General features: G+C 31.2%; 107 protein-coding genes, 1 pseudogene and 2 other annotated features (1 of these 110 only partly in view). Of the genes and pseudogenes, 86 read left to right on the top strand and 22 right to left on the bottom strand.

The annotated features are described in order from the left end of the window. The first annotated feature begins 164 nt into the window (after nucleotides 1–164). A complete protein-coding gene (locus tag G9F70_RS03925; protein ID WP_164946464.1) occupies nucleotides 165–1,367 on the top strand; it encodes an NAD(P)/FAD-dependent oxidoreductase in 1,203 nt (400 codons plus the stop codon). A gap of 82 nt (nucleotides 1,368–1,449) precedes the next feature. Here the strand turns inward: G9F70_RS03925 and G9F70_RS03930 are convergent, their stop codons facing one another. Together G9F70_RS03930 and G9F70_RS03935 are read right to left on the bottom strand one after the other, a co-directional pair. Then, nucleotides 1,450–1,899 carry a GyrI-like domain-containing protein gene (locus G9F70_RS03930; RefSeq protein WP_164946463.1) on the bottom strand — a complete coding sequence of 150 codons (450 nt, stop codon included), beginning with the start codon at nucleotides 1,897–1,899 and terminating at the stop codon, nucleotides 1,450–1,452. Between the two features lie 73 nt (nucleotides 1,900–1,972). Continuing rightward, on the bottom strand, nucleotides 1,973–2,914 hold the full coding sequence (locus tag G9F70_RS03935) for a helix-turn-helix transcriptional regulator (RefSeq protein ID WP_224617407.1): 942 nt from the start codon (nucleotides 2,912–2,914) through the stop codon (nucleotides 1,973–1,975). A gap of 238 nt (nucleotides 2,915–3,152) precedes the next feature. Further along, nucleotides 3,153–3,380, top strand: a binding site (T-box leader). Between the two features lie 287 nt (nucleotides 3,381–3,667). Here G9F70_RS03935 and aspS point away from each other — a divergent pair. The 12 genes and pseudogenes from aspS to G9F70_RS03995 all read left to right on the top strand — a co-directional run bounded on the left by aspS (nucleotide 3,668) and on the right by G9F70_RS03995 (nucleotide 13,348). Continuing rightward, nucleotides 3,668–4,957, top strand: a complete 1,290-nt coding sequence (gene aspS / locus G9F70_RS03940; RefSeq protein WP_164946462.1) for an aspartate--tRNA(Asn) ligase — start codon at nucleotides 3,668–3,670, stop codon at nucleotides 4,955–4,957. Nucleotides 4,958–5,069: 112 nt separating this feature from the next. After that, a complete protein-coding gene (locus G9F70_RS03945; protein WP_164946461.1) occupies nucleotides 5,070–6,062 on the top strand; it encodes a hypothetical protein in 993 nt (330 codons plus the stop codon). A 77-nt stretch (nucleotides 6,063–6,139) separates the two neighbouring features. Beyond that, nucleotides 6,140–6,396: a binding site (T-box leader), on the top strand. A gap of 177 nt (nucleotides 6,397–6,573) precedes the next feature. Then, a pseudogene (locus G9F70_RS03950) lies at nucleotides 6,574–7,394 on the top strand (methionine--tRNA ligase); the annotation flags it as partial. 150 nt (nucleotides 7,395–7,544) lie between these two features. Further along, nucleotides 7,545–7,880: a hypothetical protein gene (locus tag G9F70_RS03955; protein WP_411956010.1), complete on the top strand. Its 336-nt coding sequence runs from the start codon at nucleotides 7,545–7,547 to the stop codon at nucleotides 7,878–7,880. Between the two features lie 279 nt (nucleotides 7,881–8,159). Next, nucleotides 8,160–8,540, top strand: a complete 381-nt coding sequence (locus tag G9F70_RS03960; RefSeq protein ID WP_164946460.1) for a class I SAM-dependent methyltransferase — start codon at nucleotides 8,160–8,162, stop codon at nucleotides 8,538–8,540. 21 nt (nucleotides 8,541–8,561) lie between these two features. Further along, the gene (locus tag G9F70_RS03965) at nucleotides 8,562–8,945 is read left to right on the top strand and encodes a hypothetical protein (protein WP_164946459.1); all 384 of its coding nucleotides are present in this window, start codon (nucleotides 8,562–8,564) and stop codon (nucleotides 8,943–8,945) included. A 58-nt stretch (nucleotides 8,946–9,003) separates the two neighbouring features. After that, a complete protein-coding gene (locus G9F70_RS03970; protein WP_411955988.1) occupies nucleotides 9,004–9,528 on the top strand; it encodes a GNAT family N-acetyltransferase in 525 nt (174 codons plus the stop codon). 31 nt (nucleotides 9,529–9,559) lie between these two features. Beyond that, entirely contained in the window at nucleotides 9,560–10,369 is an 810-nt protein-coding gene (locus G9F70_RS03975) for a GNAT family N-acetyltransferase (protein ID WP_164946458.1), read from the top strand. A gap of 78 nt (nucleotides 10,370–10,447) precedes the next feature. Beyond that, on the top strand, nucleotides 10,448–11,470 hold the full coding sequence (locus tag G9F70_RS03980; protein WP_164946457.1) for a S66 peptidase family protein: 1,023 nt from the start codon (nucleotides 10,448–10,450) through the stop codon (nucleotides 11,468–11,470). 193 nt (nucleotides 11,471–11,663) lie between these two features. Then, on the top strand, nucleotides 11,664–12,305 hold the full coding sequence (locus tag G9F70_RS03985) for a lactate utilization protein (RefSeq protein WP_164946456.1): 642 nt from the start codon (nucleotides 11,664–11,666) through the stop codon (nucleotides 12,303–12,305). A 431-nt stretch (nucleotides 12,306–12,736) separates the two neighbouring features. Further along, nucleotides 12,737–12,967: a hypothetical protein gene (locus G9F70_RS03990; RefSeq protein ID WP_164946455.1), complete on the top strand. Its 231-nt coding sequence runs from the start codon at nucleotides 12,737–12,739 to the stop codon at nucleotides 12,965–12,967. A 108-nt stretch (nucleotides 12,968–13,075) separates the two neighbouring features. Beyond that, nucleotides 13,076–13,348: a DUF4037 domain-containing protein gene (locus G9F70_RS03995; protein ID WP_164946454.1), complete on the top strand. Its 273-nt coding sequence runs from the start codon at nucleotides 13,076–13,078 to the stop codon at nucleotides 13,346–13,348. A gap of 25 nt (nucleotides 13,349–13,373) precedes the next feature. Here G9F70_RS03995 and G9F70_RS04000 read toward each other — a convergent pair whose 3' ends face one another. Then, nucleotides 13,374–13,541 carry a hypothetical protein gene (locus G9F70_RS04000; RefSeq protein ID WP_224617409.1) on the bottom strand — a complete coding sequence of 56 codons (168 nt, stop codon included), beginning with the start codon at nucleotides 13,539–13,541 and terminating at the stop codon, nucleotides 13,374–13,376. A gap of 453 nt (nucleotides 13,542–13,994) precedes the next feature. Here G9F70_RS04000 and G9F70_RS27220 point away from each other — a divergent pair, with 453 nt between their 5' ends. From G9F70_RS27220 to G9F70_RS04020, 3 genes are all read left to right on the top strand, one after another. Beyond that, nucleotides 13,995–14,702 (top strand): D-alanyl-D-alanine carboxypeptidase family protein, encoded by a 708-nt coding sequence (locus tag G9F70_RS27220; RefSeq protein ID WP_164946453.1) that lies wholly within the window; start codon nucleotides 13,995–13,997, stop codon nucleotides 14,700–14,702. A 131-nt stretch (nucleotides 14,703–14,833) separates the two neighbouring features. Then, nucleotides 14,834–15,544 (top strand): response regulator transcription factor, encoded by a 711-nt coding sequence (locus G9F70_RS04015; RefSeq protein ID WP_164946452.1) that lies wholly within the window; start codon nucleotides 14,834–14,836, stop codon nucleotides 15,542–15,544. Next, nucleotides 15,522–16,625, top strand: coding sequence for a sensor histidine kinase (locus G9F70_RS04020; RefSeq protein ID WP_164946451.1), 1,104 nt, complete (start codon nucleotides 15,522–15,524; stop codon nucleotides 16,623–16,625). The genes G9F70_RS04015 and G9F70_RS04020 overlap by 23 nt, the downstream gene beginning before the upstream one ends. Before the next feature lie 181 nt (nucleotides 16,626–16,806). Here G9F70_RS04020 and G9F70_RS04025 read toward each other — a convergent pair whose 3' ends face one another. Further along, nucleotides 16,807–17,670 carry an AraC family transcriptional regulator gene (locus G9F70_RS04025; protein WP_164946450.1) on the bottom strand — a complete coding sequence of 288 codons (864 nt, stop codon included), beginning with the start codon at nucleotides 17,668–17,670 and terminating at the stop codon, nucleotides 16,807–16,809. Nucleotides 17,671–17,779: 109 nt separating this feature from the next. Here G9F70_RS04025 and G9F70_RS04030 point away from each other — a divergent pair, with 109 nt between their 5' ends. The 8 genes from G9F70_RS04030 (at nucleotide 17,780) to G9F70_RS04065 (ending at nucleotide 25,925) form a co-directional block, all read left to right on the top strand. Further along, the gene (locus tag G9F70_RS04030; RefSeq protein ID WP_224617410.1) at nucleotides 17,780–19,285 is read left to right on the top strand and encodes a UDP-N-acetylmuramoyl-L-alanyl-D-glutamate--2,6-diaminopimelate ligase; all 1,506 of its coding nucleotides are present in this window, start codon (nucleotides 17,780–17,782) and stop codon (nucleotides 19,283–19,285) included. A 63-nt stretch (nucleotides 19,286–19,348) separates the two neighbouring features. Continuing rightward, a complete protein-coding gene (locus tag G9F70_RS04035) occupies nucleotides 19,349–20,599 on the top strand; it encodes a dicarboxylate/amino acid:cation symporter (RefSeq protein ID WP_164946448.1) in 1,251 nt (416 codons plus the stop codon). Between the two features lie 223 nt (nucleotides 20,600–20,822). Then, nucleotides 20,823–21,527, top strand: a complete 705-nt coding sequence (locus tag G9F70_RS04040; protein ID WP_164946447.1) for a response regulator transcription factor — start codon at nucleotides 20,823–20,825, stop codon at nucleotides 21,525–21,527. A gap of 136 nt (nucleotides 21,528–21,663) precedes the next feature. Continuing rightward, on the top strand, nucleotides 21,664–22,584 hold the full coding sequence (locus G9F70_RS04045; protein ID WP_164946446.1) for an ATP-binding cassette domain-containing protein: 921 nt from the start codon (nucleotides 21,664–21,666) through the stop codon (nucleotides 22,582–22,584). Then, nucleotides 22,577–23,323, top strand: coding sequence for an ABC transporter permease (locus G9F70_RS04050; RefSeq protein WP_164946445.1), 747 nt, complete (start codon nucleotides 22,577–22,579; stop codon nucleotides 23,321–23,323). The genes G9F70_RS04045 and G9F70_RS04050 overlap by 8 nt, the downstream gene beginning before the upstream one ends. Nucleotides 23,324–23,346: 23 nt before the next feature. Beyond that, nucleotides 23,347–24,270, top strand: a complete 924-nt coding sequence (locus tag G9F70_RS04055; RefSeq protein WP_224617411.1) for a sensor histidine kinase — start codon at nucleotides 23,347–23,349, stop codon at nucleotides 24,268–24,270. A 189-nt stretch (nucleotides 24,271–24,459) separates the two neighbouring features. After that, complete coding sequence (locus G9F70_RS04060) at nucleotides 24,460–25,308, top strand: undecaprenyl-diphosphate phosphatase (protein WP_164946499.1); 849 nt, start codon at nucleotides 24,460–24,462, stop codon at nucleotides 25,306–25,308. Nucleotides 25,309–25,352: 44 nt separating this feature from the next. Further along, the gene (locus tag G9F70_RS04065; RefSeq protein ID WP_164946443.1) at nucleotides 25,353–25,925 is read left to right on the top strand and encodes a phosphatase PAP2 family protein; all 573 of its coding nucleotides are present in this window, start codon (nucleotides 25,353–25,355) and stop codon (nucleotides 25,923–25,925) included. Nucleotides 25,926–25,999: 74 nt separating this feature from the next. On the opposite strand, the gene G9F70_RS04070 is transcribed toward G9F70_RS04065, so the two are convergent. Then, complete coding sequence (locus G9F70_RS04070; RefSeq protein WP_164946442.1) at nucleotides 26,000–26,497, bottom strand: cupin domain-containing protein; 498 nt, start codon at nucleotides 26,495–26,497, stop codon at nucleotides 26,000–26,002. Nucleotides 26,498–26,679: 182 nt separating this feature from the next. Here G9F70_RS04070 and G9F70_RS04075 point away from each other — a divergent pair, with 182 nt between their 5' ends. From G9F70_RS04075 to G9F70_RS04115, 9 genes are all read left to right on the top strand, one after another. Continuing rightward, complete coding sequence (locus G9F70_RS04075) at nucleotides 26,680–27,777, top strand: TlpA family protein disulfide reductase (protein WP_164946441.1); 1,098 nt, start codon at nucleotides 26,680–26,682, stop codon at nucleotides 27,775–27,777. 132 nt (nucleotides 27,778–27,909) lie between these two features. After that, a complete protein-coding gene (locus tag G9F70_RS04080) occupies nucleotides 27,910–28,068 on the top strand; it encodes a CD1871A family CXXC motif-containing protein (protein WP_164946440.1) in 159 nt (52 codons plus the stop codon). Next, entirely contained in the window at nucleotides 28,061–28,891 is an 831-nt protein-coding gene (locus tag G9F70_RS04085; protein ID WP_164946439.1) for a 4Fe-4S binding protein, read from the top strand. The genes G9F70_RS04080 and G9F70_RS04085 overlap by 8 nt, the downstream gene beginning before the upstream one ends. Before the next feature lie 343 nt (nucleotides 28,892–29,234). After that, nucleotides 29,235–30,254: a hypothetical protein gene (locus tag G9F70_RS04090; protein ID WP_164946438.1), complete on the top strand. Its 1,020-nt coding sequence runs from the start codon at nucleotides 29,235–29,237 to the stop codon at nucleotides 30,252–30,254. A 23-nt stretch (nucleotides 30,255–30,277) separates the two neighbouring features. Continuing rightward, nucleotides 30,278–31,165, top strand: a complete 888-nt coding sequence (locus tag G9F70_RS04095; protein ID WP_164946437.1) for an ABC transporter ATP-binding protein — start codon at nucleotides 30,278–30,280, stop codon at nucleotides 31,163–31,165. 3 nt (nucleotides 31,166–31,168) lie between these two features. After that, on the top strand, nucleotides 31,169–31,945 hold the full coding sequence (locus tag G9F70_RS04100; protein ID WP_164946436.1) for a hypothetical protein: 777 nt from the start codon (nucleotides 31,169–31,171) through the stop codon (nucleotides 31,943–31,945). Nucleotides 31,946–32,084: 139 nt separating this feature from the next. After that, complete coding sequence (locus G9F70_RS04105; RefSeq protein WP_164946435.1) at nucleotides 32,085–32,804, top strand: response regulator transcription factor; 720 nt, start codon at nucleotides 32,085–32,087, stop codon at nucleotides 32,802–32,804. 2 nt (nucleotides 32,805–32,806) lie between these two features. Next, complete coding sequence (locus G9F70_RS04110; RefSeq protein ID WP_164946434.1) at nucleotides 32,807–34,222, top strand: sensor histidine kinase; 1,416 nt, start codon at nucleotides 32,807–32,809, stop codon at nucleotides 34,220–34,222. 51 nt (nucleotides 34,223–34,273) lie between these two features. Further along, nucleotides 34,274–34,636 (top strand): YccF domain-containing protein, encoded by a 363-nt coding sequence (locus G9F70_RS04115; RefSeq protein WP_164946433.1) that lies wholly within the window; start codon nucleotides 34,274–34,276, stop codon nucleotides 34,634–34,636. A 188-nt stretch (nucleotides 34,637–34,824) separates the two neighbouring features. On the opposite strand, the gene G9F70_RS04120 is transcribed toward G9F70_RS04115, so the two are convergent. Continuing rightward, nucleotides 34,825–37,053, bottom strand: a complete 2,229-nt coding sequence (locus G9F70_RS04120; protein WP_164946432.1) for a HelD family protein — start codon at nucleotides 37,051–37,053, stop codon at nucleotides 34,825–34,827. A 396-nt stretch (nucleotides 37,054–37,449) separates the two neighbouring features. On the opposite strand from G9F70_RS04120, the gene G9F70_RS04125 reads away from it, so the two are divergent. The 18 genes from G9F70_RS04125 (at nucleotide 37,450) to pssA (ending at nucleotide 57,216) form a co-directional block, all read left to right on the top strand. Then, nucleotides 37,450–37,896, top strand: a complete 447-nt coding sequence (locus G9F70_RS04125) for a hypothetical protein (RefSeq protein ID WP_164946431.1) — start codon at nucleotides 37,450–37,452, stop codon at nucleotides 37,894–37,896. 561 nt (nucleotides 37,897–38,457) lie between these two features. Further along, the gene (locus tag G9F70_RS04130) at nucleotides 38,458–38,880 is read left to right on the top strand and encodes a hypothetical protein (RefSeq protein WP_164946430.1); all 423 of its coding nucleotides are present in this window, start codon (nucleotides 38,458–38,460) and stop codon (nucleotides 38,878–38,880) included. A gap of 434 nt (nucleotides 38,881–39,314) precedes the next feature. Next, entirely contained in the window at nucleotides 39,315–39,623 is a 309-nt protein-coding gene (locus tag G9F70_RS04135; protein WP_224617785.1) for an ATP-binding protein, read from the top strand. 259 nt (nucleotides 39,624–39,882) lie between these two features. Continuing rightward, nucleotides 39,883–41,205, top strand: a complete 1,323-nt coding sequence (locus G9F70_RS04140; RefSeq protein ID WP_224617782.1) for an IS1380 family transposase — start codon at nucleotides 39,883–39,885, stop codon at nucleotides 41,203–41,205. A gap of 97 nt (nucleotides 41,206–41,302) precedes the next feature. Beyond that, nucleotides 41,303–43,738: a glycoside hydrolase gene (locus G9F70_RS04145; RefSeq protein WP_224617412.1), complete on the top strand. Its 2,436-nt coding sequence runs from the start codon at nucleotides 41,303–41,305 to the stop codon at nucleotides 43,736–43,738. 293 nt (nucleotides 43,739–44,031) lie between these two features. Then, on the top strand, nucleotides 44,032–45,003 hold the full coding sequence (locus tag G9F70_RS04150; protein WP_164948001.1) for an aromatic acid exporter family protein: 972 nt from the start codon (nucleotides 44,032–44,034) through the stop codon (nucleotides 45,001–45,003). A 90-nt stretch (nucleotides 45,004–45,093) separates the two neighbouring features. Continuing rightward, nucleotides 45,094–46,092 (top strand): dihydroxyacetone kinase subunit DhaK, encoded by a 999-nt coding sequence (dhaK, locus tag G9F70_RS04155; RefSeq protein WP_164948000.1) that lies wholly within the window; start codon nucleotides 45,094–45,096, stop codon nucleotides 46,090–46,092. 62 nt (nucleotides 46,093–46,154) lie between these two features. Then, nucleotides 46,155–46,805, top strand: coding sequence for a dihydroxyacetone kinase subunit DhaL (gene dhaL / locus G9F70_RS04160; protein ID WP_164947999.1), 651 nt, complete (start codon nucleotides 46,155–46,157; stop codon nucleotides 46,803–46,805). A 3-nt stretch (nucleotides 46,806–46,808) separates the two neighbouring features. Further along, nucleotides 46,809–47,198 carry a dihydroxyacetone kinase phosphoryl donor subunit DhaM gene (gene dhaM / locus G9F70_RS04165; RefSeq protein ID WP_164947998.1) on the top strand — a complete coding sequence of 130 codons (390 nt, stop codon included), beginning with the start codon at nucleotides 46,809–46,811 and terminating at the stop codon, nucleotides 47,196–47,198. Nucleotides 47,199–47,340: 142 nt separating this feature from the next. Further along, on the top strand, nucleotides 47,341–48,564 hold the full coding sequence (locus tag G9F70_RS04170) for a transposase (RefSeq protein WP_224617359.1): 1,224 nt from the start codon (nucleotides 47,341–47,343) through the stop codon (nucleotides 48,562–48,564). Then, entirely contained in the window at nucleotides 48,533–48,787 is a 255-nt protein-coding gene (locus G9F70_RS04175; protein WP_224617360.1) for a hypothetical protein, read from the top strand. Before G9F70_RS04170 ends, G9F70_RS04175 begins: the two co-directional genes overlap by 32 nt. A 144-nt stretch (nucleotides 48,788–48,931) precedes the next feature. Beyond that, nucleotides 48,932–49,366, top strand: a complete 435-nt coding sequence (locus G9F70_RS04180) for a hydrogenase maturation protease (RefSeq protein ID WP_164944857.1) — start codon at nucleotides 48,932–48,934, stop codon at nucleotides 49,364–49,366. A gap of 129 nt (nucleotides 49,367–49,495) precedes the next feature. Further along, a complete protein-coding gene (locus G9F70_RS04185) occupies nucleotides 49,496–50,734 on the top strand; it encodes an ATP-binding protein (protein WP_164944856.1) in 1,239 nt (412 codons plus the stop codon). A gap of 2 nt (nucleotides 50,735–50,736) precedes the next feature. Beyond that, complete coding sequence (locus G9F70_RS04190; protein WP_164944855.1) at nucleotides 50,737–51,612, top strand: response regulator; 876 nt, start codon at nucleotides 50,737–50,739, stop codon at nucleotides 51,610–51,612. Nucleotides 51,613–51,766: 154 nt separating this feature from the next. Further along, nucleotides 51,767–52,975 (top strand): sodium/glutamate symporter, encoded by a 1,209-nt coding sequence (gene gltS / locus G9F70_RS04195; protein WP_164944854.1) that lies wholly within the window; start codon nucleotides 51,767–51,769, stop codon nucleotides 52,973–52,975. Nucleotides 52,976–53,166: 191 nt separating this feature from the next. After that, nucleotides 53,167–54,879 (top strand): sigma-54 interaction domain-containing protein, encoded by a 1,713-nt coding sequence (locus G9F70_RS04200; protein WP_164944853.1) that lies wholly within the window; start codon nucleotides 53,167–53,169, stop codon nucleotides 54,877–54,879. A 388-nt stretch (nucleotides 54,880–55,267) separates the two neighbouring features. Beyond that, a complete protein-coding gene (locus tag G9F70_RS04205) occupies nucleotides 55,268–56,446 on the top strand; it encodes an acetyl-CoA C-acetyltransferase (protein ID WP_164944852.1) in 1,179 nt (392 codons plus the stop codon). 251 nt (nucleotides 56,447–56,697) lie between these two features. Beyond that, on the top strand, nucleotides 56,698–57,216 hold the full coding sequence (gene pssA / locus G9F70_RS04210; protein WP_125000244.1) for a CDP-diacylglycerol--serine O-phosphatidyltransferase: 519 nt from the start codon (nucleotides 56,698–56,700) through the stop codon (nucleotides 57,214–57,216). Between the two features lie 105 nt (nucleotides 57,217–57,321). Here pssA and G9F70_RS04215 read toward each other — a convergent pair whose 3' ends face one another. Then, nucleotides 57,322–58,119 (bottom strand): polysaccharide deacetylase family protein, encoded by a 798-nt coding sequence (locus tag G9F70_RS04215; RefSeq protein WP_224617413.1) that lies wholly within the window; start codon nucleotides 58,117–58,119, stop codon nucleotides 57,322–57,324. Nucleotides 58,120–58,471: 352 nt separating this feature from the next. Between G9F70_RS04215 and G9F70_RS04220 the strand changes: the two genes are divergently transcribed. From G9F70_RS04220 to hydF, 3 genes are all read left to right on the top strand, one after another. Then, nucleotides 58,472–58,717: a TM1266 family iron-only hydrogenase system putative regulator gene (locus tag G9F70_RS04220; RefSeq protein ID WP_125000247.1), complete on the top strand. Its 246-nt coding sequence runs from the start codon at nucleotides 58,472–58,474 to the stop codon at nucleotides 58,715–58,717. A gap of 47 nt (nucleotides 58,718–58,764) precedes the next feature. After that, complete coding sequence (hydG, locus tag G9F70_RS04225) at nucleotides 58,765–60,180, top strand: [FeFe] hydrogenase H-cluster radical SAM maturase HydG (protein WP_164944851.1); 1,416 nt, start codon at nucleotides 58,765–58,767, stop codon at nucleotides 60,178–60,180. 588 nt (nucleotides 60,181–60,768) lie between these two features. Next, nucleotides 60,769–61,974, top strand: coding sequence for a [FeFe] hydrogenase H-cluster maturation GTPase HydF (gene hydF, locus G9F70_RS04230; RefSeq protein WP_164944850.1), 1,206 nt, complete (start codon nucleotides 60,769–60,771; stop codon nucleotides 61,972–61,974). A 255-nt stretch (nucleotides 61,975–62,229) separates the two neighbouring features. Here the strand turns inward: hydF and G9F70_RS04235 are convergent, their stop codons facing one another. From G9F70_RS04235 to G9F70_RS27435, 3 genes are all read right to left on the bottom strand, one after another. Beyond that, nucleotides 62,230–63,735 carry an MDR family MFS transporter gene (locus G9F70_RS04235; protein ID WP_164944849.1) on the bottom strand — a complete coding sequence of 502 codons (1,506 nt, stop codon included), beginning with the start codon at nucleotides 63,733–63,735 and terminating at the stop codon, nucleotides 62,230–62,232. A 19-nt stretch (nucleotides 63,736–63,754) separates the two neighbouring features. Then, on the bottom strand, nucleotides 63,755–64,315 hold the full coding sequence (locus tag G9F70_RS04240; RefSeq protein WP_164944848.1) for a PadR family transcriptional regulator: 561 nt from the start codon (nucleotides 64,313–64,315) through the stop codon (nucleotides 63,755–63,757). A 624-nt stretch (nucleotides 64,316–64,939) separates the two neighbouring features. Next, the gene (locus tag G9F70_RS27435; protein WP_411955989.1) at nucleotides 64,940–65,086 is read right to left on the bottom strand and encodes a hypothetical protein; all 147 of its coding nucleotides are present in this window, start codon (nucleotides 65,084–65,086) and stop codon (nucleotides 64,940–64,942) included. A gap of 274 nt (nucleotides 65,087–65,360) precedes the next feature. Here G9F70_RS27435 and G9F70_RS04250 point away from each other — a divergent pair, with 274 nt between their 5' ends. Genes G9F70_RS04250 through G9F70_RS04260 form a run of 3 tightly spaced genes read left to right on the top strand, consistent with a single transcriptional unit; the run spans nucleotide 65,361 to nucleotide 68,500 of the window. Next, nucleotides 65,361–65,615, top strand: coding sequence for a (2Fe-2S) ferredoxin domain-containing protein (locus G9F70_RS04250; RefSeq protein ID WP_164944847.1), 255 nt, complete (start codon nucleotides 65,361–65,363; stop codon nucleotides 65,613–65,615). After that, a complete protein-coding gene (locus G9F70_RS04255; protein ID WP_164944846.1) occupies nucleotides 65,608–67,326 on the top strand; it encodes a [Fe-Fe] hydrogenase large subunit C-terminal domain-containing protein in 1,719 nt (572 codons plus the stop codon). The genes G9F70_RS04250 and G9F70_RS04255 overlap by 8 nt, the downstream gene beginning before the upstream one ends. Further along, on the top strand, nucleotides 67,316–68,500 hold the full coding sequence (locus tag G9F70_RS04260) for a SpoIIE family protein phosphatase (protein WP_164944845.1): 1,185 nt from the start codon (nucleotides 67,316–67,318) through the stop codon (nucleotides 68,498–68,500). The genes G9F70_RS04255 and G9F70_RS04260 overlap by 11 nt, the downstream gene beginning before the upstream one ends. Nucleotides 68,501–68,540: 40 nt before the next feature. Here the strand turns inward: G9F70_RS04260 and G9F70_RS04265 are convergent, their stop codons facing one another. From G9F70_RS04265 to G9F70_RS04275, 3 genes are read right to left on the bottom strand one after another with little or no spacing between them, the layout of a single operon-like run. Further along, complete coding sequence (locus G9F70_RS04265; protein ID WP_164944844.1) at nucleotides 68,541–70,277, bottom strand: NADH-dependent [FeFe] hydrogenase, group A6; 1,737 nt, start codon at nucleotides 70,275–70,277, stop codon at nucleotides 68,541–68,543. 49 nt (nucleotides 70,278–70,326) lie between these two features. After that, nucleotides 70,327–72,222 (bottom strand): NADH-ubiquinone oxidoreductase-F iron-sulfur binding region domain-containing protein, encoded by a 1,896-nt coding sequence (locus G9F70_RS04270; protein ID WP_411955990.1) that lies wholly within the window; start codon nucleotides 72,220–72,222, stop codon nucleotides 70,327–70,329. Between the two features lie 14 nt (nucleotides 72,223–72,236). After that, nucleotides 72,237–72,746, bottom strand: a complete 510-nt coding sequence (locus G9F70_RS04275) for an NAD(P)H-dependent oxidoreductase subunit E (RefSeq protein ID WP_164944843.1) — start codon at nucleotides 72,744–72,746, stop codon at nucleotides 72,237–72,239. Nucleotides 72,747–73,256: 510 nt separating this feature from the next. Between G9F70_RS04275 and G9F70_RS04280 the strand changes: the two genes are divergently transcribed. The 5 genes from G9F70_RS04280 to G9F70_RS04300 all read left to right on the top strand — a co-directional run bounded on the left by G9F70_RS04280 (nucleotide 73,257) and on the right by G9F70_RS04300 (nucleotide 78,178). Next, nucleotides 73,257–73,883, top strand: coding sequence for a hypothetical protein (locus tag G9F70_RS04280; RefSeq protein WP_164944842.1), 627 nt, complete (start codon nucleotides 73,257–73,259; stop codon nucleotides 73,881–73,883). A 295-nt stretch (nucleotides 73,884–74,178) separates the two neighbouring features. After that, on the top strand, nucleotides 74,179–75,453 hold the full coding sequence (locus G9F70_RS04285) for an HD-GYP domain-containing protein (protein ID WP_164944841.1): 1,275 nt from the start codon (nucleotides 74,179–74,181) through the stop codon (nucleotides 75,451–75,453). 8 nt (nucleotides 75,454–75,461) lie between these two features. Next, the gene (locus G9F70_RS04290) at nucleotides 75,462–76,010 is read left to right on the top strand and encodes a DUF5317 domain-containing protein (RefSeq protein ID WP_164944840.1); all 549 of its coding nucleotides are present in this window, start codon (nucleotides 75,462–75,464) and stop codon (nucleotides 76,008–76,010) included. 38 nt (nucleotides 76,011–76,048) lie between these two features. Continuing rightward, nucleotides 76,049–77,794 (top strand): methyl-accepting chemotaxis protein, encoded by a 1,746-nt coding sequence (locus tag G9F70_RS04295; RefSeq protein WP_164944839.1) that lies wholly within the window; start codon nucleotides 76,049–76,051, stop codon nucleotides 77,792–77,794. A gap of 171 nt (nucleotides 77,795–77,965) precedes the next feature. Beyond that, the gene (locus tag G9F70_RS04300) at nucleotides 77,966–78,178 is read left to right on the top strand and encodes a heavy-metal-associated domain-containing protein (protein ID WP_125000299.1); all 213 of its coding nucleotides are present in this window, start codon (nucleotides 77,966–77,968) and stop codon (nucleotides 78,176–78,178) included. Between the two features lie 49 nt (nucleotides 78,179–78,227). Here G9F70_RS04300 and G9F70_RS04305 read toward each other — a convergent pair whose 3' ends face one another. After that, a complete protein-coding gene (locus tag G9F70_RS04305) occupies nucleotides 78,228–79,085 on the bottom strand; it encodes a phage holin family protein (protein WP_164944838.1) in 858 nt (285 codons plus the stop codon). A 170-nt stretch (nucleotides 79,086–79,255) separates the two neighbouring features. Continuing rightward, the gene (locus G9F70_RS04310; RefSeq protein ID WP_164944837.1) at nucleotides 79,256–79,747 is read right to left on the bottom strand and encodes a metallophosphoesterase family protein; all 492 of its coding nucleotides are present in this window, start codon (nucleotides 79,745–79,747) and stop codon (nucleotides 79,256–79,258) included. 166 nt (nucleotides 79,748–79,913) lie between these two features. Here G9F70_RS04310 and G9F70_RS04315 point away from each other — a divergent pair, with 166 nt between their 5' ends. The 4 genes from G9F70_RS04315 to G9F70_RS04330 all read left to right on the top strand — a co-directional run bounded on the left by G9F70_RS04315 (nucleotide 79,914) and on the right by G9F70_RS04330 (nucleotide 82,933). Continuing rightward, on the top strand, nucleotides 79,914–80,264 hold the full coding sequence (locus G9F70_RS04315) for a DUF2500 domain-containing protein (protein ID WP_164944866.1): 351 nt from the start codon (nucleotides 79,914–79,916) through the stop codon (nucleotides 80,262–80,264). Nucleotides 80,265–80,292: 28 nt separating this feature from the next. Continuing rightward, on the top strand, nucleotides 80,293–81,003 hold the full coding sequence (locus G9F70_RS04320) for a hypothetical protein (protein ID WP_164944836.1): 711 nt from the start codon (nucleotides 80,293–80,295) through the stop codon (nucleotides 81,001–81,003). A 165-nt stretch (nucleotides 81,004–81,168) separates the two neighbouring features. After that, nucleotides 81,169–81,816 carry a murein L,D-transpeptidase family protein gene (locus G9F70_RS04325; protein ID WP_164944835.1) on the top strand — a complete coding sequence of 216 codons (648 nt, stop codon included), beginning with the start codon at nucleotides 81,169–81,171 and terminating at the stop codon, nucleotides 81,814–81,816. 139 nt (nucleotides 81,817–81,955) lie between these two features. Next, the gene (locus tag G9F70_RS04330; protein WP_164944834.1) at nucleotides 81,956–82,933 is read left to right on the top strand and encodes a 2-hydroxyacid dehydrogenase; all 978 of its coding nucleotides are present in this window, start codon (nucleotides 81,956–81,958) and stop codon (nucleotides 82,931–82,933) included. 78 nt (nucleotides 82,934–83,011) lie between these two features. Here the strand turns inward: G9F70_RS04330 and G9F70_RS04335 are convergent, their stop codons facing one another. Beyond that, nucleotides 83,012–83,476 (bottom strand): nucleoside deaminase, encoded by a 465-nt coding sequence (locus G9F70_RS04335; protein WP_164944833.1) that lies wholly within the window; start codon nucleotides 83,474–83,476, stop codon nucleotides 83,012–83,014. 28 nt (nucleotides 83,477–83,504) lie between these two features. Then, nucleotides 83,505–84,146: a transcriptional regulator gene (locus tag G9F70_RS04340; protein ID WP_125000323.1), complete on the bottom strand. Its 642-nt coding sequence runs from the start codon at nucleotides 84,144–84,146 to the stop codon at nucleotides 83,505–83,507. Between the two features lie 243 nt (nucleotides 84,147–84,389). Between G9F70_RS04340 and ade the strand changes: the two genes are divergently transcribed. From ade to xdhC, 4 genes are all read left to right on the top strand, one after another. Then, nucleotides 84,390–86,114, top strand: a complete 1,725-nt coding sequence (ade, locus tag G9F70_RS04345) for an adenine deaminase (RefSeq protein ID WP_164944832.1) — start codon at nucleotides 84,390–84,392, stop codon at nucleotides 86,112–86,114. 338 nt (nucleotides 86,115–86,452) lie between these two features. Continuing rightward, a complete protein-coding gene (gene xdhA / locus G9F70_RS04350; protein ID WP_164944831.1) occupies nucleotides 86,453–88,732 on the top strand; it encodes a xanthine dehydrogenase subunit XdhA in 2,280 nt (759 codons plus the stop codon). Nucleotides 88,733–88,751: 19 nt separating this feature from the next. Next, nucleotides 88,752–89,639 carry a xanthine dehydrogenase subunit XdhB gene (xdhB, locus tag G9F70_RS04355; protein ID WP_164944830.1) on the top strand — a complete coding sequence of 296 codons (888 nt, stop codon included), beginning with the start codon at nucleotides 88,752–88,754 and terminating at the stop codon, nucleotides 89,637–89,639. Beyond that, nucleotides 89,632–90,120, top strand: coding sequence for a xanthine dehydrogenase subunit XdhC (xdhC, locus tag G9F70_RS04360; protein ID WP_164944829.1), 489 nt, complete (start codon nucleotides 89,632–89,634; stop codon nucleotides 90,118–90,120). Before xdhB ends, xdhC begins: the two co-directional genes overlap by 8 nt. Nucleotides 90,121–90,193: 73 nt before the next feature. Here xdhC and G9F70_RS04365 read toward each other — a convergent pair whose 3' ends face one another. The 5 genes from G9F70_RS04365 to dpaL all read right to left on the bottom strand — a co-directional run bounded on the left by G9F70_RS04365 (nucleotide 90,194) and on the right by dpaL (nucleotide 96,609). Next, nucleotides 90,194–91,546, bottom strand: coding sequence for a uracil-xanthine permease family protein (locus G9F70_RS04365; RefSeq protein WP_164944828.1), 1,353 nt, complete (start codon nucleotides 91,544–91,546; stop codon nucleotides 90,194–90,196). A gap of 29 nt (nucleotides 91,547–91,575) precedes the next feature. After that, nucleotides 91,576–92,505 (bottom strand): carbamate kinase, encoded by a 930-nt coding sequence (gene arcC, locus G9F70_RS04370; protein WP_164944827.1) that lies wholly within the window; start codon nucleotides 92,503–92,505, stop codon nucleotides 91,576–91,578. Between the two features lie 94 nt (nucleotides 92,506–92,599). After that, nucleotides 92,600–93,793 (bottom strand): knotted carbamoyltransferase YgeW, encoded by a 1,194-nt coding sequence (gene ygeW, locus G9F70_RS04375; protein ID WP_164944826.1) that lies wholly within the window; start codon nucleotides 93,791–93,793, stop codon nucleotides 92,600–92,602. 240 nt (nucleotides 93,794–94,033) lie between these two features. Further along, entirely contained in the window at nucleotides 94,034–95,344 is a 1,311-nt protein-coding gene (locus tag G9F70_RS04380; RefSeq protein WP_164944825.1) for a YgeY family selenium metabolism-linked hydrolase, read from the bottom strand. Nucleotides 95,345–95,394: 50 nt separating this feature from the next. After that, nucleotides 95,395–96,609 carry a diaminopropionate ammonia-lyase gene (gene dpaL, locus G9F70_RS04385; protein ID WP_411956011.1) on the bottom strand — a complete coding sequence of 405 codons (1,215 nt, stop codon included), beginning with the start codon at nucleotides 96,607–96,609 and terminating at the stop codon, nucleotides 95,395–95,397. Between the two features lie 394 nt (nucleotides 96,610–97,003). Here dpaL and ssnA point away from each other — a divergent pair, with 394 nt between their 5' ends. From ssnA to G9F70_RS04465, 16 genes are all read left to right on the top strand, one after another. Continuing rightward, nucleotides 97,004–98,338, top strand: a complete 1,335-nt coding sequence (gene ssnA, locus G9F70_RS04390) for a putative aminohydrolase SsnA (RefSeq protein ID WP_164944823.1) — start codon at nucleotides 97,004–97,006, stop codon at nucleotides 98,336–98,338. A 12-nt stretch (nucleotides 98,339–98,350) separates the two neighbouring features. Next, on the top strand, nucleotides 98,351–101,353 hold the full coding sequence (gene ygfK, locus G9F70_RS04395; RefSeq protein ID WP_164944822.1) for a putative selenate reductase subunit YgfK: 3,003 nt from the start codon (nucleotides 98,351–98,353) through the stop codon (nucleotides 101,351–101,353). A gap of 123 nt (nucleotides 101,354–101,476) precedes the next feature. Further along, nucleotides 101,477–104,035 (top strand): selenium-dependent xanthine dehydrogenase, encoded by a 2,559-nt coding sequence (xdh, locus tag G9F70_RS04400; RefSeq protein ID WP_164944821.1) that lies wholly within the window; start codon nucleotides 101,477–101,479, stop codon nucleotides 104,033–104,035. Between the two features lie 127 nt (nucleotides 104,036–104,162). Next, nucleotides 104,163–104,897 carry a selenium cofactor biosynthesis protein YqeC gene (gene yqeC / locus G9F70_RS04405; RefSeq protein ID WP_164944820.1) on the top strand — a complete coding sequence of 245 codons (735 nt, stop codon included), beginning with the start codon at nucleotides 104,163–104,165 and terminating at the stop codon, nucleotides 104,895–104,897. A 43-nt stretch (nucleotides 104,898–104,940) separates the two neighbouring features. After that, entirely contained in the window at nucleotides 104,941–105,534 is a 594-nt protein-coding gene (gene mocA, locus G9F70_RS04410) for a molybdenum cofactor cytidylyltransferase (RefSeq protein WP_164944819.1), read from the top strand. Then, the gene (gene yqeB, locus G9F70_RS04415) at nucleotides 105,527–106,336 is read left to right on the top strand and encodes a selenium-dependent molybdenum cofactor biosynthesis protein YqeB (protein WP_164944818.1); all 810 of its coding nucleotides are present in this window, start codon (nucleotides 105,527–105,529) and stop codon (nucleotides 106,334–106,336) included. Before mocA ends, yqeB begins: the two co-directional genes overlap by 8 nt. A 4-nt stretch (nucleotides 106,337–106,340) precedes the next feature. Next, nucleotides 106,341–107,150, top strand: coding sequence for an XdhC family protein (locus tag G9F70_RS04420; protein WP_164944817.1), 810 nt, complete (start codon nucleotides 106,341–106,343; stop codon nucleotides 107,148–107,150). Between the two features lie 52 nt (nucleotides 107,151–107,202). Next, nucleotides 107,203–107,535 carry a winged helix-turn-helix domain-containing protein gene (locus G9F70_RS04425; protein WP_164944816.1) on the top strand — a complete coding sequence of 111 codons (333 nt, stop codon included), beginning with the start codon at nucleotides 107,203–107,205 and terminating at the stop codon, nucleotides 107,533–107,535. Between the two features lie 237 nt (nucleotides 107,536–107,772). Then, nucleotides 107,773–108,789: an ABC transporter substrate-binding protein gene (locus tag G9F70_RS04430; protein WP_164944815.1), complete on the top strand. Its 1,017-nt coding sequence runs from the start codon at nucleotides 107,773–107,775 to the stop codon at nucleotides 108,787–108,789. Next, on the top strand, nucleotides 108,764–109,804 hold the full coding sequence (locus G9F70_RS04435) for a FecCD family ABC transporter permease (protein WP_202882621.1): 1,041 nt from the start codon (nucleotides 108,764–108,766) through the stop codon (nucleotides 109,802–109,804). The genes G9F70_RS04430 and G9F70_RS04435 overlap by 26 nt, the downstream gene beginning before the upstream one ends. Nucleotides 109,805–109,816: 12 nt before the next feature. Further along, a complete protein-coding gene (locus G9F70_RS04440) occupies nucleotides 109,817–110,581 on the top strand; it encodes an ABC transporter ATP-binding protein (RefSeq protein WP_164944814.1) in 765 nt (254 codons plus the stop codon). Nucleotides 110,582–110,669: 88 nt separating this feature from the next. Further along, nucleotides 110,670–111,692, top strand: a complete 1,023-nt coding sequence (locus G9F70_RS04445) for a molybdopterin-binding protein (RefSeq protein ID WP_164944813.1) — start codon at nucleotides 110,670–110,672, stop codon at nucleotides 111,690–111,692. 28 nt (nucleotides 111,693–111,720) lie between these two features. Next, the gene (locus tag G9F70_RS04450; protein WP_164944812.1) at nucleotides 111,721–112,515 is read left to right on the top strand and encodes an ABC transporter permease; all 795 of its coding nucleotides are present in this window, start codon (nucleotides 111,721–111,723) and stop codon (nucleotides 112,513–112,515) included. After that, nucleotides 112,508–113,338: a molybdate ABC transporter substrate-binding protein gene (gene modA, locus G9F70_RS04455; RefSeq protein ID WP_164944811.1), complete on the top strand. Its 831-nt coding sequence runs from the start codon at nucleotides 112,508–112,510 to the stop codon at nucleotides 113,336–113,338. The genes G9F70_RS04450 and modA overlap by 8 nt, the downstream gene beginning before the upstream one ends. A 41-nt stretch (nucleotides 113,339–113,379) precedes the next feature. Continuing rightward, nucleotides 113,380–114,690, top strand: coding sequence for an amidohydrolase family protein (locus tag G9F70_RS04460; RefSeq protein WP_164944810.1), 1,311 nt, complete (start codon nucleotides 113,380–113,382; stop codon nucleotides 114,688–114,690). A 169-nt stretch (nucleotides 114,691–114,859) separates the two neighbouring features. Continuing rightward, nucleotides 114,860–115,343 carry the 5' portion of an FAD binding domain-containing protein gene (locus G9F70_RS04465; protein ID WP_164944809.1) on the top strand. Its footprint extends 380 nt past the window's final position, so 484 of the gene's 864 nt are visible here — the first part of the coding sequence; the start codon lies at nucleotides 114,860–114,862; its stop codon lies off the right edge, out of view.

A 115,343-nucleotide genomic window follows, 5' to 3' on the forward strand; every position in this document is an offset into this window, starting at 1 on the left:
TATAAGGGTTTATATTTACATTGTTTTATTTGGTTCATTAAATGATTTAAGCATATACACTTTCATATTTTTCATATATAATTGGAACTTATAATGTTGGGTTTTAATGTGGTTAAATCTAATTTAAATTAAAATAGAAAAATGAAATTTAGTGAGGTGTATGTATGTCAAAAGTTATTATTGTTGGCGGAGGACCTGCTGGTATTATGGCGGCCATTAGTGCAGCAAAAAATAGTGAAGTTATATTAATAGAAAGAAATAAAGAAATTGGTGCAAAGCTAAGACTTACAGGTGGAGGCAGATGCAATATCACAAATAATAGAGACATAGAGGAATTTTTTGAAAAAATAGTTAGTAATAGAAAATTCCTATATAGCGCTCTTTATACATTTTCAAATCATCAACTTTTAGAATATTTTAAAGGAAATGGATTAGAATATAAGGAAGAGCTTGACCAAAAGGTATATACCAAAAGTAATAGGGCAGATGAAGTTATAGAATTATTAAAGGATGATTTAGAAAGAAATAAGGTTAAGATTATGTATAATAGTAAAGTTCAAGAGTTAATAGTTGAAGATGGAGAAATTAAAGGGGTAGTAACTGCTGATGGCAAGCGGATTTTAGGTGAAAAGGTAATTGTTACAACAGGAGGAAAGAGCTACCCAGATTCTGGTTCAGATGGTTCTATGTTTGAAGTATTAAGAAAGAATGGACACACTATAACCCCTTTATATGCAGCCTTAATTCCACTAGTTATAAAGGAAGAGTTTGTTAAGAGCCTGCAAGGTGTTGCAATGAAGGATGTTGTAATTTCATCTAAGATTAAAAAAAGTAGAGTAGAGAAGTTTGGTGATATGATATTTACTCATTTTGGAATATCGGGACCTGCAGTGTTAAAGCTTTCTTCTTATATAAACAAAGCTTTAGTAGAGGGAGAAGTAGAAGTTACTTTAGACTTCTTAAGAGATAAATCTAAGGAGGAAATATCAGAAGTTATGAGGAGTAATCCAAATAAGACTGTACTTAATAATTTAAAAGGTACTCTTCCACAAAATTTCTTAAAAGAAATTTTTGATCTGTTAGGGCTAACCGAGGTTAAGATTAGTGATTTAAAGAAGGCAGACGAGAATAAGATAATTGAGTATATGAAAGAAATGAAACTAACAGCTAGAGAAACACTATCAATTAAAGCAGCTCAAGTAACTTCAGGTGGTGTTAAAGTCAAAGAAATAAATGCTTCAACTATGGAATCAAAGCTTATAAAAAATCTTTATTTTGCAGGAGAAGTTATAGATATTGATGCTGAAACAGGTGGATATAATCTTCAAATGGCATTTTCTACAGGATACTTAGCGGGAAGTAATTAATGAATAAATTAAATAAATTATAATTTATTATAAAGCCATAAGGATTTAATTTTCTTATGGCTTTTTTAGAGAATGAAAAATATTATTTAATAGGTATATATATATCAAATTCTCCATTGTTCATAAATCTCTCATCATATAGTTCTAGTTGTGGTCTATATTCAATTTCATACCCTGAGGCTGGAATTAACTTGGTAAATATATTAGTGTAAAACTCACCTAAATCTTTTATAGCTCCTCTATAAGTATAAACTAAGTGTCTACCCTCTGGAACGACCTTTGTTATCATACCTTCTGGTACATCTAAAAAGCTGTCTACTTCGATGCAAGCAGTATAGTGAAATCTACCTTCTGAATCCATTCCACAATCACATATACCATAACAGAGCATGGACTTACTTTTTTGCTTTATGTTTTTGTAGTTTTTGTTAAATGCTTCCCAAAGGGTAGCAATTTCACCATTACTATTGTTTCCAAAGTAAGGTATACCTACAGCCTTAAACCCTTTTATGCTTACTATTTTTGCTTCCATAATTATGACCTCCATCTATTTATTTAATATGTTAATTATATCAAGTAATCATTGCCAACAGTATGTCAGGAATTTATTTAACTTTATATAAATTTAAAATTTTATTTATTTTTCTAATTACATACTCTCTAAGTCCTATAGGTTCTAAAACCTCAATCCGATCACTTAAAGGAAAGATTACATTGCAGGCAGTTTGAAAACTTATCATATCTATATCATAAACCCAATTATCTGCAACTTTCGTGGAAGAAAGTACATAAAAGCCTTCAAGAGTTCGTTTCTTTTCCTCATAGAATTTAATTTTAACAGGATATGAATCATGGTTTACCTTAAGGTATGCTTGTCTTATAAATTGATGCTTACTATTTTCCCAAAACTCTTCCAGATAAAAGTTAAGAGGCATACTGAAACTTTCAGCTAGCACTTCAATATTTTCAATTCTGCTACACTTAAAAATCCTAATCTCATTTTTAAATTCACAAAAGGCTATTACATACCAATCCGAATTTTTTACTACCGCACCATAAGGTCGTATAATCCTTTCAGATATTTCCCCATTATATTTTTTATAATGAAGTTTTAATTTTTTTAAATTAAGTACTGATTTTTTAATTATATCTACATTCTGATTTTGTATTCTTTTGCCCCACCAAGGGTCTGAATCAATAAAGAACTTTTCCTTAGCCTTTATAATTTCTTCTTTATGTTCTTTTGATACAGTATTTTCAAGCTTAATAATGGAATTTTTAAGTTGTTGTGCCATTTCAGTGTTTTTTTCTGAGTGGACGCCCATACTTGAAAGTAATAGATTAACCACATCTCCACTCTCTAAGTCATTTGAATTGACTTTATAGTCCTCCATAAAAGAAAAACCTCCACTGGGACCTGGAACTGAAAGAATAGGAATGCCTGTTTCGCACAATATGTCCATATCTCTGTATATAGTTCTTTCTGAGGTTTCAAGTATTTTAGCTAAGGTTCCAGCTTTCATTATTCCTCGGGAATTAAGTAGCATAATAATTCATAGTAGCCTGTGAAGTCTCATGAGGATCACACTCCTATTATGATTTTTTTTTATTGATTAAAATACCACATGTGAAAATATGATTTTAGTAAAGGTAATCACGTAACATTCCTTATAACCATTATAAGGAATTAAACAATTTAATTATATAGTGGCAAGGGCTTAATATACAAAAAACTTTATATTGACAATTAAAAAAATAAGAGGTAATATGTAGAAAATGAATATTCAGAATTCTTTGAAGGGAATAGTAAATATTATCTTAGTATCCAAAGCGAGTAGAAGACAGTGAGAGCTCTACGAGAAAAGTAATATTGAAGTGACATCCTGGAGATACTTATTTGAAATATATAGTAGGATAAGTCGGATTCCACCGTTAAAGGGATTAAAGATGACTTAGTTGATTATAGCTTTGTCAAATTAGGATGGCACCGTGAATAAAACTTTCGCTCCTATTATGGAATGAAGGCTTTTTTTTATTTAACGCAGTTTCAACGTAATGGTTGGGGGTGGGTGGTGACAATAGATGAGTCCGAATCTATGGAAAGAGAGCTCACTCTATTGATGGTGTTTAATATTTGATAAATTTAAATTAATGAAGTTAAACAAGGGTGGTACCGCGAGAATTTTGCCCCTTGAGCTTATTGCTCAAGGGGCTTTTATTCGTTAATTTAAAAAATTTAAATTATTTAGTAAAGAGCGCTGGTATTTTTAATAATATATTATTTTGAGGAGGAAAAAATTATGGGTAGAACTATGGTAAATGAACTAGAAAATCACATAAATAAGAAAGTTGAAATAAATGGTTGGGTATATCGTGTAAGGAAGTTAAAAACTATTACATTTATTATTCTAAGGGATAGAACTGGTCTGGTGCAATGTGTTGTAGAGAATAGTTGTATGGATATTAGTGAAGCAAAATTAGAGTCAGTTGTATCAATAATTGGTCAAGTTAAAGAAAGTAATAATGCGCTAAATTCTTTTGAAATATTAATTGAGAAAATTCAAGTGATTAACAGCTCGATAGGAGAGTTACCAATTGAAATAAATAAGGATGAATTAGAAATAAATTTAGATACTATGTTAAATAACAGAGTACTAAGTTTAAGACATGCAAAAGTAAATTCAATATTTAAAATTCAAAATATTATAGTTGGAGGGTTTAGACAATTATTAATTAATGAAGGATTTACTGAGATATTTACCCCTAAAATTGTTGCAGAGGGGACAGAGGGTGGAACTGATATGTTCCAAGTGAAATACTTTGAAAATATAGCATACCTTGCACAAAGTCCTCAATTTTATAAACAAATGATGGTTGGAGCTGGTTTTGAGAGGGTTTTTGAAGTAGCACATGTGTATAGGGCAGAGCAACACAATACCACTAGACATTTAAATGAATATATAAGTATGGACCTTGAAATGGGATTTATTAAAGATGAAGAAGATATTATGGAAATGGAAGAAAGGTTATTAAAGTTTATATTAAATAAAGTAGAAGAAGAGGGTAAAATATATTTAGAAACATTAAATGCAAACATGCCAAAGATAGAAGATAAAATACCAAAAATTAAATTTAGTGAAGCTTTAGAAATATTAGAAAAGGAATATAATAAAACAGATTTAGATGGAGACTTAGACCCAGAAGGAGAAAAATTAATTTGCAGATACGCTAAGGAAAAGTTAGGATGTGACTTTATATTCTTAACTCATTATCCAAGAAGAAAAAGACCTATGTACACTATGCCTTATGGTGAGGAAGAAACAAGAAGCTTTGACTTATTATTTAGAGGTGTTGAGATTACTACTGGAGGACAAAGAATTCATGATTATAATATGTTAATAAAAAACATTGAATACAAAGGCTTAGTTCCAGAAAATTACGAAAATTATACTTCATTATTTAAATATGGAATGCCTATTCATGGAGGGCTTGCTATAGGACTAGAGAGAATAACAGCACAATTATTAGGCCTTGAAAATGTTAGAGAGGCATCTCTTTTTCCTAGAGATAGAACAAGACTCGTGCCTTAGTTTTTGTATGAGATTTTAATATTGTGCATTAAATGTAGTTTAAATTTGATTAATATAATATTTTGTTTATTTGATTTAGATGGTATAATATTATTAAAAAGAAGGTGAATGGATGATACAAAATAAAGAACATGTAAAATTAGATGAAGTATTGAAATCATTATTTTCAACATCACACAAAGTTTTGTTGGAATTTTTAAATAGTATATTTGATGAAAATTATTGTAGTGAAGAAGTAGAAATATTAGTAGGGAATGGGGAGTTTTCTTTAGAAAATTCAAATTATGATTTTATTAGAGGTGATTTGTTTTTAAATTTATTAACCAATAAAGAAACGTCTGCCAATTATCATATAGAGTTTCAAACTAAGAATGATACAACCATGGCGATAAGAATGTTTGAGTATGGATTTAATAAGGCAAGAGAACTTTCAAATACAAACAAAAACGTTTTTTATTTTCCAAAACAGTTAGTTATATTTGTAGAAGAAAATTCGAATATTGAGGATGAACTAAAACTAAAAATAGTTTTTCCAAATGGTAAAGAAGTGGATTATAGTGTTGCGGTTATGAAGTATTGGCAATATAGTGACAAAGAATTAATACAGAAAAAACTATATCCCTTACTACCACTTCAAATATTCAAGTTTAGGAAGGAATTAGATAAAGTTTCAAGATACAAATCTAATTCACAAGAGAAAATTAATATAATTTTAGAAAAAGCAAAACAGATGGCATTTTTAGTAGCAAAAGAGGTTAAGGAATTGAATAGCAATAACGAAATATTGGACGAAGATTTGCACAAAATGTTATTAGCAGTACAAAACTTAATTGAGTATTTAAATACAAATTATGGAATAGATAATAAAATTGAGGAAGAGGTGAGTGATATGACTAAAACACTATATGATCCAGTTGTAGCAGAAGCAGCAACAAAAACAGCAAAAATAGAATCTGCATTAAAAGTGTTAAATTCACTATTTGGAGAAATTCCACAGGAATATGTTGAAAAGATTAGTAATGCTACTATAGAAACAATAGACGATATTTTTGTTAATTTGGGGAAAATAAAGGAAATAAAAGAAATTGAAAAATTTTTACATTGAATTCATTAAAAACGTAAAGTTTATAGCTTGACAATCAATTGAATGAGCGTATAATCAAATTTAATAAAATATTATTCATAAATGTTAAGAAAAGGAAAGTACCTTTAAAAATACTTTTACAGAGAGTTCTTGTTGGTGAGAAAGAGCAAAGGATATTAAGGAGAAAATGGCCTTGGAGCGGTGCACCGAAATTCTAAGAATTTAGGCTGCAACGGGTTCACCCGTTATAGTGACAAAAGTATAATCACGTAGTTGTGACGTACTTGATGAGGCCTATATTGTGAAATATAGGTGAATTAGGATGGTAACGCGAAGTCTAACTCTCGTTCCTAAGATTTATTTCTTAGGTTCGGGAGTTTTTTATTTTGCAAAAAAATTATTAGGGAGGTATTTTACATGAATATTTTTATTGGAGGAGCATGGCCTTATGCAAATGGGTCACTAGTTTAAATATTGTTTTGACAAATTAGATTTTTCTTATGATCGTTATTCAAGAACGGATGATGAATATCATAAACAAGAGGTTCAGATATTAATTAAGCTTTTATACGAAAAAGGATTGATTTATGAAAAAGAAGTAGAACAACTTTATTGTGAACATTGCAATCAATTTTTACCGGATAGATATGTAGAAGGTATATGTCCACATTGCAAAAGTATTGCTAGAGGGGATCAATGTGATAACTGTTCAAGTTTATTAGAACCCTTAGAATTATCAGAAAGAGTATGTAAACTTTGTGGGAATGAGCCTATAGTAAAAATTTCCAAACAATTATATTTTAAGTTGTCAAAATTCGAAGGTGAAATAAGAAAGCATTTAGAAAGTTCTAAAGAGAATTGGAGAATAAATGCAGTAAATAATACAGAGAGATATTTGAATGAAGGATTAAAAGATAGAGCTATATCAAGGGATTTATCTTTAGGAATAGATATTCCAATTAAGGGTTACGAGGATAAAAAAGTTTATGTATGGATAGATGCTGTGTTAGGTTATTTTACTGCATGCAAAAAATGGGGAGAAGAAAACAATAAAGACTTTACGAAGTTTTGGAAGAGTGAAAGTATTTCTTACTATATTCATGGAAAAGACAATATACCTTTTCATTCAATTATTCTTCCAGCGCTTTTAAGTGGTATAGGATATAAAAAAATGCCTGATAAAATTATATCTAGTGAATATGTAACCCTTGAGGGCAAGAAATATCAACTAGTAATAATTGGGCTGTATGGATATCAGATATTATTGAAAGATATAATAGTGATTTGATAAGATACTTTTTTATAGCAAATGCTCCTGAGAAAAGAGATGCAGATTTTTCATGGAGAGAATTTATAAATAATAATAATGGTGAATTGTTAGGTGCTTATGGAAATTTAGTTAATAGAACTTTAGTATTTGTTAAGAAATATTTTAATAATATAATTCCAAATGAAATTGTAAATGAAGAAATTAGAAGAAATGTAGAGCAGCTATATAAAAGTGTGGGTAGCAGTATTGAGAAAGGAAATTTAAAAACAGCTATTGAAGAGGTATTTGAGTTTATTAGAAGTATAAATAAATATTTTGATGAGAAAAAACCATGGATTACTGTTAATAGCAATAATGACGAGTGTAGTGACAGTATTTATAATTGTTTATTTTCAATAATAAATATAGCAAATCTATTAAATCCATTTTTGCCTTCATCTTCGCATAAGGTAAAAACTTGGTTAGGATGTGATGTTAATAACTCGAGAAGCGTTGATTTGAAAGTTAATATTGTTATAGGGGAGTTTGAAATATTGTTTCAAAGATTAGATAAAAAACTAATTGATTAAGAGTTAAATATGTTAAAGGAAAGTATAAAATAGAAGTATAGAAAATAATTTATAAATAACCAAATTAAATAATAATTTCCAAAAATGTATTGACAATGTATTTATAAGATTGTAATATATTATTATATTCAGTGAGTGTACCTAGTTTGTACTAGCGGTACAGGGACCATCCTACACGTAGATAACTCTACGGAGTCACTTCTTAAGTGATTTCGTGGGGCTTTTTTTGTTTATAAAAGATTTAAATGACAATAGCAGTTTATAAGAGAGGAGATAAAAATGGATAACAAAAATCTTTATACAAATACAGCAAAATTTTATGATAAGGGTAATGAAATTAATAAATACGATCATGATATAAAATTTTATGAAGCGTATGTTAATGAATCCACAACAGTTTTAGAAATTGCATGTGGAACTGGAAGAGTAACAGTGCCATTAGCATCGAAATGTAAAAGAATTATTGGAATGGATTTATCACAGTCTATGCTAAAGGAATTAAATAATAAAATTTCTAGGTTAGATGATAACTACAAAAATAATATAAAAACATCACAGGCTGATATGACAGACTTTAATATGGATGAAAAATTTGATTTAATAATATTTGCTGGTATGGCATTTTTATCATTAACTAACAATGAAGAAAGAATTAAGTGATTAGAATGTGTAAAAAAACATATGAATGAAAATGGCAAAATCATTATTGATTTATTTAATCCTAATCTAGAAAAGCTAGATTGCACAAATGTTGAAAGAATTGACTTTGAGTACTTTGATAGTGAAATAGAATGCACAGTAAAAAAAACTTCAATTCAACAAAAACATGATAGAGAGAGTCAAATTATTTGGATGAAGTATATTTTTAAAATACTTACTGGAGATGACCTTGTAAATCAGATTGAGGATGAGTTTAAATTAGGATACTTATTTGATGAACAAGCAAGAGAGTTATTTAAATTAGTTGGACTAAATTTACGCAATGTTTATGGTGGATATGATTTTAGCGAAGTTACAGAAGAAAACAAGAGAATGATGGTTTATGAATTGCAGTGGTTGAATTAAATATAAAAAATATGCAATTATTGGAAATGGAAAAGTAAGGCACAATATATAGAATGGAGTGATAAAATTGAAACTTGAGTTATTAAGAGCTAACAATGAGATGGAAGAACAATATTATGATTTTATTAATGAATGGGAAAACTGTGGAGAAGAAATCACACCCTATGGTGCAAGATTATTGGGTATGAATTATATAACATGGCTTACGCACACTAATAAAATGGAAAATGTGAATACTTGTCCAGCACACTTAGTTCCATCACACATGTATTTTCTGGTTTTAGAAGATAAAAGAATTATAGGAGCAATAAATATTAGGCACTATTTAAATGATTATTTACTTAATTTTGGTGGGAATATTGGTTATGGTATTCGTCCATCAGAACGAAAAAAAGGGTATGCCACATTAATGTTAGCTATGGCGTTACCTATAGCAAAAGAACTTGGAATTAGTAAAGCTTTAGTAACTTGTGATAAAAATAATTTAGGTTCTGCCAAAACAATCACAAATAATGGCGGAGTTTTAGAAAATGAAGTTATAGAAGATGGGGAAATAACTCAAAGATATTGGATAGAGGTATAGGTTGTAGTATAGAATTTATGGGGGGATTAATATGTTTACATCATTTGTTAAGGAAGAAGGAGTTTTAAATAAAAAGCCATTTTTAGATTGTGAGGTTCAATTTAACCTCTTCCATAGAATTATTGAAGGTAAAGAACTTATTGCATTAAAAACAAAGGATGGTAATGCAATAGCTATGCAGAATCCAGGTCATGCAATGTGGATATGGGTTAATGAAGTACTTGAAGGGTTAGAAGTTAACAATGTAGTTAATTCATTATGTAATATAATAAAGGATAATAATATAAGCGAAATATCAGGACAAGTAGAAATAGTAAAAAGAATAGCCAAGCAATATTCAAACCTATTTGGTGTATCTTATAAAATATCTATGAGAATGCAGTCATATAAGTGCCTAGAGGTTATTAGACCACAAAATGTTCAGGGGGAATTAATAAGAGCAGAGTTGTGTCATGTTGGTATTGTTGCAGAATATTGTAAAGGTTTTGCTTTTGATAGCTTTGGAAAAATAGTAACAAAAGAAAGTAAGGTTTCTGGAGCAGAAAGCTTAGTAAAATCAGGCGATTTATTTTTATGGCAGGTAAACAATAATGTTGTTTCAATGGCAAATATAGCACATCGTTCTATGAGACATGCTCGTATAAATAGTGTATACACTCCTAATGAACAAAGGAAAAAAGGGTATGCAAGTGCATTAATGGCTGAATTAAGTTTTATTGTATTGAAAGAAGGACTAACACCAATGTTATACACGGATATAATAAATCCTGATTCAAATAAGGTGTATAAAAGTATTGGATATAAGGAATGTGGGAAAATTGATGAAATTCATTTTTTTTAACGACATTTAATTTTTATATAGGAAACAGACAACATTCCACTTGCCACGTGGGTGGCACTTTTGAAAGGAGTTGATTTTATGAAATATCCGTTGCCGCTTAAAAAAGGAGATATTATAGGAATTACTGCGCCATCTATGGGCGTATCAGGGGTTATATCAAAAAAAATAGATAATTCAATTAAACAACTTGAAATGATGGATTATAAGTGCGTTGAAACTGCTTCTGTTAGGAATATTTCCAAACTAACAAGTGCTTTACATGAAATTAGAGCGCAAGAATTTATGTCTTTATATTGTAATGAAAATGTAAAAGCGATTATTCCACCCTGGGGTGGAGAATTACTAATGGATATGCTTCCTTTTTTAAATTTTGATTTACTAAAGAAACTTCCACCTAAATGGATTATGGGGTTTTCAGATACAAGCATGTTATTATTTGTTCTAATGTTGAAGCTAGATATGGCAACTTTACATGGACCTAATTTATTAGATTTTGGAAGCAGTTCAATTGATGATTCAGTTTTGGCATCATTAGATATTTTGGCTAAAAATAATGAAAAGTTTATTCAACAAAATTTAAAATATTATCAAAAGGAATGGTTTGAGATTACTGATACGACATTTCCTCCGTATAATTTAACAGAAAAAGTTATTTGGAAGTCGCTAATCGAAGACCGCAACTATAAATTTACAGGAAGGTTAATAGGGGGAAACTTAGATGTCATATGCAAATTGATTGGAACTCCATATGCTCCTGTAAAAGAATATATTGATAAATATTATGATGATGGTTTCATATGGTATTTTGAAAGTTGTGAAATGAATGCTGGAGATGTCTATCGAACATTATTACAGATGAAAATGAGTGGATGGTTTGCAAATTGTAAAGGGATTTTATACGGACGTTCGGAAGGTCTTGATGCTATAGAGGATTTTACTTTTTTAGATGCACTGACTTTTGCATTTAAAGATACTAATATACCTATAATTTATAATGTTGATATCGGGCATTTACCACCTCAATTAACATTGATAAATGGTTCTTATGCAGAAGTTTTTTATGAGAATGGTAGAGGAACGATAGAGCAACAAATGATATAAATACATTATAATAATACTGTGTTACAAATGTAAGAGTTTATTATATTTTAAGGAGATGATGTTATGGGTACATTAGTTTTGTTCAGTTATGACGTATTTACCGCTAATCTTGAATTGCATGATTAATATATTATATATTTATAATACAAAAATAAGAATTGGAACTTCTTTATTGGAAAGGATGTATATTTAGATGGATAATGATGTTTTGTGGTATATAGAAAAACAAATTGATAGAACTATAAATAATCTAAGGAAACGCAACATGGAAGGCTTCTTTGTTAAAGATAATAAGGAGTTAAAAGAACTTTTGAAAGAACTTATAGCTGAAAATTCTGTAGTAGGTGTTGGTGATTCTATGACTCTCTTTGAAACAGGTGTTATAGATTTTCTTCGCGAGGAAAACTATACCTTTTTGGATAAGTATAGAGGAGGTATCATAAGTGAAGAAAAAAAACAAATATATATACAAAACTTTTCTGCTGATACTTTTATATGTAGTACAAATGCCTTAACTGAAAATGGAGAACTTTATAATATTGATGGTAATGGAAGTAGAGTGGCACCAATGATGTATGGTCCTAAACAGGTTATTTTAGTAGCTGGAATAAATAAAATTGTTAAGGATATAGACGAAGCAGAAAAAAGAGTTAGAAATTACTCTGCTCCAATTGACGCAAAAAGATTAAATAAAAATACTCCATGTACTACTTTGGGTTACTGTGTAGACTGTAAAAGCCCTAACAGGATATGTAATGATTTTACAATTATTAGAGGGCAATTTATTAAAGACAGGATAAAGGTAATTATTGTAGGAAAACAGTTAGGATATTAATGCTTTATTTCGTAATGTTCACCAATTACTAAAAATAATAATAAAACAAGAAAAACCACATATTGAAATTAATATCCAACATGGATTTGAGGCTATTTGCCATTATTTAGACATTGTAAATATATTCTATTTCCAAAGCCTATCTCTTTATGTTACTCGAGCTATGCCAATATTTCTTAGATTATGAAGTTATTATTTTATAAAATTAAAATGCATTCTACATAATTCATAAGAAGTGACTGTACGATTTAACTTATAATCGTATAGTCACTTTTATATTCAATTTATGGTAATTATGGTATGGTTAAATATATGTTTATGTAGAGAGTGTAGAATATCGCAAATTAAATTTCATATTTCTAAAAGGGGGAGATTACATGGTGCATGGTACAGAGAAGAGCATAGATACATTAATGAATAGTATTTAGGCAATGAGGGATGTACAATCAATCGGCATAAGTGGTAGTAAAACTCTGCTTTCCAAGGCAGGAGAGAGTGATATTGATGTTTTTATATATTGTGATGTGATACCTGAATTTGAGAAGAGGCAAGCCATAATAAATCAATTAGGAGACCAGATACAAGAAGGTAAAATCAATGTCTTTAAAGAAGGACATTGGGGAATAGGAGATTTTATACTTATAAATAGTATTGAAACCTAGTTAATGTATTTTACAGTAAGTGAAACTTTAATTGATGTAGAATCTATACTCAATGCTGGATATCCAGACCTATAGGATAATTATGATTATCCTATAGGTCGATGTGCCATGTTAAAAAATATCAATGTTTTATACGATAAAAATGATTTTTTATATACATTGAAAAAAAGATTATCCGAGTATCCTGATAAATTGGCAAAAATACTTATACAATATCATTTGGATGAACTCGAAGATTCAGAAGATTTAGAACGTGCTGTAATCAGAAAGGATGTATTTTTTTATCACTTTGCAATGGAGATTGCAATTGACCACTTCACCATAAGTCCTTATAATCCTTTCAGATACTTCTCCATCATATTTTTTATAGTGGACTTTTAACTTTTTCAAATTAAGTACTGATTTTTTAATGATATCTACATTTTGATACAGTATTTTCAAGCTTAATAATGGAATTTTTAAGTTGTTGTGCCATTTCAGTGTTTTTTTCTGAGTGGACACCCATACTTGAAAGTAATAGATTAACCACATCTTCACTCTCTAAGTCATTTGAATTGATTTTATAGCCCTCCATAAAAGAAAAACCTCCACTGGGACCTGGAACTGACAGAATAGGAATGCCTGTTTCGCATAATATGTCCATATCTCTGTATATAGTTCTTTCTGAGGTTTCGAGTATTTTAGCTAAGTCTCATGAGATCACACTACTATTCTCATTTTTTATATTCGTCTTGCCAGAAAGTAATCATCTCTCCTCTGTTCGAGAATATCATATATTATTATTATATTGCTTAGTAAAATTAAATCTTAAGAAATCTTAAGGTTTAATTACAATTTTCTTAAGGTTATTTTTGTAATATAAGAGAGTAAGGAATATGCATTTTACTACGAGCATCTATATAAGAAGTTTTAAAAGATTTTGTTTGAAATTCTGGGGGGTGAGAATAAAAATTGCTACTCCACCATTGAGATATAGGGGGACCCAGGGTCCCTGAGCTAACTAAAAATAAATAAGGAGGACTTTAAAGTGAAAAAGAAAATTACAATAATTTTAATTTTAGGGATTATAGGACTAATGTACATAAATAGCAGATATGGTAGCCTAAAAGTTATAGGGGATGTAATTGAAAGGAACACTTATATTGAAACTGTCAAAGATATGTCCAATGAGAATAGCAATGTAGACGATGGTAATTTAATATTGGTGAATAGAAAAAATGAACTAGATAAAGATTATGTTCCAAATCATTTAAAAGTTCCAAATATCAGATTTTATTCTACCGTGTCAAATGAGGAAATGCAGATGAAAGGAGATGCAGGTGATGCACTTAAAAAGTTATTTGAAAAAAGTGAACAGGAGGGCATTATACTTTACGCATTATCTGGTTATAGATCTTATGCAACTCAAAAGGAGTTATATAAAAATAGTATTAAAACAAACGGAAAAGGATATACATATAATTATGTGGCAAAGGCAGGTAAAAGTGAACATCAATCAGGACTTGCAATGGATATAACTAATTCTAAAAAAAGTACAGGCTTTGAATATACCAAAGAAGGTATATGGCTTAAAGATAATGCTTATAAATTTGGATTTATAATAAGATATGGAAAAGGTAAAGAAGAGGTTACAGGTTATAATTATGAACCTTGGCATATAAGGTATGTGGGAACTCAGAATTCAGAGGAAATTTACTCGAAGGATATTACTTTAGAGGAATTTTTAAAATCTTAAACAATCAAAGCATATAATTAAAGCATAAAAAAATTCATGTTAGACAAATGTATTTTTAAAATATATAATTATTAAAGATGTATAAGTTATAGGCTTAAAACTCTATAAGAGTAAACAAATGGAGTGAGTATATGAGTAAAAATATATTAATTGTAGATGATGATAAAGAAATAGTTAATTTAATTGAGATATATTTAACTAATGAAGGTTACAATAGTTATAAGGCATATGATGGGGAAGAAGCTTTGCAGCTTATTGATAAGTGTAATATAAGTCTTATAATATTAGATATAATGATGCCCAAAATTGATGGATTAGAAGTATGTAACAAAGTTCGCGAGAAGCTTAATATACCTATAATTATGCTAAGTGCTAAAAATCAAGATTCAGATAAAATAAAGGGGTTATTGTTAGGAGCAGATGATTATATGGCAAAACCATTTAATCCTTTAGAGCTTATGGTTAGGGTTAAGGCCATATTTCGAAGAATTTACGAATTTGATAAAAATAGTGATGAATTAAAAGATATCGATACGATAGTTATAGGACCACTTAAAATAAAAAAATCCACTCATCAGGTAGAAGCATATAATAAGATTATTGCTTTAACCTCTACAGAATTTGAAATATTACACATCTTAGCTAATAATACAGGAAGAGTTTTTAGTGCAGAAGAAATATTTCAAAGAGTTTGGAAAGAAAAATATTATCAATCAAATAATACAGTTATGACTCACATGAGTAAATTAAGAGAAAAGCTTGATGCAGTTTTAGAGGGTGAGAAGCTTATTCATACTATATGGGGAGTGGGGTATAAAATTGAAAAGAAAACCTATATATAAATTAGAGTTAAAAATAGTTTTTAATATATTGATTACCTTTATATTTTCAGTATTAACTATGGCTATTCTTTATATTATGTGGAAAATTTTTATAAAAATATTTATAAGTGATTCACAAGAACTGTCAGCTAAAATTTTTAGTTTAAGGCTATCTATCAATTTTATAAGTGTAGCAATTGCACTATGGATAATAATTTTTTTAATTTACTCTCATTCATTGCTTTACAAGAAGCTAAAGTACTTTGTAGAAGTTGACGAACATATGAAAGCTATAGCAGAGGGTAGGATAGATAAAAAAATACCAGAACAATCGAAAGCAGAGCTTGGGAAAATAGCTAAAAATATGAATGAAATAATAAATAAATTAAATAAATCAATAGAAGAAGAGCGGAGAGCAGAACAAACAAAATATGAATTAATAACAAATGTATCTCATGATTTACGCACTCCATTAACCTCAATATTGGGGTATCTTGAACTCATAGATAAGGATAAATATGAAGATGAAGTTAGGCTTAGATACTATGTAAGTATTGCTTATGAAAAATCAAAGCGATTGAATACTTTAATTGATGACTTATTTCAATATACTATAATGAGAAATAGTACTTTAAAATTAAATAAAGAATCAATAAATGTAATTGAACTTTTAAATCAAGTGGTATTGGAATTTAATCCACAGTTTAGAAAAAAAAATATAGAATGTAGGACATATTTTTCTGAGGATAAACTTGTAATAGTGGCTGACGCAGTTAAATTAGCTAGGGCATTTGAAAATCTAATTTCTAATGGTATGAACTATGGAAGTGGAACTGAGTATATTGACATATGTACTAGGAAAGAAAATAATAGTGCGGTTATAGAGGTAATTAATTATGGTGAACCAATACCAAGTATAGATGTACCTTTTATTTTTGAAAGGTTCTATAGAGTTGAAAAGTCACGTTCAGAATTTGCTGGAGGTTCAGGATTAGGTCTTGCTATAACTAAAAGTATAATAGAGCTTCATGAAGGTGAAATTTTTGTTGAAAGCAATTATGAGAGAACTGTTTTTATAATTAAATTGCCCTTGGGTAGTTGATAAGGTTTTGGAAATTAATTATGAAATACATTGTGAATAATAAGATTGTTATAAAAAAACAAGAGTGATATAGAATATAATGGTACCTATAGGATGGACATTTAAAAAAAATGTTTGGACTATAGGTAATTTTTTTGTGTAATTTATATAAGGATAAGGAATATGGAAAATTTTGTTGTAGTTATATATTGGATTTATAATATTGCTTAGGTGATAGCCCAAATTCCTTTTTAAAAGCTCTTACAAAGCTGGAATAATCCCCAAAGCCGCATTGCTCGCAAACCTCTCCTGCCTGCATGCCACTTTTTATAAGATCTGAGGCTTTTATAATGCGTTTTTTTTGTATATAGTTATATATTGTATAGCCAGTTTCTTCTTTAAATAAATGCATCAAATAATACTTATTTAGATAAAATTCTTTTGATAGCATGCCTATAGATAAATGCTTATCTAGATTTGAGTTTAGAAAGCTCAAAATATCTTCAATTCTAGGATCATATTTAATATCATCAATGTTTTTATCAATATCCATTCCAAGAAACAATCTATTTATTTTTACCATGAACTGAAGAAATAAGGCGTTTTTTAATATAGTACTACCAAAAGCTATATCTTGCATCGCCTCTTCAAGGTCCGCTAGATTTTGTTTTAAGGAATTTATATTCTTGTTACACAATCTAATAAGATTGAGCTTTCGCTCAGATGCCAATTGAAAACAACTTAGAAGATCACAATTATTTTTATTATGCCCTTCTAAAAATAATGGATTTAGCCACAGTACCATGCGTACATAAGGCACAGTTAGGCTTATTATTGGTAGGTGAAGATCATTTCTGCCAACTAGCAATATATCCCAAGGCTTTAATTTATAAGACTTTCCTTCAATTATGTATGTAACTTCTCCTGAGACGAAAATAATTATTTTATTAAAGTCATGGTAGTGAATTTCAAAATCATTTTTTTTCTGATCTTTTAGGTTAAAGAAGAGAAAATCTTCATTAAGGTATCCTCTTTTTACTTTTTGCGTAGAAATATTATCTTTCATATAGCACCTCAAATATTAGAAGTTTATTACATTATAGCACTTTATGCAAGGAATTAAGCATTAACTACAATAAAAATAGTAAATGTAGAGCATATAATAGTTAATAGGAATGAGTAGTAAATATTGCAGCTTCGAAGAAGATGATTTAACAGGAGGGAATAATGTGAAATTGTATGAGATATTAAAAGGCGTAGATCACGAGATATTAGTGGGGGATCTTAATTTGGAGGTATGCAGTATAACCTGGGATTCAAGAAACATAGACAGAAATTCACTTTTTATTGCAGTGAAAAATAAAAATATAGATAGACATGATTTTGTATTGGACGCTATAAGTAATGGGTCTATAGCATTGGTTGTAGAATATGAAATTCCTAATATACCAGAAGACATTACAGTTATTAAAGTTAAGGACGCAAGAAAATCAATGGCTATCATAGCTAAAAATTACTATGAAAATCCAACAGAAAAACTAAAGATTATAGGGGTTACAGGTACTAATGGAAAAACTTCAGTTAGTTATTTTATATCAGAAATACTCCAAGCACTTCAAGTTAAATGTGGAATTATTGGCACTATAGAAAATACTGTTGCTGGGAAGAAGATGAAAACTAAAAAGTTAAATCCAACTACACCTGATTCAATTGAGCTTCAAGGATCCTTTGCAGAAATGCTGTGTTATGGAGCAACCCACGCAGTTATTGAGGTAACATCTTCAGCATTATCCCAGGATAGAGTTTATGGATGTAAATTTGATATTGGTGTATTTACAAATTTAACTCAAGACCATTTAGAAGAGCATGGCACTATGGAAAATTATAAAAATGCTAAATTAAAGCTATTTAAAATGTGTAAAAAAGGAATAATAAATATAGATGACGCAGTCGCGGCTTATATAATGGACAATGCAAATTGTGAGATTATAACTTATGGCATAGAAAATGATTGTGATTTTAGAGCAATTAATATCAAGTATACAAGCAGTGGCGTGAATTTTAATCTTGTTCATAATAATGAAATTAGAGAAGTTCAGCTTAGTATACCAGGAAGATTTAGCGTATATAATGCACTAGCTGCAATTGCAACCGTCTACTGGTTAGGACTAAATTTAGATGACATAATAAAAGCTGTTAAAGAAATAAAGGGAGTACCGGGAAGATTTCAAGCTATACCAAATAGCAAAGGCATTTTAACTATAGTAGATTATGCTCATTCACCAGATGGCCTAGAAAATATACTAACATCAGTTAAAGAATTTGCCAAAGGTAGAATAATTTTAGTTTTTGGTTGTGGTGGAAATAGAGACACAGGTAAAAGATCAATAATGGGTGAAATAGCAGGGAAATATAGTGACTATTGTATTATTACCTCAGATAATCCTAGAAAAGAAGAGCCAAAATTAATAATTGATGAAATCGAAGTAGGAATGATTAAAACAAGTTGCAGCTATCAAAAAATACAGGATAGAAGGCAAGCGATTTCTAAAGCACTCGGTATGGCAGAAGCCTTTGATACAGTAATAATTGCAGGAAAAGGACATGAGAATTATCAAGTACTAAAGGACGAAACTATACATTTTAGTGACGAGGAAGTAGTGAGAGAGTATTTTTTTTAGCAATTAATATTGCAGCGATGCAGTTGAGGATTTAGCTTTAATATTGGAAGGAGTTAAATATATATGAAGAACTTTTTAAATAATTATAAAATGTCGTTGGTGCTACTTTTATCAATACTACTAGGTGGAATAATAGGTATTATATTAGGACCAAAGGCTACAGTACTGGAACCCTTTGGACAAATATTCTTAAACTTGATGTTTACTATAATAGTGCCTTTAGTGTTCTTTAGTATAACGTCGGCTATAGCTAATATGACGGGTATGAATAGACTTGGTAAGATAATGATAAATATTGCAATAGTTTTTGTAATTACTGCATTGATATCCGGTATTTTGGCTATTGTGGGAGCATTGATATTTAATCCAACTAAAGGATTAGATGCTGAGGCTATTAAAACTATTTTATCTAAGGTGGGAGGGGAAATTGGAACAGAAGCTGGAAAGGTATCTTTATCACAACGTTTAGTAAGTACAGTTACAGTGGGAGATTTCTCAGGGTTATTTTCTAAAAATAATATGCTTCAAATAATCATTTTTTCTGTGTTATTTGGAGTATCAACAGCATTAGTTGGTGAAAAAGCAACAGTTGTAAAAAACCTTTTAAATGCAGCTACAACTATAATGATGAAAATGGTAAGCATTATTATGTACTATGCTCCAATTGGACTCGGATGTTATTTTGCATCAGTTGTAGGGCAGCTGGGAACACAGATATTACAAGGATATTTAAAGGTGTTCCTCTTATATTTAGGATTGACAACAATAAATTATTTTGTATTTTTCAGTATATATTCCTATTTATCAGCAGGTAAAATGGGATTTAGAGCATTTTGGAAAAATGCAATTTCACCAACAGTAATAGCATTAGCTACTTGTTCAAGTGCTGCATCAATTCCTGTTAATCTTGAAGCCACTAAGAAAATAGGTGTGCCAAAAGACATTGCAGAAACTGTAATACCGCTTGGAGTTAATACGCATAAGGATGGTTCTGTTATGGGAGGAGTGTTAAAAATAGTATTTGTATTTGGCTTATTCGGTAAAGAAATTAACAGTATTCCAATGATATTATCGATATTGGCAGTAAGTTTTTTAGTAGGAGCAGTTATGGGAGCGATACCAGGTGGAGGAATGATTGGAGAGATGCTTATAATAAGTGTTTATGGATTTCCACCTGAAGCACTTCCTATAATAGTTGTTATTAGTACAATTATAGATGCACCAGCTACAGTGTTAAACTCAACAGGGAACACAGTGTGTGCAATGATGGTTTCAAGACTTGTTGATGGGAAGAAGTGGCTAAATGTTAGTTAAAGAATGAAAAGCGAAATAGTATAAGTCAAATTAACAAAACATTCAAGAAAACAGGTTTATTTTAAATATATTAATTTACACATTCATACAATGTAGGAAGGAACCATGGTAAAATATAGATAGAAAAGCATAAAAAATTATAGAATTTAATGCTATGACAACTGCATTAAAAGATTGCAAGAAACCTTGTTGTAAGAGAGCAAGTTTTGGAGAGGGCTAAAATATGGATAAAAGAGCTAAGATTTTAGTAGTCGAAGATGAAAAGGATATTAATAAATTACTTTGTACTATTCTTGAAAATAAGGGGCATAGAGCTAGAGCGGCGTTTTCAGGGACAGAAGCTTTAATGTGTGTAGAAAATGAATGGTGGGATACGATTTTATTAGATTTAATGATTCCAGGGATTAGTGGAGAAGAAGTTATATTAAAAATTAGAGAAATCACAAAAGCACCAATAATTATAGTAACTGCAAAAACATCCCTAAAAATTAAGGTAGAATTATTAGAAAGTGGAGCGGATGATTTTATTTGTAAGCCATTTGATCCAGATGAAGTGGTTGCAAGAGTTAATTCTAATTTAAGAAGATATTTAGAATTTTCCACCCATGAGAAAAAGAAAAATGAAGATAATATTTTGCGTTATAAAGATATTAGTTTAAATACAGAAAGTAAAGAAGTAAAAGTGGGACAAAACATAGTTACGTTAACTGCAAAAGAGTTTGCATTGCTAGAATTATTATTAACTAATCCCAATAAGGTATACAGTAAATCTAATATTTTTGAAAGTATATGGGGAGAAGAATTTTTAGGTGATGATAATACTGTAAGTGTACATGTGAGTAGATTAAGAAATAAGCTATCTAGTGCAAATAATAGTGAAGATTACATAGAAACAATTTGGGCAATGGGGTATAAGTTAAGAAAATAGTTAGTAAGAGTTTAATATAAAAAGCAATATATATATATTATCTATTAATAAGATTTAAGACTTTTGAAAGACTTTAGCAAAGTTTTCTTATGAAACATAAGTTATGATAAAAGTATGATTCATAAGGAGGTAAAAAATGAGTGAATATATAATTAGAGCTAGTAACATTACAAAAACATATGGTAATCACAAAGTTTTAGATGATTTATCCATAAACATTAAAAAAGGTGATATATATGGAGCTATAGGAAAAAATGGTGTTGGAAAAACAACTATTATTAGAGTGCTTACAGGTCTTGTTATACCTAATAATGGACAAGTTGAACTATTTGGACATAGTGAGGAGAGGGAGATTACTAAGGAAAGAAGTAGAATTGGTACATTAATAGAATCACCAGCTCTTTATCTTAACATGACTGCGGAGGAAAATCTTAAACTTGTTAAAATTCAAAGAGGAATTCCAGGAAACAAATGTATTGATCAGACTTTAAATTTAGTAGGACTTAAGGAGGTAGAGAAAAAGAAAACCAAGAATTTTTCATTAGGAATGAAACAAAGACTAGGAATTGCTATGGCATTATTAAGTGAACCAGAATTTTTAGTTTTAGATGAGCCTATGAATGGATTAGATCCAATTGGAATAAAAGAAATAAGAGAGCTTTTACTTAAATTAAATAAAGAAAGAGGAACAACTATTTTAATATCAAGTCATATGTTATCTGAACTTACCCACATTTCAAATAGATATGGTTTTATAAATGATGGGAAATTAATTGAAGAAATGACGGCCAATGAACTTTTAAATAAATGTAGAACTTATCTTCATTTGAAAGTAAATGATTCTTCAGATGTTTCAGTTATTTTAGAAAATGAGATTGGAATAAAAGACTTTGAAGTTTTTCCAAATAATATCATAAGAATATATGATGAATTTGACGGAGAAAAGGTTACTATGGCCCTATCTAAACATAACATAGGAGTTAAAGAAATAATGCAAATGGGTGAATCTCTCGAGGATTATTTTACCAAGCTAGTTGGAGGAAAAGGTAATGAGTAATTTAATTAGAGGAGAATTTTACAAATTAAAAAAAAGCAATTATTTTATTGGGATAATATTTTTAGCAATAGGGGCTTCATTTTTTTTAATTACTGTATGGGATAAGGATATACAACGACTTCAGAAAGCACATTCTAATTTTCTTATGAATGGAGCATATTCAATAGAATACGCATTCGAATATATTATATATACCAGTTTTATATTTGCATTATTAGGCGGAGAATTTATTGCTAAGGATTTTAAGAGTAATAATATAAGTAAAAGTTTCAGTTATGGATATAGGAGAAGTAAGGTTATACTAAGTAAATTAATAGTATTTATAATGGCTTGTCTATTTTTAGAAATAATTTATACAACAATTTTAGTTATACATGTTTCAATAATTTATGGATTTTGTGAAGTCTTAAATTTAAGTACTATTTTATATTTAACCAGAGTAATTATTATTGGGATAATGTATAATGTAGCCACAATATGTATAATTGCTATGATTGCTATGATAACAAAGAGTGCTCTTTGTACATTTGTTTCACCAGTTATATTTTTTTTGAGTGTTCAATTGTCTTTTTCAAAAATAGGTACATATATTCTTCTTCCTTATGTTGCTGGGCGAGGAGCAATATCAAGATTTGCACCTAAAGAGGATATTATACTTGGAACAATTTCATCGCTTTTAACTTTTATTATAACAATTGGAGTGAGTATGCTATATGTAAGGGATGAAGATATTAAGTAAATGATAAGTGAAAATTTTATTATATGAGTAGGAGAAATGAGATGTATTTAGGTATTTTTTTAATAATTATTTTTCTGGTATTAATTTCAATAGTAGCACTTATTAAGCTACATCTATATAAAAGAGAAATAGCAGCTATAACTAAGCAAATTAAAAATTTTAGAATGCGAGAAAACAATAAAAAAGTTAATACTGAAATAGCTGATAAATATATAGAAGACTTAGCTTTTGAAATTAATGAATATTTAGAACTTTACAGAAGAAATGAACAAGAAAAAGCAATGTTTGAAAATACATTAAAACAAGGGATAGCTAATATGTCTCATGATTTAAGGACACCCTTAACATCAATAATAGGATATTTAAAACTTCTTAAGCAGAATGAGATAGATAAAGAAGAGGCATTAGAGATAATTGAAGATAAAACTAATAAATTAAATGTTCTTATAAATGATTTTTTTGAGTTAGCTTTAATAGAGAGCGAAGATTATGAATTAGAGATTACAAAAGTGAATTTAACTAATATAGTACGCGACGAAATTTTATCACTTTATGAAGCTTTTCAGAGCAAAGGGATAGAACCCAAAATAAGCATTTCAGATAAGGCAATTTTTATAATGGGCGATAAGGATAGTTTAGAGAGAATAATAGATAATTTGCTTTCTAATACATTAAAATATGCAGAGAAAGATATTCAGATTAAATTAGAAGAATGTGATGATAAAGTAATTTTAAAAATTTCAAATATATGTACAGGCATTGAGGAAAAAGATGCAGTACATATGTTTGATAGATTCTATATGGCAGACAAGGTGAGAACAGGAAAAGGTGTAGGACTTGGGCTTTCTATTGTAAAAAGTTTAATTGAAAAGATGAATGGAGTAATAATATCAAAGCTTGAAGAAAATAGGATTTCTATAATGTGTGAATGGAAATATATAAAATAATATTATTAAATATGAATTTGATGTAAAATAGCAAATGGATAGTTTAACTATTTATTTGCTATTTTTATTAAAAATTATGAATCTTACATACACGTCATATTTCCGTAAGCTTTACAGATAGTAAGTTATGTATTATTATTATAAACTATGTATATATATTTATAATTAGTTTCGAAGGAGTGATAAATCATCGATATAATATTTTTATTAAAAGCAATTATAATAGCAATAGTAGAGGGGCTAACAGAATTTGTGCCAGTATCTTCTACAGGACACATGATATTAGTTGGATGGGCAATGGGGTTTCAAGGAAAATTTGCAGAGATGTTTGAAGTAGTAATTCAACTTGGAGCAATAATGGCAGTAGTTGTTTTATATTGGAAGAAGATTAAAGAAAGCATAATAGAATTTTTTAAGTTTATATTTACCAAAGGAAAAGAGGGTAAAAAAGGATTTAAATTTGGGATAAATGTTATTACAGCATCTATTCCCATGGCAATTGCAGGAGTATTATTATACGATAAAATCAAATCAAAATTTATACCGGAAGCTGTCATAGTAGGATTTATAGTTGGTGGATTATTGTTATTAATAATCGAAAAGAGATTTGGAAATAGGCATCATAAAGTAGAAAGTATAGATAGCATAACCCCTGTTCAATCATTTAAAATTGGTTTATTACAACTTCTTGCTATGTGGCCAGGAATGTCAAGAAGTGCGTCTACAATCATGGGTGGATGGATTGCTGGGTTATCAACACCAGTAGCAGCAGAATTTTCATTCTTCATAGCCATTCCCGCTATGATAGGGGCAACAGGTAAGGATTTATTCGAATTTGATTATTCTATAATGACACTGACATTATGGATTGCACTAATAGTTGGAGTTGTTGTAGCTTTTCTAGTAGCTTTAATTGTTATGAAAAAATTTGTTGATTACTTGAAAAAGAAGCCAATGAAAGTCTTTGCAGTATATAGAATAGTAGTAGGTACTTTACTTGGGATATTAGTATTAACTAAGATCATTACTTTAACATAATTACTGATTTGAGAGGAAAGCATAGAGAGGATGGTTAAATTAAAATGATTTATTATTTAGGAAATTCTATAAATTTAGGATGGGATAAATTTTTTATTGCTCTTTCAAGCTCTTCGGACACAACTCCTCAGTTTTTATTAACCGCATTAGTTTTTATTATATTATATCTTTTCAATAAGAAAGTAGAAGCTATTTGTTGTGTATTTAATATCGGATTTACTGGTTTTACAAACTTGATACTTAAAAATACAATAAAAAGAGATAGACCAACGGGAATATGGTTAATGGATGCTGATGGCTATAGTTTTCCTAGCGGTCATTCTTCTATTTCTACGGCTATAGGAATTGTACTTATTTACATTATATTTAAACGAATAAAGAATAAAAAAATCGCTTATTTTATGAGTGGGCTTATAGTTATATATTTAATTCTTGTAGGAATTAGCAGGGTTTATGTGGGAGTCCACTATCCAGGAGATGTTTTTGGTGGATGGATTATAGCTGGAATATGCTCTTATATTACTATTGTGGTTTATAAGTTTTGTATGAAAAAAGGTCTAAATAAATATTTAGATAAACATTTTACTATTAAATTCAATATGTTTAAAAGCAAATAAAAATATAATATTAATATATTCAGACCCTAATAGAATTATTTATTCCAGTAGGGTCTTTAATTATAAAATGAATTTTATTTTGTAAGCTTAATTATTATATCCTTATGTTGAGAGTATTTATTTAAGAGAGCATCTCTTTCAATTATTTCAAAATCTTTAAAGTCGAATCCAGGTGATACCATGCAGCCAACAAGAGAGTATCCTGGGCTATTCATAGCAGAACCAAAGATATGATTCTTAGGTACTAGGAACTGCGGAGTTTCTCCATTTTCTATATTAAGACCTAATTGCTTTGTAGTAAGTTCTCCATTTGGACTTATCATATATATTGTAAGAGGGGAGCCCGCATGGTAGTACCACATTTCATCTGATTTTAATCTATGAAAACTTGAAATTTCTCCATCTCTTAATAAAAAATAAATACTAGTCCAAAGTATTCTTTCACCTTCAAACTTAGTTTTAAGGTTATTGGAGCTAATATTTTCACAAGAGCAGAAGCTGCTTTTGTAAAAACCACCTTCAGGATGAGCTTCCATATTTAATGTGTCAATAAAGTATTGGGATGAGTACATAATTTATCTCCTTTGTTAAAAAAATTTGATTATATTTAATTATAATCAAATAGGTTAATAGTGACAAGGTTATTTGTAAGGTTTATTTAAGGTTAATGTCATCAAGAGATAAGGTTGACCTTATATAATGTACTTATAGCCTAAGGATAAAAATATGAGTTGTAAGTAAAGGAGAATTGATTATGAAAAGAAAATTTCTAACAATATTAATAGTAGGGGTGCTTTGTATATCTATGGTGGCTTGTAATAAGGAAACCAAAGAAAATTCAAAACAAACTCAAAATAAAACAAAACAAACAGAAACTAAAAAAGAAGATGCAGGAAAGAAATTTGAAAATTTAGGTATTGAATATAAATTACCAGATAAGTGGAAAGCAAAAGAGAAAAATATAGATTTACTTGGACTTGGTGGAGAAGAAAATATAATAGGACAGCTTATGTTTAGCTTTATAGCTACTGAAACTATGGACAAGATGGAAAAGTTAAATAAGGATTCACAAAAAATACCAGAAACAGACAAAGTAAAGATGGAAAAGTTTCAAACAGATCTTATGAATTTATTAAAAGAAAATAAAGAACTATGTACTATTGTAACTATAGACAAAAGTAAAACCGCAGGAAAAGTACAAAAAGAATTGTTCGCCAAGTTTAAAAATAAGGATTTATTAGGTAAAGAAGGTAACTTTGAAATTTATTTATTACATAATGATGTACCTGAGGAAAGTGGATTATCAGATAAATCTAAAAAAGATTTTAAAGAAGTATATGGAGAAATTAAGAATTTTAAAAGTTTGATTAAAACATCTAAACCAGTATCAGAAAAAGAAAAATTAAACAAATATAAGAAGTTTGAGTTTAAAACTAAAACTTTAGATGGAAAAGAAATAGATAGTAGTATTTTCAAAGGTAGTAAGCTTACTATGATAAATATATGGGCTACATATTGTGGACCATGTATACAAGAAATGCCAGATCTTCAAAAGCTTTATGAAGAGGTTAAAGGTGAGAAGATTAATGTGATTGGTCTTGTTTCAGATACACCTGACGAGGATAATGAAGAATTAGCTAAAAAAATATTAGAAAAAAAGGGCGCGAAGTTTACTAATATTATTCCTGATGAAAGCATTAAAAGTAATATATTGAAGGATGTTTCAGGAGTTCCTACTACATTATTTGTTGATAGCGAAGGAAATATTGTTGGAGACTTTATAGTTGGTTCACATAGTAAAGAAGACTATAAGAATGAAATTCAAGCTAGGCTCAAAAGTATAAAAAATTAAACATAGTTTAGAAATAACATACCTCACCTTATAACAGGTGGGGTATGTATGGTAATTGGGAAATATAATTTTAAGAGCAGAAATTTTATTATAAACTAATTACAGCAAATGAAAAATAAGGATGTGAATTATATGAATTCAAATAAGGTTAGTAAAAATCAAGGTTATATAAAATATGGGATTTTAATGATGAGCATCTTATTTATTTCTACTGGATTGTATAGGAATGAAGTGCGAATTGTATTTAAAAAAGCAATAAATATATGTTTGGAGTGTATAGGGATTGGATAAAAGAAGAATAACGCAAATTGTTGTAGCTATAACCACAAATGCAAATGTAAATGGGTTTTTAAAAGGCAACATATATAAAGGAACAACAAAGAAGGTTTGTGTTCCAGGCTTAAATTGTTACTCTTGTCCTGGAGCGCTAGGGTCTTGTCCTATAGGGTCTTTGCAGGCGGTTATAGGAACCGTAAAATATAATTTTTCATTATATATAGTTGGACTTATGTCTTTATTTGGTGTTATATTTGGTAGATTTATATGCGGGTGGTTATGCCCCTTTGGTCTTATTCAAGACTTATTATATAAAATACCTTCTAAAAAGATAAAAGTAAATGAAAAAGTGAATAATAGACTTAAATATTTAAAATATATTATATTGGCATTATTTGTTATAATATTACCTATGTTTTTAGTAAATGAATTTGGAATAAGTCCTCCATATTTTTGTGAATACATATGTCCAGCGGGCACACTAGAAGGCGGAATACCATTAGTTTTAATGAATAAATCACTAAGGGGAGTACTAGGATGCTTATTTGTATGGAAGATGTTTGTACTAATTAGTATTATTATTGCTTCAATAGTTATATACAGACCATTTTGTAGGTATATATGTCCCTTAGGCGCATTTTACTCATTATTTAATAAAGTGAGTTTTTACAAATATGAAATAGATAAAAACAAGTGTACAAACTGTAGTGCTTGTACTATAAAATGTAAGATGAATATAGAAATATATAAAAATCCTAATAGTGCTGAATGTATTAGATGCGGCGAATGTGTAAAAGTTTGTCCTACAAAGGCTATAAAAAAAGGATTTCGATTTTAATAGATGACATTTTCTTAAACTTGCCACTTGCCACTTAGGTGGCATTTTTTATTATGTAAGGTTTATTTAAGGTTAGTGTTATCAAGAGATAAGATTGGGGTTGTATAATGTACTTATAGCAAGATAAGATTTTAACGACATTTCAGAAGGAAGGTCTCCCACTTCTATAAGTGGGGGTCACATACTACAATAAAAAGAAAACTTCAGTGGGAAGTCTAGATCTCCTTCTGAAGTCGTTAATATTGCAGCACCGCAGGTGAGGATTTAACGGATGACATTCACTTAAACTTGTCACGTGGATTCATCTTATTCTAAGGTGGCACTTTTTATAAGGAGGAACAAAATGATATATTGGGAACTTAAAAAAATATTTAAATCAAGAACTGGAGTAATTATAGCAATAATATTTATTTTACTTTGCGGATCAATGGCTTTAATAAAACCACAGATGGAAACGCAGAAATCACATAGAAATGAGCAATATGATTTAATTAAAGATACAAGACCAGCCACGGTAATTGCACAAGAAAAGTTAGATGCAAAAATAGGCAATATAAGGGAAGCCGCAAATAGTCAGGAGAAAGATGATTTTAGTAAAGCTATGAAGGAAATATCTAATAAAAAACTGAAAAGTATTGAAGACACTAAGTATAGTGATGTTAGCTTCTGGAAGGTATTCGATTATAGAGCAACCAATACACTTATGGCATTCTTTATGGTGGTAATTCTAATCATGGTTTGTTGTAATATATACACGGATGAAATTGTGTCTACAGTAGAAAATTTGATTCTTACATCAAAAAATAAAAATAGAGCTTTGTATTCAAAATTAGGACTTGGAATATTAATACCAACAGTTTTATATGGGTTTTATCTAGTAATCCAATTTATAATAACAGCAGTCCAATATGGCCTGCCAATAAATGGACAACTACAAGCCATAAGAATAATAGACAACCCTATTTTAGTAAGAGATGCATATACTATAATTCAATTTATAATATTAAAGATAGGCATAATGATATTGATATTAGCTACACTAGGTGTAATTGCGTGTTTATGTTCATTTTTAACAACAAGCTCAATTGCAGCTACAAGTGGATTCTTGATGTTTATTATTATTCCAAAATTGTTAACAATGGTAAAAGTAATTCCAGGTAATGTTCAAATGGTATTAAATAGTATTAATTTTGTAAATTTACTATTCTATTTTAACCAGTTTGCAGGCGTATATTATGGAAATGTAAAATTCTTTGGGATGAACTTTGACTTAATTAATCTTTGCCTTGGAATATTGGGAATGACTATAGTGGCAGGAATTACAATGAGCATAGTGTCATTTAAAAAAGTATTAGTAAAATAATTAAAATTAGAGGAGGAATAATTATGAATAAGCTTGAGATAAAAAATTTAACAAAAAGCTTTGGAAAAAAGAATGCAAACAATAATATAACACTTACTTTAGAAAATGGTGTATATGGACTACTTGGACCAAATGGAGCAGGTAAAACTACATTAATGAAACAAATAGTAACATTAACAAAGCCTACAAGTGGAGAAATTCTTTATAATAGGAAAAGTATTTATGAAAAAGAAGATGAGTATAGAAATATTATTGGATACTTACCACAAGAATTTGGTGCATATAAGAATTTTACAGCAAAACAATTTTTGGAATATGTGGCTGCATTAAAGGGAATAGACAAAAACAGTGCTTCCAAAAAAATTGACGAACTACTAAACCTTGTTGGCTTATATGAGGTTAGAAATAAAGCAGTTGGTAAATTTTCCGGTGGTATGAAAAGAAGAGTTGGAATTGCACAAGTATTATTAAATGACCCTCAAATAGTTGTACTTGATGAACCAACAGCGGGCCTTGATCCTCAAGAAAGAGCAAGATTTAGAAATCTTATAGCTGAAATATCAAAAGATAAAATAATAATACTATCAACTCATATTATTTCAGATATAGAAGCCGTAGCAAGAGAAACTATAATGATTAAAAATGGTAGCGTTATAATAAAAGGAAATCATAAAGATATATTAAATGGCATGAATGGAAAAGTATATAAGATTACAACAAACAAAGAAAATGAAGTTATGGATATACAAAGAGATTATAAGGTAGTTAACCTTCAAAGGGGTGCGGATATTACAGAGCTCAGAGTAGTAAGCGATAAAATGCCTCTATATGCATCAGCGCAAAGCATAGAACCAAGATTTGAGGATGTATATATGTTTTACTTTGATTTAGAAAATACTAGGGAGGTGTAACTTATGGGAATTCTTATAAAATCAGAAATAAGAAAAATGTTATTAAAACCAAGCATAATAATAACTTGGATTGTTTTACTTTTATTTTGTAAAATTTTAATTAGGCCAGATATAGGTGCAGAGGTTTGGGCAGATGTCTTTAGTAAAATTTATGGAATTGTACCACTTATAGGATTAATAACATTTATGATAATTTCAGCTACATATACACTTGAATATAGCTCTAATATGAATGAGCTTATCAATACAACCCAAAATGGAAAGAAAAAGGTTGTAATGGCAAAATGGATTGGTGCAGGCATATCAACATCAATAGTTAATGTATCAATAGTACTTATAATATATATAGATGGATTAATAAAATCAAATTTTAGTGGTTTAGACTTACCATTAAAAGAGCTTTGGTATTTTGGAAATAGTGGTTCAAACATAACTGTATTGCAAATGATGATTATACTTATAATAACTGTTATAATAGGTTCATTCTTTTTCTCAGAACTCGGATTATATCTATCAGCGATAAGTAAATCAGCTTCTATACCTTTTATTTTTGGGGGTCTACTTATGGGAGTGCCACATATACTAAGTGGTATATTATCTCAAGGTGGATACGCAAAATATTTTGGGGTAACTCCACTTTGGGGAATGATGTCATCAGAATTAATAAGATACAAGGTTCCAATGGCATTAATAATAGTTCAAATAGTAATAGTTATTGCTGGCTTTGTATTTTTACCAAAGGTTACCTACGGAGCATTTATAAAAGAAGGAAAAAGATAATAAGTTAGTTTTTATGGTATTATATAGTTAGAAACTTAAAAATATTTCAAAAGACTAAACAATTAATAATTGTCTAGTCTTTTGAAGTATTTAAGACAACATCTTTATGTGATGATTTAATTTTTAAGAGGTGGTAATTATGGAAAATATAATTAATAAAAGTAAAATACTAATTGTTGATGATGAAGAGGATATATTAAAACTTTTATCTACTGTACTTAAAAAAGAGGGTTTTGAAAATATATATACTGCAGCATCGGCAAAAGAAGCAATAGATTTAGTATCGCGTTTAGACCCAGATATTATTCTTTTGGATATAATGATGCCTGATAGAGACGGATATGATGTATGCAAAGAGATAAGAAAGACGTCTAGAACCCCAATTTTGTTTATGTCGGCTAAGACTGAAGAACTAGATAGGATTTTGGGTTTTGCTTTAGGGGCTGATGATTATATTACAAAGCCTTTCAGTCCAAAAGAGGTTGCATATAGGGTAAAGGCTCATTTAAGAAGAAATAATTATATTGATGAAGATAAGACCGAAAAAGGCAAAACCATAGTTTTTGGGCCTTTTGAATTAAATGAGGAAAAGATAGAGTTTAAAAAGAATGGTGAGTCAATACAGTTAAAAGCAAAAGAATTTAAGATGTTAGCTTATATGTTGAAAAACCCAAACCAAATCCTCAGCAAGGAAAAAATCTGCAGTGGAGTTTGGGGAGAAGATTATATAGGCTTTGACAATACAATTATGGTTCACATAAGAAGACTCCGAGAGAAAATAGAGGATAATCCTTCATTGCCAAAATATATAGTTAATATTAAAGGTCTAGGATACAAATTTGTTGTAAAGGACGAATAGATATGAAATGGAAATTAATAGCTAGATTCATGTGGACTGTGGTTTCTGTAGTTATAATTGTAATGATTATAAATATTATTGCAATTTTTTCTTTTGCAATTCATAACAATAATACGAAAAACACCATAATAGAGAAAAAATTAGAAGGTTTAGGGGCAGAGGATTATACTAGAAATTTTAGTGAATATATTGTAGGTAATAAAGAAACTATTTCTGTGGATAATAATGGGAAATTAAGTTTGAGTAACAACGATATATGGATACAGATATTAGATGAGAAAAGCAGTGAAATATATAGTTATAGAAAACCAAAAGGTAGAAAAGAAAGTTATACTCCTTTTCAATTGATCCATGAATATAAATATTCGGATGAAAAAGCATTATCAACTATTTTTGTAGGTGAAAAAAAAATAGAAGGGCGTGCATATAGCTATATAGTAGGATTTCCACGTGTTAAGGTTGAAAGACAAGTATTTACTATTAGCATGAATAATTTTGTGGAAACTATCCGTAGAACTATTTATAGCATCTTAGTATTAGACGTACTTATTGCATTATTTTTTGCATATTTGTTCTCGAGAAGGCTTACTAGACCTTTAAGTAATATAATAAATGGGGTTCTAGTATTATCTGATGGAAATTATAATTTAGAATTATCCGAAAAGGGTATATATACTGTGGTCTATCGAAACCTAAACAACCTTTCATCAACACTTAAGAGCAATGAAATAGAAAGAAAAAAACTTGATAAGATGAGAGAAGAATGGATTTCAAATATGTCACATGATATTAAGACACCTCTGGTATCTATAAAAGGATATGCGGAACTTTTAAGCAGTGATGATTATGATTTATCAAAAGAAGAGGTAAAACAGTATTCAAAAATAATAGACAGTAAGGCCAACTATATAAAAGAGCTTGTAGATGATTTGAATTTAACAACAAGATTAAAAAATAAAGTATTGAAGTTAAACAAGAAAAAAGTAAATATGGTCAGCTTGGTACGAAATGCAGTAATTGACATACTAAACGACCCGAGTAACGCTGATGTAGATATTGATTTCATTTGTGAATATGAAGATATAGAAGCTTTTGTGGATGCTAGTCTTATAATGAGGACTATGAAAAATTTAGTATATAATGCAATAGTTCATAATGAAGAGGGCGTAAATATAAAAGTATCCGTTGAAAAGAAGGATAAATTGAAAATTGTTATAAGTGATAATGGAAAAGGAATAAGACCGGAAGAGCTAAACCATATATTCGAAAGATATTATAGGGGGACAAATACCGGAAAGGGACATGAGGGTTCAGGGCTTGGGATGGCTATTGCAAATGATATAGTAAAAGCACATGATGGAGAAATTAAGATACTAAGTGAGCTTTACAAGGGTACAGAAATAGAAATCTATTTATAAACAAGTATTTTATTTAAAGCTTTTTTCAGCATATAAAAATGGAGGTTTACGATGAATTTTATAGGTAATATTATTTGGTTATTATTTGGCGGGATAATTTCAGCTATTGCATGGTTTTTAGCAGGATTAATTTTGTGTGTGACAATTATTGGAATACCCTTTGGCATTCAATGCTTTAAGATTTCAATATTTGTATTGTGGCCTTTTGGAAAAGAAATAGAGCTTGGTAATTTTGGGGTTGGAGGATTGATTTTCAATGTGATTTGGATAATTTTTTTAGGCTGGGAACTTGCCATAGGGCACCTTATTACAGGTTTGATTTTTTGTATAACAATTGTAGGAATACCATTTGGGCTTCAGCATTTCAAATTTGCTAAACTTGGGCTTATACCTTTTGGAGCTGAAATACAATAGACATAAATTAGCGCTCTATTATTTATAGAAAATTAAAGAATTATTAATTAATGGAGGCTTTTTATATAAAAGGATATTAATAATGTAAGAGAAGATACATGCTTTAATTAGTATGTATCTCCTCTTATATGATTTAACACCTTTCAACGCAAGAACATCTATATTAAAACCATGATATTCAAATAATCTTAAATAAATTCACTTTTTTCTCCAGTATAATAAATAGCAAGCTGATGTAGTGCTCTTGTGCAAGCTACATATAGAAGATTTCTATCAAACTCACTGTTATAATTGTCTTTTGAAACATTGCACACAAGTACTACATCAAATTCTAGACCTTTTGATATATAAGAAGGAATAGCGAGGGTACCCTTTATACTTTCAGTATTTTCTGTATTTAACAATTTAATATTAGTTAAATTAGATAGTTTTTTTTGAACCAATAGTGTTTCTTTCTCTGTTTTACAAATAACTGCAATAGACTCATAACCACGACTTTCATAGTTATGAATATCTTGGATTATAGCCTCATAAAGCAATTCTTCATTATCTTTAAATATAATTTGTGGCTCTGATTCATGTCTCTCAAAGGAAACAAACTCCTGCTTGCTATTTAATATTTTCTGAGTAAATGCATTAATCTCCATGGAAGACCTAAAACTTTTATTCATAGAAAGCTTTATGCTCTTTTTCTTGCAAAGAATTTTATCTATATCATCATATATAGATTTATCACCACGTTTTTCGAGGGTTTGGTTAAAGTCACCGAGTACTGTAAACCTAGCTCTAGTAAATAGAAGATTGAAAACTTCATATTGAAGTGGATAATAATCTTGGGCTTCATCAATAACAACCTGCTGTATAGCTGAAAACTCGCGACTGCCGTTAAGTTTTAGTTTAATATATAAAAGGGGAGCGCAGTCTTCGTAATTAATATAGCCTTTATGGAGACTTCTAGTGGTTTCGAGTATCATTTGATCTATATTTTTAGGCAGTTCCAATCCATTGGAAAGTTTTAAAAGAAGTCCTGTTTTATTAAAAAGTAATTTATACAAATCCGCATAATCAACCTCCGTAAACTTATGAAGATGTCTCATTAATACCTTAGCTTCTTTAATTGCCATTAATCTACTAAAAGATCTTATTTCTAATTGATGGGAAGCTCCATTTTCAACAACCCTCTGAATTTTCTCCAGCCTTAATTTTCTTAAAGGGTGGATTTTATTAAGCATCATACTTTCAATTCTTTTAAGTCTTCTTGATATTGGCAGATCCATTTTACTGTTTAGAAAAAGATTATTTAGCTGCTCCTTTGTTTCAATAATTTTACCATCATAATATAAGTCCTCAAAATGAGTTAATTTATGCTCATAATAATTTATTAATCTATCCAAGATAGTTACAAATGTTTTAGAGCCTTTAAATTTAGTGTTCTCCATTTTTATATTTAAATTTTGCTGATTATCGTTAATAATCAAAAACTCAAGTTGCTGTTTTCTACTTTCAAATATAAATCTATTATCTAAAAAGTCAACTACAATATTGTCAAAAGTAGTTTCTTCTACGTTTTCCTCACCCAATTCGGGTAAGACTCCAGAAATATATTTGCTAAAAACAGAACTAGGAGAAATTATAATAATATTGTTGGAATGTATCTTTGATTCCATACCAACATAAAGCAAATATGCAATTCTATGTAGTGCTATAGATGTTTTACCGCTCCCAGCTACGCCTTGTACAATCAGAAGCTCATTTTCGGTATCTCTAATAATTACATCTTGCTGCTTTTGAATGGTTTCAACAATATTTTTCATATTTGAGGAAGAATTGTGGCATAACACTTCTTGTAGGATTTCATCATTAATTGTTATGCTGCTATCAAAAAAATACTTAAGCTTAGAATTCTCAATTTTATATTGCCTCTTCATAAAAATATCACCGGAAATTACTCCAAAGGGAGCATTATAAGATCCTTTACCAATTTCACATTGATAAAACATACTTGAAATAGGGGAGCGCCAATCGTATATCAAAATTGAACTTGTATCATTATCTATTAAATTATAAAGACCAATATAAATCTGATCTGTATCATCATAAGTATCTTCTTTAAAATCAAACCTTCCAAAATAAGGGGAGTTTAAAATCCGTGTATACTTTTTTATTCGTTCTAGTGTTTTTTCGTAATTATAGTTTTGACTATCAACTTCGGAAAGATGTTGAAGCATTTCTGGAATTCTATCAAAATCATTTGAAGAATGAACAGATTCTTGCCACATTTCTTTCCTTGAAGAAATAAGATTCCTTTTCCTGAAGGTTATGTCATATTCATCTTTCTCTAATTCTTTTTTTAGAAAGTTAATCGTATCATCAAGATATAACAATTCTTCTTGATGATTTAATTCATAATCATTCATTTTATCACGCTCCTATGTTTTTTTGTAAAAGCTATTGACATACGCATTCATTATGTGGTACAATAAAAGTGACATATGGAATATACTTAAGAATAGTATATCTACATTCAATTATATCTAAAAATTTTATTTAAGTAAAGCTTTTACGTGATTTTTTTTATTTTTATTTTAGTGATAACATTTTAATTACAGAAATATAGAGGACACTTAGACAATGTCATTAAGTTAAGAGATTGAAACAATAGTTTTAAAACAGAGTATGTTTAAAAATACATACCCTGTTTTTTTATATAATTTCCAGAGAAATTCCAGGGAATTTTCAAAAAAAACTTGACAAATAGTAAAAAAAATGTGGCGAAGCCCCTTAATTACAAGGATTTTTAAGGAGGCTCACTCATGAATGAATATGCAGATTTAATAAAGGGAAAATTGGACACTGTGTTAGCTGAAATGCATGAAAACTCGAGGCTGTTTGTTAACGACCCAGAGAAGGATTTTACTAGAAAACGAAAACTGTATTTCAAAGATATGCTGAATATTTTACTTTCTATGGGAGGTAATAGTCTGAAACTTGAACTCATGAAATATTTTTCATATGATACTGAGACGGCCACTTGCTCAGCTTATATTCAGCAGCGTGAAAAGATTCTTCTAGAAGCACTTGAGTTGATTTTTCATAGTTTCACATCATCGGCAGTTAATCCTAATTATTATGATGGTTATCGAATCTTAGCGGTTGATGGTTCAGATTTATGTATTACACACAACCCAAAAGATGAAGAAAATCATTTTCATGCTACTGAGAATGCGAAAGGCTACAATCTTCATCACCGCCTAATGTAGAAGCACTTATTCAAAAGAATATATTACCTATACGAAATGGAAGAAGAGACCCTTGCAAAGTCAGAGCCAAATCGTCAGTTAGCTTCATATATAGAGTAGCATAAATAATCACTATTAAAAATATTTTTTGACGGAGAGATGTCTCTGTCTTATTTGCATGCCTAAAAATAAGAGATGTAAAAGAAAAAAGCCAATCGAAAGCATACATACTTTCAATTGGCTATAATTCTATTTGTCACAAGCTGGTTAACTTAATGACATTGGGCACTTAGATGCCTTTTTTTTGTTTGCATTAATCAAAAAACTTAATTCTCATCCCTCCATATATTCATGCATTTATCTTACTATATTTTTTAAATTTACATTATTCTACGCTTGTTAACATATATATATAATTATAATTCCCTCCAATAATCTTTACATTTACTTTTAATCCTAATATATAACAATATTAGTCTTATTTCGTTAGATGAAAGTCGAAATAAGACTAATGCTTTTGTTTGACTTTATGGGTTTTTTAAACTAATATGTAAATATAACAATTTAAAGGGGGAATTTTCTATGAAAAATTTCAAATCGATTATTTTATGTAGTTTTATCGCACTAGGTCTTTTATTTACAAATGTAACACCAGCAAAAGCTGCTGAAGGACATGATGGTATGTCTGTTGCTATAGGCGTGAATAATTATCAAACAAATCCATACATGAATCAGCAGGTATATCCTAACAAAATACGCGTAAATGAAAAATTTAGTGCATTTGTTTTAGTTGTTGATCAGGGACATGATATTAGTATGTCGTATGGTACCGATGGTGCTAATGGTTTCCAAAATTATAATAGTAATGGTTGGGAAAGCACTAAAATGCAATCTTTCTCAGAAGTTTCATTCTCAACACCTGGAAGACACCTTATTTATGCAACTATGGCTTGTAAACAAACTGGAACAACTAAAAGCGTATCATTTTATATTGATGTAATATAAAATTAAAATACTTAGATATATTTATATAAATATATCTAAGTATTTTTATCTTTATAACTTTTCTGTTTTGTTGCATATATAAGGTGCTAGGATAAAATCCAAGCTGCTTATAAAAAACATATCGTTGATTCATTCTCCTGGGACATAGTTACTCCAATCATTTTACAATTCATTTCCTTCATCCATTCTAGTAATAAACCATTCTTAACAAAAAAACATTAGTACTAACTACAGATAAGTATTAAAGTATTATTAAAACCACATTATATGCTAAATAAGGTTAAAGGTATAAATGTTATAGAGAGAATACTTATCTTTTGCTATAATCTAAATAAAAGCTATAGTACTAAGTTGTAAAAAGGGGAGGTTTAATTGAATATACTAATTGCTGATGATGAAAAACTGAATATATTATTTGCGCAGATGAGGAAGGGATTGATATTGTATTAAATAATTTAATTACAAATGCAATAAAGTATACTAATAATAATGAGGTACAAATAGAGATATTTAAAGAAAACAATAATATAATATTTTCTATAGTGAATGGATTAGAGGAAAGTAGTGGAGAAAAATTAGAAAATATATGGGATCCTTTTTATGTGCTTGAAAAATCAAGGAGTAAAGAACTTTCTGGTACAGGACTAGGTCTATCTATAGTAAAGAAAATATTAGAAAAATATAATCTCAACTTTGGGTTTAATGTAAAAGAAGATAAGATTGAATTTTATATAATATTTTAAATATAGATTTTGTAACATTGGTGTAACATTTCTATAGTATTTTCTTTATGAGGTGATTTAGTTGAAAAAAAGAATATCATTATCCCGGATTATCCATGCAACACTAAAAAGCTATGACTTACATAGCTAAAACACTGTATTCTATAAACTTTTAATTTTTCATGAAAAAAGTGATAAAAAAGTATATGCAAAAAGCCTCAAATTTGTTATGTTTAAGTTGACAAAACAAAACACAAAAACAAAGGAGAGACTTCTTACAATGAATAGTGTAAATGAAAAATCATTAGAATTCAACAAAAAAATTAAAATAGATTTTGAAGGTGGAAATTTAACATCAGATGCAGGGCTTTTATTATATAAAGAATTTGATGAAAAAATCGGCTTTAGTAAAACAATCAAAGAAAATATTTGTATTATAGATAGCTCAGCTGACGCTAGAACACATAAAAATGAAGACATTGCGATTCAAAGAATATATCAACGAATCGCAGGTTATGATACTGATGATAATGCCGATGAACTTAGACACGATCCTACTTTTACCAATATACTTGGTAAAGAATCATTAGCCTCTCAACCAACAATTTCTAGGTTTAATAAAAGGGTTACTGTTGAAACATTAAAAAGCCATGAATATATTAATGAAACGCTACAAGATAAAATTTATTCAGTTAGAATGCCAGAGCATATTATTTTTGATATAGATTCTACGAATTTTCAAACCTATGGTGATCAATATGGTTCAGATTATAACTCTCACTATGGTTCAAATGGATATCATCCACTATTAATGTTTGATGGGCTGACAGGTGATTTAATTAAAGCGGAGCTTAGGTCAGGAAATGTCTATACTTCAAGGCAAGCAGTAAGATTTATAGGTCCTGTGCTTAAAAGATATGTGAATAAATATCCTAATACTACAAAGGTTATAAGAGGCGATAGTGGATTTGCTACTCCTGAGTTATATAAAATTTCCGAACAACTTGACACACTTTATGCAATAAGATTAAAGGTTAACTCTACATTATACAAATCAGCATGTGAATTTGCTAATGAAATGTCTAAATTGTGCAAAAGAGACTTTTGCTCATACCATGTTGTTTATGGAGAATTTAAATATAAAGCATCAAGTTGGGAAAAAGAGCGTAGGGTGGTTGTAAAAATAGAAAAGCCAGAAGATCAAATGTGCTATAACTATACGTTCATTGTTACAAATATGACATTACCTCCAGAATCCGTGGTTAAATTCTATTGCAACAGAGGTACTATGGAAAACTTTATAAAAGAAGGTAAACTCGGATTATCTTTTGATAAAATGAGCAGTACTACTTTTATAGCTAATGCTAATAAGCTTCAAGAAATGGTGCTTGCATATAATTTTAACAATTGGTTTCGAAATCTATGCTTAGATAAAACACCAATGAAAAATATGACAATTGAAACTATTCGCACAAAATTAATAAAGATTGCAGCAAAAATAGTGAAAGGTGGAAGATATCTAAAGTTTAAATTATGCAGCAGTTGCCCTTACAAAGAAGTATTTTTTAATATATTAAATAGAATTTTCTACATACCTATATAGGTTCATTTGATTTAATAATTCATTTGCAAAACTTAATAATTTAAATAATATGATTAAAACAAATTGGTGAAGTGTATACTTTTTAAAATGTAAATATATGTATAATCATATTTTATGTGATTTCTATCCAGGAAACGCGATTTTTGTAATGAAAATAAATAATAAAACTCAAATTCTATGTGTTTTTAAAATTAAACCCATAAAATTTAAGTTCATGAATAATCCGGGATTATTTTTAGTAGCGATAACAGTAACAACATTATTTACAGGTTGCAATAAAGCTATTTTAAGTAATAACAAAGTAGTTTTAAGTAGTAGTAAAAGTAATACTATGGTTGAAAATTTAGATTTTAAATTTAAAGTCCAACCTGAAACATTTAAGGTAACAGTAGAATCTAATGGAACCACAGAAACAGTATCAGAACCCTTAGAAAAAATGGAAGTATCAAACTTAAAGAACAATGGAGATAAAATATCTTGGAGTTATAAAAAGAAAAATATTGATGTGCAAATTCAAAAGAAAGATAAGTATTTAGATGTATCCATAAAATCCAGTATTAAAGAGGGTGAAAATAAATTTTCATGGCCCAAAGTAACGGGAGAAGCATATATGCTTCCATTAAATGAGGGCAAGTATATCCCAAAGGATGATAAAGTTTGGAAAGAATATTTAAATGATAATGAAATGAAAACTTTAGAGTCTTTTTCTATGCAGTTTTTTGCGTCAAGCAAAAAGAATTATTCCTTATTATATATAATTAACAATCCTTATAATAATGAAGTTAAATTTGATACTAAGCAAAATATTAAATTTACTTTTAATCATGAATATCCTTCAATAAATAAAAATAAGGATTATGGGTTTAGAATTTATCTAACTAAGAATAATCCAGTAGATATAGCTAAAACTTATAAAAACTTTATTGCTGGACAGGGAAACTTTAAGTCTTTAGAGGATAAGGCTAAGGATAATAAAAATATTGAAAAGCTTTATGGAGCACCACATGTTTATTTTTGGGATAGGTCAGCAATATCCCAGGAAAATATTAAATGGAATAAGCTAAAAGGAAGAATTCCACAAGATTTAAAACTTTGGATGCAGAAGTTACTAAAAACAAAGGTTGAAGATGGTGGAGAGCTAGCTACTGTTTTTAATGATATAGATTCTTTAGAGTATATTGATAAATATACAAAAGATAGGATTATAAAAAGTTTTAATTCACTAGTACAGTTAAAGGAGTTTTACAATCCTAAGCTATTTGTGAATTTAGATAAAAAGAGTAAAGCATTGATAGGAAAGGACATAAATAAGTTAAATCCATTAGAATTAATAGATTTAAATAAAAGTTTATTAAAATCATCTTTAGGAGATGCAGTAGATCCTATTGAAAAATGGGCAGATGCAAATACTGTTAATGTACTTTATGATATGAAAAAGTCAGGTATTGATAAAATGTGGGTAGGATTAGATGACTGGCAGGAAGGCTTTTTAAATCCAAAATTAGTTAGTGAGGCAAATAAACTGGGATATTTAATAGGTACTTATGATTCTTATCATTCAATTCATAAGCCAGGAGAAGAAAAGTGGTCTACAGCAAAATTTTCAGATACATCTCTTTATGAAAATGCCACTGTAACCAATAAAGAGGGTAAGAAGATAGAGGGGTTTAATGGAACGGGAAGAAAATTAAACCCAACTCTTGCTATGCCAAGTGTAAAAGATAGAGTGTCATCTATTTTAAAGACTGGGTTAAAGTTTAATTCTTGGTTTTTAGATACAGATGCAACAGGAGAAGTGGTGGATGATTATTCTAAAGCGCATCCTACAACGCAAGCAGAAGATATAAAGGCAAGAATAGAAAGAATGGAATACTTTCAAAAACAGTTTAATATGGTGGTTGGAAGTGAAGGCGGAAATGATTTTGCAAGTAAATCCATAGCCTTTGCTCATGGCATAGAAACTCCAGCCTTTTCTTGGATGGATAAGGATATGAGTAAAAATAAGGATAGTGAATATTATGTAGGAAGATATTATTCAAGTAATGGAGGAGTAGCAGGGTTATTTTCAAAGCAGGTACCCATAAAGGATAAATATAAGAAGCTATTTATAGATACTGCTTATACAATTCCATTATACAAGTTAGTTTATAATGATTCAGTCATAACTTCTCATTGGTGGGGTTTTGGTACATTAAAAATAAAAGATGAAGTGAAAAATAGAATGTTATATGAGATTTTATATAATGTGCCACCACTTTATCATATTGATAAAAATGAGTGGAATAAGAATAAAGAGATTATTGTAAAACATACGAAGACTTGGTCTGATTTTAGTAAAAAGGCAATTACTATGGAAATGACAGATTTTAAAATTCTATCAAAGGATAGATCCGTTCAAATGACTAAATACGGAAAAAATTTAAAGGTAATAGCTAATTTTTCTAATAAAGAAGTTAATGCTTATGGAGAAAAAATTGCTGCAAAATCTCTTATTATAATTGATGGAAAAAGTAAAATTAAATATACCCCATAAAGGACTAAGCTCTAGCTTATAAATTATATGTAAGCTAGAGCTTTTCAATTTAAAAATATAATATTTCCGTGTTTATATATGCATAACTATTTCTAGAATAAACTGTGAAAGTTAGATGTGCAGGTTGACAGTAATTTAAGCATATATTACTATGTTACAAAGCAATAAAAAATTAGATTAGAGCTATAAAAAAATTTCCTCAAAGTATAAGGAAAGACGTTATGTAGTAATGAATAATTTAAGTGTAAACAAAAAATATACCATATTAATGGTGGTAGGAGAACAGTTGAGAAATGATAAAATATATACAATCGAAAACAGTTAAGATAACCTTGTCTGCCACAATAGCAATTATCATATCAAATTATTTGGGATTAGAATTTGGTGTAACTTCAGGTATAATTGCAATATTAAGTATTCAAGATACAAAGAAAGAAGCACTATTAGTTGGGGGTAAGAGAATAATCTCATCTGCGGTGGCTATTGCTTTATCTTTTATGCTATATATGTTACTTGGAAATAATCCTATAGTGTTTGGATTATTTTTATTTATATTTATACCAATAACAAATATCTTAAAAATAAATGAGGGGATGGTTATTGGAGCAGTATTATCAACGCATCTTTTAATAAGTACAAATATTAATATTTCTTGGATTATAAATGAAATAGGGTTAACTATAATAGGTATTGGAGTTGCAATGGTATTTAATCTATTTACAGCACCACTCGAGGAGAATTTTGAAAAGAATAAAGAGAAGATAGAAGAGCAATATAGATTAATATTATCAGATATGGCAAGGAGTTTAGTTACTCAAGCTGTACCAATTTATGAACAAGAAGTGATTTTGAGTATAGAACAACTAATTGTAAGTACTAAATTGATGACACAAATAATAAATAATAATAATTTATTTAAGATCAATAATTATTATGTAAGCTATATAGATATGAGAATGACACAATTAGATGCAATAAAAAGAATGAAAAGACATTTTTCAAGGTTCTATATGACCTATGAACAAACTAGAATATTATCAGAGTTTACTGAAAATGTTGCAATTAATATTCATGAAGATAATGATTGTATCGAACTTATAAGTAAACTCGACTTACTTAGGAGTGATTATAAAATGATGGAACTACCGAAAAATAGGAATGAATTTGAAAATAGGGCGTTGCTATTTCAATTTTTAAATGATTTAGAGGATTTTTTAATTATTAAAAAAGAATTCAAAGAATCTATTGATAATTTATACAGATAAAAAATATTGAATGCATTGGAGGAATGCTCATTATTATGTAGAACATAAAAGGTATACTAAGCTTTATTTATTAAATGGAGGCGATTATAGATGAAAAAACTAATTAATAACCCGGAATTTGTTGTTGAGGAGATGCTGGAAGGTATACTAATGGCACATCCAGATTATGTTAGAAAACTTGAAAATGCAGATGTACTTGTTAGAAAAAATTCGCCTATATCAGGAAAAGTTGCATTAGTTAGTGGGGGAGGAAGTGGACATGAACCAACACATGGCGGATATGTAGGAATTGGAATGTTAGATGCAGCAGTGTGTGGTGCAGTATTTACATCTCCAACCCCAGATCAAATATATGAGGCTGTAAAAGCAGTCCATGGTGGACTTGGAGTTCTCCTAGTAGTCAAAAACTATACAGGAGATATAATGAATTTTGAAATGGCCAGTGAAATGGCTGAGATGGATGGAATAAAAATTGCAAGCGTTGTTGTTAATGATGATGTAGCAGTTGAAAATAGTCTCTTTACAGCGGGAAGACGCGGCATAGCTGGAACTGTATTTGTTCATAAAATAGCTGGGGCAAAAGCAGAAACGGGAGCAAGTCTTGAGGAAGTTAAGGCAGTAGCTGAAAAGGTAATAGCAAATGTAGGAAGTATGGGAATGGCGTTAACCCCTTGCATAGTTCCTGCAGCAGGCAAACCTAATTTTAGTTTAGCTGAAGATGAAGTTGAAATTGGCATGGGTATACATGGGGAACCAGGTACGCATAAAGAAACTCTTAAACCTGTTGATGAAATAGTAGAGCACATGGTTTTGAAAATATTAAATGATATGCCAATGGAGCCAGGGGCGCAAGTTGCAGTTATGGTTAATGGACTTGCAGCTACACCATTAATGGAGCTTTATATTGTTAATAGAAAAGTTCATAAGATCTTAGAAGAAAAGGGTGTAAAAGTTTATAAAACATTTGTTGGAGAATTTATGACCTCTCTTGAAATGGCAGGATTTTCTGTTACATTATTAAAACTTGATGATGAATTAAAGGTTCTATTAGATGCACCGGCAGATACACCAGCGTTAAAAGTGTTATAGCATAATAATGCCTCTGATGACTTAAAATCAAAACACTTTAGTATATAGGGGAGGTAATAAGGATGAGTATTTCAGGATTACAAGTAATTTTAATATTAAATAAAATCGCAAATGTAATTGAAGAAAATAAGAGTTATTTATGTGGGCTAGATGCAGCTATAGGTGATGGAGATCATGGAATTAACATGAATAAGGGCTTTAATGCTGTTAAAGAAAAATTAAGAGGCGATAATGGATGTGACATTGGAGAAATTCTTAAAAATACGGGAATGGCATTAGTAACAAACGTAGGAGGTGCATCAGGACCACTATATGGCACAGCATTTATGAAAGCTGCGCTAGAAGTTAAAGGAAAAGCAAATATAGATATTGAAGATTTTATTAAAATATTAGAGGCAGCCTTAGGCGGAGTTTTGATGCGAGGAAAAGCGGTTAGCGGAGAAAAGACAATGATAGATGCAATAGCACCAGCTATTGATGCTATGAAAGAAGCTTTAAAGGCGGGATTAGTGCCAATAGATATTTTAAAAGCTTCAAAAGATGCAGCAATAAAGGGAGTGGAATATACAAAAACTATAATTGCTACTAAGGGAAGAGCTAGTTATCTTGGAGAGAGAAGTATCGGTCATCAAGATGCAGGCGCAACTTCAAGTTATTTGATATTAAATACTGTTTATGAAGGAGTAAAAGACATAAAAGAAGGATTGGTGTGATATATGGTAGGAATCGTAATAATTTCTCATAGTAGTAAAGTGGCAGAAGGCGTAAAAGAGTTAGCACTTCAAATGGCGGATAATGCGCCTATTGTAGTAGCTGGTGGTACTAGTGATAATGGGCTAGGAACAGATATAGAAAAAATTATTTTGGCAATAAACAAAGTATACTCAGAAGACGGTGTAGCAATATTATTTGATCTTGGTAGTGCATATATGAATGCACAGATGGCTATTGAAACTCTTTCAGATGAAATGCAGAAAAATGTTGTGATTATTGATGCGGCTTTAGTTGAGGGAGCTATTGTGGTGGCAGTGGAAAGTAGTATTGGTAAAAAATTAACAGAAATTCAAGAAGCGGTTAAGGGTTTATGTCTTCATAAAATGCCATGAAATCAACAAAAAGACTGTATTGGAAAATTCCAATACAGTCTTTTTTTTATTATATAGGAAACAGCTTGCGGAAGCCGCTGTGGATAACATTCTAGCTAAAAGATATATAGAAAAAATCAGATAAATATGAGATGATTAAATCATGAGAAAAAATAAGATTACCATAAAACAAATATTTGAAGATAATTATTCAAAGTTTTGGAAATTGAATAAAGAAAAGTATCCTGAAAAGATGAGAGAACATATGAATATCGAAGTAATGAAAATGATAGGATGTGGAGATATTTCATTAGGTTTTGTTGCGTACATATGTTTAAAATGTCTGGAAGTATTTAAAATAGGATTTACATGTAAAAGTAGGTTTTGTAGTAAATGTGGTAAAAAATACATAAGCGAATGGGTAGAGAAACAAGTAAGTAAAATCTTGGATGTTCCACATAGGCATTGTGTTTTTACGATACCGACTGAGTACAGAAAATATTTTTTTTGGAATAGAGAGAGTCTGAAAGACCTGCAAGACATGGTATATGAGGTTATAAATGAGTTTGCAAATGGTGTAAACTATAAAAATAGAGAAGAATATAAAAAGAAGAAAAGAAGCAAAAAAGGTGGAGTGCTTTGGCAAAGTGGAATGATTGGCGTAGTGCATACTTTTGGAAGGAATATAGGGTTTAACCCACATGTGCATGCATTGGTTCCAGAAATAAAAACAAGGGATAATGAAGTTAAGGATATGGAATTCTTTGACTATAAATATTTTAGAAAAGTTTGGCAGTACAAATTAATAAATTATATGGTTAGTAAAAACCCAGATAAAAAAGCAGAGTACTTAAAAATGTTCAAAGATTATCCTAACGGATTTTACATAAATGCCAAATCAAGAATGAAAAGTGCAAGAGGTGCAGCAAGATATATCGGTAGATATTTAGCAAGACCTGCGATAGCAGAATATAGAATACTTAGCTATGATGGGAAAAATGTAACGTTTTGGTATAAGAGTCATGAAACTAATGAGAGAGTAGAAGAAACAGTTACGGCACAAGTGTTTATAGGCAGGTTACTAATGCATATATCGCCTAAATATTTTAAAATGGTTAGATTATATGGAGTATATGCTGGAAGTATAAGTATAAAGATTAGAAAATGTTTTGGTTTATTGCAATACATAAAAAGTGGGCTTAAAGCAATTCAGTACACATTAAAAATAAATTGGAAAAAGGAAATAAGAAAAATGAAGTATAGAGAATTAATGATTATTAATTTTTCTAAAGATCCAGGGAAATGTTCAAAATGCGGTCAGCTAATGGAGTTATTCCAAATTTGGCACAGAAAGTATGGGTATATTTATGATATGGGAACGTATTAAAAGGATTTTTAAAATTAAAATGGATGAAAGGGAGATACCATTTCAAACAGAGGGGCCCGATAAGATGATACTTTTTAAATGTAAGAAATGTGGGTATGAAGAAGAGGTACCAGAATTTGTTGCGTTTGAATGTTATACACCTGAGGAATTTGACAAGAAGAGTGGTAGTCCTATTGTTCTATGCCCAGAATGTGATGCAAATATGATAATTAAAGGACGATGAAATTATCATATTTGCTTGGCATAAGGGTTTTTACTCGACCGTAGGGAGATTTTGTTCTTTACTGATTATAAAGTAAATACTACATAATGGAAAGATTTTTTCAGTATATATATATGAGGGATAAATAGGAGGAGTTGAGTTAATATGGGCAAGAAAGTCATTGCTATAGGGAATAGGTTAATGATGGATGATGCAGTAGCGGTAATGATTTTAGAAAAAATTAAAAATGAGTTAGAGGATAAAAATATAGAAACTATTGTAGGGGAAACAGATGTGGACTTTTGCTTTTCAAAATTAAACCAACAAGATATATTCTATATTATAGATTCAACATATTATGGGAATGTTCCAGGTACGGTAACTTTTAAAAAATTAAAAGATATTAAAAATACTAGCGGCTACTGTAGGTCTATTCATTCTTTAGGTTTAATGGAACTAGTAAATATTTATAAGATGGATATTAAGGGTTATTTTATAGGAATAGAAATTGCTAATATAGATATAAATATTGGACTAAGTCATATGCTGCAAGGAGAAATAGATTATATATCTAGGGACATATTGAACTTTATAATATAAGTTTTTTATGATTCCCAAATAGACTAGCCCACGACTTGTTATTTATTTGAATGTGCATTATGATTAATATGAGGATTTTTACAAAAGCTATAGGCAAGATAAATAATATTTATTTTTTTGGAGGGTTAGATGTCAAAAATAAACAAATATATTATAGTATCATTAATTGTATCCCTATTTGGGGAGATATATTTTTATCCATTTGAAAGCGGACTGAAATTTTCCGCAGGAGTAATTACTTTTAATTTATGCGTACTTATGATGGAGGATATGTCAGAAGTAACAATGGGAATTTTATGTGGCCTCGGGGTATTTATGACAAGAAATATTTTTGGTGTATTACTTTTACACCATGATATTATAGATACATTAGTTTTAAATTTTCCATCACTTTTATATTATTTAATCTATGGAGTTCTTCTTAAGATTACTAAAGTTAGGAAATATAAAAACAGTATAGTTAACACAATTTTTATATTGGCATTAGCCGATTCCTTTTGTAATATAGGTGAAGCCGTTATGAGAAATGGTATTAATGTCTATATTGTAAGAATTATAATTTTTGTAGGATTTATAAGAGGATCTATAACTTATCTGGCTTACCTTACTTATAATAAACAAAAATTATTTATTTTGAATAGTGAACATCAGAAAAGATACACTGAGTTAAATTTGTTAATTTCAAATATACAGGCAGAGATGTTTTATTTAAAGAAGTCTATGAAGGATATTGAAAAGGTAATGTCAAAAAGTTATAGTTTATATGAAACCTATAAGAATAATGAATATTTAAGAGAAAAAACTTTGGACATTGCTAGAGAGGTACATGAGATAAAAAAAGATTATTATAGAGTTTTAAAGGGATTTGAAGCACTTATAGATAATTTTGAAAATGAAGATGAAATGACACTTTCCAATATTTTTACTATAATTAAAGATAACACTAGTAGATATATAAAAGAAAGCAATAAAGAAATAGAATTATCATTCCATTTTGAAAAAGATTTTACGGTTAAGGATCATTGTAATTTATTTGTTATACTTAATAATCTAATTGTAAATAGTATAGATGACTGTGAAAATAGTGATTTCATTAAAATATCTGAAAAAGAGGATGAAGATAATATATACTTTGAGGTAACTGATACGGGAAAAGGGATTGATGAAGATATTTTTCCTTATATTTTTAATGCAGGTTTTACTACTAAGTATGATGATATAACAGGAGAAGCTTCTACGGGCATAGGACTTTCACATGTAAAGAATATTATTGATAATTTAGGTGGATATATAGAAGTAAAATCAGAAGCAAAGCTAGGTACTACTATTATATTAAAAATACCTAAAAACTCACTGAATGGAGGATAATTATGGAAACGACTTTTTTGATTGTTGATGATGATATTAGCATTAGAAAAATGCTAGGACTTCTCATAAAAAAAAATAACCTTGGAAAAGTTATATGTGAAATAGACAGTGGCAAGGATGCTGTGCAAGAGATTCTATTCTATAATCCGGATATAGTACTTATTGATCTTTTGTTACCTATAGTGGATGGAATTGAAATAATGAAAGCTAGCAAGAAACAAGGATATAAGGGCAAGTTTATTATGATATCACAGGTTGAAGATGAATCTGTGGTATCAAAAGCATATGAAAATGGAATAATTTTTTTTATAAGCAAACCTATAAACAGTATAGAGGTTATTAATGTTATAAAAGGCATATGTCATAATATTGAGTTAGAACATTCACTAGCCCTTATAAAGAGCGCAGTATTAAACTTAAATAGTGATAAAAATGTAACAAGAGAATTATTTATAGATGATGGAATAACTAATATTTTCGCTGATATAGGTATCGCTGGTGCCGTAGGAAGTAATGAGTTAATAAAAATCATACATAAAATAATGGACTTTAAAAAAAGGAATCCAAACTCCACCTATAAGCTACAAAAAATATACTATGAAATCATACAGGAAGAACATGTGGATGGAAATCTAAATGCAAATAAAAGAGCTTTAGAACAAAGGGTTAGAAGAACTATTCAAAAGGCTTTAGAGACTATATCAGAGTTAGGCTCTGATGACTACAGTAGTAGTGTTTTTATGGAATATAGCACTTTATTATTTGACTTTAAACAAGTAAGGCAGGAAATGAGACATATAAACAATGATTTAGAGGAACCTGGAAAAATAAATACAAAAAAATTCATTGAAAGTATTATTACTAAATTAGGATCTTAATGATTTTAGTAATATAGCTTGAATTCACAATAAATGGTATGAATAGTTTGAAAATTTAATTTTAAGCTGTAGTATCTTGTAGTATTCCGTTGTTATTTGTATAAGCCCCTTACAATATATTATAATGTAGGAAAATTATAAGGAGGCATAACAAATGGCTTTTAAATTAGACATGATTCAAGCGGTAGCATTAGCAGTTGTTGTTCTATTTATAGGACAAAAAATCAAAAATAAATTGGAAGTTTTAGATAAATACTGTATACCAGCACCTGTAATTGGAGGATTAATTTTTGCAATAATTACTTTAATACTAAAATTAAGTAACATATTGATTTTTGATATGGACATAACACTTCAAAAGGTATTTATGACCGCCTTCTTTACAACTATTGGGTATACTGCAAGTCTTAAATTACTTAAAAAAGGTGGAAAAGGAGTTTTTATTTTTTTAGGAATATCCATATTACTTTGTGTTCTTCAAGACTTTACAGGAGTCGCACTTGCTAAGATGTTCGGTTTAAATCCACTTATAGGCCTTTCTACAGCTTCTGTTCCTATGGTTGGTGGACATGGAACATCAGGTGCCTTTGGTCCAGTATTCGAAAAAGCAGGAGCAGTAGGGGCCACCACAGTAGCAATGGCATCAGCAACTTTTGGTTTAATTATGGGCAGTATCATTGGAGGACCTTTAGGAAAAAGACTAATTGAAAAAAATAATCTTTCATATCCTATGAAAATGATTAATTCACATGATTACAAAGAGGCAGCTGTAACAAAAGAAAACACTGAAAAACAGTTAAACCCTGACAATTTTATGGGTGCTACGTCTCAGATTTTTTTAGCCATGGGAATAGGTACAATTATATCTTTTTTACTAGAAAAAACAGGCAGGACTTTCCCACCATACATAGGTGCTATGTTTGCAGCTGCAATACTTCGAAATATATCTGATTCTACAAATTTATATAAGGTCTATGAAGATGAAATCGATATCATAGGAGGAGTTTCATTATCATTATTCTTATCTATGGCGCTTATGGGACTAAAACTATGGCAATTAGCAGATTTAGCAATGCCACTAATAGTAATGTTATTAGCTCAGACGATTTTAATGGGATGTTTTGCATATTTTGTAACTTTCAATTTAATGGGGAGAGATTATGATGCAGCTGTAATGGCTTCTGGTAATTGTGGATTTGGCATGGGTGCTACACCAAACGCAATGGCCAACATGGGAGCTATGACAGCGAAATATGGTCATGCTCCAAGGGCGTTTTTTATTGTGCCACTGGTGGGAAGTTTATTTATAGATTTCTGTAATACTGGAGTTATTACAATGTTTATTGAGGTTTTTGGGAAATAATAAGCATGTGCATTTTACGAAATAGTTAAAAGTATAAGTAATAATAAAAAAGTCAAAAATAGCGAGAAAATATCTCGCTATTTTTATTCTAAGGCATAAATGGAGTCTTTGTAAAGGATTTTAAACTTATGGCTTGATAAAAAAAAGTATGAACTTTATAATTAGGGCATAAGCTTTAAGGAAGGTGACAAATGGATATAATTAATGATTACTATAATGAAGTTATATGCAGTATTAATGAAGGGGTTATTGTTATAGACAATAAAGGCATCATAAAAATCATTAATAAAGCTGCTGAAAAAATGTTAAGGGTTAATGCAGAAGATAGCATAGAAAAAAATATATTAGATATATTTCCACATAGTGAATTATTAAAGGTATTTGAAAAGGGAGAAACGCAAGGAAATATAAAAGAGGGAAAGTTTATTGTAACCCGCAGCGCAATAACTGTTAAGGGTGAAGTTATAGGTGCACTCCAAATATTTAGTGAAGAAAAAGGAGATAATCTATTTGTAAACCTGCGAGATGATGGTGACGATTCCGAAAGCATTTTAAATACAATTATTAATACTGTAAATGAGTGTGTAGTTGTAGTAGATAAAAATGGAATAATAACTATGATGAGCAATGCATATAAAGAACTTATTAATTGTAAAAATCCAGAGGGAAAGCATGTGACTCAGGTTATTGAAAACACAAAATTACATATAGTAGCAAAAACTGGGGAAAAACAATTTGGAGAACTTCAAGAGGCTAATGGGCATAAAATGATTTCTATGAGAGTTCCTATAAAAGAACATGGTAAAGTTGTAGGGGCCATTGGAAAAGTAATGTTTAAGGATTTGAGCAATTTCAAAATATTGAGTAATAAACTGTGGAATTTGGAAAAAGAAGTTGAATACTATAAAAATGAGTTATGCGGGGATGGAAAAGCAATATATACTTTTAAGAATATTATAGGACATAGTGCTAAGAGCCGTGAGGTAATGAAAATGGCCAAAAGAGTAGCTAAAATAGAGTCAAACGTTTTAATTACTGGTGAGAGTGGAACTGGTAAAGAACTTTTTGCTCATTCTATTCATAATGCCAGTAGAAGGTGTTTAAAACCTTTTGTAAAAATCAATTGTGGAGCTATCCCAGCAGAGCTTTTTGAGTCAGAAATGTTTGGATATGAAGAAGGAGCTTTTACTGGCGCTAAAAGATCAGGTAAGAAAGGTAAGTTTGAACACGCAAATGGAGGCACCATTTTATTAGATGAAATTGGTGATATGCCTATGAATATGCAAGTTAAACTTTTAAGGGTTATTCAAGAAAAAGAGTTAGTCAGGGTTGGTGGAAATGATGTTATAAAAGTTGATGTACGTATTATTGCCTCTACTAATAAGTCACTAGAAGGGTTAATAAAAGATGGAAAGTTTAGAGAAGATCTGTATTACAGATTGGATGTTATGCATTTGAAATTACCTTCCTTAAGAGAAAGGACGGAAGATATTGAAGAATTATCAAATGAACTTCGAAAAAAAATAAGTAAAAAATATGGGGTTTATTCCGAAGGTATTTCTAGCGAGGCCATTGATTATTTAAAATCTTATAGTTGGCCTGGAAATATAAGGCAACTTGAAAACGTAATAGAAAGATCTATAAACTTGCTTGATGCAGAGCTTTGTATAATGCCAAGGCATTTGCCAGAAAAGATAATTAAAAATAATATAAAAAAATATTCATTAGAAAATAATTATTTGAAAGATGTTGTTGAAACTATTGAAAAGGATCTTATTATGGAGTGTATAGAAAAAACAGGTGGAAATAAAAGAGAAACAGCGAAAAGATTAGGGCTTAGTAGAGCTGGATTATACAAAAAATTAAACCGGTATAATTTAATGGAAATAGCCAATCTACAATAGTACACATGTAAACTTTGTGTACATGTGTTATTTAATATGAATGATAGTTATAGTGTATTAGGCAAGAATTATATGAAAAACTAAATGTATACATATATGAAGTATTGAAAATACTTTTGGCGTTTTTTTTAACAATAAAGTTATAATATTAACAAACTTGAAGCGTGAGAATTAGGGGGACTTTAAGTGTAAACTAAGTTTACACTTAAAGTTATAAGTTGTGTTATAATAAAAAAAGACGTTGATATAGTGTGATGTAGAAGAATTTCTTAACTTGGCATGAAAAATGCTGTGTAAGTATACATAGGAAAAAAAGCTAAAGCAAATGATAAATTCCTATTATATTGTAATAAGCTATTAGTGGAATAAATAAATGGAGGTTATATATATGAGAGACGTAGTAATTGTGTCAGCAGTGAGAACAGCAGTAGGAAGTTTTGGTGGAGCATTATCAAAATTGTCAGCTGTAGAAATAGGAACTATTGCAGCTAAAGAGGCTATAAAAAGATCAGGTGTTAAACCAGAACTAATACAGGAAGCTGTTATTGGTAATGTAATACAAGCGGGACTTGGACAAAATGTTGCAAGACAAATAGCTATATACGCGGGGATGTCTGAAGAATCTTCAGCTCTTACAATAAATAAAATATGTGGTTCAGGACTAAGAGCTGTAAGCATGGCAGCACAATTTATAATGTGTGGAGACGCAGATATAGTACTAGCAGGTGGAACAGAAAGCATGAGTAATGCTCCATATGCACTTCCAAACAATAGATGGGGTGCAAGAATGGGAGATGGAAAAATAGTTGATACTATGATTAATGATTCTCTTTGGGATGCATTTAATAACTATCATATGGGCGTTACTGCAGAAAATATCGCAGAGAAATGGAATATAACAAGAGAAGCGCAAGATCAATTTTCTTTAAAAAGTCAATTGAAAGCTGAAAAAGCTATAAAAGAAGGCAAATTTAAAGATGAGATTGTTCCAGTTTCAATCCCTCAAAGAAAAGGTGACCCAATAATATTTGATACAGATGAATTTCCAAAAGCTGGTTCAACTATAGAAAAACTAAGAAAATTAAAACCTGCCTTTAAAAAAGACGGTACTGTAACAGCTGGTAATGCATCAGGAATAAACGATGGTGCAGCTATGTTTATAGTAATGTCAAAGGCAAAGGCGGAGGAACTAGGCGTTAAACCTTTAGTTACAATAAAAGCTTATGCATCAGGTGGGGTAGATCCAAAAATAATGGGATATGGACCAGTTCCTGCATCTAGAAAAGCATTAGAAAAAGCAGGAATGACTGTAGCGGATTTAGATTTAATAGAAGCTAACGAAGCATTTGCTGCTCAATCATTAGCTGTAGCTAAAGATTTAGGATTTAATACAGAAATAGTAAATGTTAATGGTGGAGCAATAGCATTAGGTCACCCAGTAGGGGCTTCAGGAGCAAGAATACTTGTTACATTAATACATGAAATGATAAAAAGAGATTCTAAAACTGGACTTGCTACCTTATGCATAGGTGGAGGTCAAGGAACGGCCATTATTGTTCAAAGATAAATTAAATGAAAGACCAGTAAAAAAATACTGGTCTTTTTTATTTGCAAGAAAACCATGTAATTATTTATTAATCTTTCTGAAATTAATTAAAAGAGAGGTTGAATATTTACATATTATCAAAAATTAATTTGATTTTTTTATGGTAAATTAGGAATAAAAAAAATTTAAGATGGATTTAATAATAATGTGGCATAATAGTAAAGAATAACTGGAACTATTATGGTATAATTATAATTATAGGAGTGATATAGATGGTTAAAATAAAAAATGCGCTTCCAAACATTTTCACATTAAGCAATATGTCTTGTGGAATTATGTCTATACTTATGAGCTTTGAGAGCAATTATAAATTAGCAGCACTATTTATTCTTTTAGCAGGAATATTTGATAGATACGATGGAAGAATAGCTCGGTTTTTAAAAGTAGATAATGATTTAGGCAAAGAGTTAGATTCATTATGTGATTTAATATCTTTTGGTGTAGCACCTTCCATATTAATATTTAATATTTATAATTTTGTGGAGCTAGGGTATATTGGATATTTAATGGTTTTAGTTTTTCCAGTAGCAGGAGCTTATAGATTAGCAAAATATAATATTACAGATTTTGATGGAGTTTTTTCAGGGATTCCTATCACCATTACAGGCACATTTTTGGCGCTGTATGCACTATTTGTGTTTAATCGACCTCTAAATTTAGGACCTACTATTTTTTTAATGATTGTATTATCTTATTTGATGGTAAGTAAATTTAAATTTAAAAAAATGTAATAGTATAATAAGACATAAGTTTAAATAATATTGTAATGGAATTTTAATAAAATATATTTTAAAATGCAATTATTGTAGTTGCCTCACCTTATGGTGAGGCTTTTTTTAATTTTTAAATCTGTAGTAATATTCAGGTGTATCTTCAGTAATAGCTTTAAATTCATAGCCTAAATCTTTATAATATTTTATGATTTTAGGTAGAGCGGCTACAGTGTTTTTATTATTGAAATTGCAATGCATTAGAATTATGGCTGCATCTTTATTGCCTTTAATTATTTTTGAGTTGCAAATAAGCTGGTCCACGCTTAAATTAGGGTTTATACCATCATATATATTAACATTCCAATCGTACACTTTAAAATTGTTTTTATGAAGAGCATCTAAAGAAAGAGCATTTAAGCGCTTAGAACTACCACCAGGAAATCTAATAATCTTAGGAGCAAAACCTGTAACCTCTTGTATTTTATTGGAGGTTTTTGTCATTTCATCAATAAAACCCTCCGTGCTTCTATATATTTTTTTAAAATTATGACTGTAGGTGTGAAGACCTATACCGTGACCTTCATTATATATTCTCTTAAGAATTGACTCCTTTCCTTCAATTTCTTTACCTACCACAAAAAAAGTAGCTTTTACATTTTGTTTTTTTAATACATCTAATAGTGCAGGTGTAACAATATAAGTAGGGCCATCATCAAAAGTTAAATAAGCAATTTTTGAAGGGTTTATATCAGCGGAGTCTTTACAAAATAAATTTAAAGATATAAATGCTGGGCTATTTTTTACTATATTATTTTTGCCAGCACTGTTAGTTAAAAATAATAGAATAATAGGAGTAATAAAAAAAAGAAGAATATATCGTTTTCTAAGAGTCATATTATCGCCTACCTTTAATTTTTTCATAATTAGTTTACCCAAAGAAATGTATATTAAAGCAGCATATTTTTAATTGATAAATCATTGATAAATGATTGACAGTCAATACTAAAATTTTGTATAATTACCTTGTTCCGTATAGAAAGAATTTTCTGACTGTATGGAAAACAAACTAATTAATCAGAACTTTAGGTGATGATTAATTATTATAAATTCGAACCTAATTGTTAAGAGTTTATCTAAGCAAAAGGAGGGTAAAAGTATTAAATATTAATAGGTATACTTTGACCTTTTACATTTTGTAGAAGGTTTTATTATTTGGCGGAAATTTTGGATACCTTGTGCTAAAAAAACATGGCATAAAGAATAGAGGGATAATATGGAAAAAAGAATTGGCGTTGTAGGAATTATAATAGAAGAATTTACTAATGCTACTTTTGTTAACGACATACTGCACGATTTTGGGGATTTAATTGTAGGAAGAATTGGAGTGCCTTACAAGGATAGAGGAATATTTGTAATTTCTATAATTGTAGATGGAACCATGGACGAAATAAGTGCAATGACAGGTAAGATTGGAAAGATTCCAGGGGTAAATGTTAAAGCTGCAATAACTAAGCAATAGAGAAAAAATATAGTAGAAAAAATAAAAAATATTGGAGGAATTTAAAAATGAAAGAATATAAAGCTGAGGATTTTATCATTGATTCTGAAATAAATGAGTCTATAGAATACGGAAAGAAAATGGCTGAGGATAAAGCTTTTGTAGTGGAACTTTTAAACAAAGCTAAAACCTGCGTTGGGCTTACTCATAGAGAAGCTTCTGTGCTTTTGAATATAGAAGATACCGAATTATTACAAGAAATATTTAAAAGCGCTAAAGAAATTAAAGAAAAAATATATGGCAAAAGGATAGTAATTTTCGCACCATTATATGTAAGCAGTTTTTGCATAAATAACTGTCAGTATTGTGGGTATAAGCATTCAAATGATAGTATTTCAAGAAAAAAACTTAATATGGAAGAGCTAAAAGAAGAAGTGAAAATTTTAGAAAGTTTAGGGCATAAAAGATTAGCCCTTGAAGTGGGAGAAGATCCTGTTAATACACCAATTGAATACGTACTTGAATGCATAAAAAACATATATTCAATAAAATTTGAAAATGGAAGTATAAGAAGAATAAATGTAAATATTGCTGCTACGACCGTTGAAGAATATCAAATGCTTAAAGAGGCAGAGATAGGAACTTATATATTGTTCCAAGAAACCTACCATAAAGAAACCTATGAAAGATTCCATCCAAAGGGACCGAAGCATAATTATAATTATCATACAACAGCAATGGACAGGGCAAAGCAGGCAGGCATAGACGACATAGGTATTGGAGTGTTATATGGTTTATATGAATATAAATACGATACAATAGCAATGCTAATGCATGCAGAGCATTTAGAAGAGTCTACAGGTGTAGGACCTCATACTGTGTCAGTACCAAGATTAAGACCCGCAGAAAATGTAAGTCTTAAAGATTATCCATATTTAGTAACAGATGAGCAGTTTAAAAAATTAGTTGCAGTGTTAAGACTTGCCGTTCCTTATGCAGGAATGCTTTTATCTACAAGAGAAGATGTAAAATTTAGAGAAGAAGTTTTAGCCTTAGGTGTATCTCAAGTTAGTGCAGGTTCTTGTACTGGAGTTGGTGGATATGCTGATGAATATAGCGGTCATAAAAGTGAAGAAAAACCACAATTTGAGATTGGAGACCATAGATCGCCAAAAGAAATCATAAAAAGCTTATGTGAAAGTGGGTATATTCCAAGTTATTGTACTGCTTGCTATAGAGAAGGAAGAACTGGTGACAGATTCATGAGACTTGCAAAAAATGGACAGATCCATAATGTATGTCAGCCCAACGCTCTTCTAACATTAAAGGAATTTATGTTGGATTATGGTGATGAAAATATTAATAAAATAGTAGAAGAAACTATAAGAAAAGGACTTGAAGAGATACCAAATGAAAAATCAAGAGAGGCAACGAAGGAGAAACTAGATAGAATAGAAAAAGGGGAGAGAGATTTAAGATTTTAGTAGACATAGGGTTAAAAAAGTATGAAGTTTATCCTACGTGATTTGCAATAAGAACTGTAAACGTGAAATTTGATTAAGAAATTCTAATTTTTTGCGAATATAAAACTTTCTAGCGCTCACACTCGGCATCCTGCCTCGGGTTCGCTAGCCTGACTTCCTGTCAGGCTTACGAAAGTTTTACATTCGCAAAAGAAGAATTTCTAAATCAAATTTCAATGTTTATGCGTTACTTATTGCAAATCACTACGGATAAACTTCATACTTAGTATCATTTAATATCTATCGCAATTTAAGTATCTTTGGAAGTAATAGGAATAGAGACATAGAAACATAGAAATAATATTAGAAGTACTTGTAGGGTTTTAAAATAAAAGTTGTGGATAGTTCTTAAGATTGAGATTAAAGTGTGTAGAAAATACGCGCTCATCATTTGTGGATAATATTTTGTGTGAGTAGATTTATTTTCTTGCAGTGGAGGGGAATATAAAAGCCTAGTGGCTAAGGACGTGGAATAATAAATGGTTGTGTAATTTCACTTTTATGACTATTTTTTTAGAAGATGCATATAGAACAAGGGAGGTATAGAGGATGCAACAAACACCGAATGCTAATAGGCTTCATATAGCTATATTTGGAAAAAGAAATGTGGGTAAGTCAAGTTTAATTAATGCACTTACGGCGCAAGATATTGCTTTAGTATCGGATTTAGCAGGGACTACTACAGACCCTGTATATAAGGCTATGGAGCTACTTCCAATAGGGCCTGTTGTGATTATAGATACTGCAGGACTTGATGACACAGGCGAAATTGGAGAGCTTCGAATAAAGAAGACTAAAGAAGTTATGGATAAAACGGATTTGGCTCTTTTGGTTATAGATGGGGATGTGGGAGGTTTAACTTTTGAGAGCGAATGGTATGAAGATTTAAAAGGAAGAAAAATTCCCGTAGTTGGAGTTATTAATAAAGTTGATAAAGGCGATGTGGAATTAGATAAGATTCAAAAGGTTATAAATATAGATTTTGTTAAGGTTAGCGCTAAGGATAAAGTGGATATTGATGAGCTAAAAAAAGCTATTATGAAGTTGGCCCCAGAAGATTTCGAGAAGGGCACAATTGTTGGTGACATAGTAAAACCAAAGGCAAGAGTATTGGTTGTAGCACCACAAGATATTCAAGCACCAAAAGGGAGATTAATACTTCCACAGGTTCAAATAATAAGGGATCTTCTTGATAATGATGCAATGGCACTGGTGGTAAAGGATAGTGAACTTGAGGATGTTTTAGCCTCGCTAAAGGATAAACCAGATTTAGTAATTACGGATTCACAGGTATTTAAGAAAGTTAATTCTATAATACCAAAGGATGTACCACTTACTTCATTCTCTATACTTATGGCTAGGTATAAAGGCGATTTAAACAGTTTAGTTAAAGGTGCAAGGGCTATAGATACTTTAAAACCAGGAGATAAGGTTCTTATAGCGGAAGCCTGCACTCACCATCCCCTAGAAGGAGATATAGGACGCGAAAAACTTCCTATATGGCTTCAGGAAAAAGTAGGTGGGAAGTTAGATATAACAGTCTGCGCGGGAAGTTCTTTTCCGGAAGATTTAAGCGAATATAGGCTAATACTTCATTGTGGAGCTTGTATGTTTAATAGACAGCAGTTAATGTCCAGGATTAAAAAGGCTAATTTAGAGGGATTACCTATTACCAATTTTGGTATAGCTATAGCTCATATAAATGGTATTTTAGATAGAGTGCTTAGTGCTTTTGAAGAATATGCTATAAAATAAATTAATATCCACAACTAAGACGGATTAAAGGTTTTAGCTGTGGGTATTTTTTGTTGTTTTTATAATTAGTAATGATTATACCTTAGTGGAGAGAGGGTTGAGAAGAGGTGGCAAAATTACAACATGCACGTGTGAAAGATGAATACACGTAGTCGATTTTTTATATAGGTATAGTCAAATTTTCACTAAGTTTTGAAATTATGTTCCAAAAATTAACAAAAATTCATAAAGATTATTTGGATAGAGATTTTGCGGTTATACAGCTTGTTGTTCGGTATTATTTTTTATAATATCACTGTTTCGCTTTTTATCACTTAAGAAGAATGATATAACTAAACAGAGTACAGCTATTCCTGTAACTACCATAAAGGTTGTATTCATACCTTTCAATGCAGCATCCAACATTCCTGACTTATAATGTTCCATGTTTGTTTTAGCCAGAGCTTTATTTGGAGCATTAGAAGCAGATACATTAGACATTACAGTTATCAATATTGCAGTCCCAAGAGCCCCGGCTACTTGTTTTGCCGTATTAACAACGGCAGATCCATGTGCCAACAGTTTATTAGGCAGCGCATTCATTGCGGCTGTTTGTAATGGCATTATAGCAAGTGCGATTCCAATATATCGAATTGCATATAACACAGTAATTGACATAATGGATGTATTCCTATTCAAATTGACAAAAGGTAAAGTTCCAATAACCAATAGAATAATACCAGGTATAGCTAACTTTTTTACACCATGCTTATCAAATAGACGTCCAGATATAAGCATCATAACTGCCATTATTAATGCACCTGGCAAAAGTACTAAGCCACTAGTAAAAGCTGATTTTCCAAGAATAGATTGAAGGAAAATCGGCACCATAATACCTGCTCCAATGGAAACTATACTTAAAATACTACCTATTATAGTTGTCATTGTGAAGGTTTTTGATTTAAAAACACGCATTTCAAGCATTGGGGTTTCCATTGCAAGCTGGCGCCATACAAATAAAGCAATTACAACTATTCCTATAATTATAGTTCCAATAACGCTAATATCAGACCAGCCTTTATTTCCAGCACTACTAAATCCAAACAACATTGCTCCAAATCCTACTGTTGATAGAATAATAGATAGAAAGTCTATTTTAGGATTTCTTAATGGTATAACATCCTTCATAAAGAAAGCTGTAAAAATTATGTCTAATACTATAATAGGAATTAACATATAGAATAAGTAATGCCAGTTCCATTTATCAATAATCAATCCTGCTAAAGTAGGTCCAATAGCTGGGGCAAAGCATACAACCAACCCATAAAGACCCATTGCTGAACCCCTCTTTTCAGGTGGGAAAATTAAGAGAAGTACAGTACTTATTAAAGGCGCCGTTATTCCTGCTCCAACGGCTTGAATTATTCTTCCTATAAGAAGGACTTCAAAACGTGAGGAGAGGGCACATATAATAGTTCCAATTCCAAACATAAACATAGAAAACATAAATAATTTCTTAGTTGGGATTTTCTCAAGTAACAACACTGTTAGAGGAATCATTATTGCATTAACAAGCATAAATGCCGTTGTTAACCACTGCCCTGTACTTGCGGTTATATTAAAATATTCCATTATCTGCGGTAATGCAGTAGACAGTACTGTCTGGTTTAAGATTGAAACAAATGATCCAATCATCATTGCAATTATAAGCAGCATTCTGCTATACTCTTTTCCATGAATATCTTTATTAACACACTTTTCTTCTAAAACTCTTTCTTTCATTAATTCATCTTCCTTCATTTTAAAAATTTTGATCTAAAAAATTACAATAATTGTTTTTATATACATCTCTAACCCAGTCACACCATTTAAGATCTAATATAGCCTCATTCAAAACCCTTTGAGTCAATATATAAGCACCAAATGGTGGTACAGCTTTGGGATTCTCACAGAATTTGAGTCTGATTTTTTCTATAGAGCTTTTATATTCTTCGATTTTTTTCTTATATCTTGTCTCAAGTTCATTAAGAAGCTTTTCTACTGCTTCAGTATCCATGTATTGAATGCAATATAATTTTAACGTCATTTCATCCCTAACAACGGCATCACTTGTTTCAGAGGTGAACCATTTATGTAAAAACTCCTTACCCTGAACTGTTAAGTTATATATCTTTTTATCAGGCTTACCATCTTGCTTTTTCAATATAAATTCAATGTACTTGTTTTCTTCTAATTCTGAAAGCAAAGGATAGATGGCACTGTGAGTAGAGCGCCAGAATCTATTAATCTTCGACGTTAAGTCATAACCTGTCATTGGTTCAGTTGATAATAGGCTTAGAAGGCCATAAGATAATTTGTTCATAAATATCATCCCCTTATACAATATTACTCCTTCTTCACACCGTTATATGTCATTAGTGATATATGATTATATTTAATATTCTACACTGATTTTATTTATATGTCAATAATGACATATTGATTATTTTGAAAAAATGAAAGGACGATAAGCATTAATTATCATGAGGGTTGTGTAGTAACGATACAGGAATTCCTGTTACGCGGCCTATGATTTACCAATTAAATCACAATTCATTAGTTGCAAAGATTGTAGAGTTATCTCAATTACTTCTTCAATCAAATTAAAAGAATATAATGTATGAAAAAATACTAAAACATATCATCAAAATAGGTAGAAAAATGAGCCACATCATGGAACTATTATCCATGATGTGGCTCGTTTTTACCCGTATTAGATTTCTTTCATCTTAATTCTTGAAAAATATAATAATATGTATCTTTATTATTTTTTTACATTTTATCTTTCTTAATAGATTCATTTTGATGTTGTATTCATACACAAAATTATCTAAGCTTTCGACTATATTGTCAATATAAACTTTATTACCATCCTTTGAAACTAAAACTTGAGTGTAGCTCGATCCATTCATATTATTACTATTGTGATATATACAGTTAATTACTTTTATTCAATAATGAGACCCAGTATAGCGGAAATGGAAATTGCTTGCATAGTAGTAACTCTTGCACCCTCAAAATCAGCAATATTTGCTCCTATACTTTCGATATTACAACTAGTAAAATCTATTTTTTTAAGATTTGTAAAATTCATTTGAGACTGAAGTAGATTAGACTCCTGAAATTCAACCTTTAAAAATTTTGAATTTTGAAAATCTGAGTGAAATCTAGTTTGTGGTATTAAAAAACATTGTGTTAAGTACGAACAATCTTTGTTATTCTGTATGTTAAAAAACCAAAGACATTGTTAAAAATAAATCAAAGCTCCTATATTAATTTTTGAGTAATTGGTGTAAAATTTAATTATGAAAAAATAAGCAATAGCATAGAATAAATATAAGGTAACTTAACTTGAAGGGATGATAATAATGATAACTATTAGTATTTGTGTTGGAAGTGCCTGTCATTTAAAAGGGTCTTATAAAGTAATAGAAGGGTTACAAAAGCTAATCAAAGAAAATAAGATTGAAGATAAGGTGGAAATTAAAGGGGCATTTTGTATTGGCAGATGCACAGAGGGAGTTTCTGTGACTGTGAATGATGAGGAGTTTTTTTCCTTAAATGAGAATAATGTAGATTCATTCTTTCATGAAACTATTATGAGAGGTATATCAAATGAGTAATATGAATTTTTCTAAAGCATATTGCAAAAATTGTTATAAATGTCTTCGTTCATGTCCTGTGAAGGCCATAAAATTTGAGAATGAACAAGCTACTATAGATGAACAAAGATGTATAGAATGTGGTCATTGCCTTACTATATGTCCACAAAACGCTAGAGAAATTAAAAGTGATGTGGGGGTTGCTAAACTTGCTATAAATTCGGGGAAAAAAATTATAGCAAGTTTAGCACCATCCTTTGCTGGTTATTTTGATGTGGAGCAAGGACGCGTGGTAGCGGCTTTAAAGAAGTTAGGATTTAGTATAATAGAAGAAACAGCAGTAGGTGCGGAAATAGTAGCTGATTTATATAATAATTATATTGTGGAGAATAAGAGAGATGTTTATATAACCACAGCATGCCCATCAGCTAATTACTTAGTAGAAAAATATTTTAAAGAAATTATTCCATACTTGATTCCTGTAGTATCTCCAATGATAGCTCATGGTAAATTATTAAAGAAGAAATTTGGTGAAGATAGCTTTATTGTATTTATAGGACCATGTCTTGCAAAAAAATCTGAGTTTGAGTATTTTTTAAAAGATAATGTAATTAATGCAGTATTAACTTTCGATGAATTGAATTCTTGGATTACTGAAGCTGGTATAGAAATGCATGAACTAGAAGAAGAGAATTTTAATATTAATCCATATAGTAAAGGTCAAGGATTTCCTATGGGTGGAGGTATTATTGAGGCAATGGGGAGTGAGTTAAAGAAAAGTTCACTTAGTGTTATTACGGTAAGTGGGATGGAAGAGTGCATAGAAGTATTTAATAGCATTAAGAATGGCGATTTAAAGGACGTATTAATTGAAGCTAGTGCCTGCACGGGAAGCTGCATAGGTGGACCAGTCATGGTTAAAAATGGTGAAAATTATTATACAAAATTAAGAAAAGTTAAAACCTATATAAAGAGTCGTAAAAACTATAATGATCCAATAAATACTGAGATACCGACTAATATAAATTTTAATAGAAAATTCACTGAAAAATCAATTAAAAGGGCTATAGCTACAGAAGAAGAAATTACAGCAATTATGAAAAAAATGGGTAAATATGAACTTATAGATGAACTTAATTGTGGAGTGTGCGGATATAATTCTTGTAGAGAAAAAGCCCAAGCTGTTTTTGAAGGTATGGCTGAAACTAATATGTGTCTTCATTATATGAGAACTAAAGCAGAAAGCCTTTCTAATGAAATTGTTGAAAACACTGCGAGTAATCTAATTCTATTAGATGGAGAAATGAATGTACGAGAGATGAATCCAGCTGCCAAGGCTATATTTAAAATACAACCTCAAAATATCATAGGAAAACCTATATCACTACTTATTGATGATACGGATTTTAAAAATGTAAGAGAATCTGGAGAAAATATAATAGGTAAAAAGGTTGCTTATCCACAGTACGGCGTAGTGTTTATAGAAAATATAGTATATCTTCAAAAGCAAGACATGGTACTTGCAAGTATGATTAATATTATGGCTGAAGAGAAAAATAAAAAAGAATTAATGAAGGTTAAAGAAAATACTTTAAATGCTGCTCAAGAGGTTATAGAAAAGCAAATGAGGGTTGCACAAGAAATAGCAAGTCTACTTGGTGAAACCACTGCAGAAACGAAGATTATTTTAACTAAGTTAAAGAAAATAGTGGCAGGTGAAGATGTTGAATAAAAAGGAGTTATTTATTGATGTAGCCTACGATAGCTTGATAAAAAAAGATGAGGAACTTTGTGGGGATAGGGTGGAAATAATAAGACTTAAGGATAGCACTATAATTGTCATGGCAGATGGTCTGGGTAGTGGAGTGAAAGCCAATATACTAGCTTCCTTAACATCTAAAATTGCTAGTACTATGCTTAAAGAAGGAGCGGACATCTATGAAACTGTAGATACTATAGTAAACACACTGCCTGTGTGTAAGGTAAGGGAGATTGCCTATTGTACCTTTACTCTAATGAAAATTTATAATGATGGAAGAGTTTATATTGCGGAATATGATAATCCGCCTTTCTTTTTAATAAGAAATAATAAAGGCATTGAAATAGACAAAAAAGAAAGTATTATTAATGAAAAAAAGGTATATGAAAGCCAATTTGTACTGGAGGAGGGGGACGTGATTACTGTTGTCAGTGATGGATGTATTCATGCAGGAATAGGGAATATATTAAATTTGGGTTGGAGCTGGGATAATGTACAAAATTACTTGATTCGTAATACAAAATGTAGACGAAGTGCAAAAAATATTGAAAAGGATCTGATTCAGGTATGTTGGGATTTATATGGAGGAAAACCTGGAGATGATACTACTGTTGTATGTGTAAAAGCTAGAAAGTCAGAGGTTATTGATCTATTTACCGGGCCACCGAAGGATCGGCGAAATGATAGCTATGCTATTAAAGAATTCATGAAAGGAACAGGTAAAAAGATAATTTGCGGTGGAACTACTTCCAATATTGTAAGGAGAGAACTTGGCCTTGAACTTAAAGTAAACTTAGATTTTTATGATAAAGATGTACCACCTACGGCAACTATGGAGGGAATAGATTTAATAACTGAAGGAGTTTTAACTTTAAGTAAGACAATAGAGAAGTTAAGTAATTATGAAGCGAGTTTTGCGTCCCAGGAGCCATACTGTGATTTAGATGGTCTAGACGGAGCTAGTAGACTTGTTAAAATATTAATAGAAAATTGTACACACTTTAATTTATGGGTAGGAAAGGCTATAAATCCAGCACACCAAAATCCCAACTTCCCTATAGATTTGAGCATTAAGTTAAAGCTTGTGGAGCAATTAGTAGAATACATGAAAAAGTTAGGAAAACATGTTAATATTAATTATCTATAAAAAAAACAGCAGACATATCTGCTGTTTTTTTATAGGTGTATTATTTACGTTTTATATATTCTGTATGAAGAAGTTCATGAGCTTTTTCACCATAGGGCTCTCCAAGGAATTCTTCATATATTTTTTTGATGTATGGATTTTCATGAGATTTTCTTATAGTTTTGCTTTTATCTTCATTATATAAAACAGACATTCTTTTTGTTAATATATCCTTATAATCATTTGCATAAGGCTGCCCACCACCATTAATACATCCACCAGGGCAAGCCATGATTTCAATTAAGTGATACTTAGCTTCTCCCGCGTGAATAGCTTCTAATAATTTACGAGCATTGGAAAGTCCACTAGCTATAGCAACTTTAACATCAATGTCGTTAATCTTTACAGATGCTTCTTTTATGCCCTCCATACCGCGTACTGTTTCAAAATTTACATTTTCAAGGGTTTTATTTGTGAGCCATTCATAAGCAGTACGAAGTGCTGCTTCCATAACGCCTCCAGATGTACCGAATATAACTCCAGCACCAGTAGATTCTCCCAGTGGATTATCGAAATCTTCTTCTGGTAATGAATTAAAATCAATTCCGGCTTCTTTAATCATTTTAGCAAGTTCTCTTGTGCTTATAACTATATCAACATCTGGGACTCCATTTGTAGCCATCTCAGGCCGCGCAGCCTCATATTTCTTTGCAAGACAAGGCATTACAGATACAACTATCATATCTTTTGCTTCTACATTCATTTTTTCTGCAAGGTATGTTTTAGCAACAGCACCCCACATTTGTTGCGGTGATTTACAAGTAGATGGAATATCTAATAAATCATTAAATTGGTGCTCAAAGAATTTAACCCAACCAGGACAACAGCTTGTAAGCAGTGGAAGTTTTCCGCCATGTTGTAATCTATGAATAAATTCGCTAGCCTCTTCCATTATTGTTAAGTCAGCTGCAAAATCCGTATCAAATACTTTAGTAAAACCTAAAGCTCTTAGTGCAGCAACCATTTTTCCAGTAACAGCAGTGCCATGTGGAAGTCCGAATTCTTCACCCAGGGCGGCTCTAACTGCAGGAGCAGTTTGAACAACAACAACTTTTTCTTTTTGATCAAGAGCATTCCAAACTTTAGAAGTGTTATTAACTTCTGTTAAGGCACCAGTTGGACAGACAGAAACGCATTTTCCACAGAAAGTACAAGTTGTTTCTCCCATTGGCATTGAAAAAGCAGGAGATACAACAGTTTCAAAGCCACGGCCTACACCGGATAAAACTCCAACAGTTTGAACTTCATTACACATAGTTTCGCAACGTCTGCACAATATACATTTATCTAGATTTCTAACAATAGAGCTACTTGAATTATCTATAGGATAAGTTGACATTGCACCTTTATAGCGGATTTCACGAACACCTAGTTCAGCGGCTAATCTTTGCAATTCACATACAGTGTTTTTTTCACATAATAAGCAGTCTTGTGGATGGTCAGATAGAATTAATTCAAGCACAGTTCTGCGTGCTTTAATAGCTCTAATTGAAGTTGTCTTAATTACCATTCCATTTGCAACGGGAGTGCAGCATGCAGGAGCTAAGTTTCGTCTTCCCTCAACTTCAACAACACATATACGACAAGAACCTGGATGGTTTGTAGTTTTTCCATCATGCATATTTAAATGACATAATGTAGGTATATTTATATTGAGCTTTCTAGCAGCTTGTAGAATAGTTGTGCCTTGTTCTACTTGAATTTCTTGATGGTTTATAGTAAGAGTAAGTAAACTCACAGCGTGCACCTCTTTCTTATAGTTTATATTTGAAAAACGCATTTAGATGTTATTTTTTAATGATTGCATTAACTGGACATGCACTTTGGCATGCACCACATTTAATACATTTATCTTGATCAATAACATGTAATGTTTTAACTTTTCCACTGATACAGTTAACAGGACATTGCCTTGCACATTTTGTACAGCCGATACATTTATCCGTAATATTGTATTTTAATAAGTGCTTACAGACTCCAGCAGGACAAGTTTTATCATAAACGTGAGCCTCATATTCATTTAAAAAGTATTTCATAGTGCTTAATACTGGATTTGGAGCAGTTTGTCCCAGACCACATAGTGAAGTATCCTTAATGGTATTTGCAAGTGATTTTAGCTTATGCAGGTCTTCTTTTGTTCCGTTTCCTTTTGAAAGTTTTTCAAGCATTTCAAGAAGACGTTTATTTCCGATTCTACAGGGAGAACATTTACCACAAGACTCTTCTACAGTGAATTCTAAATAGAATTTAGCTATATCAATCATACAATTATCTTCATCCATAACAATCATACCGCCAGAACCCATCATAGAGCCTATAGCACCTAGTGATTCATAATCTATTGGGGTATCTAAGAATTCTGCTGTAATACATCCGCCAGATGGGCCTCCTGTTTGAACAGCTTTAAACTCACGGCCGTTCTTGATTCCGCCACCAATACCAAATATTATCTCTCTCAGTGTAGTGCCCATAGGAACTTCTACTAGCCCAACGTTATTTATTTTGCCAGCCAGCGCAAAAACTTTTGTTCCTTTAGAGGTTGCAGTTCCTATAGAACTATACCAAGCAGCACCTTTGTTAACTATAGCTGGAATATTTGCAAGAGTTTCAACATTGTTAACACAAGTTGGCTTATTCCATAATCCACTTTGAGCTGGGAATGGTGGTTTATTAGTTGGTTCTCCACGTGAACCTTCAATAGATTGAATTAATGCAGTTTCTTCTCCACATACAAAAGCACCAGCACCATATTTAATTTCTATATCAAAGCTAAAATCAGTTCCTAAAATATTTTTACCGAGAAGCCCTAATTCACGAGCTTGGCTTATAGCTGTTCGAAGTCTACTAATTGCAAGAGGGTATTCTGCTCTAATATAAATATCTCCGATTGAAGCACCAATACTGTAACCTGCTATTGCCATAGCTTCTAGAATACTGTGAGGGTCTCCTTCAAGAATAGAACGATCCATGAAAGCACCTGGGTCTCCTTCATCAGCATTACAAATTATATATTTTTGATCAGCATCGTACATTTTAGCAAAAGCCCATTTTTTACCAGTTGGAAAGCCGCCGCCGCCTCTGCCTCGAAGTCCTGAATCGATCATTAGCTTTATAATCTCATCTTGGGACATTTCTGTAATTACCCTGCCTAATGCTAAGTAACCATCTTCAGATATATATTCTTTTATGTCTTCAGGATTAATAAGTCCACAGTTTCTAAGCGCAATTCTTACTTGTTTCTTATAGAAAGGCATATCTTCTTGTTTTTTTATTTTTATACCCATACTTGGTTCTTCAAATAAAAGCCTATCAACTATGATACCTTTTAATAAGTGCTCTTTAACTATTTCTGCGGCGTCAGAAGGTTTAACATTAACGTAAAATACGTTATCAGGAGAAACCTTAACGATAGGACCTTTTTCACAAAATCCAAAACAGCCAGTAATAGCAGCAGTTACTTCATCAGTTAGTCCGTTTGCTGCGATTTCTTTTTGTAGGTTTGCTAATATCTCATCACTTTTAGCGGATTTACAGCCAGTACCACCACAAACGGATAAGTACCTTGTACATCGATTACCTTCAGAAGCTAACTCTTTTTCTTCGTTCATTTCCCTAAGGTCTAACAATGTATTATATCTATTTTGAATTTCTTTAAGTTCATCAAAAGAATTAATTTTATTCAATGTATTTCCCCCTCCTATTCAGCATACTCGGTTGCAACGTACTCGCCTGTGGCGTACTCAGATAGTATCTTATTTACTCCGTCTACTGTAACATGTCCATAAACTTTATCGTTTATAGTTACTACAGGTGCAAGACCACAAGCACCTACACATCTTAATGAGCCTAATGTAAATTTACCGTCACCAGTAGTTTCGCCAGTTTTAATCTTTAACTCCTTTTGAAATTCTTCAAGTACATTTCCAGAACCTCTAACAAAACAAGCAGTACCCATGCAAACATTTATTACATATTCACCTCTTGGTTTAATAGTGAAGTAAGAATAGAAAGTCACAACACCATAAACTTTTGAAACTGGAATATTTAACTTTTCTGCTACAAAGGATTGTACCTCTTGAGGTAAGTAGCCGAATAGACCTTGCGCTTTGTGAAGCACTTCGATAAGGGCACCTTCTTTACTTGGCAGGTCAATAATAAATTTTTCTAAAACTTTGAAATTTTCTGCGTTTAAACAATTAGAACACACTACAATATACCTCCTTTAAAATCTATGATTACATATAGACATATTATAAATTTAAAATTACAACTCACCATAACCCTACAATACACTTGAATATTGTGAAAAATTAAACTTTAACAAATAATATTAGAATTGCTTTAGTAGTGAATATATGAACTAATGTCGTTAATGTATTAAATATACGTAAAAATTAAAGAGGCACATTGTTATACATTTCAAGGTAAATCTTATTATTCATATATTCATAAAAATTCAAGTATACTGCATGAAATATATTATAATGGAATTTTAGCAAAAAATCTAGTAAATAATTAGTTAATTTTGATTATTGAAAAAATAAGGAAAAGTATAGTAAAAGATAAGGAAAAGTATAGTAAAAATTAACATAACAATTAACAATGATATGTTAATTTTAGAGGAATTCGATGCTATAATAAATAATATGTAAAATCTTGTATACCATTACTGAATGTGCTATAATTTGCTTATTGTTGAATGGGAGAGATGTATATTATGGATTTTGATATTTTTAGTGAAATGATAAATAAATTAAATGGTGTTACTAGTACAAAAATAATACATCAAGATAATGATATTCAAGAGATACATATATTGGCTAATACTTTAAGGGCACCAAAGCAAATAGTTAGAGATATTGAGTCTATTCTTTTAACCTCCTTTGATTATAGAATAGATAGAAAAGTTATTAGTATTGCACAAATTGAAACAGATGATTGTGACCCTATTAAAATGATAAAATTTGGTGGTATCTCCTTAAATGTGAAACCGAACATGTTAGAATGTAGCGTTAAGCTCCTTTATGAAGAAGAAGAATTTTTTGTAACACAAGTGGGAATAAAAACTGCAGCTAACAGAAAAAAAATAGTAGCTAAAGCAATTATTGATGCTGTAGAAAAAATCCTTGGACAAGTCTTTATATTTGATGTACAAGATGTAATTAGTACTACTAATAGGGATATAACCTTTATATCAGTTCTTGTAAATATGGTTATAAATGAATCAGAAGAAACCATGGTAGGATCTGCAATTGTAAAAAATGATATAAATGAAGCTATTGCAAAAGCCACCCTAGTAGCTATAAATGGAAGAGTACAAAAAACAAATCTTAACAACTGTTAAAGTTGTTAAAAAGCCACCAAGTGGCTTATAAAATTGCTTTAAGGGCCGATACCTTAACATTTTTTTTAAAATTAGTTTATGAAATTATTATTTTAATTGTTTACTATAGCGGAGATAAATTATGATAGGTTATAGCGTAGCCCTATTAATTTAAATCAAAGGGGGATTTTAATAATGAAAAAATTAACTACAATATTATTAGCTATATTAGCACTTGCTATAGCTGGCGGATCAACAGCAACTTGGATGTGGTAATTTAGGACTATCGGCCTTTATAATACATAGGAGGAAAATAATGAAGAAATTACCGTTAAATCTAAAAATATATCTTATAACTACATATTTTATAACTTTTATATCTTTTCTTATTTGCTTCAAAACAGAACACATAATTTTTTCCTCAATAAGTTCAGATATTTTTATATTTTTTATATTTTTAACGGCTTTAACAGAAAGTCTTACAGTGATTTTCAAAAAAATCTCTTTTAGCACAAGTTTTGCAATTACAGTTGCTTGTTTTATTTTATTTGGAGCCTTAAATACAATAATAATTTCAGTATTAGGTTTTATATTTAGATTACCTAAATATAACAATAAATATAGTCACATATTTAATACACCTTTTTATGGAACATTATTTAATTTGTGTAGCTTAGTATTACCAATTATATATGGAAATTATTTTTACAAATTAGTAGGTGGAACTACTTATACTGGTAGATTAAATAGTAATCTATTACAAATTATTGTGTTTAGTATCGTGTTTTATATAGTTAACATATTTATGATATCAATTGTATATTCAATAATGAATAAAAAAAGTATTATATATTCATTTATAAGCAATTCTAAACTAGTATTATTAAATACTTTTGCTATGGCTCCTTTTGGTATAATATTAGCCTTTGTATTCAATTTATACAGTTATGTTGGTGTAATTCTTGTATTAGTTCCTATAGTATTAACCAAATACACTTTTTACTTATATATACAATCAAAATCTCAATATGTCCAAACTGTAGATGCTCTTATGCTTGCAATGGAGGCAAGAGATAAATACACAGAAGGACATTCTAAAAGGGTTGCTGAAATATCAGCAAATATAGCTAAAGAATTAAAATATAATGACTGGAAAATTGAACAATTAAATATGGCAGCTTTACTTCATGATGTCGGAAAAATTGGAATTAATGATCGAATTTTGAATAAACCAGGTAAACTTTCTACTGAAGAATTTGATATCATAAAAACCCATCCACTTATAGGCTATAACATTTTAAAAGATATTAAAAATCTTGAGAACGTACTACCAATTATACGCAATCACCATGAGCAATATGACGGAAATGGATACCCAGATGGAAAAAAAGTTGAAGAGTTAAGCCTTGATGTTTTTATTGTGCAACTTGCAGATTCTATAGATGCTATGTCTACAGATAGACCCTATAGAAAAGCTTTAAATAATGATATGGTTATAGAGGAAGTGAAAAAATATTCTGGAACTCAATTTCACCCAAAGGTAGTGGCAGCATATTTTAAAGTTCTAGAAAAACAAAAAAAAGTAAAGTGAGGATTTAAATGTTTATTGAAGCTTTAATTTTTGCAGTGATTATTGGATATATATTAAAAGGAAATATAAGAAATTTAGAAAATGTAGATATAAAATGCACATATCTTGTTTTTATATCTTTCTTTATAGAATTTTTTATTGTTATTTGCATAAGAAAGGATTTTTTTAATATAGGTATCTTTACATATATATTAAATTCAATCATGTATATTTTACTTGTAATTTTTATTTATTCTAACAGAAAGAATAAGTATATCGTACTTATGGGATTAGGATTTTTGCTAAATGCTATTCCAATTTTTTTAAATGGGGGAGCAATGCCAGTAAGTGTTAAAGCAGCGAAAGCAGCAGGGATTACTTTAAATATTAGTAAGGAAGGACTTTATTCCTTAATAAATGAAAATACTAGGGTATGGTTTTTAGGAGATATTATTCCACTAACTTTCCTAAGGAACTTCGCCATAAGTATTGGAGATATTATTGCAGTACTAGGACTGATGCTATTTATAATTATGGGAATGAAGAAAACAGCTAAAAATCAGCTGTTTTTGTTATAGAGTTAACAAAAATTTATTCATAAAAGGAGAAAATTAACATGAGACAAGGTATAAATGAGAAAAAGAAAACATCTATAAGTGATAAATTGAGTAAAAGAATAATGTTACTAATAATTTCTATATTTTTAATAATAATTGTTGCTACATATTTATTGCTCCAATCAACTGTTAAAAAAGTAGTAGTGGGCATAGGACCTGTGGTTACTACGGCAATTACTAATAGGCTAGAAAAAGTGGATTATGATAAGTTTTTAAGTGAAAAAGAGAATAGTGATATTTACAAGGAACTTAATGATGGAATAACTTTTTTAGGTGATAAAGGAGTGGATTTTATACAAGGGATATCTATAGTTACTTTAAATGGGGATAATAAGTGGACATATATTCTAGATAAAACTAAGGAAAGTACTGCCAAGTTTGGAGATGCTTTTGAAGATACTGCTAATAAAGAAATGATTGACAACGCTATAAATACTGGTAAAGCAACAACTTCGGAGGTGCAAAGAGACGTAATTGATAGGACATCCTCCATGACTACATATATACCTATGAAGACACAAAAGGGAATGAATGCCTTAGTAATATTGAAGATTAAATTAGATACTATATTGAAAGCGCAACTATTAATTTTATTATGTGCAATTGTATTTTCCGTTATAGTTCTTTTAATCATAAAATTCATGGTGAGGAAAATTACTAAAAGCCAAACTAAATCAATAAATGTACTAGTAGAAAAAATGAGTGATATGTCTAATTTAGAAGGGGACTTAACAAAAAGAATACAAATAGATAGTAATGATGAAATAGGAGAACTTGCACAATCAACTAATAAAATGTTAGATACATTCCAAGAACTTTTAGTTCATATTACTAAAACTTCTAAGGATATTTATGATGTTGAAGAAAAATTTACGGATGCCTTTCACAGAAATGCAGAAGGATTTAAAAAAATGAATACATTGACTGGAAATATTGCTTTAAGGATAGAGAAGCAGACGGAAGAATTGAATAGTTCTGCTGATAGCATTCATTATATTAATGATGCAGTAGGTCAGATTGCTAATAATTCACAAATGGTTACGCAGCAAGCGATTGAGGCTAAAGATAATGCAAGTGACGGAAATAAAACTATGATGGAACTTGCAAATAAATCAAAAGAAATAGTTGTGGAAGTTGGAAATACTTCGCAATTAGTTAAAGAATTAGATGAAAAATCCGAAGCAATAAATGGTATAGTAGATGCTATTACAGCTATATCTGAGCAAACCAATTTATTAGCACTAAATGCTTCTATTGAGGCGGCAAGAGCTGGGCAGCAAGGTAAAGGATTTGCAGTAGTTGCAGAGGAAGTAAGAAAATTAGCAGAACAATCATCAAAATCTGCGGAAGAAATATCCGAGCTTATTAAACAAGTTCAAAGAGGAATAGCAGCTGCAGGTGGCTCAATGGAAGGCGTGGCAAATAGGGTTAAAGAGGTATATAGTTATGTGGATATTGCAGCAATCAAGTTTGATAAAATAGCTAGTTCTATTGGCAATGTTTCGCAAAAGGTGGAAGAGGTATCATCAGCTACTGAGGAAATGTCTGCAAATGCATCTACTATAAATAATCAGATTGAAAATTTAGTGAATATTTCAAAAGAGAATAATGATGCTACAGAAAGCGTAGCGGCTAGCATTCAATTTGGAGTAGATGAGATAACGAATTTGCAACTTGTACTAAAAGAATTAGATAACTTTACTTTGGAATTAGTGAAGAGGCTATCAAAATTAAAATTAAAATAAAAGGTAAAAATTATAAAATAGAATTTATTTTGTTTTTTTGGATATAATACTTTAAATGTAAAATAAAAAGAATTTGTGCCATTATATAAAATTTAGTTGACTTATTGATTATATAATCTAAAATGAAACATATATAATAATATAAATTAACAATTGAAAGGGGAATTATAAATGAAGAAAAAGATATATATTGATGGAATGAGTTGCAGTCATTGCGTAAGTCATGTTAAGGAAGCACTATTGGACATTGGTGCTATGAAAGTAAGAGTTGACTTAGAAGAAAAATTTGCTATAGCAGAATTTGATGATGAGATAAATGATAGTGAAATTACAGAAGCTATTGAAGAAGTAGGATATGAAGTTACTGAAATAGAAGAAGATTAACACAATTAACTTTGCCCCTGTTTATTTACATTAACAGGGGCAAAGTCAATTATATGGTTTTACGTGCATCAATTATTGTTTGATATAAAATTATTACAATACAATCAATAATTTGGATTTTTTTCTCTCTTGTTGTTTTTGTGGAATAACAAATAATTTTTAGTTTTTCTAGACACTTATCTACTTTAGGTTGATTCACTTTAGAAAAAAAATCAATATATTTTGTGGGAATTTTTTCTTCTGACCATTTTTTATTCATATCCTTAAGGCCGAGCTCTATTGTGGACAGTATCCTATAAAATAATATATCTGGATTATCATTAGTAGTTTCATCTATAAGAATGATTTGATTAATAGTAGATTTCATTACATCACATTTAATTTCTAAAAAGTTTCGAATATATTTATCCTCAAAAGCGGGAATTTGATAATTTATTATATCATCAATATCAGAAAATTCACTATGCTTGTCCTTAGAAGTTTTTAACATAGCATCTAATCCTGGTATCTTTAGGGTCTTAATTAATATAGGCAGAATATTAGAAGGTATAGGAACTCCCAGTAGGGTTAGATTTTCTAAAATACTAACACTCTCTGTAATCGCTAGAAAAGCTATTATAATTTGGGATAACATGGTGGTGATTGTTATGGGAGCTAAAATAGTCTCTAGCAATCTAACTGTAATTACGCAAAGGGAATAAGTGATAATCTTTTTAGTAGCTTTACGTAATCCTGCACTGGAAAACCTTTTATATTTTATAGCAGTAAATATCCCTGTAATAGTATCTAAAATAATAAGCATCAAAAGAATAATATAGGAGGTTTGCATGTTATTAAACATTTCGCAAATAAAACCTAAGATTCCAGATACTCCAAATATTTTTAACAAGAAGTCATTCTTGTGCATTTTTTCATCTCCATTAATAATCGACAAATATAAATATGGAATAAACAATTCCAATAGATTATTTATTCCATATAATATATGCTGTATTAAAGAAAAATGCTATCGTCGTATTCACCTATATGGCAAACCCTCTTTGGCGAGTTTAAATAATAACGCAGTAGATATGATTATTAATTGAAAAATTTTAATTGAACATTTATTTTCTTATCTTCAATCTCTAAAATAACATAAGAATACCATGGTTCCCTCCGCTTGTAAGATGGTGAGCCTGGATTTATCATAAGGACTTTGTTTTTAGTTATAATCAGTGGTTGATGACTGTGGCCAAAGATAATTATATCTACTTTATCGCCACTAAATTCCGCGTAAGCTCTCTCAAGTGTAGATTTGTCATTACCATGACCATGGTACAAACCAATTTTGTATCCTTCTACGGGTATAATTATCTTTTCTTTTAATAAATCTCTAATGTATCCCTTATCATTATTTCCCCATACTCCAATAAAGTTCTTATGCTCTCTTAATTTTGCTACCACACTAGAGGAAACATAATCACCTGCATGAATTATCATATCAGATTCTCTAGATATATTATCTATGAATTTGAAAAGTTTATCGCTATGTTTTTTTACATGAGTATCAGATAGTATTGTAATTTTCATATTCATCACCTTCTAATAGTATATTATCTTATAGTGTGCATTGATACACAATTAGTATTTAAGTGTAAAATACATTTTTAAATTAATTCCTTTATCATAAAACTTTTGGTATGATTATAATATGATATAGTATAACTAAATAAAAGGGGATGAAAAATTAATGTTTATGTTTAACATTATCCAATTTATGGTTCCAGTTATATTTATGATAATATTTGGTATAATTATATTCGGCATAATTAAAGGCATAGGTCAATGGTCGAAGAATAATAAACAACCTGTTTTATCAGTAAAGGCAAAGGTAGTAACTAAAAGAGCACATACCACCAGTAGTAGTATGAATGATAATCAACCAGCCCATAGTAGTACATTTTATAATGTAACCTTTGAAGTAGAGAGTGGAGACCGAATGGAACTGAAAATAAGTGGCAGTGAATATGGCTTATTAGCAGAAGGTGATGTTGGAAAGCTTACATTTCAAGGCACAAGATATAAAAACTTTGAAAGAGAATTCTAATATATTTTTATAAATGTGAGGAGAAAAAATGGGACAAGCAGAAGATGTAGTCTATATTTTGGAGCAATCAGGAATAAACATAAATAATGAGAAATCACTGCACTCATCCATTAAACAATGGTATGCTATTCCAGGGGATAGATTAGAAGTAAAAGTAGATAAGTATATAATTGATTTAGTAAGGGAAGATTCATTAATAGAAATTCAAACGAGAAATTTCAGTGCAATTGGCAATAAGCTAAGAGAACTGGTTAAATACAATATGGTTACGCTAGTTCACCCTATAGCTATTGAAAAATATATAGTAACAATGGATGACTCGGATAAAGTAATTAGTAGAAGAAAATCCCCTAAAAAAGGCAAATTAGTGGATCTGTTTGATGAGTTAATTAGGATACCAGATTTGATAGATGAAGAAAAATTTATACTAGAAATCTTAATGACTAAAGAGGAAGAAATAAGATGTAAGGATGGCAAAGGGAGCTGGAGAAGAAAAGGCATTAGCATTGTGGACAGAAAGTTAGTACAGGTAGTAGAAAAGGTAACGTTTAAAGAAGGAAAAGATTTTTTAATGTTTCTACCAGAAGAACTTCCGGAAAATTTTACAAATAAAGATTTAGCGAAAATATTGAAAGTTACTGTATATAAGGCGAGAAAAGTAACTTATTGCTTAAGGAAAATGAAGATTATAAAAGAAGTAGGAAAGCTACGAAATGAACTCATATTTGAGAGGCGATAAATCAGAGGTATTAATTTTTGCTTTTATTTATAATAATAGAAATGTTATTGAGAAGGAAAGTATAAAATTTAAACTTTGATATATTTGCAATTATATGATAAATTAGATTTAATATAAAAATAGTGAAAAATATATAGTATAAAAAAGATAGAAAGGAAGATATAAGTGAGAAAAAAAAATATAGTTATTGGAGCCTTGCTTGCAGTTGGGGTAGTAGGAGCCTATGAATTTTATAAAAGCAATTTTAAAACTTGTGATTCTAATCTTGGTGAAGTAAATGAAGCAGATAAACAATTTATATGGACTCTAGAGGGTGAAGGATTGTTTTTTACAAAGCCTGAAGAAGAACCACAAGAGGTAGGTATAAAGGTATACAAAGGTATAAGGATATTAGAATTATATGGAGATGGTAATCTAATAGGTAAATTTAAGATTGCAATAGGGGGAGCTCCTATTGGTGATAAACATATGGAAGGAGATAGAAAAACTCCTGAAGGCAAATATCATATTTGCACAAGAAATGATAAAAGTAAATATACCTTATTCTTAGGACTTGATTATCCGAGTGTACAGGATGCTCAAAGAGGACTTGAAAATGGGTTAATAGAGGAACTTGCGTTTAAAGAAATAAATACTCAAATTGAAAGTGGTAAAAGACCGGATTGGAACACTCCTTTAGGTGGGGCAATAGGCATACATGGCGGGGGAACACTAGGTGATTGGACGTCTGGATGCATCGCTCTATCAGATGATGATATTAAGATTGTTTGGGAATATGCTCAAATGAATACTCTTGTGGAAATTTGTGAATAATTAAAGCTATTGGTGATGAAGCTTATAAAGGTGATATAATAATAGAAACAAAATAGTTTTAATTTACTCAGAATCAGTAAAAAAGATATTTGTAATTATAAAACTCTATTCAAGAGGAATACAAGGAGGATGGGATATAATGGATAAGAAGAAAGTCTACATAACAAGAAGAATACCAGATGAGGCTATTGAACTTTTAGAAGAACATTTTCATGTAGAAATAAATCCGCAAGATAGAGTTTTATTAAGAGAAGAACTTTTAGAAAAGGTAAAAGGTATGGATGCTGTTTTATGTCTTATAACTGATAATATTGATAGTGAGGTGCTGGAGGCAGCGGGTACTAAGTGTAAGATATTTGCTAACTATGGTGTGGGCTACAACAATATTGATACAGTAGCAGCTACTGAAAGAAGAATAATAATTACAAACACTCCTGGGGTGTTAGATGATGCAACTGCAGACCTTGCATGGACGCTGCTTATGGCGGTATCCAGAAGAATAGTGGCAGCAGATAAATTTACAAGAAATGGTGCTTTTCAATCTTGGGATCCTATGATGTTTCTTGGACGAGACATTACGGGTAAAACCTTAGGACTTATAGGGGCAGGACGAATTGGATTTAACTTTGCAAAGAAAGCTAAGGCTTTTGATATGAAAATACTTTATACCGGCCTTAGGCATAATTCAAAAATAGAAAATGAATTAGGCGCTATTTATGTGGATAAAGAAACCTTGCTTTCGGAAGCGGACTTTGTTTCATTACATGTGCCACTTCTGCCCTCTACTACTCACTATATTAGCGATCTGGAATTTTCAATGATGAAAAAAACTTCAGTTATTGTTAATACATCTAGAGGACCAGTAATTGATGAAAAAGCATTGGTTAAAGCCCTTAAGCAAGGTGAAATTTGGGGGGCTGGACTTGATGTATATGAAAATGAGCCAGAAATTGAGCCAGAGCTTTTAGATATGTATAACGTTGTAATTGTTCCGCATATTGCGTCAGCGACAATGGAAACAAGAACAAACATGGGATTAATCGCCGCTAGGAATATTATTAAAGTGCTTTCGGGTGAAAAGCCGGATACCTGTGTTAATACGCAAGTATTAAAGTAATGAAGAAATATTGAAATAATGTAGATAAAAAAGCACTTCCATTCAGATGAGTGAATAGAAGTGCTTTTGATTTATTATTTAATATTGAACTCTGTCCATCTTACCTTTCCATTTTTTAAAAGGTTCTAGACTCTCTTCTCTATCAATCTGTATCACCTCAACTTGTAACTGCGTTGCAGTACCATTGATTACGTCATATATGTATTGGTCATCAAAATCGATAGCTGCAGCATCGTGCCTTGTTGAACCATAATAAAGCTTTTTTATTTTTGCCCAATGAATTGCTGCAAAACACATAGGACAAGGTTCACAGGAAGAGTATATTACACAATCTGATAAATCAAATCTGGAAAGTATGTTAGAAGCTTTTCTTATTGCTGTAACCTCAGCATGTGCAGTAGGGTCATTTGTATGAATAACTTCATTATGAGCCCTACTAATAATTTCACCATTTCTCACAATAACTGCTCCAAAAGGACCGCCATCATTGTTTGCCATTCCTACCATTGCCTCATCTATAGCTATTTTCATAAATTCATTCATTTTCAAACCACCTTATTTTCAAATTATATTAAAGTTTATTTTTAATATCTATATAATTGTATATTGAGTATTTTGAAATACCAAAAAAGTTCGCTGTTTTATCGCCAGCTTTTGTAATTAAAAAAGCACCGGCATCATTAAGAAATTGAATAGCTTGTATTTTTTCATCTTTACTCATAAGTGCCACAGGTTTACCTACTTTTTTTACCGATTCATCTAATAAATCATCTAATAGTTGATTTACATTTTGAGGAATGTTACTCACATCTTCAGTATCCTCTTTATGGCTAAGCATTGAGTCTAAGCAATTTTTAGCTATAGTAAGCTCAGTAATATCATAATTTATAGAAAATATGCCTGTAGGTTTATTTTGACTATCTCGTATATAAATGGTACTTGATTTTAGAGTCTTACCATCATGAGTTTTGGTAATATAGTTTAATTTATCTTCCAGTGAATTAACATCATGTTTTAACGCATTTAAAACAACACGTGAAGTGCTAGTGCTTGTATCTCTGTGTGTAACATGACCATTTTCAATAAATATAATTGGATAATCTAAATGATCAGATGATAGGTCATGAATAACCACTTCGCAATTTCGTCCAAATTCAGATGATATACCCTTTGCTAATCTTTTTAAAAAATCTAAATTACAATCATTATCCATACAAAAACCTCGCAATTCATTTTATAAAGTGTGAAATTAAAGAAACTTACAAATATTACATGGAATAAGTATATCAATGTTTATTTTTAAAATCAATATAATTTGTGAAAAACATTTTTAACTTACAAAATTTTTTTAATATTATGAAAAAGATTGATAAAATATTCTGTAAACTTTATTGACTTTTATTTTCTTAAATGGTAATCTGATGAAATAAAGCACCATAAAGGAGAATGTTTTGCTATGAAATTAAGTAAAACCAAAAGTTTAATACAGGTAGCTACAGCTAGAAAAAAAGCAGATTTAGTCATTGAAAATTGCAATGTTGTAAATGTTTTTTCGCAGGAAATAATATATGGTAAGCTAGCCATTAGCCAAGGTATATTTATTGGTATTGGTGATTATGAAGGCACAGAGGTAATTGACGGTGAAGGGAAATATATAGTTCCGGGTTTAATTGATTCCCATGTTCATATAGAGTCATCTATGGGTTCACCATATCAATTTGCAAGAGCTGTACTACCAAGGGGAACTACCACTGTTATTTCTGATTGTCATGAAATAGCTAATGTTAAAGGTCTTGAGGGTATAAAGTACATGATTGAGTCTAGTGAAAATCTACCTCTTGATGTGTATATAATGCTACCATCTTGTGTTCCAGCTACGATATTTGAAACATCAGGTGCAATATTAGAAGCAGAAGATTTGGAAGAACTTATGCAACATGAAAGAGTATTGGGACTTGGAGAACTAATGAATTATCAGGGAGTTGTTTTTACAGATGAAGGCATCATGAAAAAACTACAGCTTACTGATAAATATCATAAAATAGTAGACGGCCATGGGCCTATTATAAAAGAAAAAGAGTTAAATGCCTATGCACTATCCGGTGTTAAAACAGACCATGAATGTATGAACCATAAAGAGGTATTAGATAGACTTAGAAATGGAATTTATATTGCAATAAGAGAGGGCTCAGCGGCAAAGAATCTATTAGATTTAGTTAGTGCTGTCAATCCTTTTAATGAACGCAGATTTACATTTTGTACGGACGACAGGCATCCTAAGGATATTTTAAAAGAAGGGCATATAGACAACAACATTAGACTTGCTATAAGAGCGGGGGTTAGTCCTATAACTGCCATTAGAATGGGTACATTAAATTCAGCAGAATGTTATGGTCTTAAAAATCTTGGTGCTATTGCCCCCGGCTACATAGCAGATTTTATAATAGTTGATAATTTAACGGATTTTAACGTGTTAAAAACTTTTAAAAAGGGTAAACACATAGTTGATGATTGGTATAAGTCTATAAAGGAAGATAAAAAACTTTTAGAAATTGTATCTAACAGTGTTAATATAAAAGATTTTGCAGAGGAGGATTTAAAAATAAAAATATCGTCGAATGCTGCAAAAGTAATTAAAATTATGGATCATAGCCTTTTTACAGAAAGTGTAACAAGAGCGGTGAACATAGATGGAAATGGATATTATATATACAATGAAGCAGTTGATGTTTTACCTATTTATGTATTTGAAAGACATAGTGGAACAGGCAATATTGGTAAAGGTTTAATTGAAGGGTATGGTCTGAAAAATGGAGCCATAGCCTCCACTATAGCACATGATTCACATAACTTAGTGGTTATAGGTGATAGTCCAATAAATGTTAAAATAGCTGTCCAAAAAATAATAGAAATTGGCGGAGGCCTAGTAATTGTTAAAAATGGAGAGGTAAAAGGATGCTTGCCTTTAGATATTGGAGGCATTATGTCTAGTAGTGATTTAGAGACTGTATCAAAAGGCCATGAAGAACTTAATAAAATTGCCACGGAGGAATTGGGCATTAATGAGAATGTAAATGCTTTTATGACCTTAGCATTTATGGCATTGCCAGTTATTCCAAAACTTAAAATCACTGATAAAGGCTTGTTTGATGTAACAAAATTTGAGCTTACCAGTTTATAGGCAGAGATAGAATTTAAATTTTTTGCATTAACTTTCTAGCCTTAGGATATTAGATAAATCTTATTTTAAAAAAATTGTATAATTAAAAAAAAATTGCAAGATATTATTGACTTACTTTTTTGTAATGATATACTAAATTTATATTTAAGTACTAAATTAATAATACTATATCTAGTATTATTAGAAGATTAGTTAGGAAATGATTATAAAAAAATCAATATTATTGAAGTATATCAAATATATTGTAATATGTGACGATAATGAAAATTTATTTAAAAATATAAATATGTATATTGGAAGCTATGCTGTGGCAAAAAAATTATACAGGGAGGAATAAAATGAGTATAGGAAAAAGTATTAATAGGGTTGATGCTTTTGATAAAGTAACTGGGCGTGCACAATTTACAGATGATTTTAAATTAAGTAATGCACTTGTTGCTAAAGTTCTTCATAGTACTATTGCAAGTGGCGAGGTTAAAGCCATTGATATTTCGGAGGCTATGAAGCTTAAGGGAGTTGTGAAAATTGTAACTTGCTTTGATGTTCCTGATATTCAATATCCAACAGCAGGGCATCCATATTCACTAGACCCTGCCCATATGGATATTGCAGACAGGAAATTACTAAATAAAATAGTTAGGTATTATGGGGATGACATAGCAGCTGTAGTGGCGTTAGATACTGTAACTGCCACAAGGGCAATTAATCTTATAAAAGTTGAATATGAGGAATATGAACCAATATTGTCTATTGAAGTTGCACTGAAACAAGGAGCAAATAGAATTCATGAGGAGTATCCGGGCAATATTCTTGCACATACAAGTTATGAAATCGGTAATTATGAAAATGCTATAAAAGAAGAGGGACTTATTGTTTTTGAAGGAGAATATGAACTTTCTCCGGTTAAACATTGTCATATTGAAAACCCAATTTCTTATGCTTATGCAGAAGGAAAAAGATTGGTTGTGGTATCATCAACTCAGATTCCTCATATTGCGAGGCGTGTAATTGGGCAAGCTCTTGGTATGGATTGGGGTAAAATAAGAGTTATTAAACCATATATAGGTGGAGGATTTGGGAATAAACAAGAGGTTCTTTATGAGCCACTTAATGCTTATTTATGTAAGGTTATTGGTGGAAGATGTGTTAAACTTGATATTTCAAGAGAAGAAGATTTTGTTAATACTCGTCTACGTACCGCTATGAAAATTAAAATTAAAAGTTATGTACGAGCAAATGGTCGTTTTGTTGCAAGAAAGTTAGAAATGTATGGTAACAAAGGGGCTTATGCATCACATGGTCATAGTGTGACAAATAAGTCAGGTCATGCATTTAAACAGATATATCAAGATGAAGTTGCAACTAAAGGTGATATGTACTCAGTTTATACAAATATGCCAGCATCTGGTGCCATGCGTGGTTATGGTATACCACAAATATCATTTGCTCTTGAATCTCATGTTGATGATATAGCAAGTAAATTAGGTTTAGATAAGATTGAAATGAGAAAACTTAATGCTATGAAATTAGGATTTGTTGATAATCAGGTTAAATGTAATAGTAATGGACTAGAAGAATGCATTGAGAAGGGTAGAAAATACATTGATTGGGATAATAAACTTATAGAATACCAAAATCAAACAGGGCCCGTAAGGCGCGGTGTTGGTATGGCAATATTTAGTTATGCAGTAGGTGTTTTCCCAATATCACTGGAAACAGCAGCTTGTAGGATTGTGCTTAATCAAGATGGATCTGTTCAAGTTCAAATGGGCGCCACAGAAATAGGGCAAGGAGCAGACACGGTATTTGCGCAAATGATATCAGAAGTTCTTGACATTCCTATTGAAAACGTACACACAATTTCAACTCAAGATACTGATATTACACCCTTTGATACAGGGGCTTATGCATCTAGACAATCTTATGTATCTGGTATGGCAGCTAAAAAAGCCGCTATGGAGCTTAAAGAAAAAATAATAGAACATGCAAATTTTATGTTAAGACTTCCTGCTGGGAACCTTGAACTTAAAGATAATAATATTATAAAAAAAGAAACTGGCGAAGTTTTAGCTTCACTTAAAGAAGTTTCTATGCATGCACTTTATAATACAGAAAAATCCGTTCACATTACATCAGAGGTAACGAACCAATGCAAATCAAATACATTTGCCTTTGGAGTATGTTTTGCTGAAGTTGAGGTTGATATTCCCGTGGGCAAAATTAAAGTTATTAAGGTTATTAATGTTCATGATAGTGGCACAATTCTTAATCCTGCACTTGCTGCAGCACAGGTACATGGTGGCATGAGCATGGGACTAGGTTATGGTTTAACTGAGCAACTTTTATTTGATGATGTGACAGGTAGAATGCTCAATGATAATCTACTTGACTACAAACTTCCAACTACTATGGATACACCACATTTGGAGGCACAGTTTGTGGAAACCTACGATGTGTCAGGACCTTTTGGCAACAAGGCGCTAGGAGAACCTCCTGCAATTCCAGGTGCACCTGCAATTAGAAATGCGCTTCTGCATGCCACAGGAGTTAATTTTAATTTTGCTCCTTTAACACCACAAAGACTTGTAGAAAAATTTAAAAAAGAAAATTTAATATAAAAGTGGAGGTGAAATAACAATGTATGATATAGAAAAAATATATCAAGCAACTTCAGTTAAAGATGCAATAAATCATCTTGCAGCTGATCCTAAATCCATAATTATTGCAGGTGGAAGTGATGTGCTTATCAGCATTCGTCATGGCAAGCTTGCGGGGTGCTCACTTGTTAGTATTTATGGCCTGGAGGAACTAAGAGGAATAACATTTGGTGAAGATGGCAGTATAAAAATAGGCGCTATTACAAGTTTTTCTCATATAACAAAAAATGCGATTATTCAAAAATATGTTCCAGTCCTTGGGGAAGCTGTTAATGAAATAGGGGGACCACAATTAAGAAACATTGGAACAATTGGAGGAAATATTTCAAATGGAGTTACAAGTGCTGATAGTGCATCCACGTTATTTGCGCTGAATGCCAAGCTTCAAATTGAAGGACCCACAGGCATTCGAGTTATTCCTATTTCAGAGTACTATGTAGGTCTAGGAAAAGTTAGTTTGAAAAATGGTGAATTACTGACGGCTATCTATATTACAAAAGAAAATTACGAGAATTTTACAGGAAATTATATTAAATATGCTATGCGTAATGCAATGGATATTGCAACCCTTGGATGCAGTGTAACTTGCAAACTTAATGCGAAGAAGGATACTATTGAAGATGTACACCTTGCATTTGGTGTTGCAGGCCCTATACCTATGAGATGCCCAAAAGCTGAAGAAGCTATAAAGGGAATGAAAATTTCTGGTGAAATGTTCAATGTTTTTGCAGAAGTTGCAAAAAGCGAAGTTAATCCGCGTTCTTCTTGGCGTGCATCTAAAGATTTTCGTCTTCAGCTTGTTTATGAACTCAGCAAACGGGCTTTAAAGGAGTCAATAAGAAAATCGGGAGGCGTAATCAATGGCTAATGGAATTTTAAACTGCACAGTAAATGGTGAAGCTAAGCAAATTATGATAGATGATAGAGAGTCGCTTACGGATGTTTTAAGAAATCAGCTAGGCCTTACAAGTGTTAAAAAAGGTTGTGAGGTTGGAGAATGTGGAGCTTGTACTGTGCTTATTGATGGTGAAGCATTTGATTCTTGTATTTACCTTGCAATTTGGGCAGAAGGTAAAGAAATTCGTACAGTTGAGGGACTTATGGATGCTGAGGGGAATATATCAGATATTCAAGAAGCGTTCATTGATGAAGCTGCTGTTCAATGCGGTTTCTGTACATGTGGAACTATTATGTCATCCATACCTGTTCTTGAAGACAGTAAAGAGTACACAACAGAAGAAATTAAAAAAGAACTCTCCGGTAATCTTTGCCGTTGTACAGGTTATGAAAATATATTAAATGCTGTAGAAAAAACTAAAAAGCATCGTTGTGAAAATTGTAAAAATTGAGAACTATAATGATAAAATAAACAGAAATAAAAAAAACAATTCGCTTTATCTAATAATGCGAATTGTTTTTTATTTACATGCCTTTTGTTTGATTTTTAGCATTAGTAATAACAACATCTTCAGGTTTATCTTTAGGTAAGATAAGATTCAGTGCTATTGCAACTAATGTTGTAACAACAATGGATGATTTACCAAATATAGATATAAACCATATTGGGAATAGAGCAAATGCATTAGGAACTTCAACAATACCTATACCGAGTGCAATTGCAATGCCTACCACCGCTGAATTTCTCATTGTAAGATCATTTGAAGCAATCATTTTAACTCCTGTCATTGTTATTGTGGCAAAAACAGAGATGGTTGCACCACCAAGGACACATTGAGGAATAGTTGTAAGCAGTGAAGCAAATTTAGGAATAAGACCAGATAAAATTACAACAAAAGAAGCAAAAGCAAATACCCATTTATTGATAACCTTATTTGTAATTACTATACCAACATTTTGGCTATATGTTGCAGTTGGCATACAACCAAATAGTGCGCCAATTATACTTGAAAATCCGTTTCCAATAATACCACCGGAAAGCTCTTTATGAGTAGGATTTCTATCCATACCACCACCGGTTGTGGCTGATAAATCACCTATAGCTTGAACAGAATTTACAATGTACATTATAGCCATAGATATTATAGCTGTAGTATTAAAACTTATACCAAAGTGTAGTGGGGTTGGAGCTTGAAAAAGTCCTGCTGAAGTCACCGCATCAAAAGATACCATTCCAAGAAATATAGAAATAATATATCCTACCACCATACCTATTAAGATAGATGCTAGTTTGAGAGTTCCCTTAGTAAAGAAATTTAAAAACATTACAACAGCAAGTGTTATTAGAGCAACGGCCCAGTTTTTAGGAGAACCAAAAGTTGGAGAGCCAACGCCGCCAGCTATATATTTAATAGCAACTGAATACAGGGATAATCCTATGGAGAATATAACTGTACCAGTAACAAGTGGTGGAAAGAATTTTATAAGCTTTTTAAGGAATATTCCGAAAATTATAGAAACTAAACCACCTACCATTTGGGCTCCAAAAACCGTAGCAATATTAAATTCACCGGTAATAGCAGCCAGGGTTGGAACGTATGCAAAACTTACTCCCATAATTACCGGTAACCTGGAACCTATATGTTTACCCAGTGGGAATATTTGAATTAAAGTTGCTATACCAGCAAAAAACAGTGAGGACTGTACAAGTAAAATCTTATCAGCAGCAGTAAGGTTTGCAACTCCAGCAACTATAAGAGCAGGTGTAACACAGCCCACAATCATAGCAACAACGTGCTGCATGCCCAGTGGTATAATTTCTTTGAGTGTTGGCGTGCCGTCATATTGGAATAATAAAGACTTTTGATTAGAACTCATAAAAACTCCCCCTCAGGATTTAATTTGAATTATTTTATAATAGTACCTGTTTTGCCGGCTATACCATCCTTAGCCTTTTCAAGTAGTGTTATAAGTGAATATCTTCCATCTTTTGATGAGGCAAAATCAATTGCGGCTTCTACTTTAGGTAGCATTGAACCAGGTGCAAAATGTCCTTCTTTTGCATACTGTTTAATTTCAGAAGTTGTAATATTATGGAGCCATTTTTCATTTGGTTTTCCAAAGTTTATAGCAACTTTCTCTACGGCTGTTAAAATAATAAGACAATCCGCATGGAGTTCTTTTGCAAGAGTACAACTAGCAAAGTCTTTATCTATGACAGCGTTTACGCCTTTTAGATGATTACCTTCTTTTATAACAGGTATACCACCACCGCCACAGGCGATAACAACTTGTCCCATTTCAACTAATGATTTTATTGTTTGAATTTCAATAATACCTACTGGTTTTGGCGAAGCAACGACTTCTCTATATCCACGACCTGCGTCTTCAATAACCACTTTACCACTTTTCACGGAAATATCAGCTTCTTCTTTTGTCATGAAACTTCCAATAGGTTTTGTTGGATTTTCAAAGGCTTTGTCCTTTGGGTTTACTTCAACTTGTGTTATTATTGTTGAAACACTTTTGGCTATATTACGGCTCAGAAGTTCTTCTCTAAGCGCATTTTGCAAATCGTAACCAATATAAGCTTGGCTCATTGCAACACATACAGACATAGGGCATAGTGAATATTTAGGATTATTTTTATGTAATTCACTCATAGCAATATTAATCATACCAACCTGAGGCCCGTTTCCGTGAGATATAACAACTTCATTTCCATCTTCTATAAGGTCAACTATAGCTATAGCAGTAGATTTTACAGCCAGCATTTGCTCCTCTAAATTGTTTCCAAGAGCATTACCACCTAATGCAATTACTATTTTTTTCTTCATAATATTATCCTCCTAAAACTAATTTTATATAGTAAAAGGCTAGGTAGAATTTATAATCCACTCTAGCCTTTCACTATAAAAGTAATTTAAAATATTATTTTATTTTACGGCTTTTATTGTTTTTCTCAAGCATAGATAAAACTCCCTGTGGATTTTTAATTTTACTTAAAAAGATCATGGAAGCGATTGCATAAGGTTTATAACTAGCTTCTCTGTAAAGTGGTTTACGGTAACGATCAAATACAGAAGCGTCAACTTCCCCAACTTCGCAGCTAAGTCCTGAGATATCAGCTGGTAGACAGTGAAGATAAAGTGCTTTTCCATCTTTTGTTGTTTTCATAAGCTCTTCAGTACACTGCCAATCTTTATGCTCAGCATTTTGTGCAAGCAGTTCTTTTTCAAGCTCATTTATACCAGCTTGGTCACCTTTTGCATATAAATCTGTACGTTTTTCCATAGCAATAAATGGAGCCCAGCTCTTAGGATAAACTATGTCAGCATCTTTGAATGCTTCTTCCATAGAATTTGTTTTTGTAAATGAACCACCAGATTCTTTAGCATTTTTCATTGCAATTTCTTCTACCTCATTCATAACTTCGTAACCTTCAGGGTGTGCAAGAACAACATCCATACCGAAACGAGTTAAAAGTCCTATTATTCCTTGAGGAACTGAGAGTGGTTTACCATATGATGGAGAATATGCCCAGGACATAGCTATTTTTTTACCTTTTAAATTTTCAATTCCGCCAAATTCATTAATGATATGAAGAGCATCAGCCATACATTGAGTAGGGTGATCTATATCACATTGCAAGCTAACAAGAGTTGGTCGTTGTTCTAAAGTGCCTTCTGCATTGCCTTCTTGTACATATTTAGATACGTCTCTCATATAGGTATTGCCTTTTCCGATATACATATCATCACGGATTCCGATAACATCTGCCATGAAAGAGATCATGTTAGCTGTTTCTCTTACTGTTTCACCATGTGCAATTTGAGATTTTCCTTCATCAAGATCTTGAACTTCAAGACCAAGGAGGTTACAAGCAGAAGCGAAGCTAAATCTTGTACGAGTTGAATTGTCACGGAATAGTGAAATTCCAAGGCCACTATCAAAAATCTTTGATGATATATTATTTACTCTTAATTCTTTAAGAGCTTCTGCAACAGTAAAAACTGCTTCTAATTCATCTTTTGTTTTTTCCCATGTAAGTAGAAAATCATTGTTATACATTTTTTTGAAATCTAAGGAGTCAAGTTTTGTTACGTATTTATCCATTAAAGCCATTTTAATAGTCCCCTTTTTATTTAAGATTATTTATTCCATCTTTTAGCACGCTAAAAAATCATATGTTGTGTAAAATGCTATTTGAACGAACTTAGCAATTCTTAACGGATTTTATTGAAGTAGCCGTTAAGAAAATCATATGTTTGAGCGATAGCGAGTTTATGATTTTTAGGATATTTTAATAAAATCCGATTAGAATTGCTTAGTGAAGAGAGATAGCATTTTTAGCAACATAGGACTTTATTTATTTTTACAATAAATTGTTGGAAGAGCAGCATATACAGCAGCGCAGCGAACGAGGTCTGCTTTCCAAGTTACTTCATTTGGAGCATGTGCCTGAGATTCTGCACCAGGTCCGAATCCTATGCATGGTATTCCATGACGACCCATTATAGCAACACCGTTTGTTGAGAATGTCCATTTATCAGTAAGCGGACGAGCTTTTCTCATTTCATCAGTGTTATTAGAACCGCTTCTTGTTGTTCCGAACATTCCTTTGTATGATTCTTCCATTGCCTTAACAACAGCATGATCTTCAGGAATAACCCATGTAGGGAAGTAACAATCTTGAGGGTATGAAAGTCCAGTCCAACTTTCCTTGTCATATTTATACATAGTAACTTCAGCATTATATTTTTTAGCAGCTGGAAGCTTTCGAATTTCTTCTAAGCAACTTTCAAAGGTTTCTCCAGATGTCATACGACGATCTAATGAAATCGCGCAAGAATCAGCTACAGCGCAACGGCTTGGCGAAGTAAAGAATATTTCTGATGTAGTTACAGTACCACGTCCTAAAAACTTCGCTTCTTCGAATTTAGGGTTATATTTTTTATCTAACATTTTTACGAGACCTTTGATTTCTGTAGAATCAGCAGCATCATTTGTGTTAAGGTTTTTGATATCCATTAATATTTCAGCCATTTTGTAGATTGCGTTGTCTCCTCTTTCTGGAGCTGAACCGTGGCATGAAACACCCTTAACATCAACACGGATTTCCATACGTCCTCTATGTCCTCTGTAGATACCGCTATCAGTTGGCTCTGTGCTTACAACAAATTCAGGTTTGATTTTATCCTGTTCTATTATGTGAAGCCAGCAGTTTCCGTCACAGTCCTCTTCCTGTACTGATCCAACTATGAGAGCTGTGTAGTCTTGGCTTAACATGTCAAGATCTTTCATTATCTTAGCGCCGTATACAGCTGATACGATACCACCAAGTTGGTCAGATGTACCACGTCCACCAATTTCTTCCTCGGTTTCAAAACCTATATAAGGATCAAAAGTCCAGTTAGAAAGCTCTCCAAGACCAACAGTGTCAATATGAGCATCAAAAGCTATAAGAGTTTTACCTGTTCCAACATAACCTAAAATATTCCCCTGTGGATCAATTTCTACTTTGTCAAAACCAAGAGAAATCATTTCTTGCTCTATTCTTTTGACAACATCTTTTTCACCACAACTTTCGCCAGGAATAGCAATTAAGTCACGTAAAAATTTTGTCATTTGTGCTTTATAACCCTCTGATTTTTCTTTAATAGCGTTAAAATCCATAATACATTCCTCCTATAATTAGTATAAATTTTTTACCTAATATTAATATATTATAATGATGAATAATCACCATTCCAAACAATTTGGCGGAAAAAATCCGGGTCAGTATTTCCTTCTGTTGAAAATAATAGAACTTTTGAATTTTCATCAAGTTTCAATGCTTGTTTTAAATCTTTTAACTCATCATTTTTCATGATTTCAAAAAGGACACCCATTGTTACAGCACCAGATTCACCAGAAATAACTTTAGGATCTCCCTTAAGAGGTACAGCATATGTTCTCATACCTTTAGCAGAAATATTATCTGGGCAAGATACAAAGAATGAACTATTATTTTTCAAAATATCCCATGCTATTGTATTTGGTTCACCACAGGCAAGTCCTGCCATAATTGTTTGCATATCATCAGTAACAATTCTTATATCACCATCTTTAGCTGTGGCTGAACGGAATATACAATCTGCTTTATTTGGCTCTACCACAGTAACTATTGGTGGATTATTTGGATAAGCGTTTGCAAAATATCCTTGAACCGCACCAGCAAGAGAACCCACTCCGGCTTGTATAAAAATATGAGTTGGTGCATCACAATTATCATCATGCAGTTGCGCGTTTGCTTCCATTGCCATTGTTCCATAACCTTGCATAATCCAAGTAGGGATTTCTTCGTAACCTTCCCAAGCTGTATCTTGAATAACTACAGAACCAGGAACTTTTGCGGATTCAGCCATTGCAATACGAACACATTCATCGTAATTTACTTCTTCTATTGTAGCTATAGCATTTTCTTTTTGAATGTTTTTAAGCCTAATTTCGGATGAACCTTTTGGCATAAAGACAACACATTTTTGGTTTAATCTATTAGCTGCCCAGGCAAGGCCTCTTCCGTGATTTCCATCAGTTGCTGTGAAGAAGGTTGTCTGTCCGAAGTCTTTAAGAACTTCTTTTGATGTAATAGCATTGTAAGGAAGCTGCGATATATCTTTACCTAATTTTTTTGATATGTAACACCCTATAGCAAAAGAGCCACCTAAGACTTTAAAAGCATTTAATCCGAATCTGAAAGATTCATCTTTTATATACAGATTTTTAAGACCAAGGAAATTAGCCATATTATCTAGTTTAGCTAAAGGTGTTTTAGTGTACTCTGGGAAACTTTTATGAAAGGAAGCTGCCTTAGCAATTTTTTCAGGGGACATTATATTTAGCATATTGTTATCGGTTTTGGGTAGTTTATTTGATACCCACTTTATTTTATTCATAATAGAACCTCCTAAGTTATTAAGCTACATTGTCGTTAATTAAATTCATTTTAATATGAACATAATTTTATAGCGTTATATTATATAGCCTATATGTTTTATTCTTTAGTTATCAATGAAATTGGGCTGTATAATTTTTTTAAAAATTCCTCTGTTTAGATAAAAAATCTAGAGTTAAAAGAATCTTATAAATATTTTATAAATTCAGTATATCAATATTTATTTCTAAAATCAACAATTTTTGCAAAAATATTTTTTATTTACAAAAATATTTTTTAAAACAAATTGACTAAAATAGGAAAACGGTGATAGAATGAATTTAAAGAATTAATAAGAATAATCAATTAATTGGTCATGTATTGTTTTAGAATTATAAATATATTTTAGGAGGAGTATTATGATATTAATAGGTAATGGTAAGTTATTGACGAGAGATGCTGATAATACATTTATTGAGGATGGCTGTGTATGTATTGATGCTAATATTATTGTTGACCTGGGAAGCACGCAGCAAATGAAGAAAAAGTATGAGGGTGCTGAGTTTGTAGATGCTAAAAATGGTTTAATTATGCCAGGAATGATTAATACTCATCATCATATATATAGTGCATTTGCAAGGGGACTTTCTATTAATGGTTATAACCCTAAAAGTTTTGGAGACATACTTTCCGGAATGTGGTGGAAAATAGATAGGTCGTTAACATTAGAAGATACAAAATATAGTGCCTATTCAACTTATATAGATTGTATAAGAAATGGTGTTACAACTGTTTTTGACCATCATGCAAGTTACGGTAGCGTTTCCGGAAGTTTATTTCAAATATCGGATGTAGCTAAAGAACTTGGCATTCGTACATCTCTATGTTATGAAGTTTCTGATAGAGATGGACAAGAAAAAATGAGACAAGCTGTTAGTGAAAATGTTCAATTTATGAAGGCAGCTAAAAAGGATTCTTCTGATATGCAAAAGGGTATGATGGGACTTCATGCATCATTTACGTTAAGTAATAAGACTTTAGAATATTGTGCGCAAAATATGCCGTGTGGTGCTGGATATCATGTGCATACAGCAGAAGGTATAGATGATGTATACGATTCATTAAAAAAATACAATAAAAGATTAGTGAACCATTTATTTGACCTTGATATTTTGGGAAACAAAACTATTGCTGTACACTGTATACATATTAACCCTGCTGAAATCGATTTACTAAAGGAAACAGATACAATGGTAGTACATAATCCAGAATCTAATATGGGTAATGCTGTTGGATGCACACCTGTGCTAGAGTTTGCACGAAAAGGATTGACTGTAGGGCTTGGAACTGATGGATATACAAGCGACATGTTTGAATCTATGAAGGTTGCAAATATTTTGCACAAGCACCATAACTGTGATCCGACTGTGGCATGGGGAGAAGTACCACTAATGATTTTTGATAACAATGCAAAAATTGCCAATAGATTTTTTGAAAAACCTCTTGGAGTTATAAAAAAAGGGGCCTATGCTGACATTATAGTAGCAGAATATGATCCACTAACACCATTAAATGCGGATAATGCAAACTCTCATATCTTATTTGGGATTAATGGAAGATGCGTAACAACTACAATGGTAAATGGTAAAGTTCTTATGAAGGACCGTAAAATTATGGTTGTTGATTCTGAGAAAATTATGGCCAAATCAAGAGAAGTATCAAATAAATTATGGACTAAAATAAATAAAAACTAGGGGGCATTAATTATGGGTGATAGAATGACACCTATTCCATTTAAAGAATTAATGGAGTGGATTATTGAGGAAAATAAGAAGTACGGTAAGATATTTGGAGTGAATAGATTTTTTAAAAAGCAGGATGATAAGGTGCTTGAAATATTCGGAGAAAAAATTGAAACTCCTTTTGGTCCAGCAGCTGGTCCACATACACAATTAGCACAAAATATAATTGCAGCTTACGTTTCTGGATGTAGATTCTTCGAATTAAAAACAGTACAGACTCTTGATGGTGAAGATTTACCTGTGTCAAAACCATGCATAAAAGCAGAAGATGAGTGCTATAACGTAGAGTGGTCAACAGAGCTTAGAGTTCAAGAAGCATACGCAGAGTATGTTAAAGCATGGTTTTCATTAAAAATATTGTCAAAAGAGTTAGAACTAGGAGATCCAGAAGGCTTTATTTTTAATATGAGTGTAGGATATGATTTTGAAGGAATTTCTTCACCTAAAATAGATGAATTTATTATGGGACTAAAGGATGCATCTAAGAGTAATATTTGGAGTGAATGTACTCAGTACGTCTTAGACAATATAGAAAAATTTAAAAATATAGATAAAGGGTATGTTGAAAGTATATCACCTAGGGTATGTAGATCAATAACATTATCAACATTACATGGATGTCCATCAAAAGAAATTGAACATATTGCAACATATCTATTAAATGAAAAAGGACTAAACACTTATGTAAAATGTAATCCTACTTTATTAGGGTATGAGTTTGTACGTAAAACTTTAGATAGCATGGGATATGATTATGTATCATTTGATGAGCATCATTTCAATGAGGACTTACAATTTGCTGATGCTGTAGTTATGTTTAAAGGTCTACAAGAGCTAGCAAGTAAAGCTAGATTGTCATTTGGTGTTAAATTAACAAATACAGTTCCAGCTCTTATAAAAAATGGTGAATTACCAGGTGATGAGATGTATATGTCAGGGAAATCTCTATATCCTCTTGCAATAGCACTTGCAAATAAGCTTTCAAGTGAATTTGATGGAAAACTTAAGATTTCTTATTCCGGAGGTGCAGATGTTTTCAATATAGTTGATATATTTGAAACTGGAATTTGGCCTATAACCATAGCAACAACACTTTTAAAAGTTGGCGGATATCAAAGATGCGTTCAAATTGCTGAAGAATTAAATAAGGCAGAATACGCTAATAAGTACGTTATGGATAATGAAAAATTAAGAAATCTAAAAGATAAATCAGTAAAAGATATTCATCATATAAAGCCTATAAAACCCATTCCTAATCGCAAAATAAATGAAAAAGTGCCACTAGTTGATTGCTTTATTGCATCCTGTGAGAAGGGATGTCCTATAGCACAGGATATTCCAGAATATATACGTCTTGTTTCAGAAGGCAAACATCTTGAAGCACTAAAGGTTATAGTAGAAAAAAATCCGCTTCCATTTATAACAGGAACAATATGCAGCCATGCATGTATGAGTAAATGTAGCAGAAATTTCTATGATGAGTCAGTTAATATAAGAAATATAAAATTACAAGCTGCAGAGGGTGCATATGAGTCCCTGATGAAGGAACTTACACAAACAGAGAAAAGCAATGTAGCGGTAGCAATAGTTGGTGGAGGAACTACAGGTCTTGCAGCAGCATATTTCCTTGCAAGAGAAGGAATGGATGTAACGATCTTCGAGAAAAGAAATTCTTTAGGCGGAATAGTAAAACATGTTATTCCTGAGTTTAGAATATCATCAGAGTCTATTGAAAAGGATATTGAACTTGCTTGCAGCTTGGGAGTTAAAATTGAGTTAAATTCAGAGCAAAATTCTGTAGAAAAGTTAAAAGCACAGGGATTTAAATATATCTTATTTGCAATTGGAGCATGGGCGAAAGGTAGAGTAAATATTGAAGGTGAAAATGTAATTAACGTAATTGATTTCTTAGAGAGATTAAAAAATAAAGATAGTGAATTAAATCTTGGTAAAAATGTAGTTGTAGTAGGTGGTGGTAACACTGCTATGGACGCAGCAAGAGCAGCTAAGAGAGCAGCTGGAGTAGAACATGTATATTTAGTATATCGTAGAACTAAAAAATACATGCCTGCAGATGTGGAAGAATTAGAGCTAGCTACCCAAGATGGAGTGGAATTCAAAGAATTACTATCACCAGTAAAGCTTATGAATGGTGCTTTAAAATGTGAGATTATGAAACTGGGAGAGCCAGATGAAAGTGGTAGGAGAAGACCAATTGCAACCGGCGAGATGATAGATATACCAGCAGATATTGTAATACCCGCAGTTGGTGAAAAGATAGATACTGTGATATTTAAAGAAAATAATATTAAAATAAATGAAAAAGAGCAAGCTATTGTAAATGAGGCAACACTGGAAACAAACATTGAAAGGGTATACGTTGCTGGAGATGGGCTGCATGGACCTGCTACAGTAGTTGAAGGAATAGCTGATGCAACAAGATTTGCAAGAGCTGTAGTTAAAATAGAAAAAAAGTGTGATTTGACAATGAATTTACCTATGGTGTCCACAAATACTGAGGCAGCAACAGCTAAAAAAGGTATACTTAAAATGGCTACTACAGGTGGCGAGGAATGTGAAAGGTGTCTTGAGTGTTCAACAGTATGTGAAGCCTGCGTTGATGTATGTCCTAATCGTGCAAATATTACTATTAAAGTAAAGGGAAATAAAATGCATCAAATAATTCACGTTGATAAGATGTGCAATGAGTGTGGAAATTGTGAAACTTTCTGTCCATATATGAGTGCTCCCTATAAAGAGAAGTTTACACTATTTGCTACAGAAGCAGATTTTAAAAATAGTGAAAACATGGGATTTGTATTAATTAACAAGGGGGAGAATATTGTAAAAGTAAGATTAGAAGATAAGGTTTTAGAAGTTAATCTTAATAGGAGCAATACAGGAATACCTAAAGATATTGAGAATATGATTTGGGCTGTAATTTCAAATTATAGCTGTATGGTTTAAGAATCCAATAGGTAAAATTAGAGGTAAATTATTATAAAAAATTGAAGTATTGTAACTCCAAAAGGGATTGTTACAAGTTGAAAGTAATCCCTTTTGGAAAATATATAAAAGGAGGGGGCACTAATGTTTAATTTTGTTGTAAATGGGGATAAGGTTTATGCAAAAGAAGATAAAAAATTAATTACTTTTTTAAGAGAAGACTTGAATTTAACATCAGTTAAGAATGGGTGCTCTGAGGGGGCCTGTGGAACTTGCATGGTTTTAGTTGATGGCGTGGCAAAAAAAGCATGTGTGCTAAAAACAAGCAAGCTTGTAGATAAAAACATTATAACTGTTGATGGTCTAACAGGCAGAGAAAAAGATGTATATGGATATGCTTTTATGGAAGCAGGTGCAGTTCAGTGTGGTTTTTGTACTCCCGGAATGGTTATAAGTGCAAAAGGCCTTATTGATAAGGTAGAAAATCCAACTGAAATTGAGATAAAAAATGCTTTAAAAAACAATATTTGTCGTTGCACTGGATATGTAAAAATAATTGAAGCTGTGAAGCTGGCTGCAAAGCTAATACGAGAAAATACAGAGGTACCTAATTGTACTTGCAAAGGAATAGTAGGAGAAAAATTAAATAGGGTTGATGCTGTGGACAAAGTGCTTGGCATAGCAGAATATGTAGATGATATACGTATAGATGGTTTAATTTACGGGGGAGCAGTTAGAACTAAATATCCCCGTGCTTTAGTAAAGTCTATAGATATTAGTGAAGCTAAAAATTTAAAAGGGGTTCATGCAGTAATAACAGCAAACGAACTTCCCGGAAATCAAAAGCTTGGTCATATTGTAAAGGACTGGGATGTATTAATACCAGTGGGAAAGATAACTCACTGTATTGGAGATGCTATAGTTCTAATAGCTGCAGAATCGCCAGAAATACTAGAAAAAGCTAAATTACTAGTTAAAATTGATTTTGAAGAATTAACACCAGTTACATGCCCAGAAGAGGCACTAAAGGGTGATGCTCCGCAAATACACGCAAGTGGTAATGTACTTACAACTGAAAATTTAGTATTCGGTAATGCAGATAAACATATAAAAAATTCAAAATATGTTGTAACAAATAAATACAGTACACCATTTACAGAACATGCTTTTCTAGAAACAGAAGCAGCAATTGCTACGCTGGATGGTAATGGTGGAATAATAATATATTGCGCAGACCAAGGAATTTATCAAACGCGTAAGGAATGTTCAGAAGCCCTGGGAATGGATCAAAGTAAAGTAAGAGTTATAAGTAAAATAGTTGGTGGTGGTTTTGGCGGAAAAGAAGATATGAGCGTTCAACACCATGCAGCAATTCTCACTTATTTATCTAACAAGCCTGTGAAATTTGCATTAAGTCGTAGTGAAAGTATAATGATACATCCAAAACGCCATGCTATGGAGATGGAGGTTACAACTGCTTGCGATGAAAATGGATATTTGACTGCTATGAAAGCTATCATAATAGCTGATACAGGAGCATATGCATCACTAGGGGGACCTGTGCTACAAAGGGCATGTACTCATGCAGCAGGCCCTTATAATTATCAAAATATTGATATAATTGGGAAAGCGGTATATACAAATAATCCGCCAGCTGGTGCCTTTAGAGGTTTTGGGGTAACACAAAGTTGCTTTGCGATAGAGTCTAATTTAAATCAGCTTGCAGAAATGGCAGGAATAACTCCCTTTGAAATAAGATATAGAAATGCCATTAGGCCTGGACAGGTAATGCCTAATGGTCAAATCGCGGATTCATCAACATCTATTGTGGAAACACTAGATGCAGTAAAAGAGATATGTCTTCAAAATCCTAAAGCCGGAATAGCCTGTGCTATAAAAAACAGTGGTGTGGGGGTTGGACTTCCTGATATTGGACGTTGTAAACTGATTATAAAGGATGGTAAGGTAAATATTTATACCAGTGCAGCTTGTATTGGACAAGGACTTGGAACTATATTAACTCAAATAGTTTGTGAAACTCTTAATATGTCACCGGATAAAGTTGTGCATGCAGCCCCAGATACTTTGACTTGTCCTGATTCTGGAAATACAACAGCTTCACGTCAAACATTGTTCACAGGTGAGGCAGCAAAGAGGGCGGCTAGAAAACTTCTAGATGTATTAAGTTATCAAACATTAGAAAACTTAGAGGATCAAGAATTTGAGGGGGAATTTAAAGGAATAACTGATAAAATGAATTCAAATAAACAAAACCCTGTAAGTCATGTAGCCTATGGCTATGCAACACATGTTGTAATTTTAAATGATGAAGGGAAAATTGAAAAGGTTATTGCAGCTCATGATGTTGGGACTCCTATAAATCCTAAAAATATTGAAGGACAGATTGAAGGCGGTGTTGTTATGAGCCTTGGATACGCGCTAACAGAAAATTATCCACTTATTGGTAGCGTACCAACTGCAAGATTTGGAACACTAGGACTTTTTAAGGCAACAGAAACACCAAAAATAGAATGTATTATACTAGGTAGAGGAAATACTAATCTTGCTTATGGGGCAAAAGGCATAGGGGAGATATGTTCAATACCTACTCCTCCAGCAGTGGCAGGTGCATATTATAACTATGATAGAGAGTTTAGAACAAAGCTACCTCTTCCGAATACACCATATAGTAAGAAAAAATAGAAATGTGGGTTACTGTTCACTGTTAATTAAATAAGTTAACAGTGATATGATTTAAATCAAGCATGTGAAAAAAATAACTATTGTACTGGCTAGTTATTTTTTGAATATGCAATAAGTAGGTGATAGCATGATGCTGAGCAATTATATTGGACTAGTGGAAAAAGATATTTTATCTATTGTTGGGGCTGGTGGGAAAACCACCATGATGTTTAAGCTTGCAGAAGAGCTTAGAGGGAGCAACAAGATTTTAGTAACTACAACTACTAAGGTATATACTCCAGCACTAAATAAATATGATTTTATTTGTACTGATAAAAATGATTTTTTTAAATATTGTAATATGAAGGAAAATGGCATTTATATATTAGGACTGGGAATAAGTGATGAAAATAAAATATTAGGACTTAGTTACAAAGAATTAGATGAGTTAGCACCTTATTTTGACTATATATTAATAGAAGCAGATGGAGCGAAGAAAAAACGACTAAAAGCATGGATTGAATTTGAGCCAGTTATATACGGAAAAACTACGAAAACTATAGGTATTATGGATATACAATCATTAGGTATGGTAATAAATGAGGATAGTGTTCATAGAAGCAAAATATTTCGAGAAATAACTGGGGCATATGAAGGTGAAATTGTTAAATCTGAGCACCTATCTGAGATAATACTGAATCCACGAGGATTGTTTAAGGGCGCCATAGGGGAAAGAATATTGTATATAAATAAAGTAGAAGATCCTAAGGATTTAAGATTAGCTGAACTGTTAGTTGAAGAAATAAATTCAAAGAATAAAGAATTATTAAATAGTATATTTATTGGAAGTTTAAAAAACAATGTGTATTTCAATAAAGTATGAAATTTTAGCTATGTAGTTATGGACAAAGGCAGGTGCTATAATAATGGTAAGTGCAATAATACTAGCAGCAGGGTACTCAAGGAGAATGGGTAAGAATAAGCTTCTTTTAAAATATAGAGGTAAATCACTGATAGAGCGTACTATAGAGACTATTGAAAAGTGTGATTTTTCAGAGGTAATTCTTGTGGGGAGAGAAGAAGAAATAATAGAAACTGGTAATAGGTATGGTTTAGTGGTTATTAAAAATGAAAATGCAAATAAAGGAATAAGTGAATCTATTAAACTGGGTGTAATGCAAGCTAAGCAAACAGAGGGATATATGTTTTTTACGGCAGATCAACCTTTTCTAGATTGGGATACAGTTAAAAGATTAATTCGTGAATTTACAGAAAATCCAGCCTATATAATTGTTCCGCGTTGTGATAAGAGGCGTGGGAATCCTGTAATATTTCCCTACAGTCTTAAAGAAGAGTTTTTGCAGTTACAGGGAGATGTTGGGGGGAAACTAATAATAAATAAAAACTTGGACAAAGTTAAATTTGTAGAAATAAGTGATAGCTTAGGACTATTTGATATTGATACTAATGAAAATTATGAGTATATTCTAAAACTAGAGGAGAATAATGAATATGTTTAATGAGATTGTCATTATACGTGGTGGAGGAGATTTAGCATCTGGTACAATTCAAAAACTATATAGAAGTGGATTTAGGGTATTAGTTTTAGAAGTTCCAAAGCCCACCGCTATTAGACGGGATGTATCTTTCAGTGAAGCGATATATCAGGGAGAAGTAGAAATAGAAGGAATTATAGCTGTACATGTATGCTGTTTAAGTGAAATAGAAAATGCCTGGAGTAATAAAAAAATTCCAGTGATTATAGATCAAGAAGGTAAATATATTAAAAAAATAAAGCCTAAAATTGTAGTGGATGCTATTATTGCTAAGAAAAATATGGGAACAATAAGGGATATGGCAGAAATAACTATTGCTCTTGGACCTGGATTTATAGCAGGAGAAGATGTAGATATAGTAATAGAAACTGCTAGAGGGCATAATCTCGGTAGGTTGATTTTTCATGGAGGAGCTGCGAAAAATACAGGGATTCCTGGAAGTATTATGGGTTATTCTAAAGAAAGAGTTATACATTCACCTTGCGTCGGAATAATGGAAAATGTTCTCCATATTGGTGATGTGGTTGAAAAAGATGATGTAATTGCCTATATAGGAGATGTAGAAATAAAAGCAAAAATATCAGGATTGTTAAGAGGGATTTTACATAGTGGAAGCCCAGTAGTTGCGGGATTTAAAATAGCAGATATTGATCCAAGGTTGTCAGAAAAAATGAATTGTTATACTATTTCTGATAAAGCAAGAAGTATAGCAGGGGGAGTACTAGAAGCAATATTTTATTTGATAAATCAATCTAAGGAGGATTAACGGTGTGGAAGAGAAAATTTTAAAAGAAATTTATGAAAGTTTAGCAAAAGGACATAAGGCGGCATTACTCACTATTACGGATATAAAGGGTTCCTCGCCCAGAAAAAAAGGATCTCTTATGGCAGTTTGGGAAGATGGAAGAATTGAGGGAAGTGTTGGAGGAGGTAATATTGAGTATTCAGCCATAGAAAAAGCCATAGAGTGTATTAAGAAAGAAACTGATGGGCAATTTGAATTTGAATTGAATGATGAAGGGGATTTGCATATGCAGTGTGGAGGAAAAGCTACTTTATATGTGAAGATATTTAAGCCTAGATCAAAACTACTTATAATAGGGGCGGGACATATAGGAGTAGAACTCTTTAAGCTAGCAAAGGTATTAGATTTTTATACTGTAATATTCGATGATCGGGAAGAATTTGCAAACGAAAAGAGATTTACCTCCGCCGATGAGATAATTGTAGGCGACATTGGGGGCAAGCTTTCACAGTATCCTATTGATGAAAATACATATATTATAATAGTAACAAGAGGTCATAAATGTGACGCTGATGCTCTTAAGGTTACAGCTGAATCTGATGCTTCATATATTGGAATGATTGGAAGTAGGAAAAAAACAGAATTTGTTATGAAGAATCTCATAGGTGAAGGAATTGGAAGGGAAGCACTTAAAAAGGTATATGCACCAATAGGAATTAACATTTCTTCAGAAGAGCCAAATGAAATTGCTTTTGGAATTATGAGTGAAATATTAATGGTTAAGAACAAAGGGTCACTACAACATCTAAAGGATGTAAAAAAGGTGGATTTTTAGATATACCATAGGAATATGTAGCTAAAATTTTAGAATAACTAGGAGAAGTAAAATGAATGTGAATTGGAGAATTTACTTGAAAGAAGACAATATAAAGGTTTTTGGCAAGGGTCCTAAAATGTTGCTTTTAAAAATTGATGAATTAGGATCTATAAGAAAGGCAGCAATTTCTATGAAACTTTCCTATACAAAAGCTTGGAATATGATTTTAAATTTAGAAAAGGGGTGTGGTATAAAGGTACTTGAAAAGCAAATTGGGGGTAAAAATGGAGGTGGGTCTATACTTACCGAGGAAGTTAGAATTTTGATTAGAAAATTTGATGAACTTGAAATAGAAGTAGGAGAGTGCATTATAGAATTATTCAATAAAAAATTCAAGGAATAAACCATATTGATATTTCTTGTAATAAAAGGATTCATTATAGCAACCGTTATGTATTGGAAAACATAACCTGTTTTCTACCTAGAATTATGAGGAGTAAAGAAAATTTAAAAACACAAAGAAGGGAGGACAGAAAATTGGGTAATAAAAACATGGGAGGATGTTAAAGTGATTCGGGTTACCCTAGAAAATAGAGAGAGTATTGAAAATGAAATTAATAAATATTGGGAGTGATTAAGGTTGAAAATAATAAAAAAAAGTTTTGCTTTATTTCTATGTATGATGTTTTTACTTACAGGTTGTTCGCAAAAAGTAACTGTAAAAAAAGAAGATGTGAAATCAAATAAAAGTATTAGAGTTATTACAACATATAAACCTGCTACGGATATTGTACTTGCACTGGGAGGAAAAGATAAATTAGTGGGAGCAAATGATGGATCTAAAAAAGACCCACTTCTTGTGAAACTTGATGAAAATCTGTTAAGTAAATTAGCGGAAGTTGGTTCAAAGAAAAATGGTATAAATATTGAACAAATAGTTGCTTTAAAACCTGATGTAGTAATTCTATACCCCACTAAAGAATCCGATGACACTATGAAAAAATTAACTCAGCAAAATATAAAGGTTATTAGTATTAATCCTGAAAGTATAGCTTTGCTTCAATCTGATATTATTAAAATTGGAGATGCTATAGGAGAAAGTGAAAATTCAAAAAAATTAGTAGCTTATTATAAAGAAAAAATTGAAGATGTTACTAAAAAGCTTACTACCATTAAAGATAAAAAGACAGTATATTTAGCTGGTGCTCATGGTGTTCTTTCAACATGCTCAGGAGATTTTTATCAACATGAAATGATAGAAGCGGCTGGTGGAATTGATGTTGCTGCTAAGTTAAAAGGTGGATGGAATGATGTATCTGTGGAGCAAGTAATTGCGTGGAATCCTGAGGTAATAACATCAGTTATGTATTGTAAGGATGGGAGTCCAGCTAAAATTATGGAAAAGGCAGAGCTTCAAACAGTAAGGGCTATAAAAGATAAAAAAGTTTATCAGATACCATCTAATATTACACCTTGGGATATGCCGCAACCTAGTAGTATATTAGCTATATTGTGGATGAGCAAAACACTATATCCAGAACAATTTAAGGATTTGGATATTCATGCCGTTGCAAATAAATTTTATAGTGATTTTTATGGTAAATCCTTCGATGAGTTAGGAGGAACACTGCTTGGAAAAAGTAGTACCAAAAAATAAATTACTCCATAAAATACTATACCACAAATGCCTTTTATTTTTTATGATTTTCATTGTAGTCTTTGTGGTATCAATATTTATGGGTAGATATAAAATGAGTATTGATGATTATAAAAATGTATTTTTAAATTTACACAAGTTTCTTCTGGGCGAAACAATAGAGGATCCAAGTATTTTAATACTATATAAAGTAAGGCTTCCAAGAATCTTGCTTGCGTCTTTTGTGGGAGCTGGCTTATCCATTTCAGGGCTTGTTTTTCAACAGGTATTTAAAAATCCCATTGCCTCGCCAGATATTTTAGGTGTTACTGCAGGTGCCAGCTTTGGTGCAGCTTTGGGAATCATATTGCCTTGGCAATTTCCCGGTATAGTTCAAATATGTGCATTTATTTTTGGAATACTTGCAGTGAGCATTGCTTATGGCTTAAAAAAGGCTTCGAAGGATAATAATATACTGTATTTGGTACTGTCCGGAATTATTGTTTCAGCTTTTTTTTCTGCACTACTGTCAATGGTAAAATATTTTGCAGATCCTTACCAGCAATTGCCCTCCATTGTTTTTTGGTCAATGGGTGGCTTATACAGAGCAAATTGGATAAATGCAATTGGAGCTGGCATAGTTGTTATTCCTAGTATTTTTATTATAAACAGTTTAAGATTTAAATTAAAAATGCTTTCACTTAATGATGACATGGCAAAAACCATGGGTATGGAAGTTTCAAAATTTAGGAATTACATTTTGTGCTTAGTCTCTTTTGTAGTTTGTTTTTGTGTTAGCATATCTGGAACAATCAGTTGGATTGCACTTATAGTACCCCATATTACAAGAATAATTCTTGGACATAAGAAGAAATATATTTACTTAATCACTAGTTTGATTGGTGCCACAACTTTAATTTTATTTGATGATATTGCAAGGACAATTAGCACTACAGAAATCCCAGTCGGAATACTTACAGCCGCCATAGGAGCACCTGTTTTAGGCTATTTATTAATATTTAAGAAAACAATATAGTTAGGAGATACTATGAATATAAAAGTAGAAAATTTCTATTTTAGCTATAATGATAAGTCCATATTAGAGAATATTAATTTAGAATTCAAAAGAGGAAACATGTACGCATTGCTTGGCAGAAATGGCTCTGGAAAAACTACCTTAATAAAACTAATATTAGGTCTACTTAAGTTTAAGCGTGGATCCATTACCATTGAGGGTAAGAACTCTTATGAAATTCCCACTAAGGATTTGTCCAGGTTAATAGCTTATGTTCCACAAAATGAGGAAGCAATATATGGAATTAAAGTCATTGAACTAGTAGTAATGGGGAGAAATCCTTATTTAAATTTATTTGATATGCCCTCGTGTAAGGAATATGAATTAGCCCGAAAAGCTCTTGAAAATCTAGGGATAGAACATTTAACGCAGAAAAGTTATTCTGAAATTAGTGGTGGAGAAAGACAATTGGTTTTAATTGCTAGAGCATTAGTGCAAAATACAAAATTCATTTTAATGGACGAGCCTATTTCTAATTTAGATATTCGAAATCAGCATGAAGTATTAGAAAAAATTAAAAATATAGCAAGGGATTTTAACATAGGAATAGTACTTTCCATTCATGATCCTAATCTTGCAATGAGGTATTGCAATCAAGCGATTCTACTTAAGGATGGTAAAGTGTTACATTGTGGAAAAACTGAAGAAATATTATGTCAGCAGAGTTTACTCCAGGTATATGATATGAAATTTGAGGTATTGAATTCAAAAAATGGTATAAACTTTGTTAGTTTATAAATAGTTTTAGTGAAAAATAAAGGGTTGTTGCAACATTTAAAAAGCTGAATTTTTATATGATGAAAAATATAAGTTAGGGGTGTATAATATGAAAAAAATACCTGTAAAAGATGCAGTTGGATCCGTTTTATGTCATGATATTACTCAGATTATTCCAGGGGTAGTAAAGGATATAGCATTTAAAAAAGGTCATATAATTAAAGAGGAAGATATACCACTATTACTTTCCATAGGCAAAGAAAATCTATTTGTATGGGAGAAAAAAGAAGGATATCTTCATGAAAATGATGCTGCAGAGAGGTTAAGAGCCTGTGCAGCAGGTCAAGGCCTTACTTTTAGTGAAGTAAAAGAAGGTAAAATAAATTTTATAGCGGAGTATGATGGGCTTCTTGTAATTAATACAAAGCTATTATATGAGCTTAACTCCTTAGGGGAGATAATCTTAGTTACACTACACAATAACTACCCTGTAAAAAAAGGACAAAAAGTTGCAGGAACAAGAGTCATCCCCCTTGTAATTGATGAGGATAAGATAAAAAAAGCAGAGGCGTTAATGGAAGAACAGAAAATTGTAAGTATCCTACCTTATGTGGCAATGAAAGTAGGAATTGTTACTACTGGTAGCGAAGTATATCACGGTAGAATAAAAGATGCTTTTGGTCCAGTAATAAGAAGAAAAGTTGAGGAATATGGCTGTGAAGTGCTTGGACAATCTATACTTTCCGATGATGAGAATAAGATAACACAAGCAGTTCAGGAATGGATAGACAAGGGCGCTGAAATGGTAATTTGTACGGGTGGTATGTCAGTGGATCCTGATGATGTTACTCCCTCAGCCATTATAAGAACAGGAGCAGAGCTTATAACCTATGGGGCACCAGTGCTTCCAGGAGCAATGTTTTTATTAGCCTATAAAGGAGATATTCCAATCTTAGGACTTCCGGGCTGCGTAATGTATAGTAGAACAACTATATTTGATTTAGTTTTGCCAAGGATACTTGCAAAGGAAAGATTGTGCTTTGCTGATTTTGCAGCTTATGGACATGGCGGACTTTGCAATGAATGTGAGGAGTGCAAATATCCTGATTGTGCCTTTGGAAAAGGAGTTTAGGTAAGAAAACTTAGAATAGAGGGCTGATATGAAGGACAAAGGATTATTTAGGATAATTTTAGCTTTAATATGCGGTATATGTGTTTTATTTTTAATAACCCCTATCATTGCACTTTTCACTTTTCCTTGGGGGAAGTCACTGAATTTAATTTTGGATTCCTTTGTGTTGAAGGCAATTATTATTAGTTTGAAAAGTACTTTTCTTTCACTATTAATAATTATAGCAGTGGGTATGCCTACATCTTACTATATGGCAAGATATTCCTTTTGGGGAAAGGGATTTGTTGAAATCGTTATGCAGCTACCACTTGTATTGCCTCCAGCAGTAGCGGGGTTACTATTATTAGTTACATTTGGTAGAAATGGACTTATTGGAAAGTATCTAGCTCCCTTTGGTATTCAATTGCCTTTCACTTTTATAGCGGTGGTTATAGCGCAGGTGTTTATAGCAATGCCTATATTTATTCAGGCAGCACGCACTGGTTTTGAAAAGGTTGATAGGGAACTAGAGAATTCAGCAGCGGTTTTAGGAGGTTCTAATATACAAATATTTTATCATATTACTATGCCACTATCAAAAAATTCCTTGATAACTGGTGCTATTTTATCTTGGGCAAGAGCACTTGCAGAATTTGGCGCAACTATGCTATTTGCAGGTAATTTAGCGGGAAAAACACAGACATTGCCCCTTGCTATTTATACAGCAATGGAAGTGGATTTAAATATTTCCATGGGGATTTCAGTATGCCTAGTGGTGGTATCAATTGGAGTTTTGGTCATATTAAAATGTATTGTAAGGGAGGAGGAGGATATCAATGTTTGATAGATATAGAAGAAAAAAGGTGAAAATCAGGTATATTAGAATAATGTCAATTATAATGAGCCTGCTATTAATTATGTTAAGCGGAGGATGTAAATCAAAACAGGGGGGGAATGCAGTTAAACAAGAGATTACTGTATTCGCAGCATCTTCTTTAACAGAAAGTCTTCAAGAAATAGTAAAGTTATTTGAGAAAGAAAATCCAGAGGTAAAAGTAAAGCTGAATTTGGACAGCACAAGCAGATTAAGATTACAAATAGAGCAGGGAGTAGAAGGGGATGTTTTCTTTTCGGCAAACAAGCAGCATTATGATGCACTAAAAGAAGAGGGATATATCACTAAAGGACAAGCCCTATTATATAATTCCATGGTTGTGATTCTGCCAAAGAATAATCCAGCACATATAGAAAAAGTAGAGGACTTGCAAAATAAATGTAAACTTGTTTTAGCCTTGAAGGAAGTACCTGCTGGAGACTATGCAAGAAAAATAATTCACTCTTTATCAGGAAGCCTTGGAGCAGAATTTGAGAAAAAGGTACTAAATAATATTGTGTCAGAGGAAAATAACGTAAAACAGGTGGTAAATAAGGTTGTAATGGGGGAAGCGGATGCAGCATTTGTTTATTCATCAGATATTACACAAAGTGTGAAGGATAAGGTTAAAGTGGTTGAAATTGCACCGGAGTATAATGTACGTGCAGAGTACTTCATTGGTAAATTGAAGGCGGAAAATGAAAATCAATATATTAAAAAGATCTATTCTTTTTTAATAGGAGAAGAAGCTCAAAAGATTTTTAAAAAATATGGATTCAATAGCATTAAATAGCAGGAGAATTCGTAATATAAATAGAAGGGAAGGGATAGTAAATGTTTGATTTAGGGATTGTAAATGGAAGGATATATATAGATGGGCGTTGGTATGAAGGAAATTTGTATATAAAAGATAATAAAATATCAACAATTTCCAATGAAGTACTAGAAGCTAAAGAAGAATATGATGCAAAAGGAAGAGATATATTACCAGGTTTTATTGATCCACATGTGCATTTTCAACTTACAGTAGGCACGCGCACCTCAGCGGATGATTTTTATAAGGGCTCAAGAGCTGCAGCCTTTGGTGGTATTACAACATACATTGATTTTTTAGACCCAGTAAAAAACAATATATCATTAAAAAAAGCTTTTAATCTAAGAAGGACTTTGGCTGCAGATAGTGTAATTGATTATGCCTTTCATGCAACTATTGCTGATTTAGATGAGAGGCCTATTAGCTTTATAAATGAAGTTAAAGCCTTAGGAATTCCCACAATAAAACTATTTACCACCTATTCAAGTTCTGATAGGCGTACAAAGGATAGAACTATAGATAGACTTTTAAGCCATACTAAAGAAACAAGCACCCTTTTACTAGCACATTCAGAAAATGATGGACTAATACTTGAAGGTGGCAAAATACGAGTGATTCAACATGAAAGATCAAGACCTGCAATAGCAGAAATAAGTGAGGTTATAAAGCTTGCTGAAATGACTAAATATAGAGATGGAAGAATGTATATTGTGCATACAAACTGTGGGACAACCGTTGAGAGACTTAAAGAAAACTATAAGTCTATTCTCAATAGGGATTTTATCCTTGAAAGCTGTCCACATTACTTTATTTTTTCTTCTTCTAAATATTTACAGAGAGATGGGTATTTGTACACCATGACTCCGCCTCTTCGAAGTGATAGGGAAGTAAAAAAATTAAATGATCAAATAGATAATATATTTACAATAGGTACGGATCATTGTCCCTTTAATTCCACAGAGAAAAATAGAGAATTTGTTGATGAAATGCCTATGGGTATAGGGGGAGTAGAATATTCTTTCCCACTTATGTATGCAAAGTTTGGAGAAAAAGTAATTGATAAGTTCACAAAAAATCCTGCAATTGTACATGGCTTGTATCCTAAAAAAGGAACCCTGCTTCCAGGATCAGATGCAGATATAGTTATATTTGATCACAATGAACAGTATATTATAAAGGAAAATCATTCAAATGTAGACTACAATCTATATAAAGATATGGAGATAACAGGAAAAGTTTGTTCAACTATTTCTAAGGGTAAATTTGTAGTTAAAGATGGCGTTTTCATAGGTGGGAAAGGTGAATATTTGAGTCGAGAACTTAAATATTAATAATTGAATTTTAGTGATGGTTATGAAATAATAAGATTTATTAATCAGAAACATAGACAAGGTAAAGGAGAAATATGGGGATAAATATTAGGCGATTTATGTATATATGCATGATATAATATTAGTATTATAGAAGCAAGTTCTCTAGCTTCAAGAAGGGGGAAGAATCATGACAGAAACTTTTATACCTAAAAGTAAGGAGGAAGCCTTAGGGCTCTTAAAACAAAAAAAATGTGTAATTTTAGCGGGTGGCACTAATTTAATGGTAAAAACAAAGAAATGGTCTGAAGGAATATCTGACCTTGATAGTGATATTATCCTTATAAAGCATTTGCAAGAACTTAAAAATATTGACATAAATAATAGATATTTATCCATCGGAGCTGCTTGTACACTTTCTGAATTAGCAGAAACTATATTATTACCAAACTATTTTAGTGAAATAATATTAGTAGCAGCATCTCCATCTATTAGAAATGCTGCTACTATAGGAGGAAATATATGCAATGTGGCATCAGAAGGAGATATATTACCTCTTTTATATGCTTTAGATGCCATATTAATAATAGAGTGCTTAAGTGGAACAAGAGAAATAGCAATTGCAGATTTTATATTGGATAGGGGTAAAAAGGATTTAAGAGCAGAGGAACTTC

The organism is Clostridium sp. FP1, assembly GCF_011065975.2.
Taxonomy (GTDB): domain Bacteria; phylum Bacillota; class Clostridia; order Clostridiales; family Clostridiaceae; genus Clostridium_AD; species Clostridium_AD tagluense.

Bases quoted from the DNA above. Each gene is read 5' to 3' on its own strand.
- G9F70_RS03925 (WP_164946464.1), top strand. From the start codon at position 165: ATGTCAAAAGTTATTATTGTTGGCGGAGGACCTGCTGGTATTATGGCG.
- G9F70_RS03930 (WP_164946463.1), bottom strand. From the start codon at position 1,899: ATGGAAGCAAAAATAGTAAGCATAAAAGGGTTTAAGGCTGTAGGTATA.
- G9F70_RS03935 (WP_224617407.1), bottom strand. From the start codon at position 2,914: ATGCTACTTAATTCCCGAGGAATAATGAAAGCTGGAACCTTAGCTAAA.
- aspS (WP_164946462.1), top strand. From the start codon at position 3,668: ATGGGTAGAACTATGGTAAATGAACTAGAAAATCACATAAATAAGAAA.
- G9F70_RS03945 (WP_164946461.1), top strand. From the start codon at position 5,070: ATGATACAAAATAAAGAACATGTAAAATTAGATGAAGTATTGAAATCA.
- G9F70_RS03960 (WP_164946460.1), top strand. From the start codon at position 8,160: ATGGATAACAAAAATCTTTATACAAATACAGCAAAATTTTATGATAAG.
- G9F70_RS03965 (WP_164946459.1), top strand. From the start codon at position 8,562: ATGAATGAAAATGGCAAAATCATTATTGATTTATTTAATCCTAATCTA.
- G9F70_RS03975 (WP_164946458.1), top strand. From the start codon at position 9,560: ATGTTTACATCATTTGTTAAGGAAGAAGGAGTTTTAAATAAAAAGCCA.
- G9F70_RS03980 (WP_164946457.1), top strand. From the start codon at position 10,448: ATGAAATATCCGTTGCCGCTTAAAAAAGGAGATATTATAGGAATTACT.
- G9F70_RS03985 (WP_164946456.1), top strand. From the start codon at position 11,664: ATGGATAATGATGTTTTGTGGTATATAGAAAAACAAATTGATAGAACT.
- G9F70_RS03990 (WP_164946455.1), top strand. From the start codon at position 12,737: ATGAGGGATGTACAATCAATCGGCATAAGTGGTAGTAAAACTCTGCTT.
- G9F70_RS03995 (WP_164946454.1), top strand. From the start codon at position 13,076: ATGTTAAAAAATATCAATGTTTTATACGATAAAAATGATTTTTTATAT.
- G9F70_RS04000 (WP_224617409.1), bottom strand. From the start codon at position 13,541: ATGGAGGGCTATAAAATCAATTCAAATGACTTAGAGAGTGAAGATGTG.
- G9F70_RS04015 (WP_164946452.1), top strand. From the start codon at position 14,834: ATGAGTAAAAATATATTAATTGTAGATGATGATAAAGAAATAGTTAAT.
- G9F70_RS04025 (WP_164946450.1), bottom strand. From the start codon at position 17,670: ATGAAAGATAATATTTCTACGCAAAAAGTAAAAAGAGGATACCTTAAT.
- G9F70_RS04030 (WP_224617410.1), top strand. From the start codon at position 17,780: ATGAGTAGTAAATATTGCAGCTTCGAAGAAGATGATTTAACAGGAGGG.
- G9F70_RS04035 (WP_164946448.1), top strand. From the start codon at position 19,349: ATGAAGAACTTTTTAAATAATTATAAAATGTCGTTGGTGCTACTTTTA.
- G9F70_RS04040 (WP_164946447.1), top strand. From the start codon at position 20,823: ATGGATAAAAGAGCTAAGATTTTAGTAGTCGAAGATGAAAAGGATATT.
- G9F70_RS04045 (WP_164946446.1), top strand. From the start codon at position 21,664: ATGAGTGAATATATAATTAGAGCTAGTAACATTACAAAAACATATGGT.
- G9F70_RS04050 (WP_164946445.1), top strand. From the start codon at position 22,577: ATGAGTAATTTAATTAGAGGAGAATTTTACAAATTAAAAAAAAGCAAT.
- G9F70_RS04055 (WP_224617411.1), top strand. From the start codon at position 23,347: ATGAGTAGGAGAAATGAGATGTATTTAGGTATTTTTTTAATAATTATT.
- G9F70_RS04065 (WP_164946443.1), top strand. From the start codon at position 25,353: ATGATTTATTATTTAGGAAATTCTATAAATTTAGGATGGGATAAATTT.
- G9F70_RS04070 (WP_164946442.1), bottom strand. From the start codon at position 26,497: ATGTACTCATCCCAATACTTTATTGACACATTAAATATGGAAGCTCAT.
- G9F70_RS04075 (WP_164946441.1), top strand. From the start codon at position 26,680: ATGAAAAGAAAATTTCTAACAATATTAATAGTAGGGGTGCTTTGTATA.
- G9F70_RS04080 (WP_164946440.1), top strand. From the start codon at position 27,910: ATGAATTCAAATAAGGTTAGTAAAAATCAAGGTTATATAAAATATGGG.
- G9F70_RS04090 (WP_164946438.1), top strand. From the start codon at position 29,235: ATGATATATTGGGAACTTAAAAAAATATTTAAATCAAGAACTGGAGTA.
- G9F70_RS04095 (WP_164946437.1), top strand. From the start codon at position 30,278: ATGAATAAGCTTGAGATAAAAAATTTAACAAAAAGCTTTGGAAAAAAG.
- G9F70_RS04100 (WP_164946436.1), top strand. From the start codon at position 31,169: ATGGGAATTCTTATAAAATCAGAAATAAGAAAAATGTTATTAAAACCA.
- G9F70_RS04105 (WP_164946435.1), top strand. From the start codon at position 32,085: ATGGAAAATATAATTAATAAAAGTAAAATACTAATTGTTGATGATGAA.
- G9F70_RS04110 (WP_164946434.1), top strand. From the start codon at position 32,807: ATGAAATGGAAATTAATAGCTAGATTCATGTGGACTGTGGTTTCTGTA.
- G9F70_RS04115 (WP_164946433.1), top strand. From the start codon at position 34,274: ATGAATTTTATAGGTAATATTATTTGGTTATTATTTGGCGGGATAATT.
- G9F70_RS04120 (WP_164946432.1), bottom strand. From the start codon at position 37,053: ATGAATGATTATGAATTAAATCATCAAGAAGAATTGTTATATCTTGAT.
- G9F70_RS04125 (WP_164946431.1), top strand. From the start codon at position 37,450: ATGAATGAATATGCAGATTTAATAAAGGGAAAATTGGACACTGTGTTA.
- G9F70_RS04130 (WP_164946430.1), top strand. From the start codon at position 38,458: ATGAAAAATTTCAAATCGATTATTTTATGTAGTTTTATCGCACTAGGT.
- G9F70_RS04140 (WP_224617782.1), top strand. From the start codon at position 39,883: ATGAATAGTGTAAATGAAAAATCATTAGAATTCAACAAAAAAATTAAA.
- G9F70_RS04145 (WP_224617412.1), top strand. From the start codon at position 41,303: ATGTATAATCATATTTTATGTGATTTCTATCCAGGAAACGCGATTTTT.
- G9F70_RS04150 (WP_164948001.1), top strand. From the start codon at position 44,032: ATGATAAAATATATACAATCGAAAACAGTTAAGATAACCTTGTCTGCC.
- dhaK (WP_164948000.1), top strand. From the start codon at position 45,094: ATGAAAAAACTAATTAATAACCCGGAATTTGTTGTTGAGGAGATGCTG.
- dhaL (WP_164947999.1), top strand. From the start codon at position 46,155: ATGAGTATTTCAGGATTACAAGTAATTTTAATATTAAATAAAATCGCA.
- dhaM (WP_164947998.1), top strand. From the start codon at position 46,809: ATGGTAGGAATCGTAATAATTTCTCATAGTAGTAAAGTGGCAGAAGGC.
- G9F70_RS04170 (WP_224617359.1), top strand. From the start codon at position 47,341: ATGAGAAAAAATAAGATTACCATAAAACAAATATTTGAAGATAATTAT.
- G9F70_RS04175 (WP_224617360.1), top strand. From the start codon at position 48,533: ATGGGTATATTTATGATATGGGAACGTATTAAAAGGATTTTTAAAATT.
- G9F70_RS04180 (WP_164944857.1), top strand. From the start codon at position 48,932: ATGGGCAAGAAAGTCATTGCTATAGGGAATAGGTTAATGATGGATGAT.
- G9F70_RS04185 (WP_164944856.1), top strand. From the start codon at position 49,496: ATGTCAAAAATAAACAAATATATTATAGTATCATTAATTGTATCCCTA.
- G9F70_RS04190 (WP_164944855.1), top strand. From the start codon at position 50,737: ATGGAAACGACTTTTTTGATTGTTGATGATGATATTAGCATTAGAAAA.
- gltS (WP_164944854.1), top strand. From the start codon at position 51,767: ATGGCTTTTAAATTAGACATGATTCAAGCGGTAGCATTAGCAGTTGTT.
- G9F70_RS04200 (WP_164944853.1), top strand. From the start codon at position 53,167: ATGGATATAATTAATGATTACTATAATGAAGTTATATGCAGTATTAAT.
- G9F70_RS04205 (WP_164944852.1), top strand. From the start codon at position 55,268: ATGAGAGACGTAGTAATTGTGTCAGCAGTGAGAACAGCAGTAGGAAGT.
- pssA (WP_125000244.1), top strand. From the start codon at position 56,698: ATGGTTAAAATAAAAAATGCGCTTCCAAACATTTTCACATTAAGCAAT.
- G9F70_RS04215 (WP_224617413.1), bottom strand. From the start codon at position 58,119: ATGAAAAAATTAAAGGTAGGCGATAATATGACTCTTAGAAAACGATAT.
- G9F70_RS04220 (WP_125000247.1), top strand. From the start codon at position 58,472: ATGGAAAAAAGAATTGGCGTTGTAGGAATTATAATAGAAGAATTTACT.
- hydG (WP_164944851.1), top strand. From the start codon at position 58,765: ATGAAAGAATATAAAGCTGAGGATTTTATCATTGATTCTGAAATAAAT.
- hydF (WP_164944850.1), top strand. From the start codon at position 60,769: ATGCAACAAACACCGAATGCTAATAGGCTTCATATAGCTATATTTGGA.
- G9F70_RS04235 (WP_164944849.1), bottom strand. From the start codon at position 63,735: ATGAAAGAAAGAGTTTTAGAAGAAAAGTGTGTTAATAAAGATATTCAT.
- G9F70_RS04240 (WP_164944848.1), bottom strand. From the start codon at position 64,315: ATGAACAAATTATCTTATGGCCTTCTAAGCCTATTATCAACTGAACCA.
- G9F70_RS27435 (WP_411955989.1), bottom strand. From the start codon at position 65,086: ATGAATTTTACAAATCTTAAAAAAATAGATTTTACTAGTTGTAATATC.
- G9F70_RS04250 (WP_164944847.1), top strand. From the start codon at position 65,361: ATGATAACTATTAGTATTTGTGTTGGAAGTGCCTGTCATTTAAAAGGG.
- G9F70_RS04255 (WP_164944846.1), top strand. From the start codon at position 65,608: ATGAGTAATATGAATTTTTCTAAAGCATATTGCAAAAATTGTTATAAA.
- G9F70_RS04260 (WP_164944845.1), top strand. From the start codon at position 67,316: ATGTTGAATAAAAAGGAGTTATTTATTGATGTAGCCTACGATAGCTTG.
- G9F70_RS04280 (WP_164944842.1), top strand. From the start codon at position 73,257: ATGGATTTTGATATTTTTAGTGAAATGATAAATAAATTAAATGGTGTT.
- G9F70_RS04285 (WP_164944841.1), top strand. From the start codon at position 74,179: ATGAAGAAATTACCGTTAAATCTAAAAATATATCTTATAACTACATAT.
- G9F70_RS04290 (WP_164944840.1), top strand. From the start codon at position 75,462: ATGTTTATTGAAGCTTTAATTTTTGCAGTGATTATTGGATATATATTA.
- G9F70_RS04295 (WP_164944839.1), top strand. From the start codon at position 76,049: ATGAGACAAGGTATAAATGAGAAAAAGAAAACATCTATAAGTGATAAA.
- G9F70_RS04300 (WP_125000299.1), top strand. From the start codon at position 77,966: ATGAAGAAAAAGATATATATTGATGGAATGAGTTGCAGTCATTGCGTA.
- G9F70_RS04305 (WP_164944838.1), bottom strand. From the start codon at position 79,085: ATGCACAAGAATGACTTCTTGTTAAAAATATTTGGAGTATCTGGAATC.
- G9F70_RS04310 (WP_164944837.1), bottom strand. From the start codon at position 79,747: ATGAAAATTACAATACTATCTGATACTCATGTAAAAAAACATAGCGAT.
- G9F70_RS04315 (WP_164944866.1), top strand. From the start codon at position 79,914: ATGTTTAACATTATCCAATTTATGGTTCCAGTTATATTTATGATAATA.
- G9F70_RS04320 (WP_164944836.1), top strand. From the start codon at position 80,293: ATGGGACAAGCAGAAGATGTAGTCTATATTTTGGAGCAATCAGGAATA.
- G9F70_RS04330 (WP_164944834.1), top strand. From the start codon at position 81,956: ATGGATAAGAAGAAAGTCTACATAACAAGAAGAATACCAGATGAGGCT.
- G9F70_RS04335 (WP_164944833.1), bottom strand. From the start codon at position 83,476: ATGAATGAATTTATGAAAATAGCTATAGATGAGGCAATGGTAGGAATG.
- G9F70_RS04340 (WP_125000323.1), bottom strand. From the start codon at position 84,146: ATGGATAATGATTGTAATTTAGATTTTTTAAAAAGATTAGCAAAGGGT.
- ade (WP_164944832.1), top strand. From the start codon at position 84,390: ATGAAATTAAGTAAAACCAAAAGTTTAATACAGGTAGCTACAGCTAGA.
- xdhA (WP_164944831.1), top strand. From the start codon at position 86,453: ATGAGTATAGGAAAAAGTATTAATAGGGTTGATGCTTTTGATAAAGTA.
- xdhB (WP_164944830.1), top strand. From the start codon at position 88,752: ATGTATGATATAGAAAAAATATATCAAGCAACTTCAGTTAAAGATGCA.
- xdhC (WP_164944829.1), top strand. From the start codon at position 89,632: ATGGCTAATGGAATTTTAAACTGCACAGTAAATGGTGAAGCTAAGCAA.
- G9F70_RS04365 (WP_164944828.1), bottom strand. From the start codon at position 91,546: ATGAGTTCTAATCAAAAGTCTTTATTATTCCAATATGACGGCACGCCA.
- arcC (WP_164944827.1), bottom strand. From the start codon at position 92,505: ATGAAGAAAAAAATAGTAATTGCATTAGGTGGTAATGCTCTTGGAAAC.
- ygeW (WP_164944826.1), bottom strand. From the start codon at position 93,793: ATGGCTTTAATGGATAAATACGTAACAAAACTTGACTCCTTAGATTTC.
- G9F70_RS04380 (WP_164944825.1), bottom strand. From the start codon at position 95,344: ATGGATTTTAACGCTATTAAAGAAAAATCAGAGGGTTATAAAGCACAA.
- ssnA (WP_164944823.1), top strand. From the start codon at position 97,004: ATGATATTAATAGGTAATGGTAAGTTATTGACGAGAGATGCTGATAAT.
- ygfK (WP_164944822.1), top strand. From the start codon at position 98,351: ATGGGTGATAGAATGACACCTATTCCATTTAAAGAATTAATGGAGTGG.
- xdh (WP_164944821.1), top strand. From the start codon at position 101,477: ATGTTTAATTTTGTTGTAAATGGGGATAAGGTTTATGCAAAAGAAGAT.
- yqeC (WP_164944820.1), top strand. From the start codon at position 104,163: ATGATGCTGAGCAATTATATTGGACTAGTGGAAAAAGATATTTTATCT.
- mocA (WP_164944819.1), top strand. From the start codon at position 104,941: ATGGTAAGTGCAATAATACTAGCAGCAGGGTACTCAAGGAGAATGGGT.
- yqeB (WP_164944818.1), top strand. From the start codon at position 105,527: ATGTTTAATGAGATTGTCATTATACGTGGTGGAGGAGATTTAGCATCT.
- G9F70_RS04425 (WP_164944816.1), top strand. From the start codon at position 107,203: ATGAATGTGAATTGGAGAATTTACTTGAAAGAAGACAATATAAAGGTT.
- G9F70_RS04440 (WP_164944814.1), top strand. From the start codon at position 109,817: ATGAATATAAAAGTAGAAAATTTCTATTTTAGCTATAATGATAAGTCC.
- G9F70_RS04445 (WP_164944813.1), top strand. From the start codon at position 110,670: ATGAAAAAAATACCTGTAAAAGATGCAGTTGGATCCGTTTTATGTCAT.
- G9F70_RS04450 (WP_164944812.1), top strand. From the start codon at position 111,721: ATGAAGGACAAAGGATTATTTAGGATAATTTTAGCTTTAATATGCGGT.
- modA (WP_164944811.1), top strand. From the start codon at position 112,508: ATGTTTGATAGATATAGAAGAAAAAAGGTGAAAATCAGGTATATTAGA.
- G9F70_RS04460 (WP_164944810.1), top strand. From the start codon at position 113,380: ATGTTTGATTTAGGGATTGTAAATGGAAGGATATATATAGATGGGCGT.